Raw genomic sequence first — 115,343 nt, 5'->3', positions numbered from 1 at the left:
CACCGACCCCGACCTGCCCACCGACGAGGCCACCACCCATCTCGGTGACGCGCCGCTGGCGGAAGCGACCAGCCTGGTCGTGGCCTGCTGGCCCCTCGACCCTGCCGACGCCACCAACCGGATCCGGCTGGCGTGGCTGCTGACCGCGTGCGCGCGACTGCTGCGCCCCAGCGGCTGCCTCGTCCTCGTCGTCACCGCCCCCAACGGGGGAATCGGACCCGAGGACTTCACCCCGGCGGCCACCGCCGCCGCGGCCGTCGGCCTGGGCTACCTGCAGCACATCGTCGCCGTCGCCGCCGACACCAGCGGCGACGCGTTCATCTACCACGTCACCGACGAGGAACTACTCACTCTCGCCCAGCAGAGCAGCCACCCGTGGGCGGTGGCACACCTGCGCGTGCACGCCGACCTGCTCGTCTTCAGCCCGGCACCACCACCCTCGGCGTCGCAGAGGCCGAGCCGTCGACAGGGCGGTGACCGCCGTGACTGAGCGCACCCCCTTCCCCAGCGACCCGGGCCAGCCAGCCGGGCGGAGGACAACCAGGGCCAGCATCGTGACCACGCCGGCCGCCACCGCGACACCGGCGGACGCCACCGCGTACCCGACGGGCCGGAGAACCTGTCGGTGTGGGCGACCGCGCAGCAGACCGGGCCGGTGCAGCGCCGCGGCCGGTACGTGCCCGAGTCGGTCAAGCACCCCGCCCGGATGCTCCCCGCGATCGCCGCGCACGCGGTGCGCGCCTACACCCGCCCCGGCGACCTGGTCCTCGACCCCATGTGCGGGATCGGCACCACCCTCGTCGAGGCCATCCACGCCGGCCGCGACGCCATCGGCGTCGAGTACGAACCACGCTGGTCGAACATCGCCGACGCCAACATCACCCACGCCCAGCACCAAGGCGCCACCAGCCGGGCCTCCGTGATCCGCGGCGACGCCACCCGCCTGCGGTCCCTGCTACCCGCCGCGCTCACCGGGCAGGTCGCCCTGGTCGTGACCTCGCCACCGTATGGCCCGACCGTGCACGGCCTCGTCCGACCCGGAGCCGACGGCGTGGCGAAATTCGACAACGCCTACAACGACGGCACCGACCGCGGCAACCTCGCCTACCGCGACCTCACCGGCCTCGCCGACGGCTTCGCGCACATCCTCACCGGCTGCGCGACCCTGCTGCGCCCCGGCGGCACCGTTGTCGTCACCGCCCGACCATGGCGCAAAAACGGCCAGCTCGTCGACCTGCCATCGGCGGTCATCGCCGCTGGCATGCGCGCCGGCCTGATCCCCACCGAGCGGTGCGTGGCGCTGCTCGCGGCAGTCCGCGACGGCCACCTCATCGCCCGCCCATCCTTCTTTCAGCTCCAGGCCGTACGCAAGGCCCGCGCCGGCGGCACCCCGCTACACCTGATCACACACGAGGACGTGCTGATCTTCCGCCGCCCCCACAACGACCACCCGGGCTCAGAAATCTCGAAGGACACCCACGGGGACGGGGTGGTCGCGTGACCGCACCCGCCCACCGCTACCTGAGTCTCGGGGCTGGAGTACAAAGCTCCTGCCTTCTGCTACTTGCCGTTCGCGGCGAGATCCCAATGTTCAACGCGGCGATCTTCGCCGACACGGGCTGGGAACCCGCAGCGGTCTACCGGCACCTGGACCGCCTGACCGGCATCGCCGAACAGGCCGGAATCGAGGTGGTGCGCGTCAGCGCCGGTGACATCCGAGCTGACGCGCTCGACCCACGCCACCGGTTCGCCTCCATGCCCCTGTTCACCCTCGGCCCCAACGGTGAGCGGGGGATGGCCCGCCGGCAGTGCACCTCCGAATACAAGATCAAACCCATCAAGGTCGAGGTGCGGCGCCGACTCGGCTACCCACACCCGAGGCGCGTCCCGAGAGGGGTCCGGGCAGAGGTCGCGATCGGGATCAGCCTGGACGAGATCGGTCGGGCCCGCGACTCCGACGTCGCCTACATGCACAACGTGCACCCGCTGCTCGACGTCGGCTGGCGACGCACCGACTGCCTACGCCTCCTGGCCGGGCACGGCCTCGCGGACACCCCGAAGTCATCGTGCGTGGGCTGCCCCTTCCACGACGACGGCTTCTGGTTCGCCCTACGCGAGCACAGCCCCCAGGAGTGGGCCGACGCCGTCGCCTTCGACCGGTCCATCCGCAACGGATCCGCCCGGGCCAACGCGGACGGACACCCCTTGCGCGGCCAATTCTTCCTGCACCGACAGCGAGTACCGCTCGACAAAGTACAGCTGCGCCCACGTTTTCAACCCACAGAAGCGCCTGGCTGTGGCCCCTGGTCCTGCCCACACGGCGAGCCGGTGACAGGCGACGCCGGGCACGGGGAGGTGACGTGAGCATTGCCCACACCACCACCCCCCGCATCGGATCGCTGTGCACCGGCTACGGCGGCCTCGACCTGGCCGTCGAGCTGGTGCTCGGCGGCCAGCTCACCTGGTACGCCGAAAACGACCGGCACGCCCGCACCGTCTGCGCCCACCACTGGCCCGGCGTGCCCAACCTCGGCGACATCCGCACCGTCGACTGGACCCGCGTCGAGCCCGTCGACGTCCTCACCGCCGGGTTCCCGTGCCAAGACATCTCCAACGCCGGCAAGCGCGCCGGCATCACCGGGACGCACTCCAGCCTGTGGAGTTCGATCGCCGACGCCGTTCGCGTCCTTCGACCGCCGCTCGTGTTCGTGGAGAACGTCGCCGCCCTCCTGCGGCGAGGATTCGACGTCGTCGAAGCCGACCTGGCCACGATCGGGTACGACACAAGCTGGCTATGCCTACGCGCGTCCGACATCGGCGCCGCCCACCGCCGCGACCGGCTGTTCCTGCTGGCCGCACCCACCCCACGACCCGGGGGAGGTGCGGACGCTGCCGACACCGTGCGCCCGTGACGGCAAAGGACCCGGCCACCAGCACGGCCTGCCCGACCTCATCGAACCGTCGGGCTCCACCCACGGCCTCCTACCCACCTCCACCGCAGAGCGCCTCGCTCGCACCGGTCAGCACGTGCACACACGCACCGACGCCGTACGGCTACTGCCCACCCCCAGGGCGAGCGACACCGGCACGCCCGGACGACGAGCGGGCTCCGGGTTCCGGCCCCCGCTGTCTCAAGTGCTGCTGCCCACCCCGCGGGCCACCGACGGCGAGAAGGGCTGCCCAGGGCAGCGCGGCTCGCACGGAGACCTCACCCTCCCCTCCGCGGCGGTACGGGTCCCGGCCCGGATCCTGCCCACCCCGCGCGCGTCCGACGGGCGCGGCCCCGGGCGCCACGGCGACGGCGGCGCGGACCTGCGCACCACCATCGCCGCACTCGGGCAACCCGACGAGCAACGGTGGGGCGGCTACGCCGACGCGGTCGCCCGCTGGGAGTTGCTGCTCGGCCGCCCCGCACCCGAACCCACGCAAACTGGCCGGCACGGCAAACCCGTCCTCGCGCCGCCGTTCGTGGAGTGGCTCATGGGCCTGCCCGAGCACTGGGTCACCGCCCCCACTCTCGGGCTGCCCCGCACCACCGCACTGCGGGTCCTCGGCAACGGCGTCGTCCCTGCCCAGGCGGCGACTGCCCTGCGACTTCTGCTCTGCCAGCACACCTAGCCACTGCCAAGCCCTGGTGGCTCGTCGCGGCGCATCCACACAGCGTCGGGACGAGCCACCACCCCGGTTCCAGCCGCCAGAACCTACGACGTTTGGGAGTCCACCGATGCCTGCCAACCTGCCCCGGGCTCGACGCCGACCACCGCCGGCCGCCCCCACCCTCGACCACCGCTCAGTTGGCCACGACGAGCAGGACCGGCGGCATTCGACGAGGCGCTGGGGCCCGCGATTGCCGATCTTGGGCAGTGGGAGACCCATGATCAGCGTGCTCGGAGCAACTCGCTGCACGACTCATTGCCGGTTGCGATGTGCCACGACCGCACGCAGGCGTTCTTGCGGCTGCTCGGTCGTGACGGCGAAACCGTGGGTCCCCTCATCCAGTACCTGCGCACCTCCGTTGTGACCACGGACGAGGCTGTGCTCGCCTCTACCGGCGGTCGGTACCGGGCAACGGCTGAACGGCCCGAGGCGATGTCGCCGGGCAGGCTGGCGTTCAAGTGGTTCCCTGAAGACGAAGCCGACTGCATACGGCGGGACTTCGTCCTTCTGGCTGGCATGGCCTGGAAAGCCTTGCAAGCGGTCACCTCACCCCACATCGAAACCGTCGCGGGCAGGCCAATGCCGCGGTACCGGGTTGGGGCGGCGGCGAAAGGATGGGCGCTCGATCGCCCGGGTCTTCAACTGCACGACTACGCGTTGCGTCTGAGGATCCGCCCGGGCATGCCACCGACCGTGCGCGGTGGCTCAGGGCATCGGTCCTGCTGAGTAACCAGACGCGGTCCGAGCGACGGCGATCGGGGTTCGCGAGGTCTGGATCGATGCCATCCTTGGGGAAGCTGCGGGGCATGTAGGCCTTGAGGACCACATCGTCTTCGGCTGTTGCGTTGGCTCTGTAGTCGACGGGTTGCCAGGCGCGGAGCAGCCATTGCTGGCCGCGCTTGTGCTGCGCGGCGGCACTACCGGAGCCCTACCCGGCTACCTCCCGACGCCGCACACCGGCGGCCCGGACATCGTTCAGCCGGCCGCCAGGCGATGACGCTGGTCTCGGTCGGCGAGCGCGGGTGGTCTGGGAAGACCAGGTCCAGGCTGACCCGCCAGAAGCATCCTGGCGTACCCCCAGATGTGGGGGCGTCAGCTGTCGTATCCCTGTGGTGGAGTGCGTGCCATGGGTGTGCTGTACGACTACTTCCGGGCCAAGGACGACGCTGCGGCTGTCGGGTTGATGACGGATTTCGAGGGCGGACCGTTCGCTGTCAGCCGCGCGGCGGCGTAGCTGTGGATGTGGTTGATTTGAAGGGCATCGAGCCGACGGTGACCCTCGGGAAGCTGGTGAGCTTCGTTCGACAGGTCGACTGGGATGTGAGCCTGGTCGACCTTGAGTTGTTGTGGAGCGGGGACGAGCAGGACGGGCCATGGCTGATGTCGCTCGACCGGGCCGCGCGGGACACCCTCGCCTCTATCAGCAACGCCCAGGTGCTGGAGTTGTCGGCGCAATGGGGGCGGATCGAGGAACTGGCGTGGAGTGGGCCACCGTCTGACGACGAGACGCTGCCTGTGATCCAAAAGGTTGCCGCCCGTGCTCAGCGCGCCCGGAATGCGGGCGAGGATCTGTACTGCTGGTGCTGCCTGTGACTTACAAGGAGGCGGTGCTGGCCCGGATAGGGGGAGCAGCCTGGGAGCAGCAGGGTGCCCTGAACGGCCTTGAACCGCGTACAACGGCGCCGAACAGCCCTCAACTGCACCCACCCTTACCCGCGTCTCCATGTTGCCGCAGGTCAGAGTGGGTGCGGCGTCCTGGTTCCCGCGGAGTGCCCTGCGGTTCTCGACTGCGATCGACATGCTTCCATGTCGCCTGGCAGGGAGTGTGCGTAGGTCAAGGAGGTAAGGAGTCGTTGGTTGGCCTGGCCTTGCAACTGGGAGCAGATTGGGTGCAGGTTGGCGAAGTGGTCACCGCGTCCGAAGTGCTCACCGACGCCGGGCTTAGACGAGTTCCCTGACCTGCTGTGATGCGCTCAAGCGTGCGGTGTGACCTTCCAGGGGATACCGAGGTGGTCAGGGCTCGCTGCTTGCAGCATTGCTCGTGGCCCCCGACAGGTGTGCGTACTGTCCATCCGAGAGCTCGATAAAGACGGTGACCGTCGTCAGTAGCGACCAGGACACCGGTGTCCGCGCCGAGTCGGAGGGCGTGCGGCGCGAGCGAGCGCATGACCACATTGCCCAGTCCGCGGCGCCGGTGTGCAGGTGCGGTTTCGACCTGGTCGACGATCCCGAACGCGTCGGCGGTCGTGAGCCTGCCGGACGCGGCGACCTGCCCCTCGGGGTCGAGAATGATAGCGGTGACAACATCGCCGGAGGTCTGAAGCCGTGCGGTGTACGGCGATGGAGGAGTTGTGTCGGAATCGGCCCGGTAGGTCGTCGTCGTGAGGTAGCCGGTGTCGGCCGGCTTCCACTGTGGCGGAAGAGCGGCGCCGGCGCCCACCTCACGAGGGTGCCCCCGCGCTGTGGCTCGGGGCTGACTGATGGCCGTCGGTCTGGTGATCAGCCCACTCGTCAGTCCACATTGCGGGGTCGCGTACCCGGCGCTCGGTTTTATGCCGGGACTTAGCCGCCCACTTCGTTGCGTTCTTTGACGCGAAGTCGTCCAGGACCTGGCGGTCAGTCGCGGTCTAGGCGGGAAGCTGCGCTATCCACTCTTCTGCCTGCTCGGCGCTGTGGCCGCTACCGATCAGCCATGGGCGGGCTGTCCGTTGTCCTGCCGGCGGCAGGACTGCCGTGCGTGCCTTGACAGGAAGGCGGAGCAGCAGGACAGTCGACATATTCATTGACGTTCATCTTTTTACGGCGAGGTGTGCCATGCGGAAGTCGCTGACTGCTGTGGCCGCCATCGCTGTTGCCATGGTCGCGATGATGGCCGCGATCTCACACGCCAGTGCGGCGAACGCGGCGGCCGGGTGTCGGGTGAACTACGTCGTCACCAGCCAGTGGACCGGTGGTTTCCACGCCGACATCGCGGTCACCAACTTGGGTGACCTAGTCAACGGGTGGACGCTGCGGTTCGCGTTCCCTGCAGTCGACCAGCGGCTCACGCAAACCTGGAGCGCCACCTGGGCGCAGGCGGGCCAGCAGGTCAGCGCGACCAATCTGGGCTGGAACGCGACCCTGGGCACCAATGGCTCCGCGAACATCGGTTTCGTTGGCGTCTGGTCGGGCAGCAACCCCATACCGGCGTCGTTCACGCTCAACGGCGTCACGTGCACCGGCGGCGTCCTGCCCAGCGTGACGCCGACCCGGACGGCCACACCGCCGGTCGCTGACTACCCGGCGATCGTCACCTGGCTCAGCCCGACCGCCGGCGCGGTGTACACCACGCCGGGAACCGTCCCGCTGGCGGCGACCGCGACCGTGGGAGGCGGACACAGCATCACCTCGGTGTCGTTCCGGGTGGACGGCGTCACGGTGGCCCGGGGGGTGAGGACGGCCGGTGACCGGTTCGAGGCGCTGTGGACACCACCGATCGGGGAGCCCGGCACCAGCACCACCTTCGTGCTGTACGTCTCGGCCGGCACCGACCAGTCGCTGCCTGGCGCTGCGCCACCGTTGCTGGTCACGGTGGTGACGCCGGCGTCCACCGGCACCAACCACCCGCCGGCGGTGGCGTTGAGCACCCCCGGCGGGCAGACCTACTTCCTCGAGCCGACGACCGTCACGCTGGTCGCCGACGTCGCCGACACCGATCCCGGTGACCTCGTCAGCCGGGTGGAGTTTTACCTCGGCGCAACCCGGCTGGCCGTGACGCCGACCGACAGCGGACAGCGCTACCAGTTCCAGACGGCCCTGTCGGCCGGCACGTCGTCCACCTTCACCGTGCGGGTCCACGATTCCCACGGCGGCCTCGGCATCTCGAACCCGCTGACCTTCACCATCCGTTAGCGCCTCGGCCCGGTGCCGAGCGGGCGATCAATCGTCTCCATCAAACCCGCTTTCGTCGACGAGGCCGCCTAGGAACGTCTCGAGGTCGGGGGCGATGACCGTGATCTGGTAGTTCCACTCCTGGTCGACGTGTACGACTGTCGGCTCGCCGGGGAATCGGTAGTCGAGGGCGATCATGTCGTGGCCCGCTGAGGGGCAGTCTGCGATGTAGAGGCCGAGGTCGGGGTAGCCCCACTCCGCTATCCAGAACGCGTTCCCGAGTTCGCCGCACAGGCTGAAGGAAGCAGTCCGACCGGTGGCCGCCAGTCTGTACACAGCCACATAGTCTGCGGACCACGAGGTTCGGCTGGGCGAGGGGTGGGCGTCACGGGCCAACACCCCGCCGTTGTGTCGCTGGGCCAGGTCGATGTACGCAGCGGGTAGCTTGCGTCCAAGCTGCGCCTCCACCTCCCGCAGAACCTCGTCTGTGAGCGGGCTTTCCAGCGGACCGGAGGTGTCGAAGACGATCGTGGGATCGAGTACCCGATGACGGTAGTCGCTTAGCACCAGTTGCAGGAACAACGGCAGCGCTGCGCTCTCAGCGCTGTCCGTGGCGGCGCGCCGAGGTATCTGCTTCGGGGGCTGGTTGGTCGACACCCGTCGTCCAGCGCCGAGCGTTACAGCTTCGCAGGGTCCAACCCCAGCACCATCGGCACCTCGTAGGGCCTTCATCCGGGCCGGTCACGTGCACTCGGGCCGGAGCAAGTTCACTGACAACAACCCCCTCCTACTGGCGACTCCTATGTACGTGGCCGGAAGTTGGCTATGTGGGACATGACCTCGCGACCGACGGAATCTGGCGAGACTAGGGCGTCATCCAGCGCCTTGGCCATCGAGCCCTTGGTGACGAACATGGGAGCGAGTGCGACCCACCCCAAGCCGGCGGCACGCACCAGGCGACGGAGGTCAACCAGGTCTACGTCTTGCGGAGCCTTCAGTCGCCCGTGGGCTCGGACCGAGCGAACCCGAACCTGTAGCGCTGGAACAGTTGGGACGACCGGCAACTGGCCGACCTCGGCTCGACGCTGCTGACGAAACGGCTCGTCGAATCCGAGGCACCCGGACGCCGCCTCGCCGTCTTCAAGGTGCGCTGTTCTCCGCGTCGGTTGCGCCAGGTCAGCGCACCGAGCAGCTCGCCGGGAACGGCGACGTCGAAGCGGATCGGCGTCGCCTCGACATGCACCGGGCTCGCCCCGCATGCGCCGGCGCCGAGCATCGCCCAGTCGTCGTGACCGGGATAGGCCGGGTCGCGCCACGTTGCTGGAGCAGCGCCGCAACAGGCGCGCCGCTGCTTGTTGACGGACACGGAGACGGCTCACACGTAGACCACGCATCGGTTGACATGACGGGGCGGTGACATGCCGCGCGCGGGGACCTGAGCGAGAATGGGCCAGTTCGAATTCTGCGCAACCCTGGAAGGACCCTCCCTTGGCTGGTGGACTCGTAGCCCTGCTGGATGACGTGGCGGTGCTGGCCCGGGCCGCTGCCGCGTCGATCGATGACATCGGGGCGGCCGCCGCGAAGGCCGGCGCCAAGGCTGCGGGTGTCATCGTCGACGATGCTGCCGTCACGCCGCAGTACGTGCGGAGCCTGGCGGCCGAGCGCGAGTTGCCGATTATCAAGCGCATTGCCGTGGGGTCGCTGCGCAACAAGTTCTTCATCATCCTGCCGGCGGTGCTGCTGCTCAGTCAGTTCGTGCCTTGGCTGCTCACTCCGATCCTCATGCTCGGCGGCGCCTACCTCTGTTATGAAGGCGCGGAGAAGGTGTGGGCCAAGGTCGCCCATCACGGTGCCTCCGGCGCGGGCGAGGAGAAGGTGCAGGACGAGACGACACTGGTGTCTGGGGCGGTACGAACCGACCTGATCCTCTCGGCGGAGATCATGGTCATCAGCCTTAACGAGGTGATCGATGAGGCGTTCTGGTCCCGCCTGGCGATCCTGGCTGTCGTCGCCGTCGTCATAACCGTCCTGGTGTACGGCGTGGTGGCCCTGATCGTGAAGATGGACGACGCCGGGCTGCGCCTGTCGCAACGTTCCGGCGCCGTCGCCACGTTCGGCCGCGGTCTGGTGAGAGCGATGCCGGTGGTCCTCACCGTGCTGACGGTAGTCGGCACCGCGGCGATGCTGTGGGTGGGCGGGCACATCCTGCTGCTAGGCACGAACGAGCTGAACCTGCACTTCCTGTACGAGGCCGTGCACCACGTGGAGGTCGCCGCCCACGACGCCACGGGTGTTCTCGGCGGGCTCGTCGGCTGGCTCGTCAACACGGTGGCCAGCGCGATCCTCGGGCTGATCGTCGGAGCGCTGGTCGTGCTCGTCATGACTCTCACGCTCCACCGCCGCACATCCAAGGCTGCGACTGCGACTGCTGCGGCGGCCACGACTCGTGCTGACGGCACCATCCCCGCACCCCCGAGCCGTGCAGCTCGGCGTCGCGACGCTCCTGCGGACCGAGCGCCGCGCGGTTGACCACAAAATCACCGCAACTCCACCACGCGGTCAGGCGTCCTGGTGCCGAGCCGCGCTCAACCCGGCTGAGCTGCGCGGGTCGTCCCGGGCCGGCCTGCGGCCCTTCGCGCTCTTCCTGGCCGCGGCGTGCTCACCGATGCCGGAGAGAGGAGGGGCCTTGACCTCCGGTGATGGAGGTCGAGCGGTGCGGCGTGACCTCCCAGTAGAGGTCGAAGTGGTCAGGCGTGTCGTTCCGGGATGGCTGGCCTCGGCCGGCGTCTCGGTTCGCCTAAGGCCACGTCTGCAGGCATGCTGCAGATCGATGTGGAGCGTTGCGGGTGAGCTTGCTGGACTCCGCCGCAGTTCCGTCATTCGAGGCGCAGATCCCACCCGCAACGCCCTGAGCGGGCCCTTCAGCCTAGAGACCTCTTCGGCGGACCCGAAGAGGTCGGCCCGTTTGCTCCCGGTCGTCAGTCGAGCGGCGTCCGCTCATGTCGAACTGAGTGGGTGTCACCAAACGATCACTCTGGGCCGGTCTCGTGGCCGAGGTTAAGCCAGAAGCGCAGGCCCGGCTCATGCCATCAATCGAGGCAGTGGACGTGGACGACGATGTGCTGTGGCTGATCGCCCGTGTCCCGGTGTAGGACCTCAAGCTCGATTCGGTGCCGGTCCTCTGAGACGGGGTCGTCCTTGTCGCCGGCCAGGCAGGTTGGATAGGTACCGTCGTTGTGCAGTGTCCCGCTCACGTCCTGCCAGCTTTCGGCGATTACTGAGTAGATCGTGTCGCCATCGAGAGGGCCCTGTAAGGCCCCGTCTTCCTCAAAGGCGATGGACCTGGTCTGGTCGTTCGACCAGGTGACCGTCCCAACGAGCAGCTCCGGCTTGGCGGTGTTCGGATCGTCGGCAAGCTTGGCCGCCCCGAAGCCGCCGACCAGCCCTACGGCGACCAGCGCTAGGGAGAACGCAATCGTTGCGAGGCGACGATTTGGCGGGGTAGCGACCGCAGCTTGCAGCGCGTCGGCGGATGCCACTGGCATGCCTGCAAGGTACGCGATCGGCGCCCACAGGGCTGACCCAAAGCGCACTCTCATGCCGCTGGTCGGGCGCCCGCCTCTGCGTCTCGGTCAGGAACGCGCGGCGCTGGCTTTGAGGCTCCGCAGCTGTGCGGCCTTGCGCTCGGCGTCCTGCCGTGAATACGAGCCGAGCGCCGATAGCGGCATGGCGTCGTCGCCGAGACGCAGGACGGGAGCGTAGAGCGGCAAGCCTCCCCGTACGTCGATCTGTACGCAGTCGACCGACTGGATCGCGCTCCACGGTGTGACCTGGTCACGGCTGTCGAAGCCACGGACACGGACACCCTCTTCGCCGATTACCACGCCGAGTCGAAGAGCTCGCCAGATTCCGGCCATGCCGCTCGTGACGAGTAGGCCTCCCAGCACGATGCCGAACGAGTCGCGCTCGGCCAGTACGTTCCCGGAGGTGAAGTACGTGATGCCCAGCAGGGTCCATACAGCGAAGATCACGACTAGGGCCGGGATCTGGATGCGTGGCCTGATGACGATGCGGTGCATGGCGGAACATGCTACGGAGGCACGTCCGGCCAGATGGCGTAGTCCAGTCCGGCTGCGGCGTTGGAGACCACCAGATCGTCGGCACGATCGGCGCACGGATCTTCCGCTGACAAGGCGCGGCGATCGTGAGCGTGCTGCCCGATCGACCGATGCGGCTGCGGGAGCAGTGCTGGCGCCAACCAAACACTGGCCGGCAGCCCGCAGTTCCGCCCCCGGCGGACTCGATCGGCCGCGACCCACGGGACCGGTGGTACGGGGGTCTGCTCATCGCGATCGCGACATCGATCGCGGCGAGCATCCTCCTGTGCGGACTACGACAGGCACTCGGCGGCTGGTGCCTGCCCCACGAACCCACCAACTGAGTGCCTCAGCCCAGCCCATGATCACCATCCGTTGGGCTACGAGTGCTGAACTTTTGGATCGTAGGGATCAGCCGCGGCCGGCGACCTCTACGAGAGTCTCCGGAGCGAGGGGTTTTCCGTTGACGTCGAGTGGCGTCACCGGAACTGCCCGATCGGTCGATCGGATCACCGACGTAGAGACGAGAAACACTCCGGAGTGAACCCGGGCGCGCACAGGTGTAGGCGACCCGACCGCGACGGCCGTCGCGCCAGCAAGGGACAACTGGCCCACTAGCCCATTGAGGACCTCACTCACGCTGGACTGGTCGCCGCCACTGCCTGCTCCGACGGCTGCCTGGTGCCGACCGGACAGCATGCTCTCGACATACCAGCCGGACGGCCCGGTCCAGAGCCGTAACGTGTGCTCGTCGTCGAGCGAGACCGTGTCGGCCAGGACATAGCCAGCTGGTGGTTGCCAGTCGCGCTCAGGTACAGCAGGGTTCGGGGCGACGCTGATGACCGCCGCGACGGCCAGGCAGACGGCCGCCAGCCCGATCAGGCTACGCATGTTCGAGCGGAATCCGGCGATGCCCATGATGCGATGCTCTCAGCAATCGGGGTCAGTCGGAGTGTCGGATCTTTCGCATGAGCATCGCCCACACTCCGTATCCGGAACCGACGTTGCCGGTGATCGTGCCAGCGGCCGAGCCCATAAACAGGGCGTTCGCGCAGTCCGGGCAAACTTGCCGGCCGGTGATGGTCTTCTCGAACGGCTTGCTCATGCGCCGACCACAGTCAGGGCAATCCCTGCCAGACAATCCCATTGACGCCTCCTCCAACAGATGCTCGAGAGGATATCTCTGCGTCTTCATCGTCGAGGTCGCCGACGAGCAGCAAACCGCTGTAACTGCGACGGTGTATTCAGGCAGGATCATCGGCCGTGACACTCGTCCTGCCGCCGCGCCTGACAGCCTCGGCTCAGAGCTTGCGCGACGCCGCTCATCGACGCGGACTACGCACCGTCCAGCTGCACACCTTCGAAGTACCCGCCGGGATGCGTGCTGATCACCTTCACGCGGGACCGAGCTTCGTCGACGTCGTCGCACCGGTGCTCGGGATCGCGCCCCTGGAGGCTGAACCTGGCTGGCTGACTAGCCTTCCTCGTGAACTCACCGGCCGCGAGATCACTATGGTCGCCATTGGCGAGGCCTACGAACTCCGTCGACCGGCGTTCATCAAGTCGCCCAACGACAAGAACATCCCAGCGATGATCTACACCGATGGTTCCCGCCTGCCCGGCCCGGACGCTGTCGACCGGCAGACTCCAGTGCTCGTCAGCGACATCGTCGACTTCACCGCCGAGTACCGGCTGCACCTGCTCGACGGTGTTGTTCACACCGGCAGCCAGTACGCCGCGCACAGCCGGTTGCACCTCGGCCCTCCGTCGCCCGACGCGCTAGCCTTCGGCACCGATCTCATCGCCGGATATGGGCACACGTTGCCCTCCGCCATCGTCGTAGACGTAGGACTGGTCGATGGCCACTGGGCCGTGATCGAGGCGAATGCCGCATGGGCCAGCGGCGCCTACGTAGCGGATCCAGACCTGGTCCTCGATGTCGTCCTCCGAGCGGCCAGCCCAACGGCTTCGGTGACCGCCCGCGACAGACAGTTCATCCGACGGCCTCAGCCGACCGCTGCGCTTTAAGCCAGCAGGTCCATACCGGTGTACTGATCTGGCTCCCCTCTGTGTCAGGACACCGCCGGGAGGAGAGTTCTATCCCGGGTCTCGGCGGGTCCGGGAAGTGACTTCTCCGAAGAGCCGGCTTGGGGATGCGAGTCGGTCACGCTGGAGCCAGTTGTCGTTCCCGTTGTCCTCCCGCCCGCATCGCTTCCATCGACGTCTTGCCGGTGGTCTTCTTCCGGCCGAAGTAGGCGCGTAGCGCTTGTGCGGGTCCATACCGATGACCACACGATCTGACGTAGCACTCAACGCGTCCTCCGATGCTCGATCCACCTGGGTTGTCGAGCCGGGAGGGCAACGCTACTTCGAGCCGATCAAACCCCTCTTGAGCCTCTCCCCGCCCTGGGGGCGACGCCCGGGCCGCGCAGGCCAAATGAGAGCCACACGACCAGCGTGGGCAGCCGAAATGAGAGCGACAGCCCGGGCGCCTCGACCGAAGCCTGGCCGGGCCACGGTCGCAGGTCAATGAAACATGTAGCCGATGGGCGGATGTTCGCGGTGGTCGCGTGCCTTGTCCATGTCTAAGCTCCACCGATGCATGACGGCGGCACCCTGTTGCGGATGATCGGGGCCTCGCAGGAATCAACCAGGAGCTGAGCGGTTCACTGCTTGGCCGTCGAAATAGCCAACCTCGGTTGAGCCCGACGCGACACGGACGTAATACCCCCAGCGTCTTAGGACCAGGGCGACCTTCGCGGCGCCGGCCGGGTTGGCGGAGTGGACGTTGATGACACCGACGTCAAGGGGGCGTTTGTCGAAGGCCGCCCGTTCCAGGACCTCCACGACCGGCCAGATCGTGTCATCCCCGCCGAGGTCATGGTCCAGCCACAGTTCATCCAAGCGCCGGTCCCGGTACCGACCGAGGAGTTCAACTCCGGCGTCGCTGGTGCGGGCCACCTCGGCGATACGGCCATCCACAAACGAACGCAGGTCATCAACCATGACGATCGTTCGGCGGGCGTTCACACGATGATGATGCCTGCCGGGAGACCCTTTCGGTGGATCCGAAGATGTTAGTCATGGTGCTCCCAGTCATCAGCCGGGCGACGTCCGCTCATGCCGATGAGCGGATGGTGGCTGACAGCGGCGGTGATCGAAGATATGAGGCATGAGCCACCAGCATCACACCTTTCACAATCCTCCGTCGGCTACGCCAGCCGATGTGCGGACTGCTCTCGATCGCGAAGACATCGGCGCTGTCCTGAATGCCATGGTGGAGTGCGCGTTATACGGCGACGGCGATTGGAAAGGGTCGCAGGATCTCTACCTGGCTCTGCTGGATCACAATGACCACCAGGTGCAGGCGCTCGCCGCCACCTGCCTTGGACACCTGGCAAGGGTCTACGGTCGACTCGACGAGGGGCGCGTCGTCGCAGCCTTGCGTGAACGGCGTGTCCGGCCTCATGTTAGGGGTACTGCCACCGACGCGTTGGAGGACATCGAGCTCTTCTTGCACCCTCAGCGTGCGCGCTGGCGTGGACGGCTGTGGCGACTCGCCCGCCCAGGGACTTGGTTCTGACGCCGTGGACCAGACCGTCAGCAGACACGAGCGGCGGCTGGGCACGCGTTCCGCTGTCGCCGCGCTCCAACCGGTCCTATCGGTGCGGGCTGCCTGCGGTCGGCCTCAGCGATCCGCCGTAAAGATGCACGCGGTTGTCGGCATCATGGTCCGGCTCGCGATGGATGAACCCGTTGGGCTCTAGTGGGCCGTTGCCGACGTGCACCACCCAATCCTCGTAGAACCAGCTGGGGTTGCAGGCGCACTGAGTGAACGTGAACCGGAAGTTGGCCCGGTAGCGGCCCACCTGCCCCGGAGAGAGTGTGAACAGGCGGGCCGTGCCACGGTCGCGTGGATATGCCGCACGGCCGGGTAGCCGATCAACAATCGTCGTGGAACCCTCCATGGTGAGCCACAAGCCCACGTCGCGGGCTCGCTCTATGCCCCCACTGAGCACCTCGTCGTGGCGCACGTAGCCGGCCGCCTCGTCATAAAACACCTCGTGGACGGCCACGTCGCACATCGGTAGTGAGGCAGTAAGTGGCACCGGCCGGTTCAGGCCACGGCGGAGGTTGGCGTGCTGAGCGCCGCGTGCCGCTGCGCTCCACCGCACCCGCACCCGCTGGACTGTGATCACCACGCAACCATGACTCACAAGCTGCCAGCCTCGCCAGCTGTTGTCCGCAAATGCCGCTGGTAGGGCGCCGCGTCCGTGACGGTGCTTCCAAGCGACCAATGTGGGCGCTGAAGCCATCGCTGGTAACAGCTTGGTCTAGGGGTGCCAGCTCACGATCAGTCGGTGGTCACCGGTCTGGCTCGAGCCGGTTTGGGGGAAGCCGACTGAGACAACGGAGTGCTTCGGAGCCACGGGCAGCAGTTGACAGTGCCCTATGCACCCTGGCAGGGGAGTGCGCGCAGGTCACGGCGGTAGGGCGCGGCGCTCGGCCCTGGTCTGGGTATCACGCTTGGGCCCGACGCTGACCGCGCCGCCGCCGCTCATGCCGCCGAGAGGTCGCTATTGGGCGACCACTTGCCGTCGGACCTCGGGGCCTGAACACTTCCCCGCCTGATCGGCAATGTCAGGGTGAAGCGCGGACTTTGCCGAGGAGGGCCATGGCTTCGGATGCGGATTTGATAGGCCGGTCGCTGGATGGCGATGTCGACGCCTTCGTAGAGGTGGTCGAGCGTCATGAGGCCGCCGTCGGTTCGTACCTCGTTCGCCGGGCTGGGCGGGATGCGGCTGAGGACCTCCTGGGCGAGGTTTGGGTTGCGGCGTTCGAGTCGCGGCGATCGTACGACCGGTCGTACAACGATGCGCGGCCGTGGCTGTACGGGGTGGCATTGAATCGCTTGCGGCGCTACTGGCGGTCCCGGCCCGCCGAGGACCTGGTCGCGGACGTGCCGGACGTGGCTACTGGATGGGATCCGTGGTCGGCGGTGGACCTCGGCGTGGACGCCCGGGCGGTGCTCCGGTCGGCCCTGACGCGGCTCAAACCCGAAGAGCGGGAGGTCCTGAGGCTCGTCGCCTGGGAGGACCTGACCGCAGCCGACGCCGCGCGGGCACTCGGCATACCGGCGGGCACCGCGCGGCGGCTGCTGAGCCAGGCCAGGACGGCATTGCGCGACGCCCCGGGGGTGTCCGCGCTTCTGAAGGACCGCAACAGCGCGAAGGAGAGACACCGATGACCGACGAGCTCGATCTGGTCGGTGCGTTGGGCAGCGCAGAACCACTACGCCCGGAGGCGTATCAGCGGGCGCGGGCGGTGCTGCGGGCGGCTATGGCCGACCCCGGAACCGTGCGGCTGCTGGGCGCGATATCAGCGGCGGACACGACTATGGAGGCGACTTCAACCATGGAAACGACGACAACCACGCGGGACCACGAATCCAGCCCGGCGCTTCAGCGCCGCCGCCGCATCGGTATCGCGGGCCGATTGGGCATCGGCGCCGGGGTGGGGGTTGCCGCCGCGGCGGCAGTCGTCGCTGTGGTGCTCAACTCGCCGGCGACCGGGGGCATGGAGGCCGGCAAGGATTCGTCAGCCGCCACCTCGGGCTCGACCACCGTCGACGGGTCGGCCGAGCGTGCGCCGCTGATGACCCTGGCCGGGTCCATCAAGACGGTCACCCCGTCGGCGGGCGACGCGTGGCTGGTGAAGGCGACGCAGGTCCACGGCAGCAAGACCATGCAGGTCGTATACACGCTGTACACCGACGGTCACGCGATCTATACGGGCAACAGCGTGAGGGACATCAAGCGTGCGGTCGCCCGTCACCAGGACCAGATGACGGACGGCGGCTACGCTCCGCTCCTCAAGGCAGCCGTCGCCGCAGCGGACAGCAGCCCAGCCGACGGCCGGACCCAGATGCTCAAGGCAGCCAAGGATCCGCTGGTGGGCCTCGACCCCGCGGCGCAAAAGGCGGTGTGGGACAAGCAGCAGGCGGCCGCTCAGGTGATCATCAAGCAGAAGGGCGGCAACGCCAAGCCGAAGCCGTACAGCCCCCAGGCCGTACAGCGGCACTTCGACAACGCCCTGTGGACGTACAGCACCCAAGCGCTGTCCGCTGGCGACGGCAACACGCAGGTCCGGGCCGGTGTGCTGCGTCTGCTGTCCACCATATCCGCGGTCAGCGTCAAGAACTCGACCACCCACGGCAAGGCCACGCTGACGATCACCGCCGGCCCCGAGGTGTTCGGCGGCGAGGGCAGCGAGGTGCTGACCATTGACGCCAAGACCGGCATGCTGGTCAAGGACGTCTCCACCGTGCCGGGCCTCCCGCAGGCCTCCACGACGTACGAATCTTCCCGCGTGACGAAGGCCGACCTGTAGGCCGGGAACTCCCATCCGCCAGCATTCCGGCAGACGGGCGTAACACGGCCCGGCGTTCGGTAACGGTGCGGGCCGCCTCCAGGCGGCCCGCACCGTCGTCTTGTTTGTACGCGCGGCCCGTGCCTGATTGCGATGATCGACGCGTGACGTACATCCCGGACCTGGCGCCCTATGACTACTACCCGGGCGCCCCGGACGCCATTGCCATTGGTTGGCTGGATTCGAGCATGTCCTTTACTGCAGGAGCCTGCCCCCGAGACGTTCGAGATCGCTTGGTGAGGCTCGGTGCCAGACCAGTGCGGCTCATGCGTGGGTATCACTACTGCCAGTTCTGCGAGGCAGCGGTCGAGCCTCTGCGTGTGATTCGGGCCGACATTCGGCTCTATGAAGCTCCCGATGTTGCGCGCGGGAATGGCGAGATCTGGCTCACCGGAGTGGACGGGACGAACTTCGCTGCACCGGTGCTGATCGGCCACTACGTTGAAGAGCATCGCTACCTGGCACCTGATGGCTTTATCGAGGCGGTTCGGACCGGTGTCCCCACCCCCGGCGTCGCATAGTGAGGATCCGGCTTCTGCCGCGCTCGGCTGGCAAGTGAAGGTCAGCCGCACCGGCACCGCAAGATGTCCGTTGACCTCTCCACCTAGCCTCGCTGGTGACAACCACTGGGCCGACGGGTTGCGGGTGCGCTGTCGGACGTGTTGTCCGCCGGTTCCCCGTCCGCGTCGTTGCAGTATCGCTTGGGCCTGCTCGAAGGTCGCGTCGTCGATGAGTGACTCATGGGTGATGTCCTTTGGAGACCACCCATTTGCCGCGGACGTTCCAGCGCATCACGCCGGTGTGACCCATTGCCACGTCGTCGACGTCGAGGTGGCCCGCGACGCCTACGTCGACCCCCGCGGCGGACGCATCCCACTCGCGCCCGGCGAGCCGTCGTCGGGGCCTCGGGTCTGCCGACGTGGGTAGGTCGACCGGCAGGACTTCCTGCGAGTGTCGTCAGTTCGGGTGTGCCGTTCACGTGGTGTGCGCGAAACCGATGAAGAAATCAAGACACAAGGTGTCAGGTTTTGGGTCGAGCATGGGTTGCTGGTCGACGCCGATGGTGCGGCGTAAACCGGAAACTCGGATAGATACGAACAGATAAGGACTTTCGTGCGCGAAACTTCGGAAGAACTCACCGGGCTTCAGGCTCTCCTTGATGCCTCCCTGTCCCGTTCCACCTCGCACCTCCGCTCGATCATCAGCACCGAGCGCACCTTGACCGCGCAGCAGCTCACCCACGTCCTCAGTGGCATGTGCACCGTCGCCCTGTCCACAGTGACGGCGAAGGGCGAGCCGCGGATCAGTGGTGTCGATGGGCATTTTCTGCACGGCAAGTGGCTCTTCGGCACGGCGCGCGACTCGGCCAAGGCGCGCCACCTCTCGGCGCGGCCCGCCGTGAGCGCCGCGCATATGCGCGGTGAGGACCTGGGCGTGTTCACGCACGGCAGGGCCGAGATCCTCAACCCCCAAGACGGCGAGCCGGCGGAGGACTGGCCGGACCTGCTCGCGTACCTCAAGGACTTCTATGGCGAGGAGCTCTTCGACTGGGACAACGATGTTGTCTACTACCGGCTGCAACCGCACTGGATGGCCGCCTACGCGCCCGACGTCGCGAAGCTCACTGCGCTGTCCCAGCCCTGATCCCCCAGCAGTGGCCGGATCGGGACCAGCCACGTCATGAGAGATCGGTGAGGCATCGACGCAGGTCCCCTGGACGGCGACCTGCGGTGAAGCGCGTGGGCGAGAGGGTGGACGAAGGTTGACTGAAATCGGATCGGGCGTCGCAAGGATGGGACGCGACACCATCGACGTGGTGGGGGCTCGTACCAACAATCTGCGGGACGTGTCCGTCAGCATTCCCAAAGGACAGCTCGTCGCCTTCACCGGAGTGAGCGGCAGCGGCAAGACCTCGTTGGCCATCGACACCCTGCACAACGAAGCCCAGCTACGGTATCTGGAAGGGCTTTCGCCCTTTGTACGGCAGTACATAACGCAGCGCAACCGGCCGAAGGTCGATCGCATCCTGGGCCTCGGCGCGACGCTCGCGGTCGACCAGCGCCGCCTGAACCGTAACCCCCGTTCCACCGTCGCAACGATCACCGGCATCGACGGGCACCTGGGGCTGCTGTACTCGCGCCTTCCAGGGATCGGCGCAGACCCGGCGGCGGGGAGTGGAAACGAGCATCTGACGACCGCTCACTTCGACCGCAATACGCCGGAAGGGAGCTGTGCGGACTGCCATGGGGTGGGCGGGCGCTGGCAGGCGCAGGAGGACCTGGTCATCACCCACCCGGAGCTTCCGCTCTTCGAGGGGGCCTCGCCCTGGTACGCGAAATGGCGGTCGGGGGAACACGTGTTCGTCCCGGCGCTTGCCGAGAAGCGGGGCGTCGACCTCGGCCGGTCGTGGCAGTCGCTGCCCGAGGAGTTCCGCCGTTGCGTGCTCCACGGCACGGGTGACGAGAAGATCGAGGCGACCGTCGACATGACGAACAGGAATGAGCGGGCCCTGGTGACCTACACCTCGAGCCAGCCACTGCGGGGCGCTCTCGCCGAGGTGGAGCGGGTGTTCGTGAACGCCCAGACGTCCAGCGCCAAGCAGCGCTACCTGCCGTACTTGCGCAAGCAGCCCTGCGGCACCTGCGGCGGCAGCGGATACGACGAGGTGGCCCGGTCCGTGCGGCTCGGCGGACTGACCTACCCCGACCTGCTCGAGGTGGAGGTGCGGGAGGTACGCGACTGGGCTAAACGCGTCGCGGATGAGCTGGACGCCCGGCAGCGTGAGGTGGGCGAACCGCTGCTGCAGGACCTCGGCCGCAGGCTCGGAATCCTTGACCGGCTCGGCCTGGCCCATCTCCAACTGTCCCGGAGCGCAGCGACACTGTCCGGGGGTGAGTTGCAGCGCACCCGACTCGCCGCGCAGCTCAGCACCGAACTGAGCGGCATCATCTTCGTCCTGGACGAGCCCGGCACCGGGCTGCATCCGGCGGACAAGGCACACCTGCTCGACATCGCCCTGGAGCTGCGCGAGGCCGGCAACACCGTACTCCTCGTCGAGCACGACCCGGAGCTGATCGCCCGAGCCGATTGGGTGATCGACATGGGGCCCGGCGCCGGCCGATTCGGCGGTGAGATCCTCGTGTCCGGGCCTCCAGCCGACGTGGCCGCTCATCCCACGTCGCTGACCGGGCGCTATCTGGCCGGCGAAGGGCCGCGGCTGCACCGGACCCGCCGCCCGGCCGGGGACGACACCGACTGGGTGGAGCTGCACGGCCTGCGTGCGCACAACGTGACCGCGAGCCTGGTGAGGTTCCCCGCCGGTCGGCTCACCTGCCTGACCGGCGTGAGCGGCAGCGGCAAGAGCAGCCTCCTCGCCGCGCTCGGGGCGAGCGTGGGGGCCGCCCTGGACGGAACGGCGACCGACGCGGTGCGGGAGGTGACCGGCGTCGAGGGATTCAGCTGGGTCGCCGTCGTCGATCAGGAACCGCTCGGGCGGACGCCGAGATCCAACCCGGCGACCTACAGCAAGGCGTTCGACATCGTCCGCAAGCTGTTCGCCGAGACCGACATCGCGCGCGGGCGCGGGGTCGACGCCTCCTGGTTCAGCTTCAACACCGCAGGCGGTGGCCGCTGCGAAACCTGCACCGGTTATGGCCGAAAACTGGTCGACATGCACTTCCTACCCGACGTGTGGGTGGTGTGCGACGCGTGCGAGGGCCGCCGCTACAAGCCGGATGCGTTGGAGGTTACGTACCGGGGATTGGCCATCGATCAAGTCCTGGAGCTCACCGTCGCCGAGGCCGTGGAGCGGTTCGCCGAGCCCCGACAACTCGCAGAAACCCTGGGAGCTCTGAACCAGGTCGGGCTCGGCTATCTCCAACTCGGGCAGAGCGCCACAGAGTTGTCCGGCGGCGAGGCGCAGCGGTTGAAGCTGGCGTCCGCCATCCAACGCGGTGCTGCGAGCCGCAAGGCTGGTCTCGTCGTTCTCGACGAGCCCGTCTCGGGCCTGCACCCGTCTGACATCCAGCGTGTGGTGGACGCGCTCGACGTGTTGCTGGACTCGGGCAACACCGTCGTCGTGGCCGAACACGACATAGCCGTCGCCGCGTCCGCGGACTGGGTGATCGACCTTGGGCCGGGAGCCGGTCCGGATGGGGGCGCGGTGGTCGCGGCGGGCGCCCCGGAGGCCGTCGCGACAGCCGACACCCCGACCGCCAGCTTCTTCCGGCGGTACGCGGCGGGCCTACCGCTCCTGGAGATACGTGAAGACCTGCGCCGCCCAGGGGCCGGGGCGGGTGCTGCCCCCCTGTCCAGCCACCAGTCGAGGAGGAGCGTCCATGCCTGATATCGGTGCGGAAGCGTGCGCCCTTCGGCCGCCGCCGCTTGTCCGCTGGGCGCGTTCCCCTCGGTTTGCGTCCGGCCCGGTCAACGTGTCACCCACCGAATTCAGCCGGAACCACGCGGTCAGGTTTCAGCCATACTGGGCCGTTCCAGCCCTCGCCGGACGGCCCAGTTCCGACGGTTGTCAGCTGCGTGCGCCCAGGACAGCGGGTTCGGGCGTGCCCGCCGGCGGCCGGGGGTCGTCGTGATGCGTGAACAGTTCGCTGGGCCACCACATCCATCGATCAACGTCCACTGTTAGTGCGGTGACCAGCACCGAGCGGACGATCATGGTGTCCAGTAGTACGCCAAACGCCACAGTGAACCCCAGTTGCGCCGCGAACACCAAGGGCAGTGATCCCAGCGCCGCGAAGGTACCGGCCAGGACCAGACCCGCTGAGGTGATCACACCGCCGGTGGCGGACAGCCCAGCCCGGGCACCCTGTCGGGTGCCGTGTAGCTGTGCCTCCTCCCGTACCCGGCTGACCAGGAAGATGTTGTAGTCGATGCCGAGGGCGACCAGGAACACGAACACTAGGAGTGGGAAGTTCGCGTCTGCCCCGGCGAAGTCGAACACGTGGTTGAACACCAGCGCGCTCACGCCGAGGGACGCTCCGAGCGACAGCACCACCGTCGCCATGAGCAGCAGCGGTGCGACGATCGCCCGTAGCAGCAGTGCGAGGATGAGGAAGACCACGATCAGTACGACGGGGATGATCACTTGGGCGTCGCGGGCTGCCGACTGTTGTGTATCGAGTGCGATCGCCGTGCTGCCTCCGACCCGCGCATCCGCACCCTCGATCTTGTGGACCGCGGCTCTGGCCTGCTCGACGGTGCGCATCGCGGCCTTGCTACCGGGCGCGTCCTCGAGCGTCCCGAGAACGAAGACGTCACCATCCTTGACCATCGGTGCCGCGACGTCGGTAATCCCTGGGACGCCTGACAGCGCGGTGACGACCTGCTCGGCCGAGGCGGCCTTGGCCACGACGTAGATGGGGTCACCCGACCCGGCCGGAAAGTGCCTGGACTGGATCTCCTCGCCGACGACCGCCTGCGGCTCGTTGGTGAACTGACCCTTGCTCGGGATCCCATCGGCCTTGAGCCCCGTCATCCCGATCGCCATGACGCCGAGGACGAGCGAGGTGGCGACCCACACGATCCGCGGGCGGCGGGAGATCGCGGTGCCGATCCGCGTCCAGATGCTGTCCCTGGCCGTTCCGACCGACCCGTACGACGGTTTCACCGGCCAGAAGATCCAACGGCCGCAGATGACCAGGAGGGCCGGCATCAGGGTGAGCATGGCAAGTAGCCCGACGACGATACCGATGGCACAGGCCGGGCCGAGACCTTTTGTGGAGTTGAGAGCGGCCAGCAGCAGCACCAGCAGGCTGACAGCGACGGTCGCGGCGCTGGCGATGATCGCGGGACTCGAGCGGTACAGGGCTTCCGCCATCGCCTCGTGCCGGTCCTCGTGTCGCCGCAACTCCTCCCGGTACCGGGAGATGAGCAGTAGCGCGTAGTCGGTGGCGGCGCCGAACACCAGTACGGTCAGGATGAGGCTGGTCTGCGTGTTGACGACGAGTCCGGCGTTCTTTGCCAGCAGGTAGATCACCGCTTCTGCCGTGACCAGGGCGCCGCCCGCGGTCAGGAGCGGCAGCAGTGGCAGCAGTGGACTGCGGTAGGTGAACAGCAGGATGACCACCACTACCAACGCCGTGATCATCCCCAGGGCGCCTCCTCCGCTGAAGGCCGTTATCGAGTCGGATGCGTAGCCGGCCGGCCCGGTGACGTGGAACCCGAGACCGTTGGCGCTCTGTTGACCTATCGTGGTCATTTCGCCGACCACCGCGTGGGCACCGTTCCAGCCCTCACTGCCGTCGTCGACCTGCACCACGGTCAGGATGGCCCTGCCATCCTGGGACTTCGACGGCCCCTGTGGCTGCCCCACGACCTTTTCGATGCTCTGGAAGGCTTCGGCGTCAGCTTGGGCCTTGGCCATGTCCGCAGAGGTGACGCCCTCGGGCCGGTCATAGATCACGATCGCGGGCAGGGTCTCGGCGGGCTGGAACTTCTTGGCCTGGTCGAGGACCCTTGTTGCCTCCGCGTTGCTGGGCAGCCAGGCCGAACTGTCGTTCTTTTCAACATCGCCCAGGTTGGCGGCCAGCAGGAAGGCCGGCACCATCAGGGCGACCCAGACGGCCACGATTGCCCATTTCGCAATCCTGCCACTGGGCAAGGTCATCACTTTCCGCAACATGGGGATTCCTCAGTGCTCAGTCGACGAAGCCGTGCCGAAGCGGGGAGCCCTTACAGGCGTCCCACCGTCCATGGCCGGAGTTTGGCGGGGTGGCGTACCGCCCAGATGCGCTTGATCCGGTCGCCGACGACGTCGAAGGCGTACACCGATACGGTGACGCCGTCCTGCTGGGCGATCAGGCCGGGTTGGCCGTTGACCGTCCGCTCCAGAATCGTCAGGTTTCGAAGTCTGCTCTCGAGGTGGATCAGGGAGCGGACGATCTGTTCGGCGCCTTCGATCGGGTGGAGCACGGCGCCGACAATGCCGCCGCCGTCGGCGATTGCCGTGGCGTTGGGGTCGAGAAGGCCGATGAGGGCGTTGATGTCCTTGGCTTCCCAGGCCTGTTTGAAATCCCTGACGATGTCGGCGCGTGGGGCTGTCGAGGTCGCGGGGGTCTGTGTTGCGCGTACGCGCCGACGGGCCGAGGAGGCCAACTGGCGGCACGCCGCAGGGGTACGACCGACGATGTCGCCGACTTCCGCGAAGGAGTAGCGGAAGACGTCGTGCAGGATGAACGCGACGCGCTCGGCCGGGGTCATCGATTCGAGTACGACGAGGAAGGCCATGGTGATCGACTCGTCGAGGGTGATGCGGTCGGCCGGGTCGATGGTGGTGGCGTCGGACCGTCCGCTGATCCACTCTGTGGGTTCGGGTAGCGGCTCGGGGATCCATTCGCCCACGTAGGTCTCCCGCCTAACCCGCGCCGAGGAGAGCAGGTTGAGGCAGATCCGGCTGGCGACCGTGGTCAACCAGGCGCCGGGGGATTGGATCGCCTCCTGCTGTTGGTGGGACATGGCGTACCAGCGGGCATAGGTTTCCTGGACGGCGTCTTCGGCGTCGGCCAGGGAGCCGAGGAGCCGGTAGGCGAGATTGATCAGCTGACGCCGTTCGTTCATGACCGCGGTCAGGCTCGGATCGGGTCGGCCATGTCCTGGCTCGGTTGGTCTGGTCATGGTGTCGCCGACTCCCCTTGGTCGCGTCTGCCCTTACTTGGTTCGACAAGACAGCACACCGAACTGTGAGGTTCGCGCGTCGCCTCACATTCCGAGGCGCCCTGTTGTCGTACCACTGAGACGATCAGCCACCCAGCCGGCCCAAAGCGCAGTGAGACGGTGGCCTTTCCCTCCGTCCTGACGATCGCAACTGACCGGAACCCTGGCCCGTCCCGACGGCACCGATTACACCGCCGGCGTGGACAGCTTCTTCCGGCCCCGGCGGTCTACCTCCATTGCGCGATCCCGGCAATCACCGACACATCAGACCGATTTGACGAGGCGACTGAGATGCGAACTCAAGCGACCAGAAAGTTCCAGGAAGTGACCGACGAGAAGTCGGCTACCGTCACACGAAGCGGCTGGAACTGGAGCCGGATCCGCCCCATCGCCTTCTGGGCCACGACGTTGGTAATCGCCCTCGAGTTGGCTGCTGGATCGGTGTGGAACCTGCTGACGATCGAATGGGTGGAAGTGCAGTTGCACCACCTGGGGTACCCGCACTTCTTCGCCTACATTCTCGGCGCGTGGCAGGCCGGCGCAGCCGTCGCGATCGTCGCGCCCGGGCTCCCGCTGCTCAAGGAATGGGCGTACGTGGGCGCCTTCTTCCTGTGGTCCGGTGCCGTGGCGTCGCACCTGTCAGTCGGTGACGGCCTTCAATCGTGGGGGGTGCCGCTGATGTTCGGTGCGTGCGCGATCGCCTCGTGGGTGCTGAGGCCAGCCGACCGCCGGCTTCCGGAGACGCGGCTCCATCGGGCCCGCCCTGCCGACGCTGGCCCGGGTGGCTTCGGGCCGTTGGGGATCCGTCCTCGCTCCTGGGCAAGCCGTCCTCGCGCTTGGATCGTCCCGATCGGACTCATCGCTGTCCTGTATGCCGTCTCGTTCCTGACGCTACCCGTGATGGAAGACGTCATGCGTGAGCAGGCAGTTGAGCTCGGCTGGATCGACAGGTAACGAGTAGGGCCCCGACGTTGCGGTGTCGTAAGCGCACGACATCCGTGTCGGAACCGTTCAGGGCGCTAGACGGTCACGAATCTGCCCCGTCACCCGTCAACCAGCGCATATCAAAGGAGACGACCATGACTCACCGCCTGGTGGTACTCGGCGCCGGGTACGCGGGCCTCGGCGCCGCCAGGCGCGCCGCCCGCCGGCTGCGCCGCACCGACGTCGAGGTGACGCTGATCAACGCCACCGACCGATTCGTGGAACGAATCCGGTTGCACCAGCTCGCCGCCGGGCAGACCCTGCGAGACCGGCCGCTACGAACCATGCTGGACGGCGCCGACGTGAAACTCGTCGTGGCCCGGGTCACCGCCATCGACGTCGACGCCAGGATCGTCCGACTGGACGCCGAGCCGTACACGGTCGGTTACGACACCTTGGTGTACGCGCTGGGCAGTGGCGCGGACGTTGGCAGCGTGCCGGGGGTACGGCAGCACGCGTTCACGATCGCGGAGGCGGCTCAGGCGCAGCGGTTACGGTCGCATCTGCTCGGTGCCTCGGCCGGCGATGTCGTTGCCGTCGTCGGCGGTGGCCTGACCGGCATCGAGGCCGCCACCGAGCTTGCCGAGGCATATCCGGGGCTACGGATCGAACTGGTGACGAGTGACGACCTCGGTGGTTGGCTGTCTCCGCCCGCGCGGCGCCACCTCGGCCGGGCGTTCGACAGGATGGGCATCGGCGTCCACCAGGGTGTGCGGGTCGAGACGGTCTCGGCGGCAGGCCTGCGCCTCGAAGACGGGCGAGATCTCGACGCGGAGGTCGTCGTCTGGACGGCCGGTTTCCGGGTGTCCGCGCTGGCCGATCGGGCCGGTCTGGCCGTCGACGGCCGTGGCCGGATGATCGTCGACGAGACCTGTCGATCGGTGTCGCACCCGCAGGTGTACGGGATCGGTGACGCCGCAGCGGCACCCGCACTCGGCGGCGAGACCCGGATGTCCTGCCAGACCGGCCTTCCGATGGGTCTGTACGCGGCGGACGCGATCGCGGCCGTTCTGAACGGACGGACGCCGAGGCCGCTTCGGATCCGTTACGTCTGGCAGAACATCAGCCTCGGTCGGCGGGACGGGATCACCCAGTTCACCCGAGCCGATGACTCCCCGATCGGTGCGGTACTCACCGGCCGGTCCGCCATCGGCTTCAAGGAGGCGATCAGTCGCAGCACGGTGTACCGCCTGCGCCACTCCGGCCCGGTGCGCTGAGGGGAAGGCCCGGCAGTGGTGTCGTCATCGTGGAGGTGACGTCGTGGCGCACGCTGACGACGGCGAGCACCGCAGCGACCAGTCCGGACAGGACGCGTCGAGATTCACGAGGTTCTTCCTGATGGTCAACAGGGTGAGTGCCCGGATGGATCGAAGTGGGCAGGCAGCGCGGGATGCCGTTACTGAGTGGGGACGTTGAGGTCGCGGAACGGGCCGATCTTGACTCTGAGGGTGTCGGCGGTGTCGGGTAGGGCGAAGAGGGTCCAGAACTCACGGGTCTGGCCTGGTGCGAACTTTTCGGTGTTGATGCGGACGCCGGAGACGGCTGTGCATGCGCAGTAGCTGTCCACGCCGTCGTCGGTGGGAGCCTCGAGGCGGCCTGGCCGGTACTGGCGGCGGGCCGCGAGGTCGGTCAGGCGGACGTTGGTGGCGGCCTGGTATTTGTACGCCTCCCAGTCCTGGGCATGGTGCAGGTCTCTGAACCAGGCCTCGGACGAGCCCCTATTGGTGATCTTGTAGGTGAGCAGGCCGAGGCCTCCGGGTAGCCGGCGCAGGCCGGTGACCTCCATCGCGATGGGCTGACCGTCGGCCTGGGCGCTGCCGGTCAGGTCGGTCGAGCCGGTGGTGGTCGTGGTCACCGGTTCCTGGACAGCGGGTTGAGGCTTGGCGAAGGTCACCGTGACACGGCGATTGCGGCGTTTTCCCTCGTCGCTGTCGTTGCTGTAGAGCGGGCGGCGTGAGCCGTACCCCTCGGTCTGGAAGCGGACCCCGTTCCTGGTCAGCAGGGCCGACAGGGCGTGTTGTACGGCCTGGGCGCGGCGCAGCGACAGTGGGTTGTTGATGGCGTCGGTGCCGGAGGAGTCGGCGTGGCCCGCCACCGTCACCACCGTGGCGGGCGAGGCGTCGATGAGCGTCGCCGTGCGGGCCATGACCGACCTGGCTTTGGGGGTGAGGGTGGCCTTGTCCACCGCGAACAGTACGTCGGCGGAGAGGTTGACCTGTAGGTCCTTGCCGTCGTCGGCGGTTTCCTCGGACTTGTCCAGGGATTCGGAGGGGAGGATGAGGCGGCGGGTGACGGGGGTGACGGGTTCGGCATCGGGGTCGGGGAAGTTGCCGGCCGGAGCGTCGTCGCTGATGGGCACGTTGAGCATCGGTGGGCCCACGGGGGTGACGACGGTTGTTGTCGCGGGGTTGCCCGACGGCGCGGGCAGCACCGCGTAGACGCTGATCGACTGACCAGGGTGGATGAAGCGGCTGGGGACGTCGCGGTCCACCGCGCTGCACAGGCAGGGGGAGCTGGCGGGTTTGTAGGGCAGGAGCCAGGTCCGGGCCTGGGCGTCGAGGACGCCAATGCCGGAGGCCCATCTGATCTCGCCGAGCGGGCGGGTGTGGTCGCCCATCTCGCCGGGCCAGGACAGGTGCTTCTCGGTGCCGGTGTTGGACAGGCGGATCTGGGCGATGAGGTGTTTGCCCTTGACGCGGTTGAGGCCGACGACCTCGACCTTGAGATTCTCGGTCATGGTGCTGCGGGTTCCGGCCAACGCCGCGCCGGTGCTGGCGCCGCCGGTGGCTGCCGGAGTGTTGGAAGCGGGCGGGGACGGGGAGTCCTTATTCGACGGTTCCTCGCACCCGACCATTGCCAGGGTGAGTACGGCGCTCAGGGCCAGCCTTCGGCTGGAGCTGGGGGAGGCGTCCTGCCATCGGAATTGCCGGAGCTTGGTCATGATCCTCGTTTTCGGTCGATGCGGTTGGTTGCGAGTGGACCCCGGGGTGGCGCAACAGGTGGTAGTGCACGCCGTTGTTCGGACCGGGCCGCGTCCGTTGTGCCGGCCTATGCCCGGCTCCTGCCTTTCCACCGTGGTCTCACCACACGCACTGGACGAAGCTTCATCCCGTCTTGTGACAGCCACGACCACCTCCCCCGCCGAGGACTGTCCAGGGTGGGAGTTGCCGGCGGATCCTGTAGTGCTCACTACAATTAGAGTGATCGTTACGGTAGATTCGTGGCCCCGGCATCGTCAAGGTCGCGGTGAGGCGAGAGGTGTGCGGAATGACAGGGACACGGGCAACGCGCAGGAAGCGTGCCAACGGCGTGGAGTCGCGGCAACGCATCCTCGACGCCGCCGTGCAGATCGCGAGTGAACGCGGGTATGAGGGGACCTCGATCGCGGCGGTGAGTGCCCGCTGCGGGTTGCCCGCGAGCTCGATCTACTGGCATTTCAAGGACAAGGACGACCTGCTCGCCGCAGTGATCGAGCGCAGCTTCGAGACCTGGCTGGCGGCCGTCGACCTGCCCGGCGAGGAAATCGGTACGCCGCTGCAGCGTTTCGTCGCCGTCGGTGCGGCGGTGGCCGCGTCGCTTGTCAACGCCCCCGACTTCCTGCGCCTGGGTCTCATGCTCGCCTTGGAGCGGCGGCCCGAGGAGCCCCGAGGGCGGGCCGTGTTTCTCCAGGTCCGCGAGGTCGCCCGACAGAAGTTCATCGAGATGATCGAGACGCTGCTGCCGGACCTCGATCCGGGGGACGTGCGGACCGTCGTGACGTACGCCCTGGCCGGGGCCGACGGACTGTTCCTGCAGCGCGAGATCCACGGCGATGCCGTCGATCTCGCGGCGATGTTCGAGCTGCACGCGCGGCTGGTCTACGAGGCGGCCCTCCGGATGGCCCCAGGGGCTTCCCATGACCATGCCAAGCCCTAGCTGAGGTCAGCGGTGGTGGTGGTGTCTAGCGCGTCGAGAGGAACCACAGCATGACCGGCCAGTTAGCCAGGATCGACGTCCATCAGCACATCCTGCCGCCCTTCTACCGCGCCCTACTCGCTGAGGCCGGCATCGCAGCGGCGGGCGGTCGGGCGCTGCCCACCTGGACACCCGAGTCCGCACTGGACCAGATGGACCTGCTCGGCACCGCCGTGGCCCTGCTGTCCGTCTCGACCCCCGGCACCAGCTTCCTCACCAGCCCGACCGAAGCCGGCGACCTTGCGCGGCAGCTCAACGACTACGCAGCGGGGCTGGCCGCCGAGCATCCAACCCGATTCGGGTACTTCGCCACCCTGCCGATGCCCCACACCGCGGCCGCCACCACCGAGGCCCGTCGCGTCCTCGACGAACTACGCGCCGACGGCGTCACTCTGCTCGCCAACAGCAACGGCGACTACCTCGGTGGCCCCGACCAGGATGCACTGTGGCAGACCCTGGACGAGCGCGCCGCCGTCGTCTTCGTCCACCCCGCTGACCTGCCCGGACCAGCCATCGACGGCATCCCACCGTTCGCCGCCGACTTCCTGCTCGACACCACCCGAGCGGCCTACCTCCTCGTCCGAACCGGCGTCCTCCGGCGATACCCCAGAATCCGGTTCGTCCTCAGCCACGCCGGCGGCTTTCTGCCCTATGCCTCACACCGCATGGCCCTGGCCATCGCCGCCGACACCGCACGCAGCCCGCTGGACATCCTGGACGACTTCCGCACCTTCTACTTTGACACCGCCCTGTCCTCGAGCCCCGCCGCCCTGCCCACCCTGCTTGCCTTCGCCCGACCCGGGCGTGTGCTTTTCGGCAGCGACTGGCCCTTCGCGCCCATCCCGGCCGGGCAGTACTTCGCCAACGGAATCGACACCTGCCTCGAACTCGGGCAACTGCGAGCGGTCAACCGCACCAACGCCGAAGCCCTCTTCCCGCGCCTGGCCACCGGCAGCACGCCAGACCCGGACCATCGGGTGGCCGCGCGCCTGCAACGGGCAGCGCAGCGGAGCGCCGCCCGGCTCTTCTTCCGACTCGTCCAATCCGGCAACGGCGAGAAGAGGATCCCGTGAACGCCACTGTGGACCGTCTGTTCGGCGGCGTCATGAGCCGGGGTGACGCGCGTCATGGGCAGGGGTGTGCAGCCGCCTCATCTCCTTCGGCGGCACGGCTCGGTGGCCCCGGCACACGGACCCTCAGCCCCTGCACCGCAAACGCCGATCGGCGATTGATCAGGCGCTCGTCGACGCGAAATGCCCCACGGCGGCGACGGCGAAGACGAGGAAGACCGCGGGAAACGCGATGTTGTGGAACACCCGCGCGCGGGCGTGAGCCAGGAGCGCGCCGACGAAGAACAGGACGAGGCCGAGGGCTGCGGCCAATCCGAAGGGACGTACGCCGAGAAGGCCGAGCACCAGACCCACGACGCCGGCCCCCTCGACCAGCGCGAGGTAGGGGATCCACCGCGCGGACAGCCCGACCTCGGCGCAGTTGCGCACCACGAAGTCGGCCTTGATCACCTTGGCGGTCACCTCGATGGCGTTGGCGAGGGCGCAAAGGATGGTCGCGACGACCAGGACTCCCTCCAGTACGGCGATCATGACGCGCGCCGGCGCGATCGAGCAATCGGTAAACTCATAGGTGCCTCCACGTGCGTGGGTTCATCAGGTTGTGGTCTCTCGCCCCTACTGACGCCCGGCACGCAGGAAAGGTGACCAGACGTGGAACTCGTCGAACACTTCGAGGCATCGAGGGCCCGACTGATGTCGTTGGCCTATGGCATCGTCGGCTCGCACAACGATGCCGAAGACGCGGTGCAGGCCGCCTGGCTGCGCGCGCGGTCGGCCGACCCGGCGCAACTGGCCAACCCCGAGGGCTGGCTCACCACGGTGACGGCACGCCTGTGCCTCGACCAGCTTCGCGCCCGCCATCGCCGGCGTGAGGTCCCGCTCACGGCCGACGACATCCCCGGCGAGCAGCTCGCGGCCGACGAGGCGTTCATCCGCCGTGAGGACGTCTCCCGGGCACTGCTGGTCGTGCTCGACGAGCTGTCTCCTCCGCAGCGGGTGGCCTACGTGCTGCATGACCTCTTCGCCGTCCCGTTCGACGAGATCGGACCCGTGCTCGACACGACGGTGGCCGCGGCGAAGAAGCTCGCGAGTCGAGCGCGGATCCGGCTCAGGGACGCTCGTGCGATCGACCTGCCGGGATCCGCCCACCAGATGGAGATCATCGACGCGTTCCTCGCCGCGGCGCGTGGCGGCGACATCGCGCGGCTCGTCACGCTCCTGGCGCCTGACGTCGTCCGTACGGCCGACCTCGGATTCCTCGCGGCCGGCACCGCGCCTGTCGTCCGGGGCGCCTGGGCGGTCGCGGAGGAGACCAGGGCGTTCGTGGACCGCATCGCCGCCGCCGCCCCGGTCCTCGTTGAGGGTCACCCAGGAGCGGTGATCGCCCCTGGTGGGCACCCATTCGCATTGATCCGGATCGGCGTCCACGACGGCCTCGTCACGAGCATCGACATCACGCCCTACGAGCGCGGGTCCGTGTCCCTCCCCGCTGCCTTGGGTACGTGATCCTCAAGGCTGCATACCATACCGTATGGTATGCTCGATTGATGGGAACACGTGATCTCTGGCTCGGCGAGGGTGTCTCGGTATTGACCGACGAGGGGCCGGCGGGTCTGCGGATCGACCGTCTGGCCGCCCGCCTCGGCCTGACGAAGGGGTCGTTCCATCACCACTTCACGGGGGTCGCCGACTACCACGCGGCGTTGCTGACTCATATCGAGCAGGGACAGGTCACCCTGTTGGATGGGCTGTCAGGCGAGCTCGCGACCGTGGATCCGGTCGACGCCCTGCGGGCCCTTCCCTCGCGGCTCGACGAGCTGTTCGACGCCGAGCTGGATCGGGCGCTGCGGGCGTGGGCGATCGGGAACGACGGTGCGCGTGGCGTGGTCGAACGCGTCGACAGCGCACGGCTCACGTTCCTCGAGACCCTCTGGAACCGCGTTGTGTCTGACCCGACCCGGGCGCGTGCCGCCGCCTTGCTGCCGCATCTTCTCCTGATCGGAGCGAACGCCATCCGCCCACCGCTCGACGCTGCCAGTCGACGTGCGGTGTTCGACCTACTGCCAGACCTGATTCCCCATGTCTGAGGTCCCACTCGGGCGCCCCGCCTGCGGGCGGGCCCCGTGATTGCCGTCGCTGTTGCGCTCGTGCTGGGCATCGTGACTGCTACCGGGGTTCATCGCCTAGAAGGAGGAGACAGATGCCCGCCGTCGATGTGCTGATCGTCGGGGCCGGCCCGACCGGGCTCACCCTCGCTGTCGATTTGGCCCGCCGTGGAGTTCGCGCGGTGCTGATCGAGGCCGCGCCCGCACTGCCTCGTCAGTCCCGAGGCAAGGGCCTGCAACCTCGAAGCCTGGAGGTGCTTGACGATCTCGGTGTTGTCGACGCGGTTCTGGGACACGGCCAGTCGCGCCAGGACATCACCCTGTACCGCGATGGCCGGCGCCTTGCGCGGATACCCGCCGGCCTCACCGAGCCGCGCGCGGACTTGCCGTACCCGAACATCGTGATGATTCCCCAGTGGCGCACCACCACGCTGCTCGCACGGCGGCTGCACGAACTCGGTTCCGCGATTCGGTTCGACACCCGCCTTGAGTCGTTCACCGCTGGTAGCGACGCGGTGCGCGCCGTGGTGACCACACCGGACGGCGGCCGGGAGGATCTGACCGTCCGCTACCTCGTCGGCTGTGACGGCGCGCACAGCATCGTGCGCCGCACACTCGACCTGGAGTTCGCCGGCTCGTCCGACGAGACGCAGCGCTACCTGCTCGGTGACATCACCGTTCCCGGTTGGCACCCCGAAGTCGACGGAGCCGTTCGCTCACACGCATGGCTCGGCACGGACGGGTCATTCCTCGGTCTGGCTGGCCTGCCCGGAACCGGGCAGTGGCAGATCGGCGCGAGCATCACCGCCGACGACGACCTCGAGCCCACCCTGGAGGCCCTCCAGCGGCTATGGAACGAACGCACCGGCCATCCGCAGGTCCGCCTGTCCGACGCGACCTGGTTGTCGAACTTCCGGGTCAACGTCCGCATGGTCGAGGATTACCGCCGCGGCCGAGTCCTGCTCGCCGGCGACGCCGCGCACGTGCACCCGCCCACCGGAGGGCAGGGAATGAACACCGGCATCCAGGACGCCTACAACCTGGGTTGGAAGCTGGCCGCCTGCCTCAACGGCCACGACGACACCCTGCTCGACACCTACCCGGCCGAACGCCTTCCCGTCGCCCGTCGTGCGTTGGCACAAAGCACCAACATCCTCGACGTGATCACCAACCGCAATCCACTCGTCAGGTTCGCCGTGCAACGACTGCTCCTGCCGCTACTCAGCCGACCCTCGATCAACCGCAGGCTCACCGCTCGTGTGTCCCAGATCGACATCGGCTACCACGACGGGCCCCTGGCAGACGACGAGCTGTCCGGCGGCCGCGTCCGACCCGGCGATCGGGCCCCCGACGCCCGCCTCGTCGATACCGCAACCGGGCAGCCGCTGCGGCTGTTCGACCTACTGCGTGGGCCACAATGGACGCTGCTGCTCGTCGGCGACGCCGCCGCCGGCCGCCTCGACTGTGATGCTCTTCCCGACGAGGTGCGCACCTGCTTGATCACGCCCGCGCGGTCGACGTCGTTCTCCGGCCGGGTGGTCATCGACCGCGACGGGACGTTTCGCCGGGCCTACCGAGCAAAGCCCGGCACAGCGTTGCTCATTCGCCCGGACGGCTACCTCCACTGGCGCGTGCACACCCCCTGCGCCGACGCGGTGGCCAAGCACGTCCTCGGCGCGGGCGCGCACCCCCACCCGCTGCCGCCACCCGACGACAGCCGGGCACGTGAGAAGGCCGGGACACGGAGGAGGGCTGAGCCTCTCCCCTGAGGCAGGGTGGCTGACTGGCACGGCAGCAGAAGTCGAGAACGGGCCGTAGACGATGGTGGGTCACCGGTGTCCGGCATGGTGTGGCTCCACTCACGTCCAGTGTGGTTGATCGTGACCCCTTCACCTGAGGAGTCCTTCGAGATGGTGCAACCCTGGTGGCCGCTGGCCTTGTTGGCAGTGATCCAGCTCTGCGACGCACTGCTGTGCGTAAAGCCGGTCGCCTTCATTCGGCAATGTTTGACCGACGTCCGGTTCCCCGAACGCTTCTGGAAGTTTCTCCCCCCGCTCAAGGCTGCCGCAGCGGCTGGGCTCATTGTCGGGATCTGGGTTCCGCCGTTGGCGGTGCTCGTGTCTGCGGCGCTGGTCTGCTACTTCGCGGTGGCGGTCTCGGCGCACGTCCGCGCCCGCGATTTCGGTCGCAACCTGTTCCTGAACGCGACGGCCATGTTGGTCATCTGCTCGGCGACGCTGGCCTTCACCGTCCAAACCGCATGATCGAACACGCGACGACGGCGCCTGGGTTGGGTCATCGCGCGTAACGCCTCGTATTCGGCTGGTGGGACGTTGAAGCGCCCGCGCCGGATCGCAACCTGCAGCGCGTCCAATGCCAGGTCGATCCAATCGATCGCGGCACAACGGCGAACAATCGGGGGGTTGGGATCGTGGAGTTTCGGATCCTGGGCACAGTCGAGGCATGGGCGGGCGGGAAACAGGTCGATCTCGGTTCGCGCAAGCAGCGCCTGGTGCTCGCGGTCCTGCTGCTGGAACCCAACCGAATGGTGCCGCTGAACCGGCTGGTCGACCTCGTCTGGGGCGAGGATGTGCCGGCGTCCGCACGAGCCTCGATCCAGACGCTCGTATCCCGGCTACGTGCGGCGCTTCGGCAGGTCGGCGACGGGCCCGCCATCGTCGGCCGGGGAGCAGGCTACGTCATACACGTGGATCCGCTCGTGATCGACGCGCATCGGTTCACGGACCTGATTCTCGCGGCCCGCTCGTCGGACGACGAGCGCGCGGTCGAGCTGTTCGACCAGGCGCTCGCCCTCTGGCATGGCGAGGCACTCGCAGGCGTGGCGTCCACCGAAGTCGCCGAACGCCTGTGCGGTCACCTCGATGAAGCCCGATGGACCGCCCTGGAGGACCGCCTGGACGCCCAACTGCGGCTGGGCGACGGCCGGCGACTGCTCGCCGAGCTCACCCGGCTCGTGACCGACCACCCGCTGCGGCAGCGGTTCGTGGGCCAACTCATGCTGGCCCTGCACCGCGACGGCCGCACCGCCGCCGCGCTCGACGTCTATCGCACGCTGCGGAAGCGACTGGCCGGCGACCTCGGCCTCGATCCGGCACCAAAACTGGTGCGGTTGGAATCCGCGATCCTGCGCGCGGACCCGGCTCTGGATCCGGCCGCGAGACCCATCGACACATCACCACCCGATTCGGTACGACCGGCGCAGTTACCGCCCGCCGCCCACGGGTTCGCCGGACGCGCAGAAGAACTCGCCCGGCTCGACACCGGATTGGAATCCGCGTCGGGCTTGAAGATCTGGGTGATCAGTGGCACCGCCGGCGTCGGCAAGACGGCGCTCGCCCTCCACTGGGCCCACCGCCACCGGGAGAGGTTCCCGGGTGGGCAGCTCTACCTCGACCTCCGTGGCTTCGACGCCGAGCACGACCCGCTCAGCGAGTCCGCCGCACTCCTCCAGTTGCTCAGCAGCCTCGGTGTCGATCACCGGCTGATCCCGGCGGATGCGGCGGGCCGGGCCGCCCTGTTCCGCTCACTGCTGGCCGGCCAACGCGTCCTGCTGGTGCTGGACAACGTGCGCGACGCCGCTCAGGTGTACGCGCTGATCCCGTCGGCGGGCACGGTCATCCTCACCAGTAGGCAGCGGCTCGGAGAGCTGATCGCCCGCACGGGCGCGCAGACACTGTCGCTGTCCGTGCTCACCGCCGCCGACTCTCGCCGGCTGCTGGAGGCCGCGCTCGGCGTCGACCAGGTCGCCACCGAAGCAGCCGCAGCCGGAAGGCTGGCGGATCTCTGCGGTCACCTGCCGCTCGCACTGCGGATCGCGGTGGCCAACATCGTCGCTGTCCCGAAGGCGGAGATCACCGGGTTGGTGCAGGAACTCTCCGACGGCGACCGGTTGGCCGGGTTCACCGTGGACGGCGCCGAGGAAAGTGCTGTCACGAGAGCGTTCGCCTCGTCCTACTGGGCGCTTCCGGCGGACCATCGCCTGCTCTTCCGTCGCCTCGGGCTGCTGCCGGGACCGACCTTCACTGCGCTGCCGGCGAGCGTGGCCGCCGGGCTGCCCCCGGCTCGGACTGACCGACTGATAAAGGCACTGGCCGCGGCACACCTGATCGAGCAATACACACGCGGGCGCTTCCGGCTCCACGACCTGCTCCGAAGGTATGCGGTCGGCCGGGCGCTGGTAGAAGACACCGCTGGCGAGCTCGAACACGCTCGCGGACTCGTCCTGGACCATTACCTGCACACGGCTGACGCGGCGGGCAGGCAGCTCATTCCTCACTTTCTGCGGCTGCCGAGGAAGGTGGAGAGCGGGATCAGCTTCCCGGACAACGACAGTGCGCTCGCCTGGCTCGACGCCGAGTGGCCGACTCTCGCCGCCGCGGTCGGTCAGGCAGCGGCGCGAGGTCCACGACCGCTGGCATGGCACATCGCCGACGCCCTCCGCGCCTATTTCCACCAGCGCGGTCACCGGACGGAATGGGTGGAGATGGCCTCGTTGGGGCTGGAAGCCGCGCACGGCGCGGGCGACGAACGGGCGCAAGCTGCGATGCACCAGAGCATCGCGCTCGCCTACGTCAACATGGGCCACTACGTCGAGGCACATGACCATCTCGACAGTGCACTACGGCGGAACGCAGCCGACGGCTGGCACGAAGGCCGCGCCGCCGTGCTGAACAATCTCAGTGCGGTGCACCAGCGCCTCGGTAACCCCCACGCGTCGATCGACTGCGGGCTGGAATCACTGGACCTTCAACACAAGTTGGGCAATGGCGCCGGGAGCGCCATGACGCTGGCGAATCTCGGCTTCGCCTATTGGCAGTTGGGCCTGCTGGACCAAGCGCTGGATCACTTCGGCCGGGCGCTGGAACTGGGGGAACAGCAGGGCGCCCGCTTCAGCGTCGCCGTCCTGCTCGTGGATCTAGGGAACGTGCACCGTGACCTCGGCAACCCGGACACGGCCGAGGAGTTCTACGCCCGGGCGCTGGCCGCCAACCGTGAACTCGGGTATCACTACGGCGAAGCGACCGCGCTGTCCGGCCGTGCGCTGCTGCACTGCCAGACCGGCCCATCGGAGCAAACCCTCGACGACGCCCGGTCGGCAGTCGAACTGACCAGGAAGATCAGTGACCGCGGTACCGAAGCGTGGGCGCTCAACGCCCTCGGTGATGTCTGTCTGCGGTTGGGCCTGCCCGCCGAAGCCGCAGACCATCACCACCGAGCCCTGCAGGTGGCGCGCTCGACCAGCTTCCGCTGGTGTGAGGCTGACGCGTTGCGCGGCTCGGCCATGGCGCTGCTGAACCTCGACGTCCTCGACGAAGCCCAGGCCCGAGCCACGCTCGCCATCGACCTCGCTCACCGGGCCGGGTACCGGCTCGTCGAGGCCCGCGCATCGCACGCCCTCGCCGAGATCCGGGCGAGGCTAGATGGGGCAACTCGTAAGTCGGTGAAGGAGTAGCCGGGCAGGGCTGCTGGTGTCAGCCGACGTTCAGGTAGAACGATGGTAGTGGTCGAGTCGGCGCCAGCAGGTGATGGCGCAGGCGAGGGTGAAGAGCGAAGTCTCCGGGTACGGTCGCCCTGTGGACCTTCGATCTCGACGAGCTGCCAGCAAGCGTGTACTTGGAACCATGGCAATAGCTGGAGGTTTCCTCGCCTGCGTGCTCACGATGGCGAGCGACTCCGGGCATGCCGAAACGTATGTCATTGCGGGCCTCCTTGTCCTGGCAGGGATCGGGCTGCGTATTGAGGCTGCAATCATCGATACAGCAGTGCAGCAGCCGTTGCTGCCACCATCAGCGCAAACGTTGGCCGATGCGAGGCGCAACGACGCCGACAGCGCGAATAGCTCGTCGTCACAGGCAAGAAACCGCAGTCCGCAGTCGCCGTAGGATCAGACGACGCCGAACACGCAGCAAAATTTGGCCAGACCGTGGTCGTCAACGGCCATAGCCCGCCGCAACAGTCAGACCCGAACACCGCGCGTTGGCGGAAGGCCTAGTCGAGGTCGATTTGCGAGCCGAGGCGGACGAGTGCAGGGGTTTTGCAAGCGCGTCACGTGACAGTGGTCGGACTCGCCCATCAACTGGCAGGAGCCGATACGTGCGGAAGATCCTCAGCCTGGTCTTGACTGTTCTGTCAGTCGTCATGTCCGCGGCGACAGTCGCGCATGCCGACGACGGGCCCGTGACCCGGGTGACGCTGACCAGCGCGAACAGTTTCCACTCACGGGTCGAGGAGCGTCTGCTGAGCAGGACGGTCACCCTCGCGGCCGGTGAATCCCGGCACGTGCGCGGACGCCTCCAGGCGACCAGCAGCGTGCAGCAGATCGTGTCGATGAACAACACCCTGAAGTGTGTGAACCCAGCCGGCGCAGTCGTCGGCACCACGTCAACGTCCTCGCGAAACCACGAGGGCTCCGACACCACCTATTACGCCAAGCCTGGGCACCTGCCGATCTACGCCGACCTGCTCTTCACCGCGCCATCGGCGGGCACCTACACCTGCGGCATGTACGGGTACACGGCCTCCACCTCGCTCGACGGCTACTACCTGACCGCCGTCGCGACAGACACCTGGCTGGAGGTGAGCGACACCAACCAGGTGGGTGCGCGGTGGTGGCAGAACCCGGCGTGCAGCAGCACCGGCACGTCGAGCACCTGCACTTACGTCGGCGCCGGTACGTCTACGGCCTGGGTGTTCTACGACGACGGCACCCCCGTGCACAAATGGAACGCCGCAGCCAATGCGACCTCGGCTCAGGCGCTGGCGACGCTGGAACTGACCACCTGCTACACGGGCACCGCGTCATGCAAGAGCGCCATCGACGCGTACGAGCAGCCGCGCGGGACGAATGCGGTGGTCGACGTGCGTTTCGAGTTCATCCAACTCGACCCGACCGCCCACACCTGCCGCACGACGAGCACCGCAACCTCGCGCAAGACGATTCGCGACGACGCCCACCACTACGTCGCGAACTTCGCCCTCACCGGCGTGCCGATCGACCCGGCCTGCGGAACCCGGACCTTCATCATGCGGATCTTCGTGAGACACGTCTCCGGCAATCCGATCAAGATCGACGGGGTCCAGAGCACGACCTCATTGACGAACGGCATCGCCATGAACATCTTCTGACCGTCGCAGGCCCTGGCCGCCCGACCGGCCGTCAAAGAGGACATGGAAAGGATGCGGGCCCTCCACGGGAGGGGCCCGCATTCGTGCGTTCCGCAGGCCGAGGTGGGGCCACCGCGATCCGGCGGTAGGCGGACTGCAGGCGACTGCAAGCGGACTGCGGGCATCCCGCGCGAAGGTAGCGGCATCGAGCCCATCGCCCCAAAAAGGAGGTTCCGTGCGTAGATGCATGGTGTTTGTGAGTTGTGTACTCGTAGCGGTCGCGGGTACGACGTCCGCAGCCCAGGCAGCGGTGTCCCCGGACCGAGCGGCCGCACAACCGTCGCTCGCCGGTTTCGCCCCGGCCGTCGACGTCGACGCGATGAACCGGCAGTTCCACCACCTGGAAGCCATTGCCGCCGGAAGTCCGGAGGGCTCGGGCGGCACGTACTTCGACGAGAAGACCGGGCAACTGGTCGTCCGGCAGGTGGCGAACACCGACGGCGCGCGACTGCGGGCCGAGGTGGCGGCACGCTCGCGACAGGCGGGCGAGGTGCCGGTCCGGTTCGAGACCACGACGGTGTCAATGCACCGGCTGGAGACCGCCACGAAGGCGTTGAAGAGTTCCCGGGCCTGGGCCGGCGGCAGCGCCGGGAGTGTGCACCAGGTATGGCTGGACCGCCTGACACCGCAGATCGTCATCGACGCCTCCGGCGACGCCGAGGCCCTCGTCGCGGCGGCGGTCAAGGCCACCTCCCTGACTCCGAGGGTGTCTCTATCGAAGACCGGAACCGTCGAGGCGAGCCGCCGGGTCGACAGCGTCCCCTACTACGGTGGGCTGGCACTGTTCAACAGCGTTCCCGGAAACGCCCGTACCGCGGACGCATTCTGCACGACCGGATTCCGGATGACCCGCGGCGGGACCAACAGCAACTGGGTGACCACCGCCGGACACTGCGGCCCGAACCAGCGCAACTTCTGGCATGGCGGCTGGAACCTGCGGGTCAGCTCGAACTACTACAGCCTGGGCACGGACGTCGCCATGCTGGCGGGGGAGAACGGCGCTTACTTCAGCCGGCACTCCTGGTTCGGTGGGCGGGACACCAGCACGTCACACCCGGTGACGGCGAAGTTGACCGGATGGCCCGCCATCGGGTCGGCGGTCTACCTGTCCGGTGCCAACGGTGGTCTGGTGTACGGCCTGGTCCGGGACACCAACAACACCGATTGCAACGGCACGCCGACGGTTGTCGTCGACACGGTCACCGGGCACCCGAGCGACGGTCCGGTGCTCGGCGGCGACTCGGGCGGGCCGGTCACGCGATGGAACACCGCCACCTCGGCGACGAACGACCTCACCGCCGAGGGCATCATCACCTGTAGCAACAGCTCGAGCCGGGCCGACTTCACGCCCATCCACCGCGTCGAGGCGGCCACGGACGCCGTCGTGGTGATCGGCGGCAACTGACCGGTCCGGTACGCGGGCGGCGAGCGTGCCGCCCGCGTACCGGTGCCCTGGGGCCGAGGTCAGTTCGTGTACGACGACGCTGTCGGCTCGGGAGGCAATGTCCACTCGGGCACGGGGTTTCCCGCGCCCGAGTTGCGGTTCTTTGACGCGAAGTCGTTCGCCGCCGCCCAGGTCATGAGTCGGCGCCGGCCGGGTGTCCCTGGCCGGCGCCGACGACTAGTTCGGCCTTCCTGCTAGCCGATGGCGGGCGATGTCAGTACCAACGGCGCGACAGGTGGGTGTCACAGGTGTACTGGACGGCGGCGGCGTTGTTGGCTGTGCTGCCGCCGGCGATGGTCAGGCACTTGCCGCTGTTCACGTTCCGAACCTGAAGCGTGCTGCCGTTGTTGTTGATGACCCGCCAGTAGCGCGCGGCGTGGGTGTCGCAGGTGTACTGGACGACTGGAGCGTTGTTCGCGGTGCTTCCGCCGTCGACGGTCAGGCACCGGCCGCTGTTCAGGTTGACGAGGCGGAAGTTGCCGCCGAGCGAGCCGCTGACGACCCAGGTACGCGATGCGTGGCCGTCGCAGTTGTACTGAACCGCGCGAGCGAGGTTCGCGGTGCTGCCGCCGGCGACGGTGAGGCACTTGCGGCTGTTCGCGTTCGTCAGGGTGATGGCCTCGCCGTCGGCGGCGATCCTGGCACTCACCTCGGCCTTCGCCGGTGCGCCGGTCAGCAGAAAAGCTGTCGCGAAGACCAGAGCAAATGCCGATTTCACAGAGCGGTTCATGCGTCTCCCCTTGGTGGTATCGAATGAATTCCTTACTGTCGGATCGCTGAGCTGTGCGCAGGAAATCTGCTGCTCACCAACGTTGATCCGACTCGTGTGGACTGGGCCCGGCCACGTTGTCTTGTATAGTCTGCTGTGGATTGTCCAGCAGCCTTTTCGCGGGCAGGACAAACAAACAAACAAACCTGGGGGGCGGCAGGTGGGACGGCCTGAACGGCGTCTTGACCCCGCCGGGGGGCACCGCACCGCATCGCTCTGGGTCTGCGGGCGATGCGGATGGCGGCGGGGCAGCCGAGCTATCGGGAGATGTCCAGACGCGTGCACCTCTCCGTGACCGCACTGTCCGAGGCGGCGGGCGGCCAGGCGCTTCCCAGTTTGCCGGTGACTCTTTCCTACGTGGCGGCCTGTGGCGGAGATGTTCGGGAGTGGGAAAAACGATGGCGATCGCTGCACGGCTAGGGCGGTTCGGGGTCGTGCGGGAACGACGCTCCAGACGTGCCGTGCCGTGGCCTGTCAACCTTCCACTCGGATGATGCGCGAAGTTGGTCGAAGAACTGCGTGCCAGAATTGCTGACAACTACTTCTTCACGGTCTTCGCCGCATCTGGTGCGGGGAAGTCTTCGCTGCTCCGGGCGGGACTACTGCCCTTGCTGATAAATCATGCCCCACCAGATTCGCCGACTTGGCTAATACTCGAGCAGGAGATCCGCCCTCGATGCTCCACCGCTTACGGCGACGCCGACCAGGTGGTGCAGCGGGACGAGGTGGGGTGGCCAGCAGCGGTAGAACGCCAACTCCCCGGTGGTGCGGATGCGGCGGACCGTTCGACAGGTCGACTGGGAGGTGAGCCTGCTCCATTGACCTGCGAGCGTGAGCACGGTTTCCTCATCCGGCCACGGCGAAGTCTCGTCATCGTCGTCCCACGGTTCGTCCTCGTCGTAGGCGGCCCCAGCCCCGAGCGCGTGCTCTTCGATCGTGCGCTCGCCTACGTCGAACAGCACCTCGCCGCGTTCGCCGAGGTAGGCGAATGCTCGTTCCACAACGCCGCCTCTGGCGCGCCCCCACCCGTGATAGTCGACGACACGATGAGTCCCGAAGTACTGCACCTCACCCAGTACACGGCTCAGCGCCGCCAGCCAAGCGGCGAATTGGTCGTCTTCGGGTGCGGGAACGTCTGTCGAAGCGGCTAGCGTCCACCGGTCGAGCGGCGGTGTAAGCAGCCAGTTGCCGTGGTCGTCATAGGCAGCGGCGACCGCATCGCTCCAGGTGGCTGGAGTGGGACGGCTGAGGCTCAGCGCGGCGGCGACGGCGTCGGCGCCCCGGTCGCGCACAGCGAGCCACTGGAGTTTGTGACCGAAGCCGTGCGCAACGTCCGTGATCGCGTGATCGTAAGGGATTGCAAAGAGGGCCTCCTGCCCCCACTCACGGCTTCGCGACGGCGGACCCGACACTCACGAGGAAGATCAGAATCGTTACGGCCTCCCGTACCAGCGTGCGTAACGATGGCAAGGTCTTCACCGGGAAGGCGGGTCCGGCTGACATGATCATCCTGGTCGCATCGCATTGATGCTCTTGACACGCTCCAAATAGCACCGTTAACATCACCGAAACGTTGTTAGCGCTAACAGCCGCCGGTCGCTGATCCGCGCCGGACGAGGCCGAGTCGATTGCGTGTGCGCTGGAAGCCCAACCGGTCGAGCGGAAAGTTTTCTCCCACCCTTCGTGATCACCGTCGAACGATGCCTCACATCCAGCAATTAACCACATCAGGCCGGCTATTCGTGAAATCGGACGCTTCTGCCCGTTGTTGGCGCTAAATACGCCCAGACGAAAGGTGGGTCCTAATGGTCATCGAGAAGACTGCCGGCAATCGACGTCGAGGTCTAGCGGCTATTGTCCTTGCTCTCGCGGTAGGAGTGGGCGTGGGTCAACTGACGCCGATCGTGCCGGCCTCGGCGGAGAAGCCCGTGCCGCCGGCGGCACCCGGCGCCGGACCTCAAACCCCGTCCGCCAAGGTGCCACTGGCCGGCGTCGACATGGCTCAGACGTACGTCAACCCGATCAATTTGCCCGGAATGGCCGTGCGCAACATCGTGGGGACGATGCCGCCTACGGACGAGAAAGTCGCAGACACGTCGCAAATACCGGCCAGCTTGAACGTGGAGACGTGGACGGCAGCGTCCGGGCGGACTCTCGCGAGCCGATCCACCGCCGGGTTCACCAGGATTTCCGAGAACTCTGCACGGACCGGGGCGGACTGGTCCGCCCTGAACGTCGACGGGACCATCTATCTTTACGCATCAGGTGCCATGCAGAACGCACCGAACAACAACCGCACTGTCTGGTCCACCACGGACTACCTCACGTGGACCCCCCATCAGATGAACCTGGGACTGGTCGCACCAACCGTCGTACAGGTCGGCGACAGGTTCTACATGGCCGGCAACAACACGCCGGTCTATCAAGCGGACTCGCCCCTCGGGCCGTGGACCAGCATGGGAAGTTTCCTGCGCCTGAGCGGCCAGACCCTGAGCGTTGGCGACGTGCAGTTCTTCCCGGACACGGACGGCCGGCTGTACTTGACGTACAACATCGGCTCGCCGATCATGGGCGCCGAGCTCGACCCGAACAATCCTCGACAGCTCATCAGCGACCCGGTCGTGCTCTGGACCTTTGACCCGCGCCAGGAGTGGCAGCACATCGGTGACAACAAGGCGACCTACACGCATGGGTACGTGGAGGGTTCGCAGCTGTTCAAGGTGAGGGACACGTACTACCTCTCGGTCGCCTCCGGTGGCACGGAGTTCACCACGTACGCGACCGGTGTGATGACGTCGAACAAACCGCTATCCGGGTTCAAAGTCACCCAGCAAAACCCGATCGGCTACGGAAACAACCACCCGAGTGCGGTATATCCGAACGCTGGGCACGGCAGTTTCGTACTCGACAAGTCCGGCAACCTGGTGTTCTTCTACACCTATGTCATCGCGTACGAGGAGTTCTTCGAGCGGCGACTGGGGATGGACATCTGCAACGTGATTCCCGCCGGTCCGAAACGGGGCGCAATCGATTGCGAGTTGTCCAACACGCCGCAACTGGCCCCGGGGAAGAAGATCTCGGGCAGGGACGACACCGGACTCTACAACGTGGCCACCAACAGCCAGGCCTACTGGGCAAGCAGCTATGCGCCCGGGCGCAACCCGTACTACGGAAGCGACCGCTCCCTATCCACCTGGTGGGAGCCGGCTGACAGCGATACCGCGCCCGCGTACATCAGGGGCTTCGGGACCGTTTTCCACATCTCCGCCGCGCAGATTCAGTGGAAGGAGCTCGGACGCACGTTTACCAAGGACAACGCGGTGCAGTACACGCTGGAGTACAAGGACATCCCCACCAACACGTGGCGGCCCTTGGTCGACAGGAGTACGAACTCCACCGCGTACACGGCTGACTACGTCACCTTCGACCGGGTGCTGACGAACGCAGTCAGGCTGAAGGTCCTGGGTACGACCGAGACCGTCAAGGTCGGAGTCCACGAACTGAACGTTTTCGGGGAGAACTACAACCTGGCCGTCGAGAAGGGCATGCTCACTCGATAGTCCGGTTGCTGGGCCGTGCGGTAGGAGCGGGCGAGATCAACAGACCTCGCCCGCTCCTACCTGTGCCGCAACTCGGCGCGCCTAGCGGTGCCTATGCGACTTCCGCACCGTCAACTTCTGGTAATCGGCGGCGTGGGACTGGTAGGTCGGGTTGCCGGAGTAGGCAACGTGGACCCGGTAGGCGCCGGGCTGCAGATCGGCGGTCGGCAGCTCGACGACGGCCTTACCGTCCGCCAGTGGCACGACGTGCACGGTGCCGCCGAAGGTGACGGTGACCTCGCCGGTCGGGGTCGGAGGGCGGTGCTGGTGCCTGCCCGCCGGCCCAACAGTCACGTTCAATCTGAACGTGCCCCCGCGGACGACCGATGTGGGCGCGGCCTTCGCCTGGACCTTGACGGCGGCCGGGCCGGAGGGCACCCCGAACGATGCCGTACCCGCCGACGCCTTCAGGTAGTCGAAGCCGAGGTACTCGGCCTTGACCGTCCGGGCACCCGCCGGCAGACCTGTCGGCAGGGTGACCGTCGCCGCGCCGTCGCTCAGGTGGGCGAGCTTCGACCACGAGCCGATGCTGAGCCGCACCTGACCGCCGGTCTCGAACCCGTCAGATGCCGTGACTGTCACGGTGGCCGTGGTCGTCTGGGCGCCGCTCGCGTATGGCTCGACCGCCACCTCGGTGGTGGTCGTGACGTCGCTGTTCGGGATCCCGCGGATATCGTTCCACTCGCGAACGGTCAGCGGGATCACGGTGCCGTGACGCGGACGGACGACACCCGCGTTGGTCATCGTGATCGCCTTGGCGTTCCAGGTCGGGGCCTCGACGTTCTCGTGACACGCGGCCTGGTATCCGCCTCCGTTCGTGTACCGGTCACCCCACAGGTAGAACTGGCCGGGGCAGGAGGTGTCACCGGGGTTCGCCTTGAAGATGACCGGTCCCTCGTACCCCTGGTTGGCGACCCACGTCGTGCGGCCAAGTGCCGGCGCGACCAACGTCCAGTTGTCGATGTTGCTGTCCAGGAAATCGGTGTGCTTCTCCGAGAAGATGTCCGAGCCCTGGTTGCCAGCCTCGTTCTTGGTCACCCGGTAGTAGTGGTCACCGACCCGGATCGCGGTCGTGTCGATTCGCGACAGCGGAGCCGGATCCTGCCAGACCTGGGGAGCGGAGAACGTCTGGAAGTCTCGCGTCGTGGCATACCACATCTGCGCGTTGCCCTGACCGGTGCGGTTCACGGGGTCGCTCCACAGCGACTGAGCCCAGAACACGACGTAGGCGCCGATTTCCTCGACCCACAGCGACTCTGGTGCGAAGGCGTTCCCCGCGTTGCCGGGCGCGACCTTCACGTGCCGCTGAGGGGTCCAGTTCACAAGGTCGTGTGATTCGAACACCTCGATGTACTGGGTGTCGTTGATGGCGTATCCACCCTGGTCGTACCAGTTCAGGTCGGTGGCGATCATGTAGAACGTGTCGCCGTCAGGTGAGCGGACGATGTGCGGGTCACGAAGCCCCTGGTCGCCCAGTTGGGAGATGAGTGACGGCCGACCTCCGGTCAGACCGGTCCAGTCCAGGGCGGTGTTTCCGTTGGATGTGGCGAACATGATCTGCTCGCCGTCGGCAATTCCCTCACCCTTGAAGTACCCCATGAAGTACCGCTCGTACTCCTCGGAACGTGGCATGGCGGTGATGGTCACCGGGAACGACTTCTTCCGCGAGGCCGTGCCCTTGGTGATGGTCGCCGTCAGGGTGGCGGCAACGTCCTCATGGCCGAAGGCCGGGCGGGTTACCTCACCCGTCGGGGTGACGAGGCTTGCGGTCGACCTCCAGGTGATCGTGGATCCGAACTCGCCCCTGGCAGCGAGGTCGAGGTTTCCGCGCACGTCGTCGGTAGCGTCCACTGTCAGGTCGGAGGCGTCACGGTCGACCGCCTGCCCATTGTCGAACTCGGCCTTCACCACCACCGGGATTTCCCGTGTGGTGACCTCCTCGGCACCCTTGCGGACAGTCGCTGTGAGAATGACTGTCGCGTCGGGCTGCCCCTGGCCTGGCCGGGTGATCCTGCCGGTCACCGCAACCTTGCGCGCGCTGGCGAGGGCCGGCGGGGTGTAGACCTCGACGACCGACGGGTCCGAACTACTCCAGGTGATGGCCGAGCCCGCCACGGAACCCACCTTGGGCAGAACGACATCTCGTACGACCGCACTGGTCAGGCCGAGGTCGATGGCCGCGGCGTCGGCGCGAACGCCATCGGAGACGGTCTTCTCCGCCAGGACGATTGTCTCGTCGAGACTCACTGCCCGGTCGTACACGCGGAAGTCCCGGATGGTTCCGCGGAACGAGTAGTGGCCCGACGTCTGCGAGCGACCGAGGAAGTTGCAGTTGGTCCCCGCAGCGTTCACCGACGGCGCCGTGGTCAGGTCAGTCGACGTCGCGTGCAGCACGCCGTCGAGGTAGAGCCTGCCGGTCCAGCTCGTGCCGTTCGAGTTCAGTGACTGGGTGTAGGTGACGTGGGTCCACGCTCCCTCGAGCATGCGGACCCGGTTCTGTTGGAGGTTCGCCGGACCCACGGCGACGCGGAACCGCTGCGTGTTCGACGCGAAGATGGAGCCCTCTGCGCCGGTGTCGACGTCGCACGACCCGGACTTACGGCCAAAACCCCACATCTGGTGCTCGCCGACGTTTGCCGGATCGACCCACACGTCATAGTCGACGGTGAGGTTGGACATGCCGGCGGTGATGTCGTTCGGCAGTGCCACGTATGCGCCGTCGAGGGCGCTCTCGTAGGAGTCGGGGTTGAACCTGAGTCCTTCGCCGGTCAGGGACGCCTCCTCGGGATTCACGAGTGTGGCGTTCGCCGCCGCGCCCGCGCTACCCGAGTTGACCAACGTCGTCCCACTGGTCTCGTCGAGGGCGAAGTGGTGCACCAGACCCTCGTTGAGCTGCTCCTCGGCAGCGTGCGAGGGCGTCGCCGCGAACGAGACCGAAAGAAGCGCACCCAGTGCCAGGACCGCGACACCTCTACCCTTGCGACTCAGCCCGAGACGTGGCCTTCGCTGTCGCAGTCTCAACTGATCCTCCTTGATCGGGGTGAGGTTCTCTCTAAGGTGGACGGAGCTGTTAACGCTAACTACGGTGCGCTGCCGGGTCAACGCAGTCCGTTGCGGCCTGAGGGTCACGGAGCCCCGAGGTTGATGTGCCCACCGGTCGGCCTGTCGGGGTTCAGGTACGCCAGTGGTCCCGGATCCCTTGCCGGGCCGGGCCGTACGCGGGCCAGGAGGCGGGGCCATCAGTGGTGGACGCCGGAACGGCCGGGCGCCCCGAACGCCGCTACCTCGCCGAACCGATCCTCCAGTGGCTGGCCGATAACCCGACAGACCCAGTCGCCGATCTGGAGGCGGAAGTCACCGCGCTGCCTCCTGGTCCGGGCCGGGAAGGCCTGCTCGGCGGCCAACTGTGAACGGTGGAGCTTCCGAGCACCGGCACGGGGGGTCGGCGGCCTGGTGCGAGCCCGGTTTGGGGGAGCAGGTTGGAGGCAGCGGGGCGGCGTCCCGTTTCCCGTGGAGTCCTCCGCGGTTCTGCCTGCTGGAGTCCGTCACGTTGCCGCTGGTCGTGAAGGCGTGTGCATCACTGTCTGTGTTCGGCCACCCAGTGGGCGAGGCCGCCGCCGGGGACAGCGACGAAGCGGAATCCCGGGAGTCCCGGCGGCGGCATACTCGTGACTGTGAACGCCTCGTACTGATCGTCCGGCTCCACGACGAGGACTGCGGTGTCGGCGAAGGTCAGAGTCAACCGACCGTCCTTGCGAATCTCGGCGGCCGTGATCTGCGCTTGGTGCCTGTCGAGCAACGGTGCCAGACCTGTCGACGTCGAGGGGTCGAACCGGCCTTCGGCACCGGGTGCGCCGTAGGAGAACTCAGTTTCGATACGGATCTCGATCCAGGCCTCGACTATGAGCGTGAATGCAAAGTCGATCCGCAGTTGTGTCACGACGCCGTCGCCGACCGGTAGCAGCCACTTACCGGTCTGCTCGATCAGCCCGGTCGGTTCCACGCGCTCGGTCATGGACCCATGCTTCCCTGGATCCTCCAGGTCGTCGCCGAGTATCCGGATCTGCCGCGGCGGCCCAGACCACCACGAAAGCCGGGTTCCCGGCGGCACATCGGCCGTAGACGGCGTCCGTGGGGCTATGCGGAACAACCAGCTCCGGTGCGAAAACTCGCCGAATGACGAGCAGAATCTCGTTCCACGAATTCGCCCATCAACTGCACCGCGAACGGCGCCACCCACGGTTGGATCAAGCCGACCACCCGCTCCAGCCGCCGTTGCCGTACCCGGCCATCGTGATGTCGGGTGTACAGGAAATACAGCACCGAACGCCGCGTGGCGGACAGCGCCGCCTCCGCGGCAACGGACGGCTCGTCGGAGTAGATCCGGTACTCCGGCAGGCGGATTACCGGTGTGGTCAGGCGAAGAGGTTGCCGGTGATGTCGGCGTAGAAGTCGGCGGGATCGCGGGAGAGGGAGGCCTTGACGTTGGCGGTGGGCTTGTCAGCGATGACCTCGATCTTGCCTGCTTCCAGTCCGTCGAGGGCCTGGGCGACCACCTCGTGGGGCGCGAGCTTGGGGATGTCGACGCCGGCCATCATGTCCGTGTCGGCGATCGCCAGCGCCAGGGCGGTGACCAGAGTCTTCTGGTCGGCCAACTCGAGTCGGATGCCATTCGTCAGGGACCACTCCGCGGCCTTGGAGGCGGCGTAGCCGTTGCTGCCGGGGCTGAAGGTGTACCAGCTCAGCGCCGAGATGACGTTGAGGATGGCGCCACCGGCAAGCCTGGGCGCGAAGGCGCGGGTGACGTTGAGGGTGCCCCAGAAGTTGGTGTCGAGGTCGCGGCGGATGTTCTCCGTGGAGGGGCCGAGTAGCGGGGCTTCAGTGGAGGTGCCGGCGTTGTTGATGAGGATGTCGAGGTTCTCCACCTTGCCTGCGGCGGCCTCGATTGACGCGGGATCCGTGATGTCCAGTTGGAGCGCGATGGCGCCGGGGATGTCGATGCTTTCCAGGCGACGGGCGGTCGCATAGACGGTGGCGCCCCGGGTGAGGAGGGCTTCGGCGAAGGCCTTGCCGAGGCCGCGGTTGGCTCCGGTCACGAGAGCTGTTGAGCCGTTGATTTGCATATCGCCACGCTAAAACCTCACGTTGACGTCAGGGGCAAACTTGTGCGAGGTGAATCACGCTCGCTCGTGTCGGCGGCGCTCGGGTCGAATCCGGGGTAGAGCGGCACCGGGAGCCGGCGCCCACGCGCGTCGAGCCACATCGAGGACGGGCCGGGCAGGATTCGTACGCCGTGGGAGGCCCAGATCGGACCCCAGGTCGCTCGCACACTGTCATACGAGACCTACCCCGGCACACCAGAGGCCATGAATCGGTGGTCCGCCCTCGGCGACACGCTCCGCCCTCACCCGAAGCAAACCCGCCACCCGCCAACAACGCCGCACCTTGAACATCCGAATGACACGAATGCGAAACGCGCTCTCAGCGTGCTGATGGTGCTCACGGTGCCTTCCGTGCCTCGGACAACTCACGCCTGAACGCATGGACTTGACACTCGAAATGCCGAGACTGCGAATGCGCACACGCCCTCCTCGGTCGGCCGTATGGTGACCGAGAGACTGCCGTCGGGACATCTTCCATGCTGAAGGGGAGTCGGTCGCGATGCGAGAAATTAGCGACGAGTTTTTCTTTACTATGGCAGAAGTTTCTGGTGCTCTTGTCGGCACACTTCTCGTCGGAGTCTTCTTTTACCTCGACTCCGACCTGCACAAGACCCGCCGGGGCGCAGCTGCGGCCGACCGCTACATGCGCTCGGGAGTGCGGTGGATCTTCTTGGTCTCGGCCGTGCCGCTCATCGTGTCGCTCACACTCGCCGGCCTGAAGCCGATCTGGGGTGCTCTTACTTTCATCGCGCTCTCGGTGGTGCTGGTTGCCTCAACTGTCGACACGACCTACCGCACAGTCTCTCGCGGCGGCTCGGCCATATCGACTGCGTTCGTTGTCAACGAAGTCGCCACCACGGCAGCGGTTGTCGTCCTTGTGACGCTTCCCTGGGTGCTTGGTGGCTGGGTGCCACCGCCATCCGCCTTCGTGCCCTCGCTTCTGCTGGCCTTGGGATCTGGCTTTTTCAGCATTGTGGCGCTCGTCATGACTCTCTTCGGGCCGGCCCGGCATGACGACGCCCCTGCATAGCACCCGCCGTGCGCTCGTGCAGGCTTCGCACTGCCCGAGGGGTGCTGCACCGTGCTATGGCCGATTACGGAAGCTGGGCTCCTCGCTGGAGAGTTGCTGATTCAAGCCACGGCTGGCGTGATGATCGCGCGGACGGCTCCGAAGATTTCCGGCGCGATGGAGCGCTTGAAACTGTTCGACGGTGCCGCGACGTGGTCATTCATCCAACCGGGATCACGGTCCTCGGCCCGTCTATCAGGGTATGAACTGCGGCACCACGTCGGCGAGTGCATGGTCGAGGATTTCCAGGCCCAGGTCCAGCTCTGCGTGGCTGGAGGTGAGCGCTGGCGCGATGCGGAAGACGCCGCCCATGCCCGGCAGCTGCACCACGTTCATGTGCAGGCCCAGCTCCAGGCAACGCCCTGTCACCGCGGCGCCCAGAGCGTCGGCCGGTCGTTTCGACTCCCGGTCCCTGACCAGCTCGAGCCCGACCAGCAGCCCGCGGCCGCGCACGTCGCCGACCACGGGGTGCCGTTGGCTGATCTCCTGAAGGCCCTTCCGCAGGTACGAGCCCAGTTGCGCCGCCTGTTCGTCGAGCCGGTCGTCCTCCAGCACGTCCAGGACCGTGTTGCCGACCGCGGCGACCAGCGGGTCCGAGACGTGCGTGGTGAAGAAGAGGAAGCCGCGTTCGTGCGCCGTCTGCTCGATCTCGGGGCTGGTCACCACAGCGGCCAGCGGCAGGCCGGCGCCGAGCGTCTTGGACAGGGTCAGGATGTCCGGCACGACGCCGTCACGCTGGAACGCGTACCACTCTCCGGTGCGGCACAGACCGGTCTGCGCCTCGTCGAGGATCAACAGCCCGCCCCGCTCGTGCACCTTGTCGCGCAGCGCCACGAGGTATCCCGGCGGTAGGTCGATCACCCCGCCGGAGCTGAGGATCGGCTCGACGAGGCACGCCGCCAGGCTGCCCACCGACTGGGCGTCGAACAGCTCGAACGCGAACTCCAGCTGATGCCGCCAGTCCAGCTCGCCGCTGGGAGAGGTGAAGTCGGGCCGGTACGCGTTCGGTGTGGGGATCGCGAAGTTGCCGGGCGCCGCGGGCCCGTACCCCTTGCGCCCCGAGCTGTAGGTGGCGCTCGCCGCAGCCTGCGTCATCCCGTGCCAGGACCGGGCGAACGAGATGATTTCGTGCCGGCCGGTGACCAGCTTCGCCATCCGGATCGCCGCCTCGTTGGACTCCGCGCCGGTGGTGAGCAGCAGGACCTTGTCCAGCGGCGCGGGCAGCGAGCCGGCGAGGCGGCGTGCCAGCTCGACCACGGGCCGGCTCAGCATGCCACTGAACAGGTGGTCGAGAGTGGCTGCCTGCCGCTGGATCGTGGCTACGACGGCCGGGTGGGAGTGACCGAGGATCGCGCTCATCTGCCCCGACGTGAAGTCGAGCAGGCGGCGGCCGTCGGCGGTGAAGACGAAACTGCCCTCGGCGCGGTCGATGATCTCGCGTACGAAGCTGCCCGCGCCGATGTAGCGGACCAGGTGACGATCGGCGTCGGACCAGAACGAATCAGCCATGGATCGACGCTAGGCAGCCCGGACAGGCACGTCCATCGCACATTTCCGCTGTCGCTGTTAAGCAAAGCCGTACAGTCGGCGGTCATGACGCTGAATCCGTGGCGACTGCGCCTGCTCGCCGACCTGGCGACCTACGGCACCGTCCGGGCCGTTGCGCAGCGCGGCAACCTGAGCCCGTCGGCGGTTTCGCAGCAGCTGACCACTCTGGAACGGGAGACCCGGACCGCGCTGCTCGAACGCACCGGGCGGCGGGTGCGGCTCACTGCGGCCGGAATGTTGCTCGCCGGCCGGGCTCGGGAGATCCTCGCTGCCATGGACGCGGCCGAGGCGGAACTGCGCCGCCTCGCCGACGAGCCCGCCGGCACGGTTACCGTGGCCGCGTTCCAGAGTGCGGTGCAAGCCCTCGCCGAACCGGCGCTTGTCCGTCTCGCGGCCCGACACCCGGATCTGAACGTGGTGTTGCTGGAGCTGGAGCCGCACGAGAGCATGCCGGCGCTGCGTCGCGGCGACGTCGACCTGATCATCACGACGGCCGACTTCGCCGGCGCCGAGCTCTCCCCGGAGATCCACCTGGTGCCGCTCGCCACCGACCCGATCGTGCTCGTACTGCCCCCGGAGCATCCGCTGACCAGCGCCGAGTCGGTCGCCCTTGAGGCGTGCGCGCAGCAGCCCTGGACGTTCGACGTCGACGGCTCGTACATGTCCGAGCTGTCCACCCGGCTGTGCCGGGAGGCCGGCTTCGAGCCCGTGGTGATCTGTCGGTTCAACAACTACATGCTGGCGCTCCAGCACGTGGAGAACGGCCGCTCGATCACCATGCTGCCGAAGCTGGCGGTGGACCCGCGATACCGGGTGGTGACCCGACCGCTGAGCCCGCCGCTGACCCGGCGCATCACCGCCGGGGCCCGGCGACCGGCCGCGTCACGCCCCGAGGTGACGGCCGTGCTCAATGCCCTGAGAGCAGGTGACTGACCTTGGCCGGACCGTCGGTCGGGCCAGCGCCCGCTCCTCGGCCTCGCGATCGGAGCCATTGTGCCTTCCTTTCGATTCGGGATGCTACGCACGAGTTCAGGCCGGAGGGTCGAGCCCCTGTTCGCGACGCAGTTGCTCCTGAGCGAGGATGCTGGCCCGGCCCAGCACATCGACCTGGGCGGGGTTGTAAAGACCGACGACGGCGTCGATCAACGTCTGGCGCGTGACGTGCTCGCTCTTCGACAGATGTCGGGCGGGGTCACGCAGCCAGGGATAGTCGACCAGATGCTGCGCCAGGCGCGCGGCGAGCTTCTCGGCGAGGTTCTGGCGGGTCGCCTCGTCGGCGTCGGGCGGCAGGGTGTCGATGTCGTGGCTGACGGGATCCGTGTCGGCGTCCGCCATGCGCCGCAGGTCCTTCATCACGTTCTCGTCGTTGAGCTGGGTGAAGACGTGGATGAGCGAGGTGTCGGACACGGTCAGCCGCGGCGCGCCCGACTCGAAGCCCGCGGGCGCGTCAGCTGGCGCCCCGTCGCGCAGAATGATCGCGATGTCGGAGCGAGCTCGGCGTAGACGCTCGACCTCGGCCGCCAGGTCGGCGTCGACCTGACGCAGCACTTCCGGGGCGGGGGCGCCGCCCGTGGTGATCGCGCCGATCCGGGACAGGGGCACACCCAGCTCTACGAGCCGCCGGATGCGCAGGAGGACGACGAGATGCTGTATCCCATACTGCTTGTATCCGTTCGGTCGGCGCTCGGGCTCGTCGAGCAGTCCGAGCCGGTGGTAGTGCCGAATGGTGTTCACCGTGGTGCCGGCGAGTTTCGCGAGCTCACGGGTGCTCCAGGCCACGTCGGTTGCGCCGATGAATCGGATCTCGCCTCGGTGCCGGAGGCCCAGCTGGTCGGCGTCACCGGACGGATCCAGCACTTCGAGGGACCGAGCGGGCAGTCCACCCGCGACGGCCCGCTCATCACCGAGAGGAAGACCGCCCAGAGCGATCTCCGGCGGCGTGGCGTCGCCGCGTCGTGCGAGGACGGTGCCAGCAACGCGGTCGTACGGGGCGATCCATGCCCTTTCGCCCGTCAGCGAGGCTGGACCAGGCCGTTGTCGTACGCGAAGATCACCGCCTGGATCCGGTCGCGGGCTCCGATCTTGAACAAGACCCGTCCGACGTGCTTCTTCACGGTCGACTCGGTCAGCGTGAAGCGTTCGGCGATCTCGGTGTTGGTGGCGCCCTGGCCGATCGCCTCGAGCACCTCCCGCTCCCGCTCGCTCAGCGTGCTCAGGCGGGGATTCTCGGAGGTGGCCGGCGCCGGTTCCTGCAGGTAGGCGTCCATCAGCTTGCGGGTCAGGCTGGGGGCTACCACTGAGTCTCCGCTCGCGACAGCGCGGATGCCGGCGATCAGTTCCTCCGGGCGCGCGTCTTTGAGTAAGAAGCCGCTCGCTCCGGCTCGAAGTCCGGCGTAGACGTATTCGTCCAGATCGAATGTGGTCAGGATCAGCACGTGGGTGCGTGAGCCGGCCGCGGTTATGCGGCGGGTGGCCTCGATGCCGTCCATGCCGGGCATGCGCACGTCCATCAGCACCACATCGGGCCGGGTCTGATCGACTTTCCGCACTGCCTCGGCGCCGGTGGCGGCCTCACCCACCACGGTGATGCCGGGGGTGCCGTCGAGCAGCATCTTGAAGCCCATTCGCTGCAACTGCTGGTCGTCGACGATCAGGACGGTGGTCATGAGGGCTCCTTGAGGACTACGTCAACGAGCCAGCCGTTCTCCACCGGGCCGGCGGTCACTATCCCGCTGTACATGGCGGCGCGTTCGCGTATGCCGAGCAGGCCGTGGCTTGGAGGGGCCGGTATGGCACGGCCGTTGTCGAGAACGCGTACCCGTACCTCTCCGTGGCAGGCAGCGAGAGTGACTGTCGCGGACGCGCCGCGCCCCGCGTGTTTGAGGGTGTTGGTGAGCGCTTCCTGGACGATGCGGTAGACCGCGAGCTGCAGCCCCTTGCCGAGGGTGTGCAGCTCGCCCGAGGTGGAGTAGGTGACTGGCAGCCCGGCTGCCCGCACGCTCGGCAGCAGCCGGTCGAGATCGTCGATGCCGGGCTGCGGTCTCAGCTGCGGACCAGGGTCACCCTCGCGCAGCACGCCCAGCACCCGGCGCAGCTCCGCGAGCGCCTGGCGGCCGGTCTCGCCGATCAGCCGGAGCGGTTCGGCGGTCTGCTCCTGCCGCGATCTGGCGAGGGCGGCGCTGCCGTCGGCGAGGCCGACGATCACCGACACGTGATGGCCGACGATGTCGTGCATCTCGCGGGCCACCCGGGCCCGCTCCTCAGCGACGGCCAGGCGGGCCTGCTGATCCCGTTCGATCTCGAGGCGGGCGGCCCGGTCCTCCAGGGCGATGAGGTACGCCCGGCGGGTGCGCACCGCGACGCCGGACGCGACCGCGGCCGCCTCTGTGCCGATCGCCAGGAGCAGGGTGGTGACGCGGTTCTCCGTCACCGGGTTGATCAGGTAGATCTCGGCGACCAGCAGCGCGAGGGCGATCCCGGAGGCCCAGGCCAGCGCCCGCCACGAACCGCGGGAGGCCACCCCGAACAGCATCACGAGCAGGATCACTCCGGCGCCGACGCCGACGTCCAGCAGTCCCTCGATCAACTCGATGGTCGCGGTGGCCAGGAACGCCGGGAACGGGTACCGCCGCCGCCAGTAGAGCGGTGGCAGCAGCACCAGGGTCGCGATGGTCGCCGACAGGGGTTTCTCGATGATGTTCGGGATGCTGAAGAGCACGATCGGGACGGCTACCAGGGTGTCCATGACCCACGGGTGGCGCCGGTCGAACGCCCGCAGCCGTGCCTGCCGGTCCACGAGCCATCCCTGCGTGCTCATCGCCCGAGTCTCCCTTACGCGTCGGTCTTTTTGAGCCGATAGGCGGTGGCGGTGAGCGTCACGGCCACGTACCCGGCGAAGACTGCGATTCCGGCCCACGGACCCAGCGTGCCGTCCGTGGGGGCCAGTGCCATCACGGCGCTGCCCGCGTTGCTGGGCAGGTAGGGGGTGACGGCATCGGCGATCGAGTCCGGCAGCAGCGGGGCCAGAACGGGCACGACCAGCAGCGCGCCGGACAGGATCGCGATGGCGCCGGCGCTGGAGCGGACGAGCATGCCGAGCGCGACGCCGAGCGCCGCGACCAGCCCCAGATAGAGGCCGGCGCCGAACAGGGCCCGCACGACGCCCTCGTCACCGAGGCCCAGACCGTCGACCTTCTCGTTGAGCACGGCCGACCCCAGGGCGAAAGCCGCGAAGGCGCCGATGGTCATCGTCACGAAGGCGGCTGCCCCGGCCACGAGGCCCTTTGACCACAGCACCGGCAACCGGCGCGGCACCGCGGCCAAAGTCGCCCGGATCATGCCGGTGGTGTATTCGCTCGCCCCCAGCAACGCGCCGAGCACGCCGACGGACAGGGCGGCCAGGACGCTGCCCGACAGGGCCAGATCGACCGAGGTCGGGCCCTCACCCGAGAAGGACGCCGAGGCGATCATGCCGAAGGCGATCAGGAGGAAGACGGAGATGCCGGTCGTGATCCAGGTGGAGCGCAGGGAAGAGAACTTGGTCCATTCGGCGGCGACGACGCCACCAGGGGTGATCTTCATCGGGAGGCCTCGTATTCGACAGCGTCGCGGGTCAGGTCCATGAACGCCTCTTCGAGGGAGGAGTTCTGCGGGGTGAGTTCGAACAGTGGGATGCCGCGGCTGGCCGCGGCCAGCCCGATCTTGCGGGCGGAGGTGCCGGCGACGAGCAGTTCCTCGGCGCCGGTCGAGGTGACCGTGATGCCAGGGCCGGCAATCGTCGTACGCAGCGCGTCGGGGGCGGGAGTGACGACGCGGACGCCCTCGGCGGTCACGAAGTCGGCCACTGTGGTGTCGGCCAGCAGTCTGCCCCGGCCGATGATGACCAGGTGGTCCGCGATCAGCGACACCTCGCTCATCAGGTGTGAGGACAGCATCACGGTGCGGCCCTCGGCGGCCAGGCCGGTGAGCAGGTTGCGCACCCAGAGGACACCCTCGGGGTCGAGGCCGTTGACCGGCTCGTCGAGCATCACCACGGCCGGGTCGCCGAGCAGCGCGGCGGCAATGCCGAGTCGCTGGCCCATGCCAAGGGAGAACGCACCGACCCGCTTGTGGGCGACGGCCGAGAGACCGGCCAGGTCGAGCACCTCGTCCACGCGCGAGCGCGGGATGCCGTTCGTGCGAGCCAACGCCAGAAGGTGGCTGACCGCCGTCCGGCCCGGGTGTGCGGCCTTGGCGTCGAGCAGAACGCCGATGTCGCGCAGCGGTGCCTGCGACGACGCGTACGGCTTGCCGTTGACCAGCACGTCGCCGGAGGTCGGCGCATCGAGACCGACGATCATCCGCATGGTCGTCGACTTGCCGGCGCCGTTGGGGCCGAGGAAGCCGGTGACCTGTCCGGGCTTCGCGGTGAACGACAGACGGTCGACGACCGTCTTCGCACCGTATCGCTTGGTTACCTCGCGTACCTGAATCATGCTCACCACGCTAGGTCCGGGCACAGCCCTCATCGTGGTACCGCGGTCGGCATTACCGGCCCGCCGTTGGTACCCAGGTTCTACTGGCCATCGCTACGTAAGGGTGTTTCACCGACGCGAACGCCGCCCCGCCGATGCAAGCGTGGAGCCAGCCGTACCACGGGGGAGGAGCTGACGTGGCCTGGAGCACCCGGGAGCTCTACATCTGCCAGCAGCCGCCCGGAAATGGTGCGGCCTCAAGCCGGGCGACGACGATCTCGCGAATGACCTCGTCATTGATGTAGGCGGGAAATAGCCGGGCGTACAACCGCCGAAATGGTGAACCGTGTCAGCCGACGACTGATCGGGGACTTGGTGGTGGCGTGGCTGACGCAACCCCGGCCGCCCGGGTCGGAGGTCACTTCAGACCGACCCGCCAGGGCCGCTATGCGGTGGACGGGGTGATGAGCTCATCGGCGACCCAACGCGCGACGGCAGCGGGGTAGGGCGCCGGCAGCGTGAGCACGATGTGCCCGAAGCCGGCACCGATCGCCCTGCCGATGGCGTCGCGGGTGAGCCTGGGCTGGTCATAGGAGACGGGCAGGTTGATCGAGCGGGTGATCGATGCGGGGTCGCGGCCGATTTCGGCGCAGTAGCGTTCCAGCAGGGTGCTGCGGCTGACGGCGTCGTCGACGTCCCCGCTGGCGATGTTCCAGATGTCCGCGTGCTCGGCGACCACCCGCAATGTGGCGGCGGAGCGGCCACCGATGACGATCGGCGGGTGCGGGCGCTGCACGGGCTTGGGGCTGGCGAACGCTCCGGTGAGGTCGACGTACGTTCCGTGGAAGTCGAACGGCTCCTTGTCGGTCCAGAGTCGACGGATGACCGTGAGCGCCTCGGCGAGGCTGCCCACGGCGTCGTTGGTGTCGGCGAAAGGCAGGCCGTGCGCGGCGTACTCCTGCCGGGCCAGGGGGTGACCAGGCCGTGACCCGACGCCGATGCCGAAGTCGAGGCGTCCGCCGGAGACGATGTCGACGACCGTGGCGATCTTGGCGAGCATCGCGGGAGGCCGGAAGCGGTTGCTGGTCACCATCACGCCCAGTCGCAGCCGCTCGGTCTGCGCGGCGAGGGCGGAGAGCAGGGTCCAGCCTTCGTACGCCGGTCCGCCCGGGTCGCCACCGATGGGCATGAGGTGGTCGAACAGCCACGCGTGCTCGATCTCGGCGATGGCGTCCGCTTCCTGCCATACCCGCAGGATGTCGTGGTAGTCGACGTGCATCGGGGCGGTCATGATCCCGAAGCTGGGCGAGGGCTTGCTTGGCATGGGTCCGTTCGTCCTTTCGACGCCGAGCTGGAAGGTCTGGCTGCGCGGCGGGTCAGCGGCAGGCGGACGCGTGGGCGCACGTCCGCCTGCCGCCTGGTCACTGACACGTGCCGGGTGATCAGCGGCGGCGCAGCGTCGGGTCGAGTAGAGCGGGCGGGGTGTCGTTCTTCTCGTGGGCGGCGAGGTCGACGCCGGGAGCCACGATCGCGTCGATCGCGTCCAGTACGTCGGTGGGGAGCACCGTGTCCGCGGCGGCGAGCTGCGAGTGGAGGTGGTCCGTCGTGCGGGGGCCGATGATCGCGCTGGTCACGCCCGGGTGTGCGGTGACGAAGCCGAGCGCGAGTTGGATGATGCTCAGGCCAGCCTCGTCGGCGACTGTGGCGAGTTGCTCGACGGCGTCGAGCTTGGCGCGGTTGGCGGGGATGCTGATGTCGTAGCGCTGCCGCATGAAGCCCGAGCGGTTCGTGCTGATGTCCTGGCCGGCGCGGATCGCGCCGGAGAGCCAGCCCGATGCCAGCGGGCTCCAGGCGAGCACGCCCATGCCGTACTCCTGGGTCGCGGGGAGCACGTGGGTCTCGATGCCGCGTTGCAGGATCGAGTAGTTCGGCTGCTCGGTGACGTATCGGCTCAGATGTCCCTCGCGGGCGGCCCACTGCGCCTGCACGATGCGGTAGGCGGGGAAGGTCGAGGAGCCGAAGTAGCGGATCTTGCCCGCGCGTTGCAGGTCCGTCAGCGCCGCCAGCGTCTCGTCGTCGCTTGTCGTCGGGTCCCACCGGTGCATCTGATAGAGGTCGACGTGGTCGACGCCGAGGCGGCGCAGGCTGTTGTCCAGCGCGGTGACCAGCCAGCGGCGCGAGCCGCCCCGCTGGTTGCGGTCGTCGCCCATCGGCAGGGTCGCCTTGGTGGCCAGGACGACGTCGTCGCGGCGGCCGGCGATGGCCTTGCCGACCATCTCCTCGGACTGGCCGCCGCTGTAGGCGTCGGCGGTGTCGATGAGGTTGATCCCCGCGTCGAGTGCTGCGTCGACGATGGCGGTGGCGTCCTCCTGGGTGGTGTTGCCGATCTTGCCGAAGTTCATCGCGCCGAGTACGAGGGTGCTGACCTGCACGCCAGTGCGACCCAGGGTGCGGTATTGCATGATTGTTTCTCCTTCGCGTCCGGCGGTCCACGGTTTGGTGGCAGCCCGCCCGGTCAGTATGGTGGGTAAGCGGAACGAGGTTCCGATAGTCAACATACGGAACGACGTTCCGGATGCCAAGCGGAGTGACGGAGGTAACGCGACGTGGCCGACATCGACAGCGGCTCGGAGCGACCGGTCCCGCGCAAGCGGGCCGACGCCCGGCGCAACGAGAGGGCCCTGCTCGACGCTGCCGCCGCGGCGTTCGTCACCTCCGGCGTCGACGTCCCCGTGCGCGACATCGCCGTACGGGCGGGCGTTGGCGTGGGCACGATCTACCGGCACTTCCCCAGCCGGGCCGACCTCATCGTCGCCGTCTACCGGCACCAGATCGAGGCGTGCGCCGAGGCGGGACCGGCCCTGCTGGCCGACAGCTACACACCGCACGCCGCCCTGGCGCAGTGGATCGACCTGTTCGTCGACTTCCTGGTCACCAAGCACGGTCTCGCCGCAGCGCTACAGTCCGACGACGCCGCCTTCCAGAGCCTGCACGCCTACTTCCTCGACCGGCTCGTCCCGGTCTGCGACCAACTCCTCGACGCCGCCGTCGCCGCTCAAGAGATCCGCCCCGACATGGACGCCTACGGGCTGCTGCGCGGCGTCGGCAATCTCTGCATCGGCGCGGGCAACGATCCTCGTTACGACGCACGCCGCCTGGTCGACCTCCTCGTGGCCGGGCTTCGCGTCCGCTAGGACCTGTTTCAGAGCGCGGTGCCGCCCGAAGCGTCGATGACCTGACCGGTCACCCAGCGCCCCTCGTCCGAGGCGAGGAAGGCGATGATGCTGGCCACGTCGTCCGTCTCGCCGAGCCGGCCGAGGGCGACGCGCGCCGTCTGCTGCGCCGCGAGTTCCGGATTGTCGACCAGATATTGGCTGTTCCGGGTCATGACGATGCCGGGTGACACCGCGTTGACGGTGATCCCGCGGAGGCCCAAATCCAGCGCCATGTCGTAGCTGAACCAGTTCAGCGCCGCCTTGCTGACGCCGTAGGCCAGCAGATCCGGGCTTCCGACTCTGGCCGCGGTGCTGGAGACGTTGATGATCCGGCCGCCGTCGCGCAGTCGCGGCAGCGCGTGCTTCGTGATGAAGAACGGCGCCTTCACGTTCACGGCCATCACCTGGTCGAACTCGTCCTCGGGGAGGTCGGCCAGTCGGGCGAAGCTTCCCTTGCCGGCGTTGTGGACGAGGATGTCGATCTTCCCGTCGGGCACGAGCTCCCGGCCCGCCGTGTCGAAGGTCTCCCAGAAGCGAGCCGCGTCGCCGGGTGTGCCCAGCTCGGTGTGCACGGCGAATGCACGTCCGCCTTCCTTGCGGATGCGCTCCACCGTGTCGCGGGCCGCCGCCTCGTCGTGGCCATAGCCGACGGCGACCGTCGCCCCGTCACGGGCGAACCGCTCGACGGTCGCCCGGCCGATTCCGTGACTGCCGCCGGTGACGACGGCCACTTTGTTCTGCAGTGCTCCTGACATGACCGCTCCTTTGTTGAATGATCGCTCAAGAGGAACCGTAGCTCCTTCTTGAGCGATCCACCAACAAATCTCCAGCCCGCTTTTGAGCGATCGCTCTAGAATGGGGTCATGGACACACCAGAGGTACGGCGAGGCCGGCCGCCGACCTTCGACCGGGCGGCGGCACTGGCGGCCGCCACCCGCCTGTTCTGGGAGAACGGGTACGAGGGGACCTCGATCAACGACCTGACCCGGGCGATGGGCATCCGGCCCGGCAGTCTCTATGCGGCGTTCGGCGACAAGAGGTCCCTGTTCAACGAGGTCATCGAGGCGTACGGTCGCTCCCCGGCCGGCGAGTTCGTCTGGGCAGCCATGGCCAGGGAGCCGACGGCCTTCGATGCCTTCCACCGCATCCTGCTCGACGCGGCGGCGATGTACACCGACGCCGAGACGCCGGCCGGAAACCTGCTCTGCAGCGCGGCTGCGGCCGACACCGATGTCGCCACCTACATGCGCGACCTGCGCAACGCCAGCGTCGGCACCTTCGAGAAGCGCCTGACAACCGCCCGGCAAGAGGGCGAACTACCGGCGGCAGCCGACCCCCGCAAGCTTGCCGCGTATTTCACGGCCGTCATGCACGGCATGTCCCAGCGCGCCCGGGATGGCGCCACGGCGGCGGAGCTCACCGATACCGCGGAACTGGCCATGGCCGCCTGGCCGACGCGCTGACCGCTGCGGATCTCCCTGGCTCCCGGCGAACCAGGGACTCGTACGGGCCGATGGCTGGCGCCGACCGGCGTCTCGGGTCGCCTGACGCCGCGCCTGCAGGTGTGGTGTGAATCGATGTACAGCGGTGCGGGTGAGCGGGCTGAAGCCCGCCGCGCGTCCGTCATCGGAGACACCGATCCCACGGCATCATCCTGAGCGGGCCCTTCAGGCTGGAGACCTCTTCGGCGCGCCCGAAGAGGTAGGACCGGGTCCGCCTGGTTGAGCCCGGCGGGCCTTCCCGATCCGACCGAGATGTGTGTGATCGAACCCCTCGGTCGTCTTCAGGCCGTAACCAAGGGCGCGGTCGACCGCGGTCGGCCGTCCCGGGTGTCAGCGATCCCTGCGCCGCAACGCCGGCTCGGTGTCGGCGAGAAAGCTCCACAGCGTACGCGCCGGCCGTCCGATGACCTGCTCGACGGTGTCGGTCACCTCCGCGAAGCCGCCGGCGCGCACCCGCTCGAACGTCAGCGCGGAGAGGTCTCGTTCGAAGCCCTCAAGACCGGCAACAGCCTCGTCGACGGTCACGTCCCGGTGGGTCACGGGATGCCCGGCCGCGGCGGAGAGCAGCTCCGCGGTGCGCGGCAACGACAGTGCCTCCGGACCGGAGATCCGGTACGTCCGGCCGGAATGCCCGTCCTCGAGCAGCGCCCGCGCGGCGACTGCCGCGATGTCCCGGGCGTCGATCCAGGCCACCGTTGCGCCGCTGCTGGGAAACGGCAGCTCACCGGCACCGACAATCTGGTCGCGGTAGAAGCGCGGATCGGTGAGCACCTGCATGAACCAGCCCGGCCGCAGGACCGTCCAGGGGCGCCCGCTGTCGCGTACCACACGCTCGACGCGCGGCGCCCAACCGACGGGCCCCGGATGGTCCGGGCCCGGGTGGCCACCGTCCTGGTCGGACAGCAGGACCACCCGGACCCTGGGCGACGTTCCGGCCAGCAACGCAGCGACGAGTTCCGACGCGTCCGCGCGGTCCGGCCGGACCACGTACACGGCGTCGACGTCCTCGGTCGCCGCCGCCCACCCCGACGGCTCGTCCCAGGAGAAGGCGGTAGGGCGAACGCCGTCGATGCCGATGGTGGCCGGATCGCTGCTGCCGCCGAGCACCTCGACGTCTCGTCGTGCCACGAGCAGCTCCGCCAGTGGTAGGCCTGTCTTGCCGCGGACGCCGGTCACCAGCACCCGGGTCGCGCCGGTCTCAGCCGATTGCGAACTCCGCACCGTGAACCACTCCTTTGGTTGGTAACTCGTGTGGGTCAACCCCCGGTCGCATCCCCGGTAGGCGCGGCCGGGCCGGCGGAGTCCTCACGGCATCGGGTGGCGCTCGGCGAACTCCCATACGATCTGGCTGGCGTCGGGGCCCGCGTGATCGGTGTAGCGGCCGTCGCCGTCGGGGCCGGGCCAGGCGTGCCCCATGTCCTGGACACGGTACGACTCGACGATCGGCGAGCCGTCCGGCGCGGTGATCGTCGAACGCGTGTACGCGTGCCGGCCCGCGGCGGCTGGCACGGACACGGTCTCCTCGGCCGGGTTGAGGCTGTTGTTGGGTAGTCCGTCGTCGACGAGATCGCTCACGGCGGTCCACTGTGCGACGAGTCGCGTGGCGACCAGGGGTGGCACGACCTCGTCCTGCTCGCCCTGGATGACCAGCAGGGGCACCCGCCGGGCCCGCTCACCCATCTGGGCCCAGGCTTGACGGGCCGTGTCCAGCGGCGACGTCGAGTCCGGGTCGTCCGGGTCGACCTGGTTGAGCCCGTACTCGCCGCCGGCGACCGAGGTCGCCGTGGCGAAGACGTCGGGGTGGGTCGCGGCGAGGATGACCGCGGTTCCCGCGCCCGACGAGGCGCCGGCCACGTGCACCCGCGCGGGATCCGCGTCGTACTTCTCGACGACCTGGCGGGCGACGCCCGCGAGCAGCGCGGGTTCGCCGGCATGCCGGTGTTGATGCCGTGGGTCAGCGGAGTTCCAGCAGGCGATCAGGTTGCGGGAGATCAGTTGTGTGGGGTAGGCGACGATGAAGCCCTTCCGGTCGGCCAAGCGGTTGAACTGCGTCGTGGATTTCATGGAGTTCCATCCGTAGCCGGTCATGCCGCAGCCGTGGATTGCCATGACGACCGGCAGCCGGGCCGTCCCCTTGTGCTGGGGCGGAAGGTGGACCTGGTAGCGCTGCGAACCGGCATCGCCCTGGTAGACGTGGTTGCGGTCGCCGTCGCCCACCTGCCAGGGCAGGCCGAGCTGAAGGGCGGCGACGCCGAGGCTGACGGCGGCCACCACGGTGGCGAGGATGCCGGATACGATCCGGAGCCACCGCCGTCGCCGAGGACGGGTGGGTTCGGCGTCGGCATCCGGCGCGGAAGGCGTGGAGGTCACGCGCGTCTCCTTTCTTGTACGGGACGTCTAGTGGATGTCGACACGGCGCGGCGTGGGGTTGGGTATGCCGGATAGCTGAGGTAGCCCGACGCCGCCACCGGCGTCGTAGTCGTCCCGCGCCAGGCATGGCGCAGCCCGAGCAGGCTGAGCTCGGCGAGCAAAGCGCCGTACACCTCGGGTGGGTGTCGATGTCGTCACAGGTGTGGTGGCACCGGCGGACGATGTGGTGGGGCTGCCCCTGCGTAGTTCCACTCGGTCGCACTAGCTGCGAGGAAGCACTGTGATGGCCGCGATGGCGCTGTTGACGACCGCGGCCGTCACGGTGCGGGTAGCGGCCTCCGCCGCGGCGTCGGCGCCCCATTCGCCCAAGGTCGGGTTGCCCGACCGGGGTTCGGTGGTCATCGGCGGGGTTCCCAGCGGAAGAGTCGGATGGCAAGGTTGACGGCGACGGCGACCCAGGCGAGCGTGGGTGCGAGCAGGAGCAGGGAGTCGGTCACGGCGACGCCGCCGTTCCAGGCGTTCACGGTCAGTTGGGTGGCTGCGCCGCCGGGCAGCAGCCGCTTGAGCCAGGCGAGGTCCTCGGTGCCGGTGATGCCCACCCAGGTGGCCACGGCGATCACGCCGAGCGTCACTGGCAGGGTGGTGACCTGGGCGTGCTCGGGTGAGTTGGTCAGCCCGGCGGTGGCCAGGGCCAGGCCGATCATCATGGCCAGTGTCGCGAGGGTCGCCACCACGAGCAGGGCGACGTTCGCCGGCTTGCCGGCGACGACGGCCAGGGCGATCAGGATCGCGGTCACCTGGATCAGGGCGATGACGACGACGGGCAGCAGCAGGCCGGCGATGATGCCGGTGTCGCTTGCGGCGGTGGAGCGCAGCCGCTTGAGGAAGAGGTTCTGTCGCCGGGACGCCAGGGTGGTGACGGCGGTGGCGTAGAGCCCGAACGCGGCGATTGTGAACATCACGATCGCGGCGATGTAGCCGAGGCTGCCGATGTCGGCGAAGGTCTCGTGCTGGCGGACGAAGTACGCGCTGACGACTACCGGGATGATGAGGCTGGTGATCAGCACCAGTCGGTTGCGGAAGATCTGGATCAGCTCGCTTGCGGCGATGGACAACACGGTGGCGCTCCTGTCGAGATAACGGGTCAGTTGCTGATGGCGCGGAAGACGTCGTCGAGGCGGGTCGGCCCAGCCTCCAAGCCCTGCAGCTCGACGGCGTGGTCCTGGGCCCACGCGAGCAGGACGTGCAGGTCCTTCTGCAAACCGAAGGTCTCGACCACCACCTTGCCCTTGACGGTGACCGCGGCCTGCAGCGGCAACGCCGGCGCCCCGGCCGGGAGGGAGAAGCGGATGACGGCCGGCAGGGTGCGGGTCAGTTCGGCCACGGTGCCCTCGCGGTGGAGGGTGCCCTGGTGCATCAGTCCGATGCGGTCGGCGCGTTGTTGTGCCTCCTCCAGGTAGTGGGTGGTGAGCACGATGGTCGCGCCGTTCTCCCGGAGGCGGTCGACGGTCGCCCAGACGGCGTCGCGGGACTGGATGTCGAGGCCGGTGGTCGGCTCGTCGAGGAAGATCAGCTCCGGGGTGCCGTAGACGGCGGTGGCGAAGTCCAGCCGCCGCTTCTCTCCGCCGGAAAGTTGCGACACCTTGCGGCCGGCTCGGGCGGTGAGGTCGACGAGGTCGAGCACCCGGTCGACGTCGTCGCTACGCCCGCTGAGCCGGCCGATCAGACCGACGGACTCACGGACGGTGAGGTCTGGGGAGAATCCGCTCTCCTGGAGCATGACGCCCATTCGGGGACGTACCGCGCGCCGGTCGTCGGGGCTGTGCCCGAAAACACGGACCGTGCCGGAGGCCGGCCTGCGGTGTCCCTCGATGACCTCCAGGGTCGAGGTCTTTCCGGCGCCGTTGGTGCCCAGCAGGGCGTACAGCTCTCCGGGCCGCACCTGGAAGGAGAGGTCCTTGACGGCGTGGAAGTCGCCGTAGGTGAGGTTCAGCCGGTCGACGTCGATGACGGGGGTCGTGGTCATGTCCCCATGACAGCAGCGATGGCGGCCGACCGTCAGTGCAACTACGTCACGGCTACAAGTGACGCGGTGTCACTGTTCGAGACTGGTGGCCGTCGGATACTGACACGGTGACCGCTCGATGCCGCGCTTCACGGAAGTCGACGCAGGGGAGGCTGCGCCGGCTCAACCTCGCCACGTCACTGCCGCCGGTCGTGATCGCCGCCGTGGTCCTGCTCTACACCGATGCGCGGACCTGGTGGTTACGGCCCCCGATACCCCGTCCTGCTGCGCGTGCCCCACCGCCGCCGCGAGGCCAGCCTGCTCGACGCCCTCGCCGGTGTGCCCACCGCCATGCCCGTGGCCACCGGCCTGCACGACGAGCACCCCGCCGGCCCCGCCTGGACCCTCACCACCGACCCCGGCCTGCGCCGATGGCTGCACGATCTGCCGTCGGACCACGGCCCCCACAACATCTCCACCAACCCCGACCGCTATATCGACCCTGACGATCACTGATCCCGTGCCAGCACGGTGATGAACGGGCGGGGTGTTTCCGCGCTGCCCCGCCGATGATCGCCGACGGCGATGGTCTCGCGGGCCCTGCTCGCAGGTGAGCTGGCGTCTTCAACCGTTTCGAAGGCGTTCGGAAAGGTCGCAGACTGCCCTGTCGTATCGATCGTCCGTCACACCGGGCCGGTGGGCCCGTATCGGCGCCCATACGGTGTCTTCGCCCTGCGCGTCAAGGCACTGCGGATCCCTGAGCCGGCGGTCCACGGTCATGTCGGGGGCCTGTCGCGCGCCGCGCTCACCGGCATCTGCACTATTGAAGATCCAGCCGCCGATCGGATCGGTATCCCGCCACAGGTTCACCCACCGCCAGCCGACATGACGGCCCACCTCGCGCAATACCTCCGCGCCGACGTATGCCGGGAACAGCGCGCTGTACAGGCGTCTTAACGGGGAACTGTGGGTTAGCAGTGCGACCCTGTCGAGCACCTGCGGCTCAAGTTGCAGAATGCTGGCCACAGCCAACACGGACCCGTGACTGTGGGCCGCGACCAGCACACCGTGCCCTCTACCCGCAAGCACGGTGATCCGGCGAGCGAGTTCGGGTACGGCGCGTTCGGCGTAACACGGTGGGGCGAAGGGCTGGGCGACGCGAGGCCAGAACATACCGAGGTCCCAGAGCACCCCGATGTACCGGCGGAAGACCGACGTTCGATACGCGAACAATCCTCCAATCAACAAGCCGAGGAAGACCAGCGCCATCAGGTAGCTGCCGAAGTGCGTACCGGCGCTCACGAAGTCGGGCGGCAGGCTCGCCAGGTGCTCAGCGGCGAAACTGGGTTGCAGCTCGACCAGACCCAGCGCGGAAAAACCCAAGCTCAGCGCGACGATGCAGCAGTACATTGCCGCGAGCGGAGCGAGCCACTCGGTGAATTGAGCCCGAGCGATCGCGTCACGCACCTCTGCCCGTCGTCCGTTCGCCCGCGCATCCGCACAGGGGAAGTCTCGGGCGACGATCTCTTCCGCCGCCCGCCTCCGGTGACGTCGCGACAGCACGACCATGACCGCACCGGTTGCTGCGGCTGCGAAGACCGACACAAAGAAGCCGAACATGGTCCACTTGTACGGCAGCACCGGGCTGGTGGGCTGCACGTCAGGTGTAGGCAAATCACGATCGAGGTAGTCCGAGACCCGGTAGTTGAACTCGGTCGCGTAGATGACCGCCAGCCCCACGGCAAGGCACGCGAACAGCGGTGCACCCAAACCGTGTAGGAGCACGCGACCACCGCCTGCGCGATAACGGCCCACCAGTGCCGCTGTCCCCAGCAGCGCCAGGAGCACGCCTTGGGTCACGAACACCATGACCACCGCCCGGGCGTGGCCGGGCAGACCCTCCACGGGGGGCCACGCGGTCCGATCGAGCGCCGCACGACAGATGACGACGACCGTCGTCACCACGGCAATGAGGCGTAGCACACGAACGACGACGTCGACCGCCAGACCCGATCGGGCGACGACCCTCTCGGACACGCATAACAGAACACAGCCCACTGTGACAGCTGACGCCGTCACTCCTAGAAGAAGGTCAAGCACGTCAGGACCGCGGGCCGACCACAGCGCCGCGACGAGGCTGAGGTCGATCACAGCGAGGCCCGTCGCCAGATGGATGAACCGCAGTCGTTCCGCTCCGGGAAACGCGTCGGGCGTTCCGATCGCGCCGAGAGGCGTGTCCGCCTTCGTTCGCGTCGCCGTCGGCGGGATGAAGTTGTTGTACCAGTGTCCGCAGCGGGGTCCGGCGAGCTGCAATACCCAGAGAGCGCCCACAGGCACCAGCGACAGCACCGCCAAACGCAAACCGGCCGGTTGACCACCGAGCCACGACAACCAGGTTCGGCCGCCCAAGCACTCAGCCCGGGACATGCACTTGACAGCAAGCAGGTCCAACCCCACACCCACGAAGGACAGGACGTACAGGGCCGTAAGGCTCAGACCAACCAGCCGGCAACCGACCCGGACCACACTCCCACTGACGTTCGCTCGCGGCCGCATCCACGCCGCCGCGTTGCACAACATAAACGGCAACAGGAACACCAGCGACAGCGTCCTCACCGCAGTTCCGCTTGGCAACTCACTCCACCGGTATGTCTCCAGCACCGAGCCGCAGGCGCCTCCCGTGGCACCGTTCCCCTCCCGCGGACGATAAAAGCCGCCCTTGTGGTCGCCGGCCACACGGCGCAGCTGCGGCCGATCGAGGACGGCGTCCGCGTCGGCACTCGACACGCCGTACACCCGCAGTTCCACGACGTCGCGGGGCGGGGGACGCGGTGACTCGCGCCCGGTGCCGGGTGGCGGCAACTTCGGCATCCTGACCTCACGACGAATCAGCGCGGACGAAACCGGTGTCGACCGCGCTTACCCACTCGCGACAGGCGCAGACCTCGCCTGCCCCCGCATCCGGCGCCTCGGTGAGCGTGCGGTTCCGGCGGCCCGAGCGCGCACGACCAGACTGGCCTGAGACAGGGTCGGCTCGAGGGGTGTGGCGCGGGATGACCGGTGAGGCGCGACGCGCGCCGCGCCTGAGCCGGGTCCGTCGACGATCAGACCGCGCGAAGGTCCGCGACGCCGCGGCCGCGTGGACTGGACGGGTCGACACCGTCACCGCCCGCACGGACCGGATGGACGTCGACGCGTAGCTGATCCGGACCGACGCTGCGTCGCCTGGGCCGTGCCCACCGCGCAGGATCTGGACACCGCCGCGCTGGTGCGTGCGCTCGGCACCTCATTCGGCCACCCGGCCTGAGCGGCGCATTAACGGTCGTCTCAGATTCGCTCGGTACGAAGTCGGCATCAGATGAGCGAACTGACCCGTATGGAGGAAGCAGTGATGGCAGTCAAGGCAGCGCCGCCCGGGGAAGCGCCGGCCGGTCGCTTGGCAGGCCGCTGGGTGCCATGGTTGGTGATCGGGTTGTGGGTGGCGCTGGCGGCGGTCATGGTGCCGCTGAGCGGGAAGTTGAGCTCGGTCACCACCGACAGAGCCGTCGACACCCTGCCGGCCAGCGCCGAGTCCACCAGGGTGGCGGTGCTGGAGGACAGCCTCCCCGGCGGTGAGGACAACACGTTCGTCTTCGTGTACCAGCGCGCCGGCGGCATGACCGACGCCGACCGCGCGTCGGTCGAGCGCCACCACAACACCCTTGCCAAGCGGTACCCGCCGAAGGTGACGGCGGCGGGCGGCGAGGACGAGGAGGGCCCGCCGACGAGACCCTCCACCGACGGCAAGGCGATGATGTTCACCCTGGATGTGAGCACGACATACGGCGCACCGGAGACCATCGTCGGCCCATTGCGTGAGGCTGCGAAGGACCGCCCCGCCGGCCTGGAACTCGACGTGACCGGACCCGCCGCGGTCGACGGCGACATGGACGCCGTCTTCGACGGCGTCGACCTGCAGGTCTTCCTCACCACCGTCGTCGTCGTCACGCTCCTGCTGATCCTCACCTACCGCAGTCCGGTGTTGTGGTTCATCCCGCTCATGGCTGTGGGCGCGGCCGCACTGACCGCGATGGCGACCGTCTACCTGCTCGTCAAGGGCTTCGGCATCGTGATCAACGACCAGAACTCGGCGCTGCTGACGATCCTGGTATTCGGCGTCGGCACGGACTACGCGCTGTTGCTGATCGCCCGGTACCGGGAGACACTGCACCACCACGAGAACGTCCGGGTCGCGATGGTCCACGCGCTCCGCGGCGCGGCGCCGGCCATCGTCGCGTCCGCGGCCACCGTGATCGCTGGCCTGCTCTGCCTGCTCGTCGCCGACCTGAACAGCACCAGCGGGTTGGGCCCGATCGGCGCGGCCGGCATCATGTGCGCGCTGGTGGCCATGCTGACGCTGTTCCCGGCGGTGCTCGTGGTGCTTGGCAGGCGGATCTTCTGGCCGGCCATCCCGCGGTTCAACACGGCCGTGCAGGAGAAGCCGGGGCTGTGGGGACGGCTCGGCACCGCCATCAGTCGCCGCCGGTGGGTGGCGACGCTCGGCTCGCTCGGAGTCCTCGGCGTGCTCGCCATCGGGCTGGTGGGCAACACCGGCGCCCTGCGGGAGCAGGACCAGTTCCTGTCCGCGCCGGAGTCGGTCACCGGCTTCACCGTCCTCCGCCAGCACTTCCCGGAGCTCGGCGGTCAGCCGATGACGATCTTCACGCGGCCGGCGCACCAGGAGCGGGTGCTCGACGTTGTCCAGGGCATTCGCGGTGTGGCCCTGGTCGTCCCGGGGCAGACCAGCGGAGGCTGGGCCGACATCTCCGTGTTCCCGACCGACGCGCCGGACACCGCCGCGGAGTACGACACGATCAAGCGGGTGCGTGCCGCCGTGCACGCGGTGAACGGGGCGGAGGCGATCGTCGGCGGGCCGAGCGCGGAGAACCTCGACACCGAGGTCACCACCACCCGCGACGAGAAGCTGGTGATCCCGTTGGTGCTCACCGTCGTCCTGATCGTCCTCGGGCTACTGCTCCGAGCGATCGTGGCCCCGCTGGTCCTGATGGCGACCGTGATCGTCTCATTCGCCGCAGCCTTCGGCGGCAGCGTGTTCGTCTTCGACACGGTCCTCGGGTTCAAGGGCGTCGACTATTCGGTGCCGCTGCTGGCATTCCTGTTCCTGGTGGCGCTCGGCATCGACTACAACATCTTCCTGGCCAGCCGGGCCCGGGAGGAGAGCGTGCGCCTCGGCACCAGAGAGGGCATGCTCAAAGCCCTCTCCGCCACCGGCGGCGTCATCACCTCGGCAGGCCTGGTCCTAGCGGCCACGTTCGCGGTTCTCGCCTCACTTCCGCTGGTGATGCTGATCGAGGTCGGGTTCCTGGTCGCCTTCGGCGTGCTGCTCGACGCCTTGCTGGTGCGGTCGGTCCTGGTGCCCGCCCTCACCCTGCTGATCGGCTCACGGATGTGGTGGCCGAGCCGGTTGTCCCGACCGGCGGAGTTGCCGGACGATCAACGGCCGCTCGTGGAGGGGCCCGCGCCGCAACGGTGAGCGCGGCGGCACAGTCGAGATCCGGGACGGGCCCTTGCCCGTCCCGGATCCTTGTCCTGGCCCGGCGGCCGTCACCGTGTCCGCCGCCCTTGTCCTGCGCCGCCCGCTGCGGCGGGTCCTGGCACCGCGCGCGGTCCCGGCGCCGTGCCGCGGAGGGTCAGAGCGCCACCGTGTCCACCCCCGCGCTGAGCCGGGTGACCCGAGCGGGCGGGGCGGCGGCCGGAAGGATGATGCGCAGCAGCGCGCCGCCGCGTGCGGACCGGGCGACGGTGACCCGGCCAGCGTGGGCGTCGACGACCCGCTGCACGATCGACAGGCCCAGACCTGATCCCGGCAGCGCCCGGGCGCTGCCGGCACGGTAGAACCGGTCGAACACCCGCGGTACGTCGGCGGCGTCGATGCCCGGCCCGGCGTCGTCGACCTCGAGGACCGCCGACGTGCCCTCGGCACGGAGCCGGACCTGGACCGGCTGCTCAGCGGGGGACCACTTGCCGGCGTTGTCGATGAGGTTGAGCACCGCCCGCTGGAGCGCAGCGGGACGCCCGCTCACCCAGACGGAGGTCACGTCGAGCGCGACCTCGATGTCGGGCACGCGGGAACGCGCCCGGGTCGCGGCGGCCACCACCACGTCGGCGAAATCGAGCAGCTCGGTGCTCTCGTCGCTGACGTCGCCGCGCGCCAGGTCGGTCAGCTCGGCGGCAAGGGTGCTCAACTCGGCCACCTGGGCGCCGAGATCGTTGAGCAGCCGGGTCCGACTCTCCGCCGGCAGTGCGCTGTCCAGGGTGCCGCGCCGATCGAGCCGGATCAGCAGCTCAACGTTGAGGCGTAGGCTGGTGAGCGGGGTCTTGAGTTCGTGGGCGGCGTCCTCGGCGAGCAGCCGCTGGGCCCGCCGGGAGTCCCGAAGCGCGGCGAGCATGTCGTTGATTGACTGGATCAGCCTCCGGATCTCCCCGCCGCCCTCGTCCGGGATGTCGGCGTCGAGGTCCCGGGTCTGCGCGACACGAACCGCGGCGGCGGTCAGCCGGTCGATCGGTGCCAGTCCGGTCCGCGCCACGGTCCGCCCGACAAGGGCGCCCCCGGCCACGCAGAGCAGTCCGATCAGCAGCATGCCAAACCCGAATCGGTTGATCGGGGTGTCGTCGCTGTTGCGGGCCACCTGGACCGCGCCGTCGCCCACCCGCAGCGTGTAGATGAGGTAGCCGTCGTCGTCGCTGTCGTTCGACTCCATCAGGTCGGCCGACGCCCCCTGCGCCACGCGCCCGGCGTGCCCGCTGACGGGGGGCAGCGCGGGTTGGCCGGCCGGCGTCCGGGTCGAGCCGTCGGGCAGGATGACCCGCACCAGCCGACCGGACCCGGGATACGGCGGTAGGTGGACCTGCGCCAGACCGGTGGGCTCCACGGTCGTCGCCAGGACGCGGGAGTCCGCGCGTAACTGATTTTCGGCGTTGTCCTGCAGCTCCGAGTCCAGTAGCTCGCTGGCCACCTGGAAGGCCACGAAGACGCTGACCGCGATGGCCGTCGCCGCGATCACCGTCAGCCTGGTCCGCAGGGACCGCCGGCGCCACCATCGGGTCGGCCGTCGCGGTTCCCGGCCGGCGGGTCTGCTCACGGAGGAGTCTCCCGCAGCGTGTACCCCAAGCCGCGCAGCGTGTAAATCAGTCGCGGCTCACCCTCGGCCTCCATCTTGCGGCGCAGATAGCTCACGTACACCTGGAGGTTGTTGGCTGTGGTGCTCATGTCGAAGCCCCAGATCGCCTCGAACAGCACGTCGCGGGTCAACACCCGGGTCGCATTGCGCACGAGAACCTGTAGCAGGGAGAACTCGGTCCGGGTCAGATACAGCGGCCGCCCACCCCGCCAGGCCTCGAACCTGTCGGGATCGAGCCGGACGTCGGCGAACGACAGGATCTGCGACTCGTCGTCGCCCGGCGCGCGGCGGCGCAGCAGAGCCCGGACCCGGGCCAGCAACTCCTCGGTGGCGAACGGCTTGGGCAGGTAGTCGTCGGCGCCCGCGTCCAGCCCCGCGACCCGGTCGGAGACCTGATCCCGGGCGGTCAGCATCAGCACCGGCAGATCTCGACCCGCCGCCCGCAACCGCCGGCAGGTCTCCAACCCGCCGAGGCGGGGCATCATCACGTCGAGGATCAGCAGATCCGGCGCCGCGCCACCGATCCCGTCGAGCACGGCGAGACCGTTGGCGGCGGTGCTAGTGCCGTAACCCTCGACCTGAAGCACCCGCTCCAGCGACTCACGGATGGCCGCCTCGTCGTCGACGATCATGATCTGCACGCCGGCCCGCTCCCTCCAGTTGATGGTTTTGCGCTCATCCTCGCCGATCAACCTGAGGGCAGGATTAATGCTGCAACGGCAGTGGGCGAATCGAGCCCAGCTCGTGGTCGTCGGCCTGCCTGTGACGGACGTTGATGTTGATCGGTGGCATGGGGGACGCTGCTCCAGGCCGGAGGCCTGCCGGGCTTCGTCCGCCAAAACGGCAACATCGCACCAGTCAACAACGTCGTCATCTGACAGATGTCTCGACGCGGCGCGGCACCAAGACTGCAGGTAGTTCCATCGATGCGTGCTCGCACGCGCGATCACGCCTGCCGGAGGTCTGCCATGCCGACGACACACTCAGCATCCGCCCCACCGGGTCCGGCGAAGAAGCCGATTCTCCGGTGGCCACGGCGCTCCCAACAGCCGAGGCCAGCGATCGCCCTGCTCGTCATGACCCTGGTTGCGACGACCGCGACAGCTGTCGCCGGTCCGGCCACGCCGGCCTTCGCCAACGACCACTACAGCACCATCGAATCCGCCGCCGAGGCCAACCGGGACTGGATGGCACGGGTGTCGGACGACGCCAGCCTGGCCGACCTGTCCATTCCCGGCACCCACGACACCCTCGCGCTCTGCGGCCAGTCGGCGGGCAACGGCGACTGCGAATTCATCTCGACGAGCCTCACCCAGACGCAGGAACGCCACGGGTACAGCGCCGAGACCCTGGCCACCCAACTGGACGCCGGCATCCGGTCGATCGACATCAGGGTCCGGGTGGACAGAGGCGACGCCGGACTGACGTTCACCGTCCACCACGGTGTCTACTACCAGTGGGCCAACTTCACCGACGTGCTCACGAAGATCGAGACGTTCCTGCGGGCGAACCCGACCGAGACGGTGCTGCTGAACCTCAAGGCCGAGTGCCTGGGCAGCGATGGAAGTTGCGTCGACGCGGAGGGCTACGACAGCACCGAGTGGCGCCGGAAGGTCTTCGACTCGTACCTCACCGGCCGCTACCACACCGGCAACGGTGACGAGACGAGGCAGGGCAGAGCCTGGGGAAGCCTGTTCTGGGGCAACTCCGTCAACGGTGTCGAGCAGACGACCACACCGACCCTCGGCGCCGTACGCGGGAAGATCGTCCTGCTCGGGTTCCGCGGACCGGCCGGCGGCATCTACGGCGGCTACGGCATCGGGCAGCTCTACCCCGCCGGCGGCTCCTACGAGGGCTATGTGCAGGACAACTTCACCGTCACCCAGGTCAGCGACATCGACGACAAGTGGGAGAGTGTTCGGACGCACCTACGCAAGACCAACGGGGTGTGGGACGCCAACCGTGGCGAGCAGACCCGACACGACCACGAGCCGGGCTCGCTCTACATGAACTTCACCAGCGGCACGGGCGGCCTGGCCCATCCGTACACGGTCGCCGGTGGCACCCCGACGGCGACCGGAGTCAACGAGTTCCTCATCCAGTGCCTGCGGGCCAGCAACGACAGGTGCCCGGAGTTCTACCCGAACCGGGCGGGCAACTTCGGTGGACGCCAGACCATGGACCGGCTCGGCATCGTGATGATGGACTTCCCGGGCGGAAAGCTGATCGACGAGATCGTCGCCCGCAATCCCGCCGGTCGGGCCGGCGGCAGTCGCAACGGCGGGGCCGGCGACCCGATGGAGCAGCATGCCGGCGGTGACAACGGAGGCACCCGACCGGTGGTGCCGACCGACCACGCGCAGTGCCGCCCGGACGGCATGATCCCGACCGCCGGCACCAGCACCCCCTACTGCCGGGTCTACCAGGGCGACGGCCGGGAGTGGCTCGGCCAGGGCCGGAGCCGTCGGGTGATCGGCTACTTCAACGGCAGCCGCACCGGGGCCGACGGCAAGCCCTTCTACCTGGTCAAGAACATGCCGTGGTCAAAGCTGACCCACATCAACTACGCCTTCGCCCGAGTCGAGAACAACCGGATCTCGGTCGGCGCGGATGGCCCGAACAACCCGGCAACCGGAATGACCTGGAACGTTCCCGGCACCGAGATGGACCAGAGCCTGCCGTACCGGGGGCACTTCAACCTGTTGACCACCTACAAGCGTCTGCACCCCCGGGTGAAGACGCTGATCTCGGTGGGCGGCTGGGCGGAGAGCCGCGGCTTCTACGGCATGACCACCAACGCCGACGGTACGACCAACCAGGCCGGGATCAACACCTTCTCCGACTCGGTCGTCGACTTCCTCGGCCGGTACGGCTTCGACGGCGTCGACATCGACTTCGAGTACCCGACGGTGCTGGACGACACGGGCAACCCGAACGACTGGGGCGATGCGCGGTCGCGCCGCAAGGGACTGCCGACCTCGTACACGGCCCTGATGAAGACGCTGCGGGAGAAGCTGGACCGGACGTCCGCCACCAACGGTCGCTACTACCTGCTCACCTCCGCCACGTCGGCCTCCGGCTATCTCGTGCGGGGCATGGAGAACCAGAAGGCGCTGCGCTACCAGGACTACACGAACCTGATGGCGTACGACTACCACGGCTCCTGGAACGAGGTGGTCGGTCCGAATGCCGCCCTGCACGACGACGGCAAGGACCCGGAGCTGAGCGACCTCTACTCCACGCCGGAGTACCAGAAGATCGGCTACTTCAACACCGACTGGGCCTTCCACCACCTGCGCGGCGCGATGCAGGCCGGGCGGATCAACATCGGCATCCCGTACTACACCCGGGGTTGGCGCAACGTCACCGGCGGCAGCAACGGCATGTGGGGCAGAGCCGTGGGCAGCACCTGCCAGCCGGGCACCGGCCTGGTCCGCCCCTGCGGCGACGGCGCGGTCGGCATCGACAACATCTGGCACGACCGCGACGCGAACGGTCGAGAGGTCGGTGCGGGGGTCAACCCGATGTGGCACGCCAAGAACCTGGAACGCGACCTCACCCCCCGCTACGCCAACGCGGTCGGCCTCACCCCGGACAGCGACCCGAACGACCGGCGCACCGGCACGTACGACCGGCACTGGGACGCGACCACCCGCACCGCCTGGTTGTGGAACCCGGATAAGAAGACCTACCTCTCCATCCAGGACACCGAGGGCCTCGACCACGTCGTGGACTACGTCAACCGCAAGGGCGCGGGTGGCGTGATGATGTGGGAACTCTCCGGTGACTACGAGTGCCCGGCCGAGGCGGCCCCGGACAACCCCTGCGTGATGGGCTACACCCTCACCAACCGGCTGCACGAGCGGCTCCAGGGCGCCGCCGCGTACGGCGACAGCCGCGGCGCCGGCAGTTCGGTGCAGCGTCCGGCACTGGCCGTCGACGTGACAGTCGACCTGATCCGCTACCCGACCGACACGGCGAGTCTGTGGCCGCTGACCCCGACCGTCCGGATCAGCAACAACACCGGGGTGACCATCGGTGGCGGCAGGGACAACGTCATCTCCTTCGACCTGCCGACCTCGACGCCCCCGCTGATCAAGGACGGCAACTGGCAGACCGGCTCCCAGGGCGGCCGGTGGAAGGTGCAGGCCGGGCACACCGGCCCGAATGTCGGCACCGGGCTCTCCGGCGCCTTCCACCGGGTCAGCCTCACCCTGGACTACTGCCAGATCATCCCGGCCGGGCAGAGCCTGGACGTGCCGATCATCTACTACATCCCGGCGACCGGGCCGGTGAACACCACAGTCAAGCTGGGCGGCACCACGTTCGCCTCGGTGCCGGAGCAGAACCGGGGTGCCGCGAAGGTCATCCCGGCGACCGGCGGATGCTCGGCGCCGGCCTGGGACGCCAGCAAGGTCTACAACCCGGCGACCCAGTCGGTGGAGAGCATCACCGTGAAGTACGCCGGCAAGGTCTGGCAGGCCAAGTGGTGGACCCAGGGCAACGTGCCCGGCACCGGGGCCAACTCGGACCTGGAACCCTGGCGGCTCATCGGCCCGGCCAGCTGACGCGAGGACGGTGGCATCCGGGTCCGACCCGGATGCCACCGCCCGGGCAGCGCCGGTCACCGCTCGACGACGTCCTCCGGAGAGCGACGCAGCACCGCGCCCGCGATCTCCACCCGGCTGCGCATGCCGAGTTTCGCCAGGATCCGCGAGATGTGCGTCTGGGCCGTCCGGCGGGTGAGGAACAGGCTCTGCGCGATGTCCGGCGTCGACCGACCCGCCGCGACAAGCATGGCGACCCTGCGCTCGGTGGGGGTCAGCGCGTCCCAGCCGTGTCCGGCCCGTCTGCTCCGGGCACCGCGCACCCCACGCCGAACCCCACGACTGCGCAGCCTGGCCTCGGCCCGACGGATGTCCCAGGTCGCGCCGAACCCGCCGTACAGGTCGACCGCCTCGTTCAGGGCGGTCCGCGCCTGCGCAGTGTCGCCCCGCTCGGCCAGGACGACGGCGAGATCCTCCAGCGTCCCGGCGAGTTCCACCGGCACCCCGCTGGCCCGGTAGTGAGCCACGGCCGAACGAAGCGCCCCAGGGTCGCCGCCGTGCAGGCCGCGACACCTGTCGGCGGACGCGGCAGCTCGGGCCGGCACCTGCTCTGCCGCCGCCTCCGCCAGGCAGGCGCGTACCCCCGCCTCCGCCGCCGACCGGTCGTCGACCGCCAGAGCGAGTCGGACGAACCGGGGCAGCCACTGGTGGGTCAGGGTCATCTCCCCTGGCCGCCGGTCGAGAAGAGCGCCCAAATGATCCAACGCCATCCGCAGATCGCCGTCCTGCTCGGCGGCGAGGGACCGCGCCACGAGCAGGAAGTCGAGGTTTTCCCGATCGGCGACGGTCACGACCGGGCGGTCGAATCCCGCGCGAAGATGGGCGGCGGCCCTGACCCGCTCGCCCCGATGGCCGGCGATGAGCGCTGACACACCGTGCCAGAGCCGCCCCGGGCCGCCTTCGCGCAGCCCACGGTATGTCGACGCCGAGGTGTCCTGCGCGACCGCGTCGAGTTCGGCCAGGGCGTCGTCCCACCGCCCCAGCCAGAACAGCAACACGGCGGCGGTCACCCCGGCGGTCGTGTCGTCCATGCGGTTGGCCGCGCGCAGAAAGTCCCGGGCTTCACGCAGCGCCGCCTCCGCGTCCGTCCACCGGCTCAGGTTCTGGAGCGAGAAGATCCGTCCGTGCAGGGCGAACGCCCTCAGGTCGACGTGGTCGGCGACGAAGCCCAGCGCCTCGATCGCCCCCTCCGCGCTGTGCAGGGCGAGCCGGTGCTGCCGGCGCACGGAGTGGCTGGCCCAGAGACCCGTCAGCGCGTACGCCGTCGCGAAAGCGTCTCCGGCCACGGCTGCCATGCGCAGCGCGTCCCGAGCGGTGGCATCCGCCGCCGCCAGGTCCCCGGAGCCCGCCCGCTGGAACATCGCCAGCGAGGCGAGCAGCCGGGCCCGCCAGGCGTCAGGTAGGTCAGCTCGGGCGAGGCCCCGGTGCAGGTGGGCCACCGCCGCGGTGTTGTGCCCGCCACTGAACAGCGCGCGGGCGAGCATCCAGTGGAGCTGCCCACGGTCGTCCGGGTCGACGACCAACCCCAGGGTCTGCCGCACCCGATGGGCGGCTTCCTCGTGCTCGCCGCCAGCGATGAGGACCCGCGCGAGGTTCATGCAGAGCCCTACCCGTACGTCCTCGTCACCCGGGTCGTGGTCCACTTCGCGACGGAGCAGCTCGGCCGCGAGGTGCGGCGCCCATCCGGCCAGCACCGGTCCGGCCTCGGCCAGCCACCGCCGCACCCAGCGGTCCCCGACAACGCCGGAGGCGAGGAGATGCTGAGCCACACGCTGCGGTTCGACGCTGGTGGACTCCAAGGCCCGTGCCACCTCCAGGTGCAGTGCGGCGCGCAACGCGGCCGGCACCCCGTCGTACAGGGCCTGCCGGAGCAACGGATGCCGGAACCGCATCCGAGGGCCGGCCTCGACCAGGATGCCTGCCGTCACCGCCTCCTGGAGGTCGGCGGAGAAGTCGATCGCCGGACGGCCGAGCAGCGCGGCGAGTTCGGTGACCGCGAATTCGCCGCCGAGCAGCGCGGCCGTCCGCATCAGCTCGACGGTGCCGGCCGGGACGGCACTCAGCCTGCCTTCGAGGGCCGCGGCCAGCGACCTCGGGACCACGCCGACAGCTGAGTCACGCACCTCGGCCTGCGCGCCGATGTCCAGCAGGTCTTCGCGAACCAGTGACTCGACCAGTTCCCGCAGGAAGAGTGGATTGCCGACCGCCTGAGCGGCGAGCCGGGCGAGTCCGCCCCCCGGTGGCACGCCCACGAGTGTGGTGAGCAGATCGCGGACCGACTCCGGGGCGAGGGGGCCGAGCGGGACGCGGACCACGTCCCGCCGGACAGCGACGTCGCGCAACCGCCGCACGGTCGACCGGTGAACGCCGGGACGGTAGGAGAGGACCAGCAGCAACGGCAGGTACGCGGCGACCGAGGCCAGCCGGCGGCACACATCGATGGACGCGTCATCAGCCCACTGCACGTCGTCGACGAGGAGCATCATCGGGCCGGCGGTGCACAGTTCGTCGACCAGAGCGACGACCATCTCCACGGCCGCCGCGGCGTGACCGGCGTCGGCCAGATCGAGGACGGATCGCCTGTCGCTCAGGAACGCCGCGATCCGCGCCCGGTGGGGATCCGTCGAGCGCGGCCTGATCTCCAGGCAGTCGAGTAGAACGCCCAGGAGTGGCGGATGAGCCAGTTGGTCGGCGACACCCTCTGACACCTGGCAGCCCAGCTCTCTGCCAACCTGCGCAGCGGCCGCCACGAGGGACGACTTGCCGATCCCCGGCTCGCCCTCGATCCAGACCACGCCGCCGGCGCCGAGACGCAGCCGTTGCACGGCGTCCCACAGCTCCGCGAGTTCGGCCACACGCCCGATCAGAAATCCTGGAGATTGACGGAGGTCAGCATCGTGCCTCAGATCCATCGGCTGCCCCGCGCCGTCAGCCCGGTCATCGACGGCCAGCGACGTCGGCGGCGAACGCGGCAACCCAGGTCAGTGCGGAGTTCCAGTTGATGGTGATCTCGTTGACCGACCAGGCTTCGAGATTGTCGACGTAGCAGAGCTGTGGGGCGCACCCATGTAACCAACTCGCCGAGAGCGGGTCCTGGAGGCTGGAGTTGGGCCCACCGGCGACCGATCCCACCGGCGGGTTCGGCAACCGGGCGTCGAACGATTTCGCGTACCACCGGCTGTGCTGGTTCTTCGCGTCGTTGCTGCCGTAGCCGGTGATGTAGGACTGCCCGAGGGCGTTTCGGCCCAACAGGTAGTCGAGCCCCTCGAAGACGGCGTCGGCGTACCTGTCGTTGCCGGTGAGGTCGTAGGCGGTGGCCAGGACGACCTGGTTGTTCAGCATCGACGCGTTCGAGCCCCAGTCGTAGCGTCCCGTGGTGGGGGAGTACGTCTGCCCGAAGCGCTCGGCCTTCTGGAACGAGATCAGCCGGTCCGCGGCGGCGACCACCCATCCCTCGATCTGTTCACGGTCGCTCAGCTCGGTGCCGAGCCGCGCCAGATCGAGTTGGGCCAGCGCGGCCACCGAACCCCAGTAGAAACCGTTCTGGCTGAAGGCCGCACCGGCGGTGTGGAACCGGCTGACCCGGACGGCGGTGAGGTAGGTGGCGTCCTTGGTGGTCAGGTACAGCTCGGCCGCGGCCCAGTAGAACTCGTCGGAGACGTCCCCGTCGTTGTAGGGGCCCCCACCGCTGCGGTCCTCGTACGGTGCGAAGAGCGCCGGGTTGGCCCGGGCCGCGGCGTACGCGCGTTCGGCCGCCGCGCGCAGCCGGGCGGCGAAGCCGGCGTCGTGCGCCTGGTAGATCCTTGCCGCCTGGGCCGCGACGGCGGCCAGGTTCAGGGTGGCCGCGGTCGACGGCCTGTGCAGTTCCCGGGGTTTCTTGTCCTGGTGCGGGAGCATCGGCGGCCCGGTCCAGGTCTCGTCGTGCACCTTGTGGTGGACCATGCCGGCCAGCGGCAGACCGTCGGGCACCTGCATCTTCAGCATGAAGTCGAGGTTCCAGCGGGCCTCGTCGAGGATGTCCGGAACGCCGTTGCCGCGTTCCGGCACGGCCAGGGTGCCGTCGCCGAGCGCCGCCGGCCGGTTGCGTTCCCACGTCGACAGGAGCTGGTACGTGGCGATGCCGCCGTTGACGACGTACTTGCCGTGGTCGCCGGCGTCGTACCAGCCGCCGGTGACGTCCAGTCGGTAGGAGCAGGTCCAGTTGTTCAGGAACGACTTCGGCCGCTGGCAGGGCACCTGGGTGTCGCCACCGTTCGGTGACTCCGCGACGTGCCCGGCCGGGCGGGCGTACGCCGCCCCGGCGATGCCCCCGTCGATCGCGATGCCACTGCGGTTGGTGTAGAAGAAGCGGGTCACGTCGGCGCGCAGCCGGTCGTACAGGTCCGCGCGGACGTCGAACGGGTGGCTGGGGCGGTCGACCCAGCCGTCGTACACCAACTCGAACCGGCCGGTGGTCGTGACGTGGCTGAAGTCGATCACATGGGTGTTGGCGCTTGCCGACGCGTCGAAGCCGGTCGGGGTGGTCCGACCCGTCGCCACCGTCGCGCCGCCGCCGGCCCGGCGCAGCGTCCACGGCACCGCGTGGGACGCGCCGTACAGCAACGTCGCCCGTTTGGGCCCGTTGGGCAGGTAGCCGTGCTGGTTCACCTTGAGGTCCGGCCCGGCGTCGGCCCGGTACGCGTACTCGGCGCCGGTGAGCGTCACGTCGTCCATGCAGAACTCGTACGGCGCCGTGGACTTACCGAGCCGGAACTGGAGCTGGGCCAACCGGTACGGCTCCGGGTAGGTCGTGGTGATGCTGTACTCGTACTCCTTCCAGGCGGTGCCGGTGGTGAAGCCCTTGTTCAGGTACGTGACATTGGTGGGGTTGTCGAAGGGCGCGAGGTAGACCAGCGGGTTCGCCGCCGTGTTCGTCCGGGCGCGGAACCGCAGCGTGTACGTGGCGCCGCCGGGCAGGTAGATGCTGTTGTGCCCGACCAGGACGTCCCACGGGTTGGTGGACGCGGGCGCGGTCACGCAGAAGGTCCCGCCGTCCAGTTTCGGCGTCATTCCGGCGTTCACCCACCACGGTTTGTCCGTGCCGGTGAACGTGCTGTTCTGCAACAGCCGGCCGTCGAGCTGCGGCCGGGGTGGCCCACCCCCGTACGCCGGCAGTGTTCCCGCCGGCAGGTCCTGCCCGCCGCCCTGGCCGGGCTGTCCCGGGCCGGGATCCGCGCTGCCGTACCGGGGCAGCAGCCAACCGTCGAGACCACCCGAGACGGCGCTGACCAGGACGAAGTCGCCGATCAGGTCGGCGTCGAGGTCGGCGAACAGGCCGGTGGTGCCGGCGAACGGGCCATCGTCACGGATCGGGCCCAGTGACCGCCAGCCGGTCGTCGCGCTCCACGGAGCCCCGGTGTTCTCCCAGGCCAGCACTTTGCCGCTGGGGTAGTCGACGCGCAGCACGTCGGCCCGACGGTCACCTGTGACATCCGAGAACGACGTCTGGTAATAGCCGTCGGCGGGGGTCGCGAAGCCGCTGACCGAGTGCCAGTCGCCCGGCACCGGCATCCGGCCCGGGGACCGGTTCTCCCAGAGGCTGGCGTGGCTCAGCCGATCCGAGTTGATCAGGTCGTCGTCTCCGTCGCCGTCGATGTCGACGAAGCGCGGGTTCTCGTAGAGCAGGTTGTTGGCCACGGTGGTGGGTGATCCCCATCGTTTCTGCGCGCCGTCGGACTCGTTGCGGGACATCCAGATGACCCGGGTCCCGGTGGGCGACTCGTCAGCGGTCAGCAACCGGAGGTAGTCGTCCCGGTCGTCGCCGTCGAGGTCGCCGAAGTGCACCGTCCCGGGCAGACCCCGGTCCGGCGGGCTGATGTCACCGAGGGCGGTCCAGGTGGATCGGACGCCGTCGTTGCGCCACGCCGGTAGCCGACCGTCGGGCTGGACGATGACGTGATCGGCGTCGCCGTCGCCGTCGAGGTCGGGGAAGTGGGTCTCCGAGCCGGCCGGGGTGGCGTCCCGGAACTCACCGATCGGGTCCCAGCGCGGGCCGATACCGTTGCGGGGCTCCGGCCGCCACTGGTAGAAGTCCTGCCCGACCACCAGCCGCGCCCCGAGAGCGTTGGCGGAGGGTTGCAGGGAGCCGCCGAGCCCGGGCGTGAAGATCTGCCCGTCCTTGAACTGCCACCGGGACACCTCGGCCTGCTCCGAGCAGAGGGTACTGCCGGTGCTCCGGGAGTTCGCGTCCCAGGACAGGCACCGCTCGGTCGCCGGGTCGGCCTGCGGCCAGGCGAGCTGGTACTGGCCTCCCGCCGTGCTGAAGCGCACCTGGAGGGCCTCGTCGAGGCTGCCACGCGGCGTCCTGACGTGTGGTCCGATGTCATCGCCGTCGTTCGTCTTCAACGCGATCACCGCGTGCTCCAGGTGGCGGGCGAAGAAGCGGTACGTGTCGCCGGGGACCGGGGCGTAGCAGTCCCGCTCGGCGGTCGTCCGGGGCGCGAGACCACCGCCGGAACCACAGCCGGCGTTCACGACGTAACGGACATACCTGTGGTCGGAGTTCCCGCCGCGCACCTCAGCGTTGATGGTGTTGTTGTTTCCGATGCTGGCGTAGGCGAAGTCCAGCTCCTCGCCGCCCTCGTGGGTGGGCTGGCCCGCCGCGACGATGCGGCTCTGCAACGCGGCCGGCATCCGTGCGGGATCCTGGTTGAAGTCGGCCAGCACCATCCATTCGCCAGTGGGGCGACCGGCCATGAACTGCCGAGCCGTCTCGATGATGTCGGGGGCGTCGTTGGCACTGTTCCGACCGTTGGACAGCGCGTGGGCGGTGAAGTACCAGTCAGAGCCGATCTGGACGCCCATCATCGGCCGCGAGTTGAACCGCCCGCCCACCGGCAGGATCACGGCGTCGGTCACCGTCTCCCGGGTGACGATGGCCAGGCCGTTGCGTTGCTGACCGGTGTCGGCCCAGTAGATCTGCAACAGGTCCGGGCGGTCGCCCGTGCCGATGTTGTACAGATGCTCGGTGACGCCGGCCTCGGTGAACTGACGATCGGTCCACACCGCCCGGGGGGGAGGTTGGCTGCCCGCCTCCTGGAGCGCGGCGACCTGCACCCCTTCCTGGTGGAACATCTGCTGCACAGCGGCCACCCACCGCGACTCCGGAGGCTCTTCGCCCCCCTGGTGCTGGCCCTGCAGGTTCCAGGACGCGGTGACCCGGTCCTGCGGCACCGCTACCGCCGGTGTCGGGGGTTCCAGGGCGTACAGAAACGTCGACACCGTCGTCAATGCGATGATCGCGGCCAGCCGCCTGCGCACCACGCCCACGTCAGATCCTCCAGACCGACCTCGTCGCCCGCCACCGGGATCACGGAGACGATGCGGCAGCGGAGCCCCGCACCGCATCGGTGGAAATTGCCTATTCGGGCCGGGGTGGGCTGGCCGGCGTCCGATCCGCCGTTACCTATCGGGATTCACCTGCGGTGACGGACGAGTTCGGACGCCGCCTGTTGCCTGGGCGGCCTCGACGTCCCCTGGCCCAGACCGGGTCCGGCGTCGTCAACCCAGTCGATCCAGCTTTTCGCGAGCGGCAGTGTCGGGCCGAGGCGTGAGGACCACGAGGCGCAGGTCGGTGTTCTGGGTGGTCAGGACGTTGGCGTCCAGCGGGATGGCGCCCACGTCCGGATGTACGGCGGTCTTGTGCGCGCTCTCGTGATGGGCCACCGCACGGAGGGCCCAGAGGCGGCAGAACCTGTCGTTCCCGGCCATGCGCGAGATCAGGGCCGCCACGTCGGGGTCGTTCGGATAGCGGGCGCTGGTCGCGCGCAGGTCGGCCACCAACGACTGCTCGAAGTAGGCGCGCTCGGCGTCGGTCTGGCGGACTCGGGGGTTTCGGGACTCGAACTGGACGATCAAGGCGTTGCGATCGTCGGCGGCGGCGCCGGCGGGGTCGCCGAAGACTGCCGCGAACAGCCGGTTCCAGTGCAGCAGCCGCCAGACGGCGTCGTAGACGGCCGCCGGGGTGTCGCCGAGGTGGTCGATGACGCGGTGCAGGCTGCCGGGGATCAGGTGAGGTATCCGGTCCGGGGCCGCGGCGAAGCCGGCGAGGCGCATCAGGTGCGCCTCCTCGTCGTCGGACAGTCGTAACGCGCGGGCCAGGGAGCTGCACACCTGCGCCGACGGTGTGGCCGCCCGGCCCTGTTCGAGGCGTGCCACGTATTCGGGGGAGATGCCGGCCAGTGCTGCCAGCTCGCCGCGCCGTAGCCCGGCGACGCGGCGAGGTGATGCGTCCGTTAAACCGGCCGCGGCCGGATCCATGCGATCCCGCCAGGCCCGCAGCGCGGCGCCGAGGTCATTCATGAACCCATGATCCGCCATCGCTGGGTAGTACCAGCGGTACGCGGAAGATCTGTGTCTTCCACAGTGGTGGGTCGCCCCTCAGGATGGGGATCATGAGCAAAGTGACCAGGATGCACCACATCGGAGTGCCGGTCAGCGATCTGGCGCGGTCGGTACGGTGGTACGAGGACGTCCTCGGCATCGCGCCGACCGGCGTGACGATCTCGGCGACGAACCCGGCGATCGGTGCGGTTGTCGAGGTGGAGAACGCGTCGATGCGGGCATCGTTCGCGCTGGCCGGCGACAACGTCCTTCTGGAACTCATCCAGTACGACAGCCCGCAGCCGAGGCCCTTCACCGGGCGCAACTCTGACGTTGGGGTGATGCACCTGTGTTTTGAGGTCGACGATCTCGACTCGGCGCACCGCGACCTAGTGCGGCGGGGCGTGCACGTCAACGCCGATCCGGTCGTGCTCCAGGACGGCGATGGCGTCGAAGCGGGGGCGCTGGCCGGGACGAAGATCCTCTACCTGCGTGACCCCGACGGCATTCAGCTGGAACTGTTCGAGTTGCCCTCGTAGGGGCGTCGACTCCGGACCCGGCGGCCGTCCCGGTCGGTGCGCTGCTGTGGTTACCATCGGTGGGGCCGATCAACCGGAGGGCACCATTCGTCCGGCGACACGCAGAAGCTGATGACAGATACCAGGTCGGGATTGTTCGTCGCTCGCGAGACGGAGTTGGGCGAGTTTGCCTCGGTGACGGCAGCCGCGGCGCGGGGCCGTGGCGGGGCGATGCTCGTCCTCGGTGACGCGGGGATCGGTAAGTCGACGCTCATCAATGCGGCCGCTTCGCGGCTCGACGGATGGCAGGTGCTGCGGGCCGGTGGTGTCGAGTTCGAGAGCGAGCTGCCCTACTCGGCCCTGCACCAGTTGTGCGCGCCCGTGCTCGACCATCGCGCTGGGCTCCCCGTACCGCAGCGGAGCGCGCTCGACGCGGTGTTCGGGCTGCAGGCCGGGGTCACGCCGACCCCCATGCTCGTCGGGCTGGCCCTCCTGGGCCTGCTGAGTGCCGCAGGTCGGCGCAGGCCGGTGTTCTGCGCGGTCGACGACGTGCAGTGGATCGACGCCGGCTCGCGGCAGGTACTGGCCTTCGTCGCGGCACGCGTGGCGGTGGAGCGGGTCGCCATGGTGTTCGCTGCCCGCGACGCCGCCTCGGTGTCGGAGCTCGGTCGCCTACCCGCCCTCACACTCACCGGGCTCTCCGATTCGGAGGCCCTCACCCTGCTGCGGTATCGGGCACCCTTCGGCCACGAGGCACCGATCGTGCAACGGATCCTCGCCGAAGCGGCCGGCAACCCTCTCGCCCTGGTGGAGTTCGCCCGCGACGCCGGACCGTTCGGGCTACCCGGGGACGCCGGGCACCGCGCCGTGGAGCACCGGTTCGTGAGTCGGTTCCTGCGGCTGCCGGCACCCACGCGCTCGGTTCTGGCGCTCGCCGCGGCGGAGCCGACGGGTGACCTCGTTCTGCTGCGGCGTGCGATGGCGATCCAAGGGCTGGACGCCGTGGACCTGACCGCGGCCGAGGACAGCGGCCTGTTGGTGACCGGGGCCCGGGTGCACTTCCGGCATCCGTTGGCGCGTTCCGCGGTGTACCTGTCGACCGGCGTCGGGGCGCGACGGCAGGCACACGCGGCGCTCGCCGCCGGTACCGACGTCGACGTCGATCCCGACCGTCGCGCCTGGCACCAGGCGAACGCGATCACCGGACCGGATGAGGAGACCGCGGCCGAGCTGGAGCGTTCGGCCGGGCGGGCACAACGCCGCGGCGGGTTCGCGGCAGTGGCCGCGTTCCTCGAGCGCGCGGCCCGACTGACACCCGACCGGTCGCGGCAGGCCCGCCGGTTGTTGGCCGCGGCCCGGGCGCGGTTGGGTTCGGGCGCACCTTCTGCCGCCCGGGAGTTGGTGGACGAGGCCGAGCGTCTCCAGCCGGACCCCGTCGACCGCCGCGCCGCACGACTGCTACGCGCGACGATCGACTATCACGTGGCACGCACCATCCCGGCGACGATCGCGCTCATCGAGGCGGCCGACGGCGTGGGGCCCGACGAGGTCCGCGAGACCTACCTGGAGGCGTTCGCATCGCTCATGTTCAGCGTCGACGAGCCGGGGAGGTTGCGGCGGCTCGCCCTGCACATCGGGGAACGGGTGCCCCAGCGTCAGCCGCCACGCCCGGTCGACCTGCTGCTGCAGGCGTTGGTCGAGCAGAACCTCCGCCCGGTGGACGAGGCGATGCCCCTGATGCGCCGCACGGTCGACGCCTTCCGGGACCACGCCCGCACGTCCGACGCGGATCCGTGGTGGATGGAACGCGCCTGCGTGCTGAGCGTCGACCTCGGTGACAGCGACGCCATGGAGGAGATCGCCGACCGTCAGGTGGAACTCGCCCGGGCACAGGGCGCCTACGCGATCCTTCCCCATGCGTTGCGCTTCCAGGCGACAGCCCGGACGATCGTGGGCCGCTTCGCCGACGCGCAGGTCTGCATCATCGAGGCGCGTGCGGTCGACGAGGCCGCCGGGACGTCCAACCTCGTCGGGTCCGACCTGATGCTTGCCGCCTGGAGCGGGAACGTCGACCGGTTCCGCGAGATCCGGGAGAAGCTGCGCGGCTGGGTGGGGGTGAATTTCACCGCGCTGCACTACGCCGAAGGCGTGCTGTGCAACGGCAGCGGCGACCATGGGGCCGCGCTCGACGCGTTGCTGCTCGTGCGGGACCAGCACCGGCGCGGCGCGTACGCCGCCTCCGTCTTCCACCACGAGATGGTCGAAGCCGCCGCGTACGTCGGACGTCCCGAAGAAGCCAAGGAATCGGCTAAATGGATCGGGGATGTCGCACGGGTCAACCCGAACGCGTGGACGACCGGTGCGCATCTGCTGGCGAGTGCGCTGCTCGACCCGGGGCTCGGCGCGCAGGACCACTACCGTGCCGCCATCAGCCGGTTCGCCGGGAGCAGGATGCGAGTCCACTACGCGCGTGCCCGATTGCTCTACGGGCAGTGGCTGCGACGGGTCGGCCGTCGCGCCGAGGCGCGGGTGGAGCTGCGCGCCGCGCACGAACTGCTCTCCACCATCGGCGCGCGCGGGTTCGCCGGCCGCGCCGCCCGCGAACTGGATGCCATCGGCGAGCCGACCCTGGCCGACGACGTCGATCCGCTCGCGGGGCTGACCGCACGGGAACTACTCGTCGCCCGCAAGGTCGCCTCCGGCGCAGGCACCAAGGAGGTCGCCGCGTTGCTGTTCGTCAGCCCGCGAACGATCGACGCCCATCTGCGCAACCTCTACCGCAAGCTGGGCATCACCTCACGCCGGCAGCTACGAGAACTCCTTCGCTGACGGGCCGGGCCGACCGAACGATGAAGGGGCCCCGCCGGTACGAGACCGACGGGGCCGCTGGGTCACGTCAGCGCTGGGCGCTGGGCCCGGTCACACTCCCGTTCGGCACGCGTCTTCAGCTCCGTCAGCCATGTTTCCAGGCCCGCCCCGAGAGCCATGGTGGAGAAATCGACGTCCTGCTCGACCTGGTCACCGCGCCACGTCTCCTCGGTACGCACGAGAACCCGGCCGTCAACCTCGGTGAACGTCCAGACGTGAACCCCCTCGTCGATGCGCAGCCCTGCACCGACCGCCGGGCCGTCCCACCGAAGGCACCTCTGGTGCTGTAGCTGCCGGACGGTGGAGGTGACGACGAGGGTCGTGGCGGGATTCAGCGCGGTCTCGATGACCGGTGTCGTCCATCGGAATGACGAACCCGGACGCAGTGGGCCATGATCGAGCCGCTTGCTGGACAAAACGGGCTTCTGCCACGACGGCCAGCGTTCCACGTCGGTCTGCAACTTCCAGACGGTCCGTAGCGGAGCGTCGATCGTCGTCTCCGTCCGATAGCGAATCTTCGCCGTGGTGTCGACAGTCCGTCCCGCGCATCGCACCGTCGCGTGGTCGGCACCGACATCGCGCCTGACCTCCGCCCGAGCCGGCGCACCTGCGGTGCCCACGAGGCCGGCCACGACCACTGCCGTCGCGACGGCAAATGCTCGATTCTTCACGAGGGGGTCACCGCCTCGGCGGTGGCCTTGAGTCGTTCCAGCCACCTGGCGAGGGTGGTGTCGAGGCCCTCCTGGAACGGCGCGGGGTCGGCATCGACAGGCGGGCCGGCGAAGGACTCCTCGGTCGACACCTCCACACCGTCGCCGGCCGGAGTGAGAGCCCAGACGTGGACGCCGAGGACGCCGTCCGGTCCGTCACCGTATCCCCGCCACACGAGGCGTTCCTGCGGCCGTACCTGAACGATCGTCGACTCAATCTCCATGCCGGCGGCCGACCAGCGGAACACGGAGCCCGGGGCGAGCGGACCGGGTGTTTCCACGCGTGCGTACGGGATCTCTGGCAGCCAGGTCCTCCATGCGTCGATGTCGGTGAGGATCCGCCACACGGCGTCCGCCGACGCGGTCACCGTGACGCTGTGGCGGCTGACCACCGGTGCCGACACGTCAATGCCGGCCTCGTCGGTGTCAGTAGTGTTCTCCATCGTGAAGCCTCTCTGCGGTCACTGACCATCGGATCGCCGGGCATGAGAGCGAGCCGCTAGATCCACACCCGGCAGAAGCGATCGTGCCAAGACGCAAACTGCTGCACATCGGCAAGAACTACCTAGTTCGCGGTACGTGTGCCGGCCACGGTGAAGATCCTTACCTCCGTGCCTGCTACCGGCCTCAGCCCGGGAGCAGGGCCGGTCCGGGCCGGTGCGGGTCACCGGTTGCCGTCCGGTCCCAGCGCGCCGCGCCGCACCCGCGGCACAGCACGTAGGCCGGCGGCGGCATAGTCGTGACTGGGAACGCCTCGTACTGATCGCGCGACCACACCGTCATAGGGTGACTTGCCGGCGGGCGGCCATTCTGCTGACCGTGACGTTGATTGCGAAAATTCCGACCACGGCTTCGAGGAGCAAATTTCGCGGGTTCCAGTCCCAACCGTAGAGCGTCCAATTTGTCGGCTGATAGGCCAGCATAGGCAGCATCAGCGCCAGAAGGACCACGCTGGCCGCTATCGATACCCGCACATCAAGCGCCGCACCCACGAGGGCCGCCACCAGCCCGGCGGCCATGATGACCGGTAGGGTCAAACCGTCTGCCCAGCCATTGAGCGGATTGGGCGTTACGAACGCTATTGTCATCGTGGCGGCAAGAAGCCAGGCCCATGGTCGCGTGGCCCGTGGTGGGCGCGCTCGAAGCAGTGGCGCCATTGTTACCACGACTAACAAGCATAGCCACGTAGAAACTTGCATGATCAGGTAGAGGCCTGTCCGGAGCCCCAAAGCAGTGTCGAACCTTGCCAATGGCTCCACCGCGTACCTCAGGTCATTCGCCGCGGAATGCCAGATCTCCCAGCCGAAGGCGACAACGGTTATGGGGAGTGCGAGGCGGTAGCGAGCCCACACCGCGGCGACCAGCGCGAGAAGCAGCAATGCGGGCGTGACCGAGCTTCGCTCATAGAGAAAGCTGGCAGAATTACCCGGCAACAGCAGCCATAAGCGCCACGTGAGCGGCAGGGCCGTCAGGGCAACGCCGCACACGAGCAGGGACAGTGCGGTCGATCGCAGGGCGGAGTATCGCAAGGTGTCCCGGGAGCGGAGCTGGTCTACACCGGTGCGGACCCGCAGACCTCCCACCAGGAGTGCGAGGGACTCCCGAAGCCTCGGGTGCCTTCGGTCCGTCTCGCCCGCGACCAGCAGCGTTTCCAGCATCTCGTCGGCGCGGTACTGCCGGTAGGCCCGAGGGTACGCGCGCAGCAGCCACCGGTAGCGGCGCTCCAGGCCGGTCATGCCGGCGCCGTCCGAACCGTCGCGGCCGTCGACCGTACGGAGCGGTCTCGAACGACCCGGGCCGCAGCGATCAGCCGCGCCGCCTCCTCGTGCAGTGCGGACAACCCACGCTCGGTCAGCTCGTACGTGCGACGGGCGCGACCGTTGACCACCGTCTCCTCGGCCACCCGCACTATCTCCTCAGCGTTGAGCCGGTCCAGCGCGGCGTACAGCGTGCCGGTCGTCAACCGCACTCGCCCGTCGGACAACTCCTGCGCGCGCTTGACGATGGCGTAGCCGTGCAACGGCTCGTCCTGCAACGCGGCGAGGATGAAATACGTGGGTTCGCGCATCGGCGCGGGGGGTTTAGTCACGTCATCAACATAAGCAGATGGTCGACCTATCCGTCAAGCTTGAGGCTTCCGCTTCGCGGGCGCCCGACCAGCGGGCTACTTGTCTCATTGACCTGCGACCGTGGCCTGGCCAGGCTTCGGTCGAGGCGTCCGGGCTGTCGCTCTCTTTGCGGCTGCCCACGCTGGCGCAGCCGGCACGGCCTCGCTGTCACGCACGGCCTGTGGCTTCCGCTCGCTGTCCCCCGCCTGGGCAGTCCTCAGGCGGAGCGTAGGCACGGATGGTGCCGTTGTGCCGCGGGACCTTCCCGTCGGTGGTGAGGGCCACGAGACGTTTACAGACGGGGCATTGGCCTCGCTGTGGCCCCGAGCGTTGAGTCACCGTGCCTCCTCCGGATTGGCCGTGGCAGGTCTTCGGCTCAACCGCCGAGCCACGACCGCCATCGTGCCGTATCGAGGCCAGGCAACCTCGAAGGCTTCGCTACGGAGGGTGACTCCGGTGACGCTGCTCGCGCGCTTGCTCGGCGGCAGATCCGGAGACGAACGTGACCGGTAGACGGTTTGTTGCTACCGACGCGTCCACTCGGCCCAACGAATTGCGAAGCCACGTCGGCTCACGCCTTGACCGCCGCGGTGTACGCACGGCTCGTTGCTGCCGTAATCGGCCCGATACGTCTGCTCCTGGCGGACATCCGACGGGCGTGGGGGTGTCCCCGCACCGCGCCACTGCCAGTGTCGACAGTGGAGGGTAGGGGATCGCGCGATCGTCATTGGAACAGAGCACGATTGAAGAAGCACGCCCGGCGGACGGAATGAGATCGTGGCGGCGCGACGCGGCGGCGGCGCCATCCGAGGTGCCGGCAGTCGTCTTCGGCACGAGCGCTGCCCGACCGCTCCACGACTCACGGCTGAGAGGCATGACGACCATGGCGCACATTGATCTGGGGATCGACGAGAAGCAGTTTCCCGGCATATCCGGTCCGATGCGGTACCGCCCGGAGACAGCGAAGCCGCTCAACGAGCTGGCCGAGGTGCTGCTACGTGCCCCTCACTCGCTCCCGGCCGGCGAGCGCGAGCTGATCGCGGCGTACGTCTCCGGGCGCAACGAGTGCACCTTCTGCTGCGCGTCGCACTCGGCGTTCGCCGCGGCACAGCTCGATGAGGGCATGACGCTCGTCGACCAGGTGCGCGCCGACCTCGACAGCGCCCCGATCTCGGCCAAACTGCGGGCGCTGCTGCGCATCGCCGGCGCGGTACAGATCAGCGGCCGCCACGTCACCACGGAGCTGGTCGCCACCGCCCGCGCGGAGGGCGCCAGCGACCTGGAGATCCACGACACCGTCCTGATCGCCGCCGCGTTCTGCATGTTCAACCGATACGTCGACGGGCTCGGCACCTTCGCGCCCGAGGGGCAGGACGCCTACGCCGAGTCCACACGTCGCATCGTCGAGTTCGGCTACGGATCGGCCATCCCGCAGTCGGCAGGTGAACCGGCTGCCTGAGCACAAACAAGGGTGACCACACCCCGACCCCCCTGCGATGGTCGACGGACACGCCTGGCCAGGCCCGTCACCCGTGAGGTTGGAGGGGATCGATGGACCATCCACGCCGTCTGCTCGACGCCGCGACGCAGCTCAAAGCAGACATGGTCGACCGGCTGGGCACGCTCGTCGCGTCCGAGTCGGCACCGGGCTCGCTGCCCCATCTCGAGTCCTGTGCCGACCTGCTCACCCGATGGGGTGAGGAAGCTCTCGGCCGGCCCGCCCGGCGGGTCGTGATCGACGGCCTGCCGCACCTGCTGTGGCCGGCCGCCAGCCAGCGGGTGCTGCTCCTCGGCCACTTCGACACGGTCTTCCCGGTTGGCACGATCCGGTCCCGGCCCTTCACCGTCCGCAACGACGTCGCGACCGGGCCCGGCGTGTGCGACATGAAGGGCGGCATCGTGCAGATGTTCACGGCACTGCGCCTGGTCGCGGACACCTCGACGGTCGGCGTGCTGCTCACCTGCGACGAGGAGTCCGGGTCCGTCACGTCACGGCCACTGATCGAGCGTGAGGCACGGCGCTCGGGTGCGGTTCTCGTCTGCGAGGCGGCCACTCCGGACGGGCACGTGAAGGTGGCCAGGAAGGGCGGCTCGGTGTACCGCCTCACTGTCCGGGGTCGCGCCGCCCACGCAGGCGTCGAACCACGACGCGGGGTCAACGCCACGGTCGAGGTCGCCCACCAGGTCCTCACGCTGGGTGCGCTCGGCGCGGCGGACAGCGGTGGCACCTCGGTCACGCCGACCCTGCTCTCCGCGGGCACCACGACGAACACGGTGCCCGAACGCGCCAGCCTGGCCGTCGACGTCCGGGCCTGGACCAGGGACGAACTCGAACGCGTGGACCACGCCATCCGCGGGCTGGTGCCGTTCCTGCCCGAGGCGACGCTGGCCGTGCAGGGCGGGATCAACCGCTATCCGATGTCGCCCGAGCTGGCGCGGCCGCTCCTGGAACTGGCCCAGTCAACCGCCCGCCAGCTTGGCATTCCGGACCTCGTTGGTGCGCACGCTGCCGGCGCGTCCGACGGCAACTTCACCGCCGCGCTGGGCGTGCCGACCCTCGACGGCCTGGGCGCGGTCGGAGGCGGAGCACACGCCGCCGACGAGTACGTCTGTGTCGACCGGATGCCGGAGCGCACTGCGCTTTTGGCCGGACTCGTCGACGCATTGTCCATAATGGAGCGCTTCGGACCTCAACCCATCGACCAGATCCCATAGGCTGGCTCAGCGCCGGCGAACGACCGGCAGCGAGGGGTCGGCGTCGGCATGACTACGGGACAGCGCTCGGGATCGTCCATTCCCCTGCTCGGGGTCGAGGAGGAGTTCCTCGTCGTCGACGTCGACCGGGGTGAGGTCGTGCCGGCGGCGGCCACGGTCGTCGACCGCGCGCGTCCGGCCCTCGGCGCCCGGGTGGGTGGCGAGATCACCAAGCTTCAGGTCGAGACCCGTACCGACCCGTGCCGGAGCGTGGACGCACTGAGCGCGCAGCTCGTCGAAGGTCGAGCCGCCGTCCAGGCCGCAGCCTTGTCGGCGGGTCTGCGGGTGATCGCGAGCGGCTCGCCGGTGCTCGGCCGTGCCGTGCCGCCGCCCATCACCGAAGGGCCCCGCCAGGATCGCGGCACCGCCACCTTCCGTGGGCTGCACGACGAGCTGGCGATCTGCGCCGTCCACGTCCACGTGGAGGAGCCCGACCGGGACCGCGCCGTGCTGATCGGCAACCACCTGCGCCAGCACCTGCCGGTGTTTCTCGCCCTCACGGCCAACTCGCCCTACTGGTCCGAGCGCGACACCGGATACGCGAGTTGGCGCAGCGTCACATGGGGGCGGTGGCCGGTCGCCGGCGCGCCTCCGTTGCTGAGGTCCGCGCAGCAGTACGACGACCACGTGGACATGCTGCTCGAGGTGGGCGCACTGGTCGACCGGGGCACCATCTTCTGGGATCTCCGCCTGTCGACGAACCACCCGACCCTCGAGGTGCGGGTGGCCGACGTGCCCGTCACCGCCGCCGAGTCCGCGGCACTGGCCGCCCTGGTACGGGCGCTGGTGGTCGTCGCCGGTGACGCCGTCGACCGGGGCGACGAGGGACCGGAACTTGTCCCCGAGCTGATGCGGCTCGCGTACTGGCGCGCCGCCCGCGACGGGATGGGCGGGCACGGCGTCGACGTCGTCACCGGCCGGCTGCTGCCCGCCGCGGCGCTCGCCGGACGGCTGGTCGAGCTCGCCCGGCCGGCGCTGCACGAGGCGGGCGACTGCGAGCGGGTCGAGGACTGGCTGGCACACCTCGCCACGAACGGCGACGGAGCGACCCGCCAGCGGGCCGCCGCGGCACTGCGCGGCAGCCTGACCGACGTGGTCGATGAGATCGCCAACCGGACCGCCCCGAACGTGCCTTTTCGTCAAGACAGCACGAAGGCGTAACACCTGACCGCCGGCCTCGGAAATGCTGGGGGAACCGGACGCCGCGGCCGGCTGGCCCTGCCACGGCAACCGGCACACCTGATCAGTGGAGGCCACAGGTGACCGAGGCAGACCTGCAATCGAGGGTTCCGATCCAGCACGACCGTATGAGGCCGGCGGACATGGTGCGCGAGGCGGAGGCGTTCGCGGAACGGATGGCGCGGCGCCGTTCCGTGCGAGAGTTCGCCACCGACCCCGTCCCCGACGGGGTGATCGAGGCCGCGATCCGGGCCGCTTCGACCGCACCCAGTGGTGCCAATGTCCAGCCGTGGCGGTTCGTCGTCCTGACCGACCCGGCCCGCAAGCGCCGGTTGCGCGAGGCGGCGGAGGCCGAGGAGCGTGCGTTCTACGATCGCCGCGCCTCACCGGAGTGGTTGGATGCGATTGCCGGGCTCGGCACAGACTGGCGCAAGCCGTTCCTGGAGACCGCACCGGCCGTCATCGTCGTGTTCGAGATACACCAGGGGCCACACAGCCCGAAGCCGTACTACGTCAAGGAATCCGTGGGCATCGCCGTCGGTCTGCTGATCACCGCTCTGCACCACTGCGGCCTGGTCACACTGACCCACACGCCCAGCCCGATGCGATTCCTCAACGAGGTGTGTGAGCGGCCGCCGGAGGAGCGCCCGTACGTCGTCATGCCGGTCGGGTATCCCACGCCGGACGCTCACGTCCCGGACCTGACCCGCAAGCCCCTCGACGAGGTCATGATCCGCTGGTGAGGTCTGTGGTCAGGAACTCGACCAACGGCTCGACGTGTCGGTCCGGGCGTCGCCACTCGGCCAGGAGATCCTCCAGCAGGTGCTGCTCGGCGAGCAGTTCCGCTCCTCGGTACCGCCGGATCACCGGGTGGATGAAGGCGCTCTCCCGCGCCCGGTCGGGGGTCGGGTGCCGGTCGATGGCGAAGACGTCACCGTAGTCGTCGCGGCCCCACCGTAGCGCGAGCGTGTACCACTGCGTGGCGGACGCGAAACGCTCCACGGCGTAGTCCTCGGGCAGGTCCTCGTAGTGGTGGAAGTCGCCGGTGGCGTCGTCGCGCACGAGGACGTCGCAGAGGTATTCGAACTGGGTCCACAGCGCCGAGGACCAGTTCACCCGGTCGAGCATCAGCTTGGCCAGCGACGCCGCCTCCGCGGGCGTCGTCGTGTACGACAACGGCACGTCGTCGTACCGCTCCCGCAGGATCCGTGTCAGGGTGCGGAGGTTGTACCGGAATCCGTCGATGAACGGCGACGACGCGTGCTTGACGTCCCGGGCCTGGGCGATCGTGCCGGCGAAGTAGAGGTCGTCGATGTTGCTCGACTGCCAGTCGGGGCGTAGGCCGGGCATGCGGCCGTCCCGCACCATGTCGGGACGGGACGTCTCGTCGAACACTGTGGTGTCCATCCGGAAGCCTGTGCACCGCACCACCGTGTGGTAGTCGAGCACGGCGGTCTCACCCTCGGCGTGGGTGTACGTGATCGACACCTGGAAGCGCCCGTCGACGGGCCGAATCTCGTCGATCGTGCAGTCGAGCACCGAGTGCAGTGTCTTGAACTGGTAGCTGTCGAGGATCGCGCCGTACTGGCCCCGGACGTCGCCGGGGTGTTTGGTGTTCCACGCGAGCCGCAGGGGTTGCCGGCTGGCGAGGTGCACCATCGAGGCCCGGCCGAGGATGGCCGACGCGGTCTCGAAGGCCGAGTTGCCCTTCCCGATGATCAGAACCCGCTGGTCCTCGTACGCCGTGGGGTCCACGACCATGTCCTCGTACCCGATTGCGTGTTCGATGCCCTTGATGGCTGGCACGAACGGCTGGCCCCAGCCCGTCGCGACGACCAGGCAGCGCGCGCGGACCTCATCCTGGCCGGTGCGCACTGTGAAGCCGTCGCTCGTCCGCGTGATCTGCTCGACCGTCGTGCCGTACCGGACGTTGAGCTGGTGGACCCGCTGGAACTCCGCGAGGTAGCGCACCAGGTCGTCGGCTGCGGGCAGGTACTCCTCGCTGAAGTTCGGAAACAGCAGATCCGGGGAGTCGTTGAGCAGGGAGTTCCAGTCCCAGCGCAGGCGGATCTCGGGGTCGGTGCTGTCGGTGTGCACCTTGTTCAGCGAGATGAGCCGGCGATGCCGGGGGAACCGCTGGAAGAACCCGCCCGGTTCGGCACCACTCTCGAGCGTCAGGTAATCGGCGCCGTGCTGCTGGAGGTAGTAGCTCAGTTGAAGCCCGGCGGGCCCCGCCCCGACGATGACGTAGCTGTGCTTGTTGCCGACCATCCTGTGACCCTTCGACGCAGTGAGGAGTCCATCGACCATGGAATGGATAGCGGGACGTGTCAATGCTTGATGGCGTTCCAACCCGTTGACGGCTCACTTGGGAAGCGTCGCCCCGGACTGCTCGCTCGGCGTGGCCATCGTTCACGGCCCTGGTGGAGGCGCATGGCGCGCGGGTGGAGGTGCGCAACACGCCCGATGGCTGCCAGTTCGTGGTCCGCCTGGCGCTTCGCGGCGCAGCCTGCGCAACCGGGAAGGTGACCGCGGCGGTGGCCAGCACCCATTCTCAGGTGGTGTCCCGACCAGCGCGAGGAGTTGATATGGGCCTGATCCGGCGTCGGCTGCCCAACGGGCAGGATGTCACCCAGGTCGATGCCGCCGAGGCGGCGTTGCTCTACCGCGAGATCTTCGTCGAGGAGTCCTACCGTCGTCCCGGTGGCACTCGGCCGACACCCGGTGTCATCTTCGACATCGGCGCCAACATCGGCTTGGCCTCGATGTTCTTCAAGTCCCGTTACCCGGCCGCGTTCATCGTGGCGGCCGAGCCCGGCCCGGACACCTACCGGGCGCTGGAGGAGAACTTCGCGCGGCACGTGCCGGACGGGTTGGCCCGCAACGTCGCGATCACCGCGGCGGACGGGCACGCCCGGTTCGGTTACTACCCGAAGGCCCCAGCGGAGTCCGGGCTGTACACCGAGCAGGACCTCGAGACCGCCCTCGCCAGGAAACTGCTCATCGAGGGCGGTGTCCCGGTACGCGATGCGGAGCACCTGGCCACGTCCCGGCACCAGTTGTCCTATGTGGAATGCGAGACGATGACGTTCTCCCGGCTGCTGCGCGACTCCGGCGCCGAACGGGCGGACCTCGTGAAGATCGACGTCGAGAAGGCCGAGGCCGACGTGATCGCCGGCATCGCCGACGACGACTGGGCGAAGATCGGCGAGCTGGTTGTCGAGGTGCACGACATCGACGGCCGCCTCGGGAACATCGAGGCATTGCTGCGCCAGCGGGGTTTCGACGTCACCGACACCCAGGAACGCCGCCTCGCCGACACCGACCTGCACCTGACCTTCGCCGTCCGCGCGGTCTGAGAAACCCGTCGAGGAGTCAGCCATGGACAACGGATCACCCGTCAGGCTCGACCTGAGTGGCGCCGACATCCACGCCGAGTCGGCCCGCATCCGCGCACACGGGCCGGTGGCCCGGATCATGTTGCCGGGTGGGGTGCCCGCCTGGTCGGTCACCGGCTACGAGGCGGCGAAGGAGATCCTCGCCGACGACCGGTTCTCCAAGGACCCGCGCCAGCACTGGATCGCGTACGCCAACGGCGAGATCGGGCCCGACTTCCCGCTGATCGCCTGGGCCCGAATGGAGAACCTCACCAGCTCGGACGGGCCCGAACACGCCCGCCAGCGGCGGCTGATCCGTACGGCGTTCACGCCGCGTCGGGTGCAGACCATGCGGCCGGCGATCGAACGGCTGGCCGTTGACCTGCTCGACGACCTCGCCAGGCATCCGCCCACGGAGATCGTCGACCTGAAGGCGGGGTTCGGGCACCCGCTGGCGGCTCACGTGATCGGCGAATTGATCGGTCTGCCGGTCGCCGAGCGGGTGGGCATCGTCGGCGGTGGCGGCGGCTACGCCACCGCCAGCGCGAAGATCACCCCACAGGAGGCCGCCGCCGCCTTCGCCCGCTTGCGGGCACAGATGCACGACCTGATCGACCGCAAGCGCCGGGAACCCGCCGACGACCTGACCAGCGACCTGATCGCCGCCCGCGACGAGGGCGAACGGCTCGACGACGACGAGATTGTCAGCACCCTGCTTCTGCTGCTCAACACCGGCACCGAGCCCGCGATGAATCTGCTGGTCAACGCCGTCCGGGCGATGCTGAACGCCCCGGAGCAACTGCGCCGGGTCCGCTCGGGCGACGCCGGCTGGGCCGACGTCATCGAGGAGACGCTGCGGGTGGACGCGCCGGTCGCGCACCTGCCGTTCCGGTTCGCTGTCGAGGACGTCGAGATCGCCGGCGTACGCATCGGCAAGGGTGAACCGATCCTGATGCACTTTGCCGGGGCGGGCCGCGACCCGGCGGTGCACGGACCCGAGGCGGCCCGGTTCGACGCGGGCCGGGCCGACAAGCGGCACCTCTCGTTTGGCCACGGCATCCATCGGTGCCTCGGAGCCGCGCTGGCCCGGCTGGAGGTGGAGATCGGTCTGGACACCCTGTTCCGGCGCTTTCCGGGTCTGCGCCTCGCGGTGCCCGACGCCGAGTTGACCTCCCAGGGGACGTTCGCCATGAACGCGCCCGCCTGGCTGCCCGTGCTCCTGGGAATGGAGAGTCCCCGATGGCGCGAGTGACTGCCGACATCTCGGTGTCGATGGACGGTTTCGTGACCGGCCCTGATGACAGTCGCCTCCTGCCGATGGGCGTGGACGGCCACCGTCTGCACCAGTGGATCTACGACCTGGCCACCTGGCGGGCCCGCGTCGGCCTCGACGGGGGCCGGGCCAACCGGGACGCGGAGATCCTCGACGAGGGGTTCGCGTCCGTCGGTGCCCATGTGATCGGACGGCGGATGTACGACCACGGGGAGAAGCCGTGGGGCGACGAGCCGCCGTTCGGGCTCCCGGTCTTCGTGGTCACCCACGAGCCCCGACCGGTTCTGGAGCTGGCCGGCGGCACCCGCTTCGAGTTCGTACCCGATGGTGTCGAGAGTGCCGTCAGCCGCGCGCTGGCCGCCGCGGGCGGCCGGGACGTGTCGGTGCTCGGGGGTGCCAGCGTGATCCGTCAGTGCCTGCGAGCCGGCCTGCTCGACGAGCTGGTGCTGCACGTGGTCCCGGTGCTGATGGGCGACGGGGTGCGGCTGTTCGACCGCACCCGCGACGGCCAGGTGGAGCTGCCGATCAGCCGGGTCGAGCAGCCCGACCAGGTCGTGCACCTGTGGCTGGCCCCGCAGGCGGTCAGCGCGGGTCGCTGAGCCGGGCCGCGCGCGACTCCAGGTAGCGGCGTTCGGGCAGGCTCGTGGTGCGCTGCGCCGCCCGCAGGTAGCACACCCGGGCCCCGCTCCGGTCCCCGGCCATTTCCAGCAGGTGGGCGCGTACCGCGTCGAGCCGGTGGTTGGCGATGCGGTCGTCGAGGCCGTCGAGCAGGCGCAGCCCGACCTCCGGACCCTTGGCCATGGCTGTCGCGACCGCCCGGTTGAGCGTCACCATCGGGTTCGGGTCGAGCTGTTCCAGCAGTTCGTAGAGGGCGGCGATCTGCGGCCAGTCGGTGTCGTCGACGGTCGCCGCCTCGGCGTGCAGCGCGGCGATCGCCGCCTGGATCTGGTAGGACTCCACCGGCCCGTCGCTCAGGCTGCGGGTGACCAGCGCGATGCCCTCGCGGATCGACTCCCGGTGCCAGAGCCGCCGGTCCTGCTCGGCGATCGGTACCAGCGTGCCGTCCGGGCGGGAACGGGCGTCGCGCCGGGCGTCGGTCAGCAGCATGAGCGCGAGCAGCCCGGCGACCTCACCGTCGTCGGGCAGCAGCCGGTGCACCTCGCGGGTCAGCCGGATCGCCTCCCGGGTCAGCTCGCCGCGCTGCAGATCCGGGCCGGAGGTGGCGGTGTAACCCTCGTTGAAGATCAGGTAGAGCACGTGCAGCACTACCCGCAGGCGCTCGCGTCGCTCGGCCGGCGGTGGCATCCGGAACCGGGTGCCGGTCGACCGGATCCGCTGCTTGGCCCGGCTGATCCGCTGCACCATCGTCGACTCGGGCACCATGAACGCCGCGGCGATCTGGCTGGTGGTCAGGCCGCCGACGGCGCGGAGCGTCAGAGCGATCTGTGACGGCGCGGACAGCGCGGGATGGCAGCACATGAACAGCAGCATCAGCGTGTCGTCGTGCTGGTAGGGCAGGTCGTCGACGGAGGCGGAGACCGCCTCGTCGGCGCGGCCCATCACCGCGACGATCACCTCGCGATTGCGCCGGGCCTGGTCACTGCGCCACTGATCAGCCAACCGGCGGGTGGCGACGGTGCGCAGCCAACCGCGGGGATTGTCCGGCAACTTCTGGTCCGTCCAGCGTAGCGCCGCCTCCAGCAGGGCTTCCTGCACCGCGTCCTCGCACGCCTCGAACTTGCCGTAGCGGCGGTAGAGCGCGCCCAGGACCTGCGGCGCGAGCTGGCGCAGCAGACTTTCGACCTCCGAGCGGGAGGCCACGTTACCCTCATCAGCCACGGTGCCGGGGTTCCTCCAGTGCCCTGGGCGGCGAACCCGCGGGCGAAGCGTGTGGACGAGAAACGTTGCTGATTACCGGCGGCAATGTCGAAAAACGAGGTACGGCTCCGACTTCACTGCGAAAGGGTACGCGGCCCTGGTGGGACCGCACCGCCATAACCAGGAGGTATCTTCCATGCAGGACGAGATCGTGGCGCCTACCGACACGGCTACCGCCGTGGCCGCGCAGCTGCGTGCGGGCGTCGTCGGCGAGGTGATCGAGCCGAGCGACCCCGGTTACGACCAGGCCCGCACGATTTTCCAGGGCGGCGTCGATCGGCGACCCGCCGTGATCGTCAAGGCGGTCAACGCCGCCGACGTGGCGCATGTCGTCTCGGTGGCCAGCGGGTCGGAGCTGCCGCTCGCGGTTCGCAGTGGCGGCCACAGCCTCTACGGCGTCTGGGACGACGCGATCGTCCTGGACCTCTCGAAGATGAACGCGTTGGAGATCGACGCCGACAGTCGTACCGCCTGGGCGGAGCCCGGTGTGCTCGCCGGCGCCTACACCGAGGCGGCCGCCGAGCACGGCCTGGTCACCGGTTTCGGCGACACCGCCTCGGTCGGCCTGGGCGGCCTGACGGTCGGCGGTGGCATCGGCTACCTGGTCCGCGCGCACGGGTTGACCATCGACAACCTGATCGGCGCCGACGTGGTGACCGCGGACGGCCGGCACCTCACTGTCGACGCCGACAACCACCCCGACCTGTTCTGGGCGATTCGTGGCGGCGGCGGCAACTTCGGTGTCGTCACGAAGTTCCGCTACCGGCTGCACTCCGTGCCGACGGTGCTCGGCGGCCTGCTGGTGCTGCCGGCGACGCCGGAGGTCGTGGCGGAATACCTGCGCATCTCGCTGGAGGCGCCCGACGAGCTGTCGAGCATCATCAACATCATGCCGGCGCCCCCGATGCCCGGTGTGCCCGACGAGGCGGTCGGTCAGCTGGTGATCCTCGCGATCATCGTCTACGCCGGTGACCCGGAGGAGGGCGAGAAGGTGCTGGCGCCGATCCGTGAGTTGGGCGTGCTGGCCGACATGGTCCAGCCGATGCCCTTCAGTGGCATCTACCAGCCGGAGGACCCGAACTACCACCCGCTGACGTTCAGCCGGACCAACTTCGTCGACGAGGTCGACGCGGCCACGGCCGGTCGGATCCTGGAGACGCTGCAGACCTCGTCGGCGACCATGCCCGTCGCCCAGCTGCGTCCGCTCGGTGGGGCGATGGCCCGGGTGCCGTCCGACGCGACCGCGTTCGCGCACCGCGACCGCAAGATCATGTTCACGGCGGCTGTCGTGTTCGAGAAGCCAGAGGAGGCCGCCGAGCACCGCGCCTGGGTCGACGAGTTCGCCAAGGTCGTGCAGCGGCCGGGTGGCGGCAGCTACGTCAACTTCCTCTACGACGATGCCGCCGAGCGCATCCACGAGGCCTACCCCGACGCCACGTACGCGCGGCTGGTGGAGCTGAAGCGCACGTACGACCCGAACAACCTGTTCAAGCTCAACGGCAACATCTCGCCCTCCTGAGCAACCTGCACCAGCGGTCGTGCATACCGCATCCTCGGAGATGACGACCGATTTCGACGGGTGCCAGAGTCGTAGGCGATTAACGGGTGGAAGATTCGCCGGCGTTCCCCGCCCCCTCGGGGAGCGCCGGCGATCCCGTGAATCAGGCAATCCGCCAACCCCTTGACGACCTACGACCCGAGGGACCCCTCCATGACGCAGAACGCGGAGAAAGCCACCATTCGGGTGGGCCGGTCGCCGACGCACGAGGCGACCGAACCATCACCATCGGTCCCACCGTCGGCCCCGTCGTCGTCGATCTGGCGTCAGCCCTACCTGTGGCTCGTCGTCCTCGCCGGCGCCGTCGTCTTCAACCTGCTGTACGCGTTCCCGCGCTACTTCAGCACGGACTCGGCGAACAGCCGCAGCATCCTCGACCCCGGCGTCCCGGTGCACTACAGCCTGGTCGTCGCGCACGTGATCACCGGGAACATCGCGATGATCACGGTGTTCCTCCAGTTCTGGGGCTGGCTGCGCCGCAACCACCCGAAGGTCCACCGGATCAGCGGCCGCGTCTACATCTTCGGCGGGGCCCTCCCGTCGGCCGCCCTGGGCGTGTTCACCCTGATCCCGCTGCGCGCCGACCACCAGGGCAGCATCGGCATCGTCACGATGGGGGTGGCCTGGCTCGCCACGACGATCACCGGTCTGGTGATGGTCCGCAAGGGACGCTACGCCGAGCACCGCCGCTGGATGGCGTACAGCTTCGCGCTGGCGTTGGGCACCACCTGGGGCCGCATCCTGGTCGGCATGTTCACCATCTGGCCCACGATGCCGTTGGCCATCAGCGTCATCGTCGAACTCGCCAACTGGCTCGGCTGGGTCCTCAACCTGGTGGTCGCACACTGGATCATCGAGCGGATGGCCAAGCGCCGGCACACGCCGGACGGCACCGAGGTCGTCACGTACCCCGCTCCCGCCTGAGGGTCCCCGCACCCACCCACGACGAAAGCCGCCCCCCGACCCCCGGGGCGGCTTTCGTCGTGTCCGGCGGGCCTGTTCGCCCGAGGGCTGGTGGTCGACGACGCCAGCAACGACGAATGGCCGGACGCGTCCGGCCATTCGTCGTTCCGTCGATGGGCGGTCAGGCGGTGAGCCGACCGAAGTGCGCCTGGGTGTAGACGCGGGGGAGAGCCGTCGTCAGGAGCACCGCGAAGCCCGCGTGGCTGTGACAGGTGGACAGGTCACGCCAGACTCGCTCCAGGCGGCCGTCGCCGGTGACCGAGCTGGTCCCGGCCGTGGGCTGGATGACCGCCTCGACGCCGCGCCAGGCCAGTTCCGCCGCCTCGCGGCAGATCATCGCGATCCGCAGGTCCTCCTCGAGGGTGAAGGCGGCCGGTTCGCGGGTGGTCAGGTCGTGCCACTGGCGGATCGCGCTCAACGTGATCGCCTCGGCGGCCGAGATCATGGCAGTGGCCTGACCGAACCACCGTTGGTAGTCCGGATCGTCGACGCGCAGGGTGATCGGTGGCGTCGAGGTCCTGCGGGTGGACAGGACCTCGCCGTACGCCTCCAGCGCGCCCTGCGCGATCCCGACCCCGAGTGTTGCGCCTTCCAGACACATCGAGCTCATCGGCGCCCCGCCGTACTGCGGGTGGGCGTGCAGCGCGCTCCCACTGGTCCCGGACGTCACCGAGACCTCGCCCAGGTGGGTGTGCTCGAGGCCGAAGTGGTCCGGGATCTCGGCCCGGTCGAAGCGGACGCTTTGCGAGCCGCTGCCCTTGAGCCCCAGTTGCCCGCCCCAGTCGTCGAGACGGGTCCAGGTGCCCCGTGGTGCGATGAACAGCAGCGGATGGGGTGGTTCGCCGTCGTCGCCGGCGACCATGGCGTGGCCGATGAAGTGGGTGGCGTAGGGGATGCCGGAGCAGTAGTTCCACGTGCCGTCGATGATCCAGCCACCGTCGGGGGAGCGGGTGGCGGTCCCGCCGGGGGCGATCACCGCCGGTGCGATGAAGTCACCACCCCGGAACAACTCGTCCTGCGCCTTCTCCTCGAACAGCATCGCGGTCACCAGCGAGTGGGCCGCGCCGAGGCAGAACATCCAGGCGGTCGACGGGCAGCCCCGGGCCAGGATCATCACCACCCGCAGGAACGTCTCGAACTCGAACTCGTACCCGCCGTAGCGCCGGGGCACGGTGATCCGGTAGAAGCCCGCGTCCCGGAACATCTCGTGGACGTCCTCACCGTAGAACGTCCGACGCTCCACCTCGGACTGCCGGGCCAGTAGTTGGGGAACCATCGCCTCGGCACGGGCGATCAGGTCGGCCGGCGTGAGATCCGGCTCGGGCACCGGGGGGAATCCTGGATCGGTCAACGCAGGCCTCCTCATCCGAGTGGCCGTCCGGCGGTGATGACGGCGTAGCCGACCTTGCCCGCCCCGGCCTCGAAGTAGTAACCGAGCGCCTTGCCCAGCTCGTCGACCGCCTCGGCGCCGAACTTCTCGGTGAGGTGGGCGCGCTGGCTCTCCGCCTCGGCGACGTACTTCGGTCCCTTGCCGAAGACCCGCGGCCCGCACTGCAGGTACTCGTGGAACTCGAACCCGGCGGCGGTCAACGCCTCGACCCACTCCGCTGTCGACTTGAGGAACTGCGCGTTGAACGTCGCCGCGAACTCGGCCGCCTCCTCGATCCCCATGCTGCTCTCGCGGGTCGTCTCGGTCAGCGTCAGCCGGCCCCCGGGCCGCAGGACGCGGAACAGGCCGCGTAGCACCCGGTCCAGGTCGGTGGCGTACAGCAGGGTCTCCATCGCGACGATCGCGTCGAACGACCCGTCGGGGAAGTCGAGGGTGTTCCAGTCGCCGTGTTGGAAGGTGACCGAGTCACCGAGGTTCGCCGCGACGGCGCGCTTGGTCGCCTCCTCGACCTGCACCGTGCTGATGTTGATGCCGACCACTGTGACGCCGTAGTCGCTCGCCAATTCGAGCGCGGGCGTGCCCAGGCCACAGCCGATGTCGAGGACCCGTTGGCCGGGACGCAGGCCGAGGGATTCGCCGACCCGGCGGGTGATCCGCTGTGACGCCTCCCGCATGGACGCCTCGTCCACCGCGTCGTACCAGTACGCGAGATGAACCTGCCCGTCGTTGAACGCGTTGGACATCGGCGTCGACTCGTCGTACATGGTCGCGATGTCGATCGGCGCGGTTGTGGTGTTCTCCATCCCTCTCCCACTTTCCATGTCGGGCCGCCGACCGTCAGGACGGGCGGCGTTCGGCGGTGACGAAGACGAACGTGCCCGGGTACGACTCGGCGATGATGGTCAGGCCGGCGTCGTCGAGCCACTGCTTGATCTCGGCGATCTCGAAGAGCACGAACCCGTCCGGGCGGGCGGGGAAGTGGTGCGACCGCTGGTAGTAGCGGTAAACCGGTGAATCGTCCCAGCGGAACGTCATGAGCGTGAGGGTGCCGCCGGGGCGCAGGCAGCGGCCGATCTCGGCGATAGCCCGACCGGCGTCGGGCACCGCCTGCAACGCGTTCCAGAAGTTAACAGCGTCGAGACTGGCGTCGGGGAACGGCAGGTCGAGCGCGTCGCCGCGGACGGCCGGCACCTCGGTCAACCTGCTGCGCAGGTCGTAGAGCATCGCCTCGTTCAGGTCCAGTGCGAGGACCCGCTCGGTGCCGACCGCCTCGCACACGACGGCGGTCCAGCGACCCGCGGCGGCGGCCAGGTCGAGCACGGTGCCGCCCCGATGCCAGAGGTGGGCGGCGATGTACTCGTCCTCGTCGGTCGGCGTGACCTCCCCGGACCAGTTGCGGCCCATGATGCGCAGGAAGTTCGGACGCATGCCCTGCTCGTAGTGGAAGCCGATGCCGGCGAGCACCGCCGCGTTCTGCAGCACGTCGGCCTCGGCGTCGTCACTGGAGTCGCTCTTGCCGGCGCCGGGGCGCAGCCGCTGGGACAGGTCGAGCACGCCGTGGGTGATCCCGTAGGCGGCGTCGCACTGCCCGCACCGGGCGACAGTGGTGTCGAAGGTCAGCGACCCCCGGCAGGCCGGGCATTTCAGCGCCTCGCGGTGCCGTTCGAAGGCGGCCGGGTCGAGGTCGCGGGGGTTGGTGTCCACGACCAGGTTGTGGGGGCTCGGGTCGACGGCCGCCGCGGGCATTCCGTTGCCCTGCGCCCACAGCGCCTTGGCCCCCATCGTGGCCAGCACCGAGCGGGTGTCGCCGTCCCAGGTCGTCCGGATCTGGCTGGGGGTCAGGGCGCGGATCCACCGCCTGTCGAACTCGCGCTCCGCCTCGCTGATGTTCCACTCGGCCGGGGACGGCCAGGCCCGCCCGATGTTCGGGTCGGCCTCGTCGAGCGTGTCGAGGGCGCGCTCGAGCCGGGTGCGGTCGGGGGCGTCGAGTCCGAGGTGCCGGGTCGCGGCGAGGATCCGCGCCCGGTCGGTGGGAAAGTGCGCCAGGAGGTAGAGCAGCGCGAGGGTGAGCGGCGCGTCGGGCTCGGTGGTGCCGCGGGCCGCGTCGAGGTAGCCGTCGAGGCCCTCGCGCACCGCCGTCGTCACCGGTCCGTCGGTCGCCGGGTGCTCAGCCTCGGCGAGCAGCCCGAGCAGCACCAGCAGGTAGCCCCGTCGGTCGGCGTCGACGCTGTCCAGTGCGTCGATCAGTTCCGGTACGGCCGACACCGCCGTGGGTCGGGCCGCGCCGTCGGTCCAGACTGCGCCGACCAGGTCGTGGAAGGCGTCGTCGATCCGGTGGGGGGCTGCGTCTCGGTACGAGCCGAGCAGCTCGTTGAAGGTGATTTCCGCGGTTTCGGTCATGTGCCCGTCCCGTCTCGGCCGTGTCCAGGTCAGCGGCAAGGCGCGTACGCGCCGGCTGCCCGACAGGTTGCCACCCGGCGCGGGGCCGAAGCACCTCTGACGTTGCGCTGCAGACGGCCGGCGGCGATCCGGCGTCCACTTCGGACAGGTTGCTGGGAATCCAGCAATCTGGAAGATGCAGCCGCGGATGATCGCCTGAAAAATAACTGCCTGAACTTTCCGCTCTCGAACGACTCACGACCTCATGCCCGGCGGCGTCCGGACATGGAGGCGTTCGATCATCTCCACCCACCGTCCAGTCAGGGGGGGCGGGCCGGTGGGCGATCTTCGGCTGCGCCGCGGATGGCCCACGCAACACGTAGGGCGTTTGTCAGGCAATCGTGAGGGGAGCGTGTAATGACAGCGACCGAGGCGACGCACTCCGACGCCGAAATCGGCACACAGCACAAGCGGCGGTACGCGCGATACGACGGCCTCCGCGGTATCTGCGCGATCTTCGTGGTGATCTACCACATCGGCTACCAGTCCGGCATCAGCGAGTTGCCCGGCCACGAGGGGGTTCCCATCCTGGGAAGCCTCGTGCCGGCGTTCCGGATCTTCCTTCCGCCGTTCTTCGTCCTGTCCGGCCTGCTGCTCTACCGGCCGTTCGCGCGCGCCATCATCGCGGGCACCCCCCGCCCCGCGCCCGGCCCGTTCATCGTGGGCCGGGCGCTGCGCCTGCTGCCCGCCTTCTACCTGCTCACGCTCGTGGTCATGTTCACCCTCAACCTCTCCGCCGTCGACGGCGCGTGGGAGGTCATCAAGCCGTTCATCCTGCTGCACTACTGGCTCACGCCGGAGATGGCACAGTGGTGGCCGGGCATGGAGCACACCTGGACCGTCCCGGTCGAGATGTCGTACTACCTGGCCCTGCCGATCCTGGCCTGGCTGATCAACCGAAGCGCCCGCCGGGGCGCCGACCCGGCCGCGCGGGCCCGCCGCATCATCATGCCGTTCGTGCTCATGACCGTGATCGGCACCGCCTGGACGGTCTTCTGCTACCTGCCGTCGCAGGCCGAGCACACCTACTACTTCGTCTTCTGGCCGCTGGGCTACGCCGGGTTCTTCGCCGCCGGCATGGCACTCGCTACGCTCTCCGCGTACCGGGACGTGACAGGTGTGGTGCCGACCCTGCACCGCGCGGTCGCCAAGCACCCGATGCTGTGGTGGCTGGGCGCTCTCGCGGCACTGCTGCTCTACATCCCCAAGCCGTTCGCCCCACAGGTCGTGGTCGGCACCTGGCCCGCGATGGCCCAGCACCTGGTGGAATACGTCCTGTTCTTCGCCTTCGGCCTGCTCGCGGTCGTCCCACTGACAGTGCCCGAGGTGCGCTCACGGTTCATGGACGCCGTGCTCACCAACCCGCCGATCCGCTACATCGGCCGCCTCTCGTACGGCGTCTACCTGTGGAACGTCCCGGTCATGTACTACTACTTCCAGTACGGGACGATCTTCGGCAACCAACCGCTCGGGCTCAACGACGCCCGCCCCACGCTGCCCTTCGGCGAGCTGGTCGGGTTCGTCCTCTACGTGATCGTCGGCACGGCGCTCTTCACGCTGGTCAGCTACTACGTGATCGAGCGTCCGGCTCTGCGCCTGCGGCACGTCTTCAACGCTCCGATCTCCGCACTGGAACTGGGCTACGCCACGACGCCCGCCGACGACGCCCGCTCCGCCGACCGGGCCGAGCCGCAGGACGTCAGCGCGACGCGAAGGAGCACCGAACGATGAACCGACTGATCTCACGGCTCGGCGCGGGCAGTGTCGCCCTGTGCACCGTCCTGGCCCTCGGCGTACCGGGACCTGGGCGGGCCGCGCCTGCGCTGTCGACCCCGGCGCCCTCGCCCGTACGCACCGGCACGGTCACCTTGGTGACCGGCGACAAGGTGGCGCTCGACCGGGAGCGCGTTGTCGCCATCACCCCGGCGCCCGGCCGCGTGGGCACCCCGTTCCGGCAGTACCGGCAGGACGGGGAGTTGTACGTCGTACCCGCCGACCAGCTCGCGCGGGTCGCGTCGGGGCGGCTCGATGAGCGGCTCTTCGCCGTGTCGGCGCTGGCCCGGGCGGGTGTGTCCGACGCCCGCGCCGCCGACCTGCCGGGCCGGGCCGTGAAGCGCCAGGCGGTCGCCACGGATGGTGTCACGCTCACGTTCACCTTCCTGGACCGGCGGGGCATCCCGACGGCCGACTACTTCGTCAGCCTCTTCGACACCGTTTCGCGGCAGGAATACAGCGGCTACCACGAGTCCGGTACCACCACCGTGACCGTTCCCGCCGGCCACTACTACCTGGAGGCGGGCGTCAGCGGCGCCAGCACCACCGACGTGGTGCCGTTCGACTTCTTCGTGGAGCCGGACATCGCGGCGACCGGAGACCTGGCGCTGACCTTCGACGCCCGCGACGCGAAACCGCTCACGTTCGGCCTGGACCGGCGCGGCGCCACCGGCATCCTCGACGTGATGCCCAGCCGCCAGACCGGCGTCGCGGCGGTCGGCTCCACAGTGCACGGCCCGCAGGATGAGATCCGCGTCCGCCCGTCTCGGACGGCCGCCGCCGGCCAGTTCGCCTTCACCGTCGCCGCTCACCTGGGCAAACCGGACGGCAACGGTGGTTTCCTCGGCTCGCCGTACCAGTACCACGTGCAGTGGAGCGAGGACGGCATGGTACCGGCGAACCTGCACCGCGTGTTCCTCGACGCCGATCTGGCCAAGGTACGAAACGTCATCGCCGCGCAGGTGCCCGGCGCTGTCAACCGCAAGCTCTACTCGGCGTACGTGCAGCCACCGGCGACCATCACCGAATTCACCTCACCCGGCGCGGCGTTCTTCGAGGACGTGTACGAACTGGATGCGGACAACAACCTCAACTGGCAGATCGCCGACCTGCCCCGCCAAGCCGGCATCGCCGGCAGCACCCGTACCGAGAAGTGGAATGTCGGGCCATTCGGGCCGGCCTTCGCCACCAGCCCCGTGTTGCCCGTGGTGTGGTGTGGCCGTTTCGGCGACCAGATGAACTTCGAGATTC

At 68.7% G+C, this 115,343-nt stretch carries 95 protein-coding genes and 5 pseudogenes (2 of these 100 cut by a window edge); 50 read left to right on the top strand and 50 right to left on the bottom strand.

What is annotated here, in order from left to right:
* From OG992_RS33020 to OG992_RS32990, 7 genes and pseudogenes are all read left to right on the top strand, one after another.
* On the top strand, positions 1-490 hold the 3' portion of the coding sequence (locus OG992_RS33020) for a hypothetical protein (protein ID WP_266305424.1). Its footprint begins 413 nt before the window's first position; only the last 490 of its 903 coding nucleotides appear in the window; its start codon lies off the left edge, out of view; the stop codon is at positions 488-490.
* A gap of 117 nt (positions 491-607) precedes the next feature.
* A pseudogene (locus OG992_RS33015) lies at positions 608-1,501 on the top strand (TRM11 family methyltransferase); the annotation flags it as partial.
* The gene (locus tag OG992_RS33010; RefSeq protein WP_323182019.1) at positions 1,498-2,364 is read left to right on the top strand and encodes a hypothetical protein; all 867 of its coding nucleotides are present in this window, start codon (positions 1,498-1,500) and stop codon (positions 2,362-2,364) included. The pseudogene OG992_RS33015 and the gene OG992_RS33010, both read left to right, overlap by 4 nt.
* Complete coding sequence (locus OG992_RS33005) at positions 2,361-2,912, top strand: DNA cytosine methyltransferase (protein ID WP_266305422.1); 552 nt, start codon at positions 2,361-2,363, stop codon at positions 2,910-2,912. The genes OG992_RS33010 and OG992_RS33005 overlap by 4 nt, the downstream gene beginning before the upstream one ends.
* Before the next feature lie 115 nt (positions 2,913-3,027).
* A complete protein-coding gene (locus OG992_RS33000; RefSeq protein ID WP_266305421.1) occupies positions 3,028-3,618 on the top strand; it encodes a hypothetical protein in 591 nt (196 codons plus the stop codon).
* Between the two features lie 333 nt (positions 3,619-3,951).
* Positions 3,952-4,383: a hypothetical protein gene (locus OG992_RS32995; RefSeq protein ID WP_266305420.1), complete on the top strand. Its 432-nt coding sequence runs from the start codon at positions 3,952-3,954 to the stop codon at positions 4,381-4,383.
* Between the two features lie 510 nt (positions 4,384-4,893).
* The gene (locus tag OG992_RS32990) at positions 4,894-5,250 is read left to right on the top strand and encodes a hypothetical protein (protein WP_266305419.1); all 357 of its coding nucleotides are present in this window, start codon (positions 4,894-4,896) and stop codon (positions 5,248-5,250) included.
* Positions 5,251-5,491: 241 nt separating this feature from the next.
* Here OG992_RS32990 and OG992_RS33955 read toward each other — a convergent pair whose 3' ends face one another.
* Positions 5,492-6,097: a GNAT family N-acetyltransferase gene (locus OG992_RS33955; RefSeq protein ID WP_353962160.1), complete on the bottom strand. Its 606-nt coding sequence runs from the start codon at positions 6,095-6,097 to the stop codon at positions 5,492-5,494.
* A 374-nt stretch (positions 6,098-6,471) separates the two neighbouring features.
* Here OG992_RS33955 and OG992_RS32985 point away from each other — a divergent pair, with 374 nt between their 5' ends.
* Positions 6,472-7,548 (top strand): cellulose binding domain-containing protein, encoded by a 1,077-nt coding sequence (locus OG992_RS32985; protein ID WP_266305418.1) that lies wholly within the window; start codon positions 6,472-6,474, stop codon positions 7,546-7,548.
* A gap of 27 nt (positions 7,549-7,575) precedes the next feature.
* On the opposite strand, the gene OG992_RS32980 is transcribed toward OG992_RS32985, so the two are convergent.
* Together OG992_RS32980 and OG992_RS32975 are read right to left on the bottom strand one after the other, a co-directional pair.
* The gene (locus tag OG992_RS32980; RefSeq protein ID WP_266305531.1) at positions 7,576-8,103 is read right to left on the bottom strand and encodes an SMI1/KNR4 family protein; all 528 of its coding nucleotides are present in this window, start codon (positions 8,101-8,103) and stop codon (positions 7,576-7,578) included.
* Between the two features lie 418 nt (positions 8,104-8,521).
* Positions 8,522-8,803, bottom strand: a complete 282-nt coding sequence (locus tag OG992_RS32975) for a hypothetical protein (RefSeq protein WP_266305417.1) — start codon at positions 8,801-8,803, stop codon at positions 8,522-8,524.
* Between the two features lie 212 nt (positions 8,804-9,015).
* On the opposite strand from OG992_RS32975, the gene OG992_RS32970 reads away from it, so the two are divergent.
* Positions 9,016-10,056, top strand: coding sequence for a DUF808 domain-containing protein (locus OG992_RS32970; protein WP_266305416.1), 1,041 nt, complete (start codon positions 9,016-9,018; stop codon positions 10,054-10,056).
* 560 nt (positions 10,057-10,616) lie between these two features.
* Here the strand turns inward: OG992_RS32970 and OG992_RS32965 are convergent.
* From OG992_RS32965 to OG992_RS32950, 4 genes are all read right to left on the bottom strand, one after another.
* Positions 10,617-11,072 (bottom strand): hypothetical protein, encoded by a 456-nt coding sequence (locus OG992_RS32965; protein WP_266305415.1) that lies wholly within the window; start codon positions 11,070-11,072, stop codon positions 10,617-10,619.
* A gap of 87 nt (positions 11,073-11,159) precedes the next feature.
* Positions 11,160-11,606: a PH domain-containing protein gene (locus OG992_RS32960; RefSeq protein WP_266305414.1), complete on the bottom strand. Its 447-nt coding sequence runs from the start codon at positions 11,604-11,606 to the stop codon at positions 11,160-11,162.
* A 429-nt stretch (positions 11,607-12,035) separates the two neighbouring features.
* On the bottom strand, positions 12,036-12,542 hold the full coding sequence (locus OG992_RS32955; protein ID WP_266305413.1) for a hypothetical protein: 507 nt from the start codon (positions 12,540-12,542) through the stop codon (positions 12,036-12,038).
* Positions 12,543-12,567: 25 nt separating this feature from the next.
* A complete protein-coding gene (locus tag OG992_RS32950) occupies positions 12,568-12,729 on the bottom strand; it encodes a hypothetical protein (RefSeq protein WP_238684360.1) in 162 nt (53 codons plus the stop codon).
* 158 nt (positions 12,730-12,887) lie between these two features.
* Between OG992_RS32950 and OG992_RS32945 the strand changes: the two genes are divergently transcribed.
* Entirely contained in the window at positions 12,888-13,652 is a 765-nt protein-coding gene (locus OG992_RS32945) for an ATP-grasp domain-containing protein (RefSeq protein WP_266305412.1), read from the top strand.
* A 618-nt stretch (positions 13,653-14,270) separates the two neighbouring features.
* On the opposite strand, the gene OG992_RS32940 is transcribed toward OG992_RS32945, so the two are convergent.
* A complete protein-coding gene (locus OG992_RS32940) occupies positions 14,271-14,654 on the bottom strand; it encodes a cyclic-phosphate processing receiver domain-containing protein (protein ID WP_266305411.1) in 384 nt (127 codons plus the stop codon).
* A gap of 142 nt (positions 14,655-14,796) precedes the next feature.
* Between OG992_RS32940 and OG992_RS32935 the strand changes: the two genes are divergently transcribed.
* Positions 14,797-15,207 (top strand): hypothetical protein, encoded by a 411-nt coding sequence (locus OG992_RS32935; protein WP_266305410.1) that lies wholly within the window; start codon positions 14,797-14,799, stop codon positions 15,205-15,207.
* 76 nt (positions 15,208-15,283) lie between these two features.
* Here OG992_RS32935 and OG992_RS32930 read toward each other — a convergent pair whose 3' ends face one another.
* Positions 15,284-15,709 carry a hypothetical protein gene (locus OG992_RS32930; protein ID WP_266305530.1) on the bottom strand — a complete coding sequence of 142 codons (426 nt, stop codon included), beginning with the start codon at positions 15,707-15,709 and terminating at the stop codon, positions 15,284-15,286.
* Between the two features lie 590 nt (positions 15,710-16,299).
* Between OG992_RS32930 and OG992_RS32925 the strand changes: the two genes are divergently transcribed.
* The 3 genes from OG992_RS32925 to OG992_RS32915 all read left to right on the top strand — a co-directional run bounded on the left by OG992_RS32925 (position 16,300) and on the right by OG992_RS32915 (position 18,574).
* Positions 16,300-16,872: an RNA polymerase sigma factor gene (locus tag OG992_RS32925; protein ID WP_145780037.1), complete on the top strand. Its 573-nt coding sequence runs from the start codon at positions 16,300-16,302 to the stop codon at positions 16,870-16,872.
* Positions 16,869-18,014 carry a hypothetical protein gene (locus OG992_RS32920; protein ID WP_266305409.1) on the top strand — a complete coding sequence of 382 codons (1,146 nt, stop codon included), beginning with the start codon at positions 16,869-16,871 and terminating at the stop codon, positions 18,012-18,014. Before OG992_RS32925 ends, OG992_RS32920 begins: the two co-directional genes overlap by 4 nt.
* Positions 18,015-18,157: 143 nt before the next feature.
* Positions 18,158-18,574 (top strand): hypothetical protein, encoded by a 417-nt coding sequence (locus OG992_RS32915; RefSeq protein WP_266305408.1) that lies wholly within the window; start codon positions 18,158-18,160, stop codon positions 18,572-18,574.
* Between the two features lie 454 nt (positions 18,575-19,028).
* Here the strand turns inward: OG992_RS32915 and OG992_RS32910 are convergent, their stop codons facing one another.
* Positions 19,029-19,295: a hypothetical protein gene (locus OG992_RS32910; protein WP_266305407.1), complete on the bottom strand. Its 267-nt coding sequence runs from the start codon at positions 19,293-19,295 to the stop codon at positions 19,029-19,031.
* Here OG992_RS32910 and OG992_RS32905 point away from each other — a divergent pair.
* A complete protein-coding gene (locus OG992_RS32905) occupies positions 19,272-19,697 on the top strand; it encodes a pyridoxamine 5'-phosphate oxidase family protein (protein ID WP_266305406.1) in 426 nt (141 codons plus the stop codon). The genes OG992_RS32910 and OG992_RS32905 overlap by 24 nt on opposite strands.
* Positions 19,698-19,845: 148 nt before the next feature.
* The gene (locus tag OG992_RS32900) at positions 19,846-22,398 is read left to right on the top strand and encodes an excinuclease ABC subunit UvrA (RefSeq protein WP_266305405.1); all 2,553 of its coding nucleotides are present in this window, start codon (positions 19,846-19,848) and stop codon (positions 22,396-22,398) included.
* Positions 22,399-22,578: 180 nt separating this feature from the next.
* On the opposite strand, the gene OG992_RS32895 is transcribed toward OG992_RS32900, so the two are convergent.
* On the bottom strand, positions 22,579-24,636 hold the full coding sequence (locus OG992_RS32895; RefSeq protein ID WP_266305404.1) for an MMPL family transporter: 2,058 nt from the start codon (positions 24,634-24,636) through the stop codon (positions 22,579-22,581).
* 104 nt (positions 24,637-24,740) lie between these two features.
* Positions 24,741-25,625 (bottom strand): RNA polymerase sigma factor SigJ, encoded by an 885-nt coding sequence (gene sigJ / locus OG992_RS32890; protein ID WP_266305403.1) that lies wholly within the window; start codon positions 25,623-25,625, stop codon positions 24,741-24,743.
* 420 nt (positions 25,626-26,045) lie between these two features.
* Here sigJ and OG992_RS32885 point away from each other — a divergent pair, with 420 nt between their 5' ends.
* Together OG992_RS32885 and OG992_RS32880 are read left to right on the top strand one after the other, a co-directional pair.
* On the top strand, positions 26,046-26,675 hold the full coding sequence (locus tag OG992_RS32885) for a DoxX family protein (RefSeq protein ID WP_266305402.1): 630 nt from the start codon (positions 26,046-26,048) through the stop codon (positions 26,673-26,675).
* Positions 26,676-26,800: 125 nt separating this feature from the next.
* On the top strand, positions 26,801-27,922 hold the full coding sequence (locus OG992_RS32880; protein ID WP_266305401.1) for an NAD(P)/FAD-dependent oxidoreductase: 1,122 nt from the start codon (positions 26,801-26,803) through the stop codon (positions 27,920-27,922).
* 179 nt (positions 27,923-28,101) lie between these two features.
* Here OG992_RS32880 and OG992_RS32875 read toward each other — a convergent pair whose 3' ends face one another.
* Positions 28,102-29,646 (bottom strand): OmpA family protein, encoded by a 1,545-nt coding sequence (locus OG992_RS32875; RefSeq protein WP_266305400.1) that lies wholly within the window; start codon positions 29,644-29,646, stop codon positions 28,102-28,104.
* Between the two features lie 326 nt (positions 29,647-29,972).
* Between OG992_RS32875 and OG992_RS32870 the strand changes: the two genes are divergently transcribed.
* Together OG992_RS32870 and OG992_RS32865 are read left to right on the top strand one after the other, a co-directional pair.
* On the top strand, positions 29,973-30,620 hold the full coding sequence (locus tag OG992_RS32870; protein WP_266305399.1) for a TetR/AcrR family transcriptional regulator: 648 nt from the start codon (positions 29,973-29,975) through the stop codon (positions 30,618-30,620).
* Positions 30,621-30,670: 50 nt separating this feature from the next.
* Positions 30,671-31,732, top strand: a complete 1,062-nt coding sequence (locus OG992_RS32865) for an amidohydrolase family protein (protein WP_266305398.1) — start codon at positions 30,671-30,673, stop codon at positions 31,730-31,732.
* A 159-nt stretch (positions 31,733-31,891) separates the two neighbouring features.
* Here the strand turns inward: OG992_RS32865 and OG992_RS32860 are convergent, their stop codons facing one another.
* Entirely contained in the window at positions 31,892-32,260 is a 369-nt protein-coding gene (locus tag OG992_RS32860) for a DoxX family protein (RefSeq protein ID WP_238684345.1), read from the bottom strand.
* A 120-nt stretch (positions 32,261-32,380) separates the two neighbouring features.
* On the opposite strand from OG992_RS32860, the gene OG992_RS32855 reads away from it, so the two are divergent.
* The 7 genes from OG992_RS32855 (at position 32,381) to OG992_RS32825 (ending at position 42,424) form a co-directional block, all read left to right on the top strand.
* Positions 32,381-33,235, top strand: a complete 855-nt coding sequence (locus tag OG992_RS32855) for a sigma-70 family RNA polymerase sigma factor (protein WP_266305397.1) — start codon at positions 32,381-32,383, stop codon at positions 33,233-33,235.
* A 41-nt stretch (positions 33,236-33,276) separates the two neighbouring features.
* On the top strand, positions 33,277-33,816 hold the full coding sequence (locus OG992_RS32850; RefSeq protein WP_266305396.1) for a TetR/AcrR family transcriptional regulator: 540 nt from the start codon (positions 33,277-33,279) through the stop codon (positions 33,814-33,816).
* Positions 33,817-33,929: 113 nt separating this feature from the next.
* The gene (locus OG992_RS32845) at positions 33,930-35,603 is read left to right on the top strand and encodes an FAD-dependent oxidoreductase (RefSeq protein WP_266305395.1); all 1,674 of its coding nucleotides are present in this window, start codon (positions 33,930-33,932) and stop codon (positions 35,601-35,603) included.
* Between the two features lie 75 nt (positions 35,604-35,678).
* Positions 35,679-36,098 carry a DoxX family protein gene (locus tag OG992_RS32840; protein WP_266305529.1) on the top strand — a complete coding sequence of 140 codons (420 nt, stop codon included), beginning with the start codon at positions 35,679-35,681 and terminating at the stop codon, positions 36,096-36,098.
* A gap of 167 nt (positions 36,099-36,265) precedes the next feature.
* A complete protein-coding gene (locus tag OG992_RS32835; protein WP_266305394.1) occupies positions 36,266-39,307 on the top strand; it encodes a BTAD domain-containing putative transcriptional regulator in 3,042 nt (1,013 codons plus the stop codon).
* Between the two features lie 641 nt (positions 39,308-39,948).
* The gene (locus tag OG992_RS32830; RefSeq protein WP_266305393.1) at positions 39,949-40,980 is read left to right on the top strand and encodes a hypothetical protein; all 1,032 of its coding nucleotides are present in this window, start codon (positions 39,949-39,951) and stop codon (positions 40,978-40,980) included.
* A 289-nt stretch (positions 40,981-41,269) separates the two neighbouring features.
* Positions 41,270-42,424, top strand: coding sequence for a S1 family peptidase (locus OG992_RS32825; RefSeq protein WP_238684338.1), 1,155 nt, complete (start codon positions 41,270-41,272; stop codon positions 42,422-42,424).
* A 253-nt stretch (positions 42,425-42,677) separates the two neighbouring features.
* Here the strand turns inward: OG992_RS32825 and OG992_RS32820 are convergent, their stop codons facing one another.
* Positions 42,678-43,193 (bottom strand): RICIN domain-containing protein, encoded by a 516-nt coding sequence (locus OG992_RS32820; protein WP_266305392.1) that lies wholly within the window; start codon positions 43,191-43,193, stop codon positions 42,678-42,680.
* A gap of 542 nt (positions 43,194-43,735) precedes the next feature.
* On the opposite strand from OG992_RS32820, the pseudogene OG992_RS33950 reads away from it, so the two are divergent.
* Positions 43,736-43,858: pseudogene (locus OG992_RS33950) on the top strand (hypothetical protein); the annotation flags it as partial.
* Between the two features lie 21 nt (positions 43,859-43,879).
* Here the strand turns inward: OG992_RS33950 and OG992_RS32815 are convergent.
* The gene (locus tag OG992_RS32815) at positions 43,880-44,524 is read right to left on the bottom strand and encodes a hypothetical protein (protein WP_238684336.1); all 645 of its coding nucleotides are present in this window, start codon (positions 44,522-44,524) and stop codon (positions 43,880-43,882) included.
* A 591-nt stretch (positions 44,525-45,115) separates the two neighbouring features.
* Between OG992_RS32815 and OG992_RS32810 the strand changes: the two genes are divergently transcribed.
* The gene (locus OG992_RS32810) at positions 45,116-46,792 is read left to right on the top strand and encodes a family 43 glycosylhydrolase (protein ID WP_238684335.1); all 1,677 of its coding nucleotides are present in this window, start codon (positions 45,116-45,118) and stop codon (positions 46,790-46,792) included.
* 81 nt (positions 46,793-46,873) lie between these two features.
* Here OG992_RS32810 and OG992_RS32805 read toward each other — a convergent pair whose 3' ends face one another.
* From OG992_RS32805 to OG992_RS32790, 4 genes are all read right to left on the bottom strand, one after another.
* Positions 46,874-49,852 (bottom strand): immunoglobulin-like domain-containing protein, encoded by a 2,979-nt coding sequence (locus OG992_RS32805; protein ID WP_266305391.1) that lies wholly within the window; start codon positions 49,850-49,852, stop codon positions 46,874-46,876.
* A gap of 218 nt (positions 49,853-50,070) precedes the next feature.
* Positions 50,071-50,235: a hypothetical protein gene (locus OG992_RS32800; protein ID WP_266305390.1), complete on the bottom strand. Its 165-nt coding sequence runs from the start codon at positions 50,233-50,235 to the stop codon at positions 50,071-50,073.
* A 173-nt stretch (positions 50,236-50,408) separates the two neighbouring features.
* Positions 50,409-50,846, bottom strand: coding sequence for a DUF6188 family protein (locus OG992_RS32795; RefSeq protein ID WP_266305389.1), 438 nt, complete (start codon positions 50,844-50,846; stop codon positions 50,409-50,411).
* 400 nt (positions 50,847-51,246) lie between these two features.
* Positions 51,247-51,954: an SDR family oxidoreductase gene (locus tag OG992_RS32790; protein ID WP_266305388.1), complete on the bottom strand. Its 708-nt coding sequence runs from the start codon at positions 51,952-51,954 to the stop codon at positions 51,247-51,249.
* Between the two features lie 538 nt (positions 51,955-52,492).
* Between OG992_RS32790 and OG992_RS32785 the strand changes: the two genes are divergently transcribed.
* Entirely contained in the window at positions 52,493-53,023 is a 531-nt protein-coding gene (locus OG992_RS32785) for a hypothetical protein (protein WP_266305387.1), read from the top strand.
* A gap of 234 nt (positions 53,024-53,257) precedes the next feature.
* Here OG992_RS32785 and OG992_RS32780 read toward each other — a convergent pair whose 3' ends face one another.
* Positions 53,258-54,571: an aspartate aminotransferase family protein gene (locus OG992_RS32780; protein WP_266305386.1), complete on the bottom strand. Its 1,314-nt coding sequence runs from the start codon at positions 54,569-54,571 to the stop codon at positions 53,258-53,260.
* Between the two features lie 84 nt (positions 54,572-54,655).
* Between OG992_RS32780 and OG992_RS32775 the strand changes: the two genes are divergently transcribed.
* Positions 54,656-55,543 carry a LysR family transcriptional regulator gene (locus tag OG992_RS32775; RefSeq protein WP_266305385.1) on the top strand — a complete coding sequence of 296 codons (888 nt, stop codon included), beginning with the start codon at positions 54,656-54,658 and terminating at the stop codon, positions 55,541-55,543.
* Between the two features lie 96 nt (positions 55,544-55,639).
* Here OG992_RS32775 and OG992_RS32770 read toward each other — a convergent pair whose 3' ends face one another.
* The 7 genes from OG992_RS32770 to OG992_RS32740 form a co-directional block, all read right to left on the bottom strand.
* Positions 55,640-56,467: a MerR family transcriptional regulator gene (locus OG992_RS32770; RefSeq protein WP_238684327.1), complete on the bottom strand. Its 828-nt coding sequence runs from the start codon at positions 56,465-56,467 to the stop codon at positions 55,640-55,642.
* Between the two features lie 155 nt (positions 56,468-56,622).
* Positions 56,623-57,276 (bottom strand): response regulator transcription factor, encoded by a 654-nt coding sequence (locus OG992_RS32765; RefSeq protein WP_266305384.1) that lies wholly within the window; start codon positions 57,274-57,276, stop codon positions 56,623-56,625.
* Positions 57,273-58,427, bottom strand: a complete 1,155-nt coding sequence (locus OG992_RS32760) for a sensor histidine kinase (RefSeq protein ID WP_266305383.1) — start codon at positions 58,425-58,427, stop codon at positions 57,273-57,275. Before OG992_RS32760 ends, OG992_RS32765 begins: the two co-directional genes overlap by 4 nt.
* 14 nt (positions 58,428-58,441) lie before the next feature.
* Positions 58,442-59,191 (bottom strand): ABC transporter permease, encoded by a 750-nt coding sequence (locus tag OG992_RS32755; RefSeq protein ID WP_266305382.1) that lies wholly within the window; start codon positions 59,189-59,191, stop codon positions 58,442-58,444.
* The gene (locus tag OG992_RS32750) at positions 59,188-60,084 is read right to left on the bottom strand and encodes an ABC transporter ATP-binding protein (protein ID WP_266305381.1); all 897 of its coding nucleotides are present in this window, start codon (positions 60,082-60,084) and stop codon (positions 59,188-59,190) included. Before OG992_RS32750 ends, OG992_RS32755 begins: the two co-directional genes overlap by 4 nt.
* Positions 60,085-60,508: 424 nt before the next feature.
* Positions 60,509-61,387 (bottom strand): LLM class flavin-dependent oxidoreductase, encoded by an 879-nt coding sequence (locus tag OG992_RS32745; protein WP_266305380.1) that lies wholly within the window; start codon positions 61,385-61,387, stop codon positions 60,509-60,511.
* A 118-nt stretch (positions 61,388-61,505) separates the two neighbouring features.
* On the bottom strand, positions 61,506-62,525 hold the full coding sequence (locus OG992_RS32740) for an aldo/keto reductase (protein WP_266305379.1): 1,020 nt from the start codon (positions 62,523-62,525) through the stop codon (positions 61,506-61,508).
* Positions 62,526-62,678: 153 nt separating this feature from the next.
* On the opposite strand from OG992_RS32740, the gene OG992_RS32735 reads away from it, so the two are divergent.
* Positions 62,679-63,257, top strand: a complete 579-nt coding sequence (locus OG992_RS32735; RefSeq protein ID WP_238684399.1) for a TetR/AcrR family transcriptional regulator — start codon at positions 62,679-62,681, stop codon at positions 63,255-63,257.
* Positions 63,258-63,265: 8 nt separating this feature from the next.
* On the opposite strand, the gene OG992_RS32730 is transcribed toward OG992_RS32735, so the two are convergent.
* Positions 63,266-64,033 (bottom strand): SDR family NAD(P)-dependent oxidoreductase, encoded by a 768-nt coding sequence (locus OG992_RS32730; RefSeq protein WP_238684320.1) that lies wholly within the window; start codon positions 64,031-64,033, stop codon positions 63,266-63,268.
* A 108-nt stretch (positions 64,034-64,141) separates the two neighbouring features.
* Between OG992_RS32730 and OG992_RS32725 the strand changes: the two genes are divergently transcribed.
* Positions 64,142-64,741, top strand: coding sequence for a TetR/AcrR family transcriptional regulator (locus OG992_RS32725; protein WP_238684319.1), 600 nt, complete (start codon positions 64,142-64,144; stop codon positions 64,739-64,741).
* Between the two features lie 204 nt (positions 64,742-64,945).
* On the opposite strand, the pseudogene OG992_RS32720 reads toward OG992_RS32725, so the two are convergent.
* From OG992_RS32720 to OG992_RS32695, 6 genes and pseudogenes are all read right to left on the bottom strand, one after another.
* A pseudogene (locus OG992_RS32720) lies at positions 64,946-65,083 on the bottom strand (DUF4260 family protein); the annotation flags it as partial.
* Positions 65,084-65,110: 27 nt separating this feature from the next.
* Positions 65,111-66,001: an NAD(P)H-binding protein gene (locus tag OG992_RS32715; protein WP_238684318.1), complete on the bottom strand. Its 891-nt coding sequence runs from the start codon at positions 65,999-66,001 to the stop codon at positions 65,111-65,113.
* An 84-nt stretch (positions 66,002-66,085) separates the two neighbouring features.
* A complete protein-coding gene (locus OG992_RS32710) occupies positions 66,086-67,150 on the bottom strand; it encodes a PHB depolymerase family esterase (protein WP_238684317.1) in 1,065 nt (354 codons plus the stop codon).
* Between the two features lie 261 nt (positions 67,151-67,411).
* Positions 67,412-67,552, bottom strand: coding sequence for a hypothetical protein (locus tag OG992_RS32705; RefSeq protein ID WP_238684316.1), 141 nt, complete (start codon positions 67,550-67,552; stop codon positions 67,412-67,414).
* Complete coding sequence (locus tag OG992_RS32700; protein ID WP_238684315.1) at positions 67,549-68,268, bottom strand: ABC transporter permease; 720 nt, start codon at positions 68,266-68,268, stop codon at positions 67,549-67,551. Before OG992_RS32700 ends, OG992_RS32705 begins: the two co-directional genes overlap by 4 nt.
* A 26-nt stretch (positions 68,269-68,294) precedes the next feature.
* On the bottom strand, positions 68,295-69,176 hold the full coding sequence (locus OG992_RS32695) for an ABC transporter ATP-binding protein (protein ID WP_266305378.1): 882 nt from the start codon (positions 69,174-69,176) through the stop codon (positions 68,295-68,297).
* A 240-nt stretch (positions 69,177-69,416) separates the two neighbouring features.
* Between OG992_RS32695 and OG992_RS32690 the strand changes: the two are divergent.
* A pseudogene (locus tag OG992_RS32690) lies at positions 69,417-69,671 on the top strand (hypothetical protein); the annotation flags it as partial.
* Positions 69,672-69,779: 108 nt separating this feature from the next.
* Here OG992_RS32690 and OG992_RS32685 read toward each other — a convergent pair.
* Complete coding sequence (locus tag OG992_RS32685; protein WP_266305377.1) at positions 69,780-71,942, bottom strand: hypothetical protein; 2,163 nt, start codon at positions 71,940-71,942, stop codon at positions 69,780-69,782.
* 604 nt (positions 71,943-72,546) lie between these two features.
* Here OG992_RS32685 and OG992_RS32680 point away from each other — a divergent pair.
* Positions 72,547-74,688: an MMPL family transporter gene (locus OG992_RS32680; RefSeq protein WP_266305376.1), complete on the top strand. Its 2,142-nt coding sequence runs from the start codon at positions 72,547-72,549 to the stop codon at positions 74,686-74,688.
* 157 nt (positions 74,689-74,845) lie between these two features.
* On the opposite strand, the gene OG992_RS32675 is transcribed toward OG992_RS32680, so the two are convergent.
* Positions 74,846-76,297: a HAMP domain-containing sensor histidine kinase gene (locus OG992_RS32675; protein ID WP_266305375.1), complete on the bottom strand. Its 1,452-nt coding sequence runs from the start codon at positions 76,295-76,297 to the stop codon at positions 74,846-74,848.
* Entirely contained in the window at positions 76,294-76,977 is a 684-nt protein-coding gene (locus OG992_RS32670; RefSeq protein ID WP_323182016.1) for a response regulator transcription factor, read from the bottom strand. Before OG992_RS32670 ends, OG992_RS32675 begins: the two co-directional genes overlap by 4 nt.
* A gap of 435 nt (positions 76,978-77,412) precedes the next feature.
* Here OG992_RS32670 and OG992_RS32665 point away from each other — a divergent pair, with 435 nt between their 5' ends.
* The gene (locus OG992_RS32665) at positions 77,413-80,904 is read left to right on the top strand and encodes a phosphatidylinositol-specific phospholipase C domain-containing protein (protein WP_266305374.1); all 3,492 of its coding nucleotides are present in this window, start codon (positions 77,413-77,415) and stop codon (positions 80,902-80,904) included.
* A 56-nt stretch (positions 80,905-80,960) separates the two neighbouring features.
* On the opposite strand, the gene OG992_RS32660 is transcribed toward OG992_RS32665, so the two are convergent.
* The 3 genes from OG992_RS32660 to OG992_RS32650 form a co-directional block, all read right to left on the bottom strand.
* Positions 80,961-83,798 (bottom strand): AAA family ATPase, encoded by a 2,838-nt coding sequence (locus OG992_RS32660; protein ID WP_266305373.1) that lies wholly within the window; start codon positions 83,796-83,798, stop codon positions 80,961-80,963.
* Positions 83,799-83,880: 82 nt separating this feature from the next.
* Positions 83,881-88,251: a glycoside hydrolase family 9 protein gene (locus tag OG992_RS32655; RefSeq protein WP_238684307.1), complete on the bottom strand. Its 4,371-nt coding sequence runs from the start codon at positions 88,249-88,251 to the stop codon at positions 83,881-83,883.
* A gap of 231 nt (positions 88,252-88,482) precedes the next feature.
* Positions 88,483-89,283, bottom strand: coding sequence for a helix-turn-helix transcriptional regulator (locus OG992_RS32650; protein WP_266305372.1), 801 nt, complete (start codon positions 89,281-89,283; stop codon positions 88,483-88,485).
* A 92-nt stretch (positions 89,284-89,375) separates the two neighbouring features.
* Between OG992_RS32650 and OG992_RS32645 the strand changes: the two genes are divergently transcribed.
* Both OG992_RS32645 and OG992_RS32640 read left to right on the top strand, forming a co-directional pair.
* Positions 89,376-89,843: a VOC family protein gene (locus tag OG992_RS32645; protein ID WP_266305371.1), complete on the top strand. Its 468-nt coding sequence runs from the start codon at positions 89,376-89,378 to the stop codon at positions 89,841-89,843.
* Positions 89,844-89,954: 111 nt separating this feature from the next.
* Positions 89,955-92,651, top strand: coding sequence for an AAA family ATPase (locus tag OG992_RS32640; RefSeq protein WP_266305370.1), 2,697 nt, complete (start codon positions 89,955-89,957; stop codon positions 92,649-92,651).
* Between the two features lie 62 nt (positions 92,652-92,713).
* On the opposite strand, the gene OG992_RS32635 is transcribed toward OG992_RS32640, so the two are convergent.
* The 4 genes from OG992_RS32635 to OG992_RS32620 form a co-directional block, all read right to left on the bottom strand.
* Positions 92,714-93,361, bottom strand: coding sequence for an SRPBCC family protein (locus OG992_RS32635; protein ID WP_266305369.1), 648 nt, complete (start codon positions 93,359-93,361; stop codon positions 92,714-92,716).
* Positions 93,358-93,843: an SRPBCC family protein gene (locus tag OG992_RS32630; RefSeq protein ID WP_238684302.1), complete on the bottom strand. Its 486-nt coding sequence runs from the start codon at positions 93,841-93,843 to the stop codon at positions 93,358-93,360. Before OG992_RS32630 ends, OG992_RS32635 begins: the two co-directional genes overlap by 4 nt.
* Positions 93,844-94,179: 336 nt before the next feature.
* Complete coding sequence (locus tag OG992_RS32625; protein WP_266305368.1) at positions 94,180-95,136, bottom strand: hypothetical protein; 957 nt, start codon at positions 95,134-95,136, stop codon at positions 94,180-94,182.
* Entirely contained in the window at positions 95,133-95,489 is a 357-nt protein-coding gene (locus OG992_RS32620) for a PadR family transcriptional regulator (protein WP_238684300.1), read from the bottom strand. Before OG992_RS32620 ends, OG992_RS32625 begins: the two co-directional genes overlap by 4 nt.
* A 902-nt stretch (positions 95,490-96,391) precedes the next feature.
* Between OG992_RS32620 and OG992_RS32615 the strand changes: the two genes are divergently transcribed.
* From OG992_RS32615 to OG992_RS32600, 4 genes are all read left to right on the top strand, one after another.
* Positions 96,392-96,967 carry a carboxymuconolactone decarboxylase family protein gene (locus OG992_RS32615; protein ID WP_238684397.1) on the top strand — a complete coding sequence of 192 codons (576 nt, stop codon included), beginning with the start codon at positions 96,392-96,394 and terminating at the stop codon, positions 96,965-96,967.
* A 92-nt stretch (positions 96,968-97,059) separates the two neighbouring features.
* Complete coding sequence (locus OG992_RS32610) at positions 97,060-98,223, top strand: M20/M25/M40 family metallo-hydrolase (RefSeq protein ID WP_266305367.1); 1,164 nt, start codon at positions 97,060-97,062, stop codon at positions 98,221-98,223.
* Between the two features lie 48 nt (positions 98,224-98,271).
* Positions 98,272-99,423, top strand: a complete 1,152-nt coding sequence (locus tag OG992_RS32605; RefSeq protein WP_266305366.1) for a glutamate--cysteine ligase — start codon at positions 98,272-98,274, stop codon at positions 99,421-99,423.
* A 146-nt stretch (positions 99,424-99,569) separates the two neighbouring features.
* Entirely contained in the window at positions 99,570-100,184 is a 615-nt protein-coding gene (locus OG992_RS32600; RefSeq protein WP_238684297.1) for a nitroreductase family protein, read from the top strand.
* On the opposite strand, the gene OG992_RS32595 is transcribed toward OG992_RS32600, so the two are convergent.
* On the bottom strand, positions 100,168-101,712 hold the full coding sequence (locus tag OG992_RS32595) for an NAD(P)-binding domain-containing protein (RefSeq protein WP_266305365.1): 1,545 nt from the start codon (positions 101,710-101,712) through the stop codon (positions 100,168-100,170). The two genes, OG992_RS32600 and OG992_RS32595, sit on opposite strands and share 17 nt — an antisense overlap.
* A 124-nt stretch (positions 101,713-101,836) precedes the next feature.
* Between OG992_RS32595 and OG992_RS33870 the strand changes: the two are divergent.
* The 4 genes and pseudogenes from OG992_RS33870 to OG992_RS32580 all read left to right on the top strand — a co-directional run.
* Positions 101,837-101,951 (top strand): annotated as a pseudogene (locus OG992_RS33870) (sensor histidine kinase); the annotation flags it as partial.
* Positions 101,952-102,029: 78 nt separating this feature from the next.
* A complete protein-coding gene (locus tag OG992_RS32590) occupies positions 102,030-102,800 on the top strand; it encodes an FkbM family methyltransferase (RefSeq protein ID WP_238684295.1) in 771 nt (256 codons plus the stop codon).
* Between the two features lie 22 nt (positions 102,801-102,822).
* Positions 102,823-104,070: a cytochrome P450 gene (locus OG992_RS32585; RefSeq protein ID WP_238684294.1), complete on the top strand. Its 1,248-nt coding sequence runs from the start codon at positions 102,823-102,825 to the stop codon at positions 104,068-104,070.
* Complete coding sequence (locus OG992_RS32580) at positions 104,058-104,690, top strand: dihydrofolate reductase family protein (RefSeq protein ID WP_238684293.1); 633 nt, start codon at positions 104,058-104,060, stop codon at positions 104,688-104,690. The genes OG992_RS32585 and OG992_RS32580 overlap by 13 nt, the downstream gene beginning before the upstream one ends.
* Here the strand turns inward: OG992_RS32580 and OG992_RS32575 are convergent.
* The gene (locus OG992_RS32575) at positions 104,674-105,930 is read right to left on the bottom strand and encodes an RNA polymerase sigma factor (protein ID WP_238684292.1); all 1,257 of its coding nucleotides are present in this window, start codon (positions 105,928-105,930) and stop codon (positions 104,674-104,676) included. The genes OG992_RS32580 and OG992_RS32575 overlap by 17 nt on opposite strands.
* A 175-nt stretch (positions 105,931-106,105) precedes the next feature.
* Between OG992_RS32575 and OG992_RS32570 the strand changes: the two genes are divergently transcribed.
* Positions 106,106-107,488 carry an FAD-binding oxidoreductase gene (locus OG992_RS32570; protein ID WP_238684291.1) on the top strand — a complete coding sequence of 461 codons (1,383 nt, stop codon included), beginning with the start codon at positions 106,106-106,108 and terminating at the stop codon, positions 107,486-107,488.
* A 192-nt stretch (positions 107,489-107,680) separates the two neighbouring features.
* Entirely contained in the window at positions 107,681-108,451 is a 771-nt protein-coding gene (locus OG992_RS32565) for a DUF2306 domain-containing protein (RefSeq protein WP_210780613.1), read from the top strand.
* Between the two features lie 160 nt (positions 108,452-108,611).
* Here OG992_RS32565 and OG992_RS32560 read toward each other — a convergent pair whose 3' ends face one another.
* Genes OG992_RS32560 through OG992_RS32550 form a run of 3 tightly spaced genes read right to left on the bottom strand, consistent with a single transcriptional unit; the run spans position 108,612 to position 112,280 of the window.
* On the bottom strand, positions 108,612-109,841 hold the full coding sequence (locus OG992_RS32560; RefSeq protein ID WP_266305364.1) for an acyl-CoA dehydrogenase family protein: 1,230 nt from the start codon (positions 109,839-109,841) through the stop codon (positions 108,612-108,614).
* Between the two features lie 11 nt (positions 109,842-109,852).
* Positions 109,853-110,683: a cyclopropane-fatty-acyl-phospholipid synthase family protein gene (locus OG992_RS32555; RefSeq protein WP_266305363.1), complete on the bottom strand. Its 831-nt coding sequence runs from the start codon at positions 110,681-110,683 to the stop codon at positions 109,853-109,855.
* 34 nt (positions 110,684-110,717) lie between these two features.
* Entirely contained in the window at positions 110,718-112,280 is a 1,563-nt protein-coding gene (locus OG992_RS32550) for a class I SAM-dependent methyltransferase (protein ID WP_238684288.1), read from the bottom strand.
* 396 nt (positions 112,281-112,676) lie between these two features.
* Here OG992_RS32550 and OG992_RS32545 point away from each other — a divergent pair, with 396 nt between their 5' ends.
* Entirely contained in the window at positions 112,677-114,050 is a 1,374-nt protein-coding gene (locus OG992_RS32545) for an acyltransferase (protein WP_238684287.1), read from the top strand.
* Positions 114,047-115,343 carry the 5' portion of a hypothetical protein gene (locus OG992_RS32540; RefSeq protein ID WP_266305362.1) on the top strand. It continues 578 nt past the right edge of the window, so only the first 1,297 of its 1,875 coding nucleotides appear in the window; it begins with the start codon at positions 114,047-114,049; its stop codon lies off the right edge, out of view. The genes OG992_RS32545 and OG992_RS32540 overlap by 4 nt, the downstream gene beginning before the upstream one ends.

The sequence above is a fragment of the Micromonospora sp. NBC_00362 genome (assembly GCF_026342155.1).
Taxonomy (GTDB): Bacteria; Actinomycetota; Actinomycetes; order Mycobacteriales; family Micromonosporaceae; genus Micromonospora; species Micromonospora hortensis.
Note: the sequence above shows the minus strand (reverse complement) of the source record. Positions and strands in the feature narration are given on the sequence as shown.

What these genes read in the sequence shown, in the direction of transcription:
- OG992_RS32820 (WP_266305392.1), bottom strand. Translation starts at nt 43,193, where the DNA reads ATGAACCGCTCTGTGAAATCGGCATTTGCTCTGGTCTTCGCGACAGCT.
- OG992_RS32930 (WP_266305530.1), bottom strand. Translation starts at nt 15,709, where the DNA reads ATGTGCGACGTGGCCGTCCACGAGGTGTTTTATGACGAGGCGGCCGGC.
- OG992_RS32900 (WP_266305405.1), top strand. Translation starts at nt 19,846, where the DNA reads ATGGGACGCGACACCATCGACGTGGTGGGGGCTCGTACCAACAATCTG.
- OG992_RS32570 (WP_238684291.1), top strand. Translation starts at nt 106,106, where the DNA reads ATGCAGGACGAGATCGTGGCGCCTACCGACACGGCTACCGCCGTGGCC.
- OG992_RS32590 (WP_238684295.1), top strand. Translation starts at nt 102,030, where the DNA reads ATGGGCCTGATCCGGCGTCGGCTGCCCAACGGGCAGGATGTCACCCAG.
- OG992_RS32625 (WP_266305368.1), bottom strand. Translation starts at nt 95,136, where the DNA reads ATGACCGGCCTGGAGCGCCGCTACCGGTGGCTGCTGCGCGCGTACCCT.
- OG992_RS32695 (WP_266305378.1), bottom strand. Translation starts at nt 69,176, where the DNA reads ATGACCACGACCCCCGTCATCGACGTCGACCGGCTGAACCTCACCTAC.
- OG992_RS32605 (WP_266305366.1), top strand. Translation starts at nt 98,272, where the DNA reads ATGACTACGGGACAGCGCTCGGGATCGTCCATTCCCCTGCTCGGGGTC.
- OG992_RS32935 (WP_266305410.1), top strand. Translation starts at nt 14,797, where the DNA reads ATGAGCCACCAGCATCACACCTTTCACAATCCTCCGTCGGCTACGCCA.
- sigJ (WP_266305403.1), bottom strand. Translation starts at nt 25,625, where the DNA reads ATGAACGAACGGCGTCAGCTGATCAATCTCGCCTACCGGCTCCTCGGC.
- OG992_RS32875 (WP_266305400.1), bottom strand. Translation starts at nt 29,646, where the DNA reads ATGACCAAGCTCCGGCAATTCCGATGGCAGGACGCCTCCCCCAGCTCC.
- OG992_RS32775 (WP_266305385.1), top strand. Translation starts at nt 54,656, where the DNA reads ATGACGCTGAATCCGTGGCGACTGCGCCTGCTCGCCGACCTGGCGACC.
- OG992_RS32725 (WP_238684319.1), top strand. Translation starts at nt 64,142, where the DNA reads ATGGACACACCAGAGGTACGGCGAGGCCGGCCGCCGACCTTCGACCGG.
- OG992_RS32975 (WP_266305417.1), bottom strand. Translation starts at nt 8,803, where the DNA reads ATGCTCGGCGCCGGCGCATGCGGGGCGAGCCCGGTGCATGTCGAGGCG.
- OG992_RS32845 (WP_266305395.1), top strand. Translation starts at nt 33,930, where the DNA reads ATGCCCGCCGTCGATGTGCTGATCGTCGGGGCCGGCCCGACCGGGCTC.
- OG992_RS32960 (WP_266305414.1), bottom strand. Translation starts at nt 11,606, where the DNA reads ATGCACCGCATCGTCATCAGGCCACGCATCCAGATCCCGGCCCTAGTC.
- OG992_RS32680 (WP_266305376.1), top strand. Translation starts at nt 72,547, where the DNA reads ATGGCAGTCAAGGCAGCGCCGCCCGGGGAAGCGCCGGCCGGTCGCTTG.
- OG992_RS32595 (WP_266305365.1), bottom strand. Translation starts at nt 101,712, where the DNA reads ATGGTCGGCAACAAGCACAGCTACGTCATCGTCGGGGCGGGGCCCGCC.
- OG992_RS32730 (WP_238684320.1), bottom strand. Translation starts at nt 64,033, where the DNA reads ATGTCAGGAGCACTGCAGAACAAAGTGGCCGTCGTCACCGGCGGCAGT.
- OG992_RS32860 (WP_238684345.1), bottom strand. Translation starts at nt 32,260, where the DNA reads ATGATCGCCGTACTGGAGGGAGTCCTGGTCGTCGCGACCATCCTTTGC.
- OG992_RS32785 (WP_266305387.1), top strand. Translation starts at nt 52,493, where the DNA reads ATGCGAGAAATTAGCGACGAGTTTTTCTTTACTATGGCAGAAGTTTCT.
- OG992_RS32865 (WP_266305398.1), top strand. Translation starts at nt 30,671, where the DNA reads ATGACCGGCCAGTTAGCCAGGATCGACGTCCATCAGCACATCCTGCCG.
- OG992_RS32645 (WP_266305371.1), top strand. Translation starts at nt 89,376, where the DNA reads ATGAGCAAAGTGACCAGGATGCACCACATCGGAGTGCCGGTCAGCGAT.
- OG992_RS32755 (WP_266305382.1), bottom strand. Translation starts at nt 59,191, where the DNA reads ATGAAGATCACCCCTGGTGGCGTCGTCGCCGCCGAATGGACCAAGTTC.
- OG992_RS32665 (WP_266305374.1), top strand. Translation starts at nt 77,413, where the DNA reads ATGACCCTGGTTGCGACGACCGCGACAGCTGTCGCCGGTCCGGCCACG.
- OG992_RS32880 (WP_266305401.1), top strand. Translation starts at nt 26,801, where the DNA reads ATGACTCACCGCCTGGTGGTACTCGGCGCCGGGTACGCGGGCCTCGGC.
- OG992_RS32555 (WP_266305363.1), bottom strand. Translation starts at nt 110,683, where the DNA reads ATGGAGAACACCACAACCGCGCCGATCGACATCGCGACCATGTACGAC.
- OG992_RS32565 (WP_210780613.1), top strand. Translation starts at nt 107,681, where the DNA reads ATGACGCAGAACGCGGAGAAAGCCACCATTCGGGTGGGCCGGTCGCCG.
- OG992_RS32630 (WP_238684302.1), bottom strand. Translation starts at nt 93,843, where the DNA reads ATGGAGAACACTACTGACACCGACGAGGCCGGCATTGACGTGTCGGCA.
- OG992_RS32985 (WP_266305418.1), top strand. Translation starts at nt 6,472, where the DNA reads ATGCGGAAGTCGCTGACTGCTGTGGCCGCCATCGCTGTTGCCATGGTC.
- OG992_RS32870 (WP_266305399.1), top strand. Translation starts at nt 29,973, where the DNA reads ATGACAGGGACACGGGCAACGCGCAGGAAGCGTGCCAACGGCGTGGAG.
- OG992_RS32950 (WP_238684360.1), bottom strand. Translation starts at nt 12,729, where the DNA reads ATGAGCAAGCCGTTCGAGAAGACCATCACCGGCCGGCAAGTTTGCCCG.
- OG992_RS32750 (WP_266305381.1), bottom strand. Translation starts at nt 60,084, where the DNA reads ATGATTCAGGTACGCGAGGTAACCAAGCGATACGGTGCGAAGACGGTC.
- OG992_RS32850 (WP_266305396.1), top strand. Translation starts at nt 33,277, where the DNA reads ATGGGAACACGTGATCTCTGGCTCGGCGAGGGTGTCTCGGTATTGACC.
- OG992_RS32745 (WP_266305380.1), bottom strand. Translation starts at nt 61,387, where the DNA reads ATGCCAAGCAAGCCCTCGCCCAGCTTCGGGATCATGACCGCCCCGATG.
- OG992_RS32615 (WP_238684397.1), top strand. Translation starts at nt 96,392, where the DNA reads ATGGCGCACATTGATCTGGGGATCGACGAGAAGCAGTTTCCCGGCATA.
- OG992_RS32790 (WP_266305388.1), bottom strand. Translation starts at nt 51,954, where the DNA reads ATGCAAATCAACGGCTCAACAGCTCTCGTGACCGGAGCCAACCGCGGC.
- OG992_RS32705 (WP_238684316.1), bottom strand. Translation starts at nt 67,552, where the DNA reads ATGACCACCGAACCCCGGTCGGGCAACCCGACCTTGGGCGAATGGGGC.
- OG992_RS32610 (WP_266305367.1), top strand. Translation starts at nt 97,060, where the DNA reads ATGGACCATCCACGCCGTCTGCTCGACGCCGCGACGCAGCTCAAAGCA.
- OG992_RS32920 (WP_266305409.1), top strand. Translation starts at nt 16,869, where the DNA reads ATGACCGACGAGCTCGATCTGGTCGGTGCGTTGGGCAGCGCAGAACCA.
- OG992_RS32545 (WP_238684287.1), top strand. Translation starts at nt 112,677, where the DNA reads ATGACAGCGACCGAGGCGACGCACTCCGACGCCGAAATCGGCACACAG.
- OG992_RS32965 (WP_266305415.1), bottom strand. Translation starts at nt 11,072, where the DNA reads ATGCCAGTGGCATCCGCCGACGCGCTGCAAGCTGCGGTCGCTACCCCG.
- OG992_RS32925 (WP_145780037.1), top strand. Translation starts at nt 16,300, where the DNA reads ATGGCTTCGGATGCGGATTTGATAGGCCGGTCGCTGGATGGCGATGTC.
- OG992_RS32650 (WP_266305372.1), bottom strand. Translation starts at nt 89,283, where the DNA reads ATGAATGACCTCGGCGCCGCGCTGCGGGCCTGGCGGGATCGCATGGAT.
- OG992_RS32780 (WP_266305386.1), bottom strand. Translation starts at nt 54,571, where the DNA reads ATGGCTGATTCGTTCTGGTCCGACGCCGATCGTCACCTGGTCCGCTAC.
- OG992_RS32760 (WP_266305383.1), bottom strand. Translation starts at nt 58,427, where the DNA reads ATGAGCACGCAGGGATGGCTCGTGGACCGGCAGGCACGGCTGCGGGCG.
- OG992_RS32840 (WP_266305529.1), top strand. Translation starts at nt 35,679, where the DNA reads ATGGTGTGGCTCCACTCACGTCCAGTGTGGTTGATCGTGACCCCTTCA.
- OG992_RS32795 (WP_266305389.1), bottom strand. Translation starts at nt 50,846, where the DNA reads ATGACCGAGCGCGTGGAACCGACCGGGCTGATCGAGCAGACCGGTAAG.
- OG992_RS32550 (WP_238684288.1), bottom strand. Translation starts at nt 112,280, where the DNA reads ATGACCGAAACCGCGGAAATCACCTTCAACGAGCTGCTCGGCTCGTAC.
- OG992_RS32955 (WP_266305413.1), bottom strand. Translation starts at nt 12,542, where the DNA reads ATGGGCATCGCCGGATTCCGCTCGAACATGCGTAGCCTGATCGGGCTG.
- OG992_RS32600 (WP_238684297.1), top strand. Translation starts at nt 99,570, where the DNA reads ATGAGGCCGGCGGACATGGTGCGCGAGGCGGAGGCGTTCGCGGAACGG.
- OG992_RS32740 (WP_266305379.1), bottom strand. Translation starts at nt 62,525, where the DNA reads ATGCAATACCGCACCCTGGGTCGCACTGGCGTGCAGGTCAGCACCCTC.
- OG992_RS32585 (WP_238684294.1), top strand. Translation starts at nt 102,823, where the DNA reads ATGGACAACGGATCACCCGTCAGGCTCGACCTGAGTGGCGCCGACATC.
- OG992_RS32640 (WP_266305370.1), top strand. Translation starts at nt 89,955, where the DNA reads ATGACAGATACCAGGTCGGGATTGTTCGTCGCTCGCGAGACGGAGTTG.
- OG992_RS32580 (WP_238684293.1), top strand. Translation starts at nt 104,058, where the DNA reads ATGGCGCGAGTGACTGCCGACATCTCGGTGTCGATGGACGGTTTCGTG.
- OG992_RS32765 (WP_266305384.1), bottom strand. Translation starts at nt 57,276, where the DNA reads ATGACCACCGTCCTGATCGTCGACGACCAGCAGTTGCAGCGAATGGGC.